Source organism: Streptomyces sp. CNZ287 (genome assembly GCF_007827615.1).
Window position 1 is genome coordinate 229,413 of the sequence record NZ_VISV01000005.1, and the last position, 100,900, is coordinate 330,312.

The window sequence follows — 100,900 nt, forward strand, 5'->3', positions numbered from 1 at the left end:
AGCACCCCGAACTCCATGCCCTCGCGGGCCACGGTCGCGTCCATCTCGACGGCCCGCTTGAGGATGACCTGCGCGGCGTCGACGGGCTGCTGGGCCATGATCACGACGGTCCCCGTGCCGCCGCCGGGGGACGTCGCGGTCTTCTTGATGATCCCCGCCTTGTCCGCGGCGATGGCGCCCGGGGTGTCCCCCAGCAGCCGGCTGTGGTCGACGGCGATGGGGGTGACGACGGCGACGGAGGCGTCGATAACGTTCGTGCTGTCCCAGGTGCCGCCGAGGCCGACCTCGACGACCGCCGCGTCCACCGGGGCCTCGGCGAACGCGGCGAAGGCCATCGCGGTGAGCATCTCGAAGAACGACAGCGGGTGCTCCTGCCGGGCGTCGACCAGCTCCGCGTACGGCTTCAGCTCGCGGTACGCCTCCACGAACCGCTCCGCGTCGATCGGCGCCCCGTCCAGGCCGATCCGCTCCGTGATCGACTGCAGGTGCGGGCTGGTGAAGCGGCCCGTGCGCAGGTCGCAGGCGACCAGCAGGGCCTCGATCATGCGGGCCGTGGAGGACTTGCCGTTCGTGCCCGTCAGATGGATCGAGGGATAGGCCCGCTGCGGCTCGCCGAGGATGTCGAGCAGCGCCTGGATGCGCTCCAGTGACGGGTCGATGCGCGTCTCCGGCCAGCGCGCCAGCAGCTCCGCCTCGGCCTCGCGCAGCGCGCGCGCCACCTCGGGGTCCGCGGGCACCGCGGGCACGCCGTCACCGGCGGGCGGGCCGCCCTGCGCGCGCAGCGTGCGGCTGCCGGCCTCGATGACGGCGAGGTCGGGATCGCGGTCGGTCTCCGTGCCGACGATCTCCTCGAAGGCATCGTCTTCCGGGCCGCCCGGGGTGTCCGGGCTGCCGGGGGTCTCGTCCGGGTCGGGACCAGCGGGTTCTTCGCGGGCGCTCACGGTGTCAGTCTAGGGTCCGGATACGACAGTCCCCCGACCGGCGGGTGCACGAGAAGCAGCTTCGGATCGCACGTTCGACACAGGAGGCCACCGCGTGTCCCCCAACGACCCCCCGAACGGTGCGGGGCGCCGCCCGCGCGCGCTGTTCGCGATGAGCCCCGACGTCCTGCCGCGGCTCTTCGACGCGGCGACGCGGGACCGGCTCGCCGAGGTCGCGGACCTCGAACCCAATCTGGTCGCCGCGGACTTCACCGGCCCGCGCGCCGCCGCGGCGCTGGCCGGCGCGGAGGTGCTGGTCACCTGCTGGGGCTGCCCGCCGCTGGACGAGGCGGCGCTCGCCGCCGCGCCGGAGCTGCGGGCCGTCGTGCACGCCGCGGGGTCCGTCAAGCACCACGTCACCGAGGCGGTGTGGCGGCGCGGGATCGCGGTCTCCTCGGCGGCCTGGGCGAACGCGCTGCCGGTGGCGGAGTACACCGTCGCGGCGGTGCTCTTCGCCAACAAGCGGGTGCTGGAGGTACGGGAGGAGTACCGGCGGCGGCGCGGCCCGTACGACTGGTACGCGGACCACCCGGGCGCCGGCAACTACCGGCGCACCGTCGGCATCGTCGGCGCCTCGATGATCGGGCGGCGGGTGCTGGAACTGCTGCGCCCGTACGACCTGTCGGCGCTCGTCTACGACCCGTACGCGGACGACGGCGAACTGCGCGCCCTCGGCGCCACCCCCGCGGGGCTCGACGAGCTGTGCGCCACCGCGGACGTGGTCTCCGTGCACGCGCCGGCGCTGCCGAGCACCCGGCATCTGATCAGCCGCGCCCGGCTGGCGTCGATGCGGGACGGTGCGACGCTCGTCAACACCGCCCGCGGCTCGCTGGTGGACCAGGAGGCGCTGACGGAGGAGCTGGTCTCGGGGCGGCTGCACGCCGTGGTGGACGTGACCGAGCCGGAGTTCCTGCCGGCCGGCTCGCCGCTGTACGAATTGCCGAACGTGCTGCTGACACCGCATGTCGCGGGGTCGCTGGCGGGCGAGCTGCCGCGGCTGGGCCGGGCGGCGGCCGGCGAACTGGCCCGCTACGCCGCCGGGTTGCCCTTCGCGCACCCGGTGCGGCCGGAGTCCCTGGGCCACAGCGCGTAGCCGCGGGTACGGGCCCGGGGCAGGCGCCCCGGGCCCGTACGCGCACGCGCTACGCCTGCGGCAGGCGCTCCAGCTGGGCGCCGATGCGGACGATGTCCTCCTCGGCCTTCGCCAGCCTGGTACGGATCTTGGCGACGACCGGCTCCGGCGCCTTGGCGAGGAAGCCCTCGTTCCCGAGCTTGGCCTCCGCCTGCGCCTTCTCCTTCTCGGCCGCGGCCAGATCCTTCGTCAGCCGCTTGCGCTCGGCCGCCACGTCGATCGTCCCGGACAGGTCCAGCGCGACCGTCGCCCCGGCCACGGGCAGCGACGCGGTGGCGGCGAAGGAGCCGCCCTCCGGCTGGAGGCGCAGCAGTTGCCGCATGGCGGCCTCGTGCTCCTCCAGTCCCGCGCCGGACAGCTCCACCCGGGCGGGCACCCGCTGGCCCGGCTGCAGGCCCTGGTCGGCGCGGAAGCGGCGGACCTCGGTGACGACCTCCTGGAGCTTCACGATCTCCGCCTCGGCCGCCGCGTCCCGGAAGCCGGAGTCCGCGGGCCAGTCGGCGATCACGAGGGACTCGCGGCCCGTCAGCGTCGTCCACAGCGTCTCGGTGACGAACGGGACCACCGGGTGCAGCAGCCGCAGCGTGACGTCCAGGACCTCGCCGAGGACGCGGCGCGAGGCGTCGGCCGCGGGGCCGCCGGCCGCGAACGTGGTCTTGGACAGCTCCACGTACCAGTCGAAGACCTCGTCCCAGGCGAAGTGGAACAGCACGTCGGAGAGCTTCGCGAACTGGTAGTCGTCGTAGAGTGCGTCGACCTCGGCGACGACGGCGCCGAGCCGGGAGAGGATCCAGCGGTCCGTGGTGGACAGCTCCGCCTCGGCGGGCAGCGGGCCCTCGACCGTGGCGCCGTTCATCAGCGCGAAGCGCGTGGCGTTCCACACCTTGTTCGCGAAGTTGCGCGAGCCCTGCACCCAGTCCTCGCCGATCGGCACGTCGGTGCCCGGGTTGGCACCGCGGGCGAGGGTGAACCGGACGGCGTCGGAGCCGTACTTGTCCATCCACTCCAGGGGATCGACCGCGTTCCCGAAGGACTTCGACATCTTCTTGCCGAACTGGTCGCGCACCATGCCGTGCAGCGCGATCGTACGGAACGGGATCTCGCCGTCCATCGCGTACAGCCCGAACATCATCATCCGGGCGACCCAGAAGAAGAGGATGTCGTAGCCCGTGACCATGACGGAGTTCGGATAGAACTTCGCCAGGCTCTCGGTCTCCTCCGGCCAGCCGAGCGTGGAGAAGGGCCACAGGCCGGACGAGAACCAGGTGTCCAGCACGTCGCTGTCCTGGGTCCAGCCCTCGCCGCTCGGCGGCTCCTCGTCCGGGCCGACGCACACCAGCTCGCCGTCCGGGCCGTGCCAGACGGGGATCCGGTGGCCCCACCAGAGCTGGCGGGAGATGCACCAGTCGTTGAGGTGGTCGACCCAGCCGAAGTAGCGGGACTCCATCTCCTTGGGGTGGATGGCGACCCGGCCGTCGCGCACCGCGTCGCCCGCGGCCTTCGCCAGCGGGCCGACCTTCACCCACCACTGCAGGGACAGCCGCGGCTCGATCGTGGTCTTGCAGCGGGAGCAGTGGCCCACCGAGTGCGTGTAAGGCCGCTTCTCGGCCACGATCCGGCCGTCGGCCCGCAGCGCGGCGACGATCGCCGAGCGGGCCTCCAGCCGGTCCAGGCCCTGGAACGGGCCGTGGGCGGTGATGACCGCGTGCTCGTCCATGATCGTGAGCATCGGCAGGTCGTGCCGGCGGCCGATCTCGAAGTCGTTCGGGTCGTGCGCCGGGGTCACCTTCACGGCGCCGGTGCCGAACTCGGGGTCGACGTGCTCGTCGGCGAGGACGGGGATGCGGCGGCCGGTGAGCGGCAGCACGATCTCCGTGCCGACGAGGTGGCGGTAGCGCTCGTCGTCCGGGTGGACCGCGACGGCGGTGTCGCCGAGCATCGTCTCGGCGCGGGTGGTGGCCACGACGATGGACTGCTCGCCCTCCCCGTAGCGGATGGAGACCAGCTCGCCGTCGTCGTCCTGGTACTCCACCTCGATGTCGGAGATCGCGGTGAGGCAGCGGGGGCACCAGTTGATGATGCGCTCGGCGCGGTAGATCAGCTCGTCGTCGAAGAGCCGCTTGAAGATGGTCTGGACGGCGCGGGAGAGGCCCTCGTCCATGGTGAAGCGGTCGCGGCTCCAGTCCACGCCGTCGCCGAGGCGGCGCATCTGGCCGGCGATCTGCCCGCCGGACTCCGCCTTCCACTTCCACACTCGCTCGACGAACGCCTCGCGGCCCAGATCGTGCCGCGACAGGCCCTCCTTCGCCAGCTCGCGCTCCACCACGTTCTGCGTGGCGATGCCGGCGTGGTCCATGCCTGGCTGCCACAGCGTCTCGTACCCCTGCATCCGCTTGCGGCGGGTGAGGGCGTCGATCAGCGTGTGCTCGAAGGCGTGGCCGAGATGCAGGCTCCCCGTGACGTTCGGCGGGGGGATGACGATCGCGTACGAAGGCTTGTCGCTCTTGGCGTCCGCCGCGAAGTAACCGCGCTCTACCCAGCCCTCGTACAGCGAGGTCTCGACCTCGCCGGGCGTGTACTGCGTGGGGAGTTCTGCTGCGCTGCTCTGCGGGTTCTTTGCGTCGGTCACGACGGTCAGTGTAGAGCCGCGTCACGCCCCGCTGCGAACCACTTGTGGACGGGCTGCGTCCTTGTGGACGACCGCGCCTCCGCCGATCGAGACCCGAGGCAGCGCAACGCGGCGCGATCCGACAGTATGGGCGGAGCAGCATTAACTCACGGAGGGGACCGTAATGAGTCACAACCAGCCGCCGCCACCCGGACCGTACGGGGGTGGAGGGCAGCAGCCAGGCCCGTACGGGCAGCCCGGTCCCTACGGCCAGCCCCAGCAACCGCAGCAGCCCGCGCAGTCGCCGTACGCCCAGCCCGGCCAGGGCGGTCAGCCGGGCCAGCCCGGTTACGGCTACCCGCAGCAGGGCGGCGACCAGGGCTACGGGCAGCAGCAGCAACAGCCTGGCGGGTACGGGCAGCCCGGGGGTTACGGCCAGCAGCAGTACGGCCAGCAGCAGGCGGGTCCGTACGGTCAGCAGCAGCCCGGGTACGGCCAGGCCCCGCCGTCCCCGCCGCCCGGCGGCGGCAAGAACAAGACGCTCTTCGTCGTCGTCGGCGCGGTGGTCGCGGTCGCGCTGATAGCCGTGGCCGCGTTCTTCCTCATCGGTGGCGACGACGATGACGGCAAGAAGGACGAGTCGAAGAACTCGCAGAACGACGGCGACAAGACGGACGACGGGTCCGACAGCGGGGACGACCCGCCCGCCGACGACGGCAAGAAGTACAAGCTGACGACGCCCGAGACGGTCGCCTCCGAGTACCAGAAGGACGACTCCGCCCCCGGCGGCGGGCTCAACTCCAGCGACATCGACCAGTTGGAGACCATCGGCGTCTCCAACCCGAAGGACGTCGGCGCCGGCTACACGGCGGGCACCGAGGCAACGGCCAAGATCCTCCAGTTCCAGGGCGTCTACGGCGACATCTCCAACCCGGACATGGTCCTCGACGCGTTCTTCACGTACATGGCCAAGGAGGCCGCCGCCGACCCGTCCGCGGGCGGGGGCGACACGGCCGAGCTGGTCGGCAGCCCGGAGGAGGTCAACCCCGACGGGCTGGAGGAGGGCGCTTCGATGAAGTGCCAGTACGTGAAGTTCTCCAGCGACGACTCCGGCGCACCGGTCGACAGCTTCAACTTCCCGACCTGTGCCTGGGCCGACAGCAGCACCATCGGCTACATCGCGATGACCGACCCGACGCTGATCATCACCGGCGGCGAGACGAGCATCGACGAGGCCGCGACCACCACCGCGGAGGTCCGCAACGACGTCCGCGTGCCGCTCGGCTGAGCCGCGGGACACACACGCGAAGGGGCCGCCCGGTGGGCGGCCCCTTTCCGTGTCGGGTGCTGCATCCGGCGCGTACGGGACCCGTACCGGCCGGAGACGGCGTGCGGCTCAGGCACTCTCCTGGTGGCGCTGCTCCGGCTCGGCGGCGCGGGAGCGGGGCACCAGCGTCGGGTTGACGTTGGAGTGGACCGCCTCCTCCGTGATGACCACGCGGGCGACGTCCTTGCGCGACGGCACCTCGTACATCACGGACTGCAGCACCTCCTCCATGATGGCGCGGAGCCCGCGGGCGCCGGTGCCGCGGAGGATGGCCTGGTCGGCGATGGCCTCCAGCGCCGGACGGTCGAAGTCCAGCTCGACGCCGTCGAGTTCGAAGAGGCGCTGGTACTGCTTGACGAGCGCGTTCCGCGGCTCGACGAGGATCTTCAGCAGGGCGGCCCGGTCCAGGTTGTGCACGCTGGTGATGACCGGCAGCCGCCCGATGAACTCGGGGATCATGCCGTACTTCACCAGATCCTCGGGCATGACCTCCTGGAACGGGTCCTCGTTCGCCAGCTCGCGCTTGGAGCGGATGGTGGCCCCGAAGCCGATGCCCTTGGCGCCCGCCCGGGACTCGATGAGCTTCTCCAGACCGGCGAAGGCGCCGCCGACGATGAACAGCACGTTCGTCGTGTCGATCTGGATGAACTCCTGGTGCGGGTGCTTCCTGCCGCCCTGCGGCGGCACGGAGGCCGTCGTGCCCTCCAGGATCTTCAGCAGCGCCTGCTGCACGCCTTCGCCGGAGACGTCACGGGTGATCGACGGGTTCTCACTCTTCCGTGCGACCTTGTCGATCTCGTCGATGTAGATGATGCCGGTCTCGGCCTTCTTGACGTCGTAGTCGGCGGCCTGGATGAGCTTCAGCAGGATGTTCTCGACGTCCTCGCCGACATACCCCGCCTCGGTGAGGGCGGTGGCGTCGGCGATGGCGAAGGGGACGTTGAGCATCCGGGCCAGGGTCTGCGCCAGCAGCGTCTTGCCGGAACCGGTGGGGCCGAGCAGCAGGATGTTGGACTTCGACAGCTCGATGCCGTCCTCGCGGTTCTGCGCCGCGGCGCCGTTCTCGCCGGCCTGGACCCGCTTGTAGTGGTTGTAGACCGCTACGGAGAGCGCCTTTTTGGCGGCCTCCTGGCCGACGACGTAGCCCTCCAGGAACTCGTAGATCTCGCGGGGCTTGGGCAGTTCCTCCCAGCGCACCTCGGAGCTCTCCGCCAGCTCCTCTTCGATGATCTCGTTACAGAGGTCGATGCACTCGTCGCAGATGTAGACACCGGGTCCTGCGATGAGCTTCTTGACCTGCTTCTGGCTCTTTCCGCAGAACGAGCATTTGAGCAGATCGCCGCCGTCACCGATGCGTGCCACGAGGTGCTTCCCCTTCGCCTGGGATCCGCTCTTGGGGGGCGGAACCTGGTTGCGTATCGACGGTACCTTGCCCGGAGCCCCGAGCGGTCCCCTTGGGCCCAACTCACTGGTTCGCTTCCCAGGGGACCGCTCCACGGGCGGCCCTGTCCAGAGGCAGAGGACAAGGGCCCGGACGTCAGGTCCGGCGCCGCGGATACGGAGCCGGGAGCCGGCCGCGAGCCTCAGCCGCCGATGCCGGCGGACAGCTTGCGGGTGGAGACGATCTGGTCGATCAGCCCGTACTCGAGGGACTCCTCGGCGGTGAGGATCTTGTCCCGCTCGATGTCGTCACGGACCTTCTCGATCGGCGTCGTCGAGTGCTTGGCCAGCATCTCTTCGAGCTGGTTACGCATCCGGAAGATCTCCTTCGCGGCGATCTCCAGGTCGGAGACCTGGCCGCGGCCGGTCTCGGTGTACGGCTGGTGGATGAGGATGCGCGCGTTCGGCAGGGCCATGCGCTTGCCCTCGGTGCCGGCGGCCAGCAGCACGGCGGCGGCCGAGGCGGCCTGGCCCATGCAGACGGTCTGGATGTCCGGCTTGACGAACTGCATGGTGTCGTAAATGGCGGTGAGCGCCGTGAAGGAGCCGCCGGGGCTGTTGATGTAGACCGAGATGTCCCGGTCGGGGTCCATCGACTCAAGGCACAGGAGCTGGGCCATCACGTCGTTCGCCGAGGCGTCGTCGATCTGCACGCCGAGGAAGATGACGCGCTCCTCGAAGAGCTTCGCGTACGGGTCGTACTCGCGGATGCCCTGCGAGGTGCGCTCGACGAAGCGCGGGATGACGTAGCGGGACTCGGCGCCCATTGAACGACGGGCGTCGGCGGCCTCGTCGGCCACGCGGTCGTAGAGACCGCGTCCGGGGAAGTTCTGCATCGTGGTGTTCCGTCCTGGTGGCAGTGCGGCTGTGAAGGGCTGCGCGGGCTGTTGCGGGTCGCCGGCCGGGCGCCGGACCTCAGGCGCCGGTACCGCCGCCGCCGGGGATGCCCGAGGCCGACGGCATGACTTCGTCGATCAGGCCGTACTCCTTGGCCTCCTCCGCGGAGAACCAGCGGTCGCGGTCGGAGTCGTGGGTGACCTGCTCGACGGTCTGGCCGGTGTGCAGCGAGGTGAGCTCCGCCATCTTCTTCTTGGTGCGGATGAGCTGCTCGGCGTGGATCTTGATGTCCGTCGCGGAGCCGGCCAGGCCGGCGGACGGCTGGTGGATCAGGATCTCGGCGTTCGGCAGCGCGAAGCGCTTGCCGGGGGTGCCGGCGCTGAGCAGAAACTGGCCCATGGAGGCGGCGAGGCCGAGGGCGATGGTGACGATGTCGTTCTTGATGAACTGCATCGTGTCGTAGATCGCCATGCCTGCGGTCACGGAGCCGCCCGGGCTGTTGATGTAGAGGTTGATGTCCTTGTCCGGGTCGGCGGCGAGGAGGAGGAGCTGCGCCGTGATCTTGTTGGCGATGTCGTCGTCGACCGGCTGGCCGAGGAAGATGATGCGCTCGTTGAGCAGCCGGTTGTAGACCTGGTCGCCAAGGCCGCCGAAGGACGGCTCGCCCGGGCCGGAAAGCATCGGGTTCGTCACGTGTCCACCTGCTCATTCTGTGACGGCCGCCTGAGGCCGTCTGACTGTACGTTCCTGAGTTGCCTGACTTGCTTATGGACCCTAACGCGCAGGTAGGCGGCGGCCATCCCGGTTCCGGAACTGTTCGCTGTGAGCGCAGGCCCCTGCGGAGTGCCCTGCGGGCGGCGCGGCGGGCCGGCGGGTGGCGGGGCAAGCCGGACCCGCCACACTACCCGGCGCCGGGCGCCCTGCGGGCCGGCGCGGCGGAGAGGAGCGGGATTCCGGCGGGCGGCCGGGGCTCTGCGCTGCCACAGCGCGGCGGAGCGCGCGGGCGGGCGCACTGCGGACGGCGCTGCGCGGCGGCCGACCAGGGCCCGGTGACTCCGCCCGGCTACCGGGTACGGGAGCGTACGCCCCGCTCCTCGCGGCGCCGCGCCCGCGTAGCCGGGGGCAAGCGCCCTGCCGCCCGCGTAGCCGGGGGCAGGCGCCCGGCGGGTAGCCGTGTGCCGGAGGCGGTGGGGTGCGCGTGCGGTTCTGCCGGGTAGAGCCGCATCCCCGGTGCCGGGCCGCCCTGGCCGGCGGCCGGTGTGCGCCGGGGGTGACGAGGGCCGGGGCCGTGCGCCGCCACCACGCGCGGAGCGCGTGGGTGTACCGCTGCGGAGTGCGGGTGGTGCCGGGGTGGCGCCGTCCGCGGAGGGGGCGTGCTGCGGGCCCCGGCGCCGGTGCGCGGGGCCCGCGTGGTGTGGGGGGGCGGGTCAGGCTTCTGCCTTCTCCGGCTTCTCCTCGCTCGCCTCGGCGTCCGCCGCGTCCGCCGTCGTCCCGGTCTCCTCCGACGCGGCCTCGACCGTCTCCGCGGTCTCGTCCTCGTCCGAGAGGTCCACCGGCTCGCCGTTCGTGTCCTTGATCGTCGCGGCTTCCACCACGACCGCCAGGGCCTTGCCGCGGGCGACCTCGCCGACCAGGACCGGGACCTGGCCGCCCTCGACGACGGCCTGGGCGAACTGGTCCGGGCTCATGCCCGAGGACTGGGCGCGGCGCATCAGGTGCTCGGTCAGCTCTTCCTGGCCGACGTTCACCTGCTCCTTGCCCACCAGCTCGTCGAGGACGAACTGGGTGCGGATGCCGCGCTCCGCCTGCTCCTTCAGCTCGGTCTCGAACTCCTCGGCGGTCTTCTCCTGGAGCTTCAGGTAGCCCTCCAGGTTCATGCCCATCTGCGCGAGCTGGTGGTTCTCCAGGTTGTGCCGGCGGGTGGAGATCTCCTCCTCCAGCAGCTTCTCCGGCACCGGGATCTCCACCAGGCCGAGCAGTTCGTCCAGCACCTTCTCCTGGGCCTGCTGCGCCTGGTCGTAGCGCTTCATCTGCTCCAGCCGCTTGCGGCTGTCCGCCCGCATCTCCTCCAGCGTGTCGAACTCGCTGGCCATCTGGGCGAATTCGTCGTCCAGCTCCGGCAGCTCGCGCTCGGCGACCTGCGTGACCTCGACCTTGACCTGGGCCTCCTGGCCCGCCGCGGAGCCGCCCTTCAGCTCGGAGGCGAAGGTCGCGGAGCCGCCGGCCTCCAGGCCCGTGACGGCCTCGTCGATGCCGTCGAGCAGCTCACCGGAGCCGATGGTGTACGTCACGCCGCTGGCGACGCCGTCGTCCAGCACCTTGCCGTCGACGCTCGCCTCCAGGTCGATGGTGACGACGTCGCCCTCCGCCGCGGCCCGCTCCACCGGCGTGGTGGAGGCGAAGCGCTCGCGGAGCTGCTCGACCGACTTGTCGACGTCCTCGTCGGGCACCTCGATGGCGTCGACCTCGACACTGATGCCGGAGTAGTCGGGGATCTCGAACTCGGGGCGGATGTCGACCTCGGCGGTGAAGGTCAGCGTCTCGTTGTCCTTCAGCTCGGTGATGTCGACCTCGGGCCGGCCCAGCGGCTTGAGGTCGCCCTCGTTGACGGCGTCCTCGTAGAGCTTCGGCAGCGCGTCGTTGACAGCCTCCTCCAGGACGGCGCCGCGACCGAACCGCTGGTCGATGATGCGGGCCGGGATCTTGCCCTTGCGGAAGCCCGGCACCGTGACCTGCTGGTTGATCTTCTTGTACGCCGCGTCGAGGCTGGGCTTGAGCTCCTCGAAGGGCACCTCGACAGTGAGCCGAACCCGGGTCGGGTTCAGGGTCTCCACGGCGCTCTTCACGGTCGGTCTCCTTGGGATGGCGTCTGGGAAGTGCTGTACTTCTTCTGGACTTCTTGCGGCTGCGTCCGGCTTCCGGCAGAAGCGTGGAGCGGCCCGGTCCAGGCACGCAGGAACGCAGCTTGCATAGTACCGGTGCCGGGTCCGCTCCCCATAAAGGGACCTTCGTCACGAAGGTCCCCGCGCGGTCGGGGTGGCCGGATTCGAACCGACGACCTTCCGCTCCCAAAGCGGACGCGCTACCAAGCTGCGCCACACCCCGCATGTGCGAGCAGTAGGGTACATGCCCGCACAGCCGCGGCGGGGCGGATTACGTCCCTGGTGACGCCGCACGCGACCCGCGCCCGGCCGGGGTTCTGACCCGTACGCGACAGGCGACGCCGCGCGCGGGTACGCGCCCTGCCGCCCGAAGGCAACCCGGAAGGCATAGCGGCGTGCGGGACCGGGGGCGCAGCGGCTACGATGCTGGGCGTGCCACCCGCCGCGGGTGGCGCCTGCGGGTGTAGCTCAATGGTAGAGCTCCAGCCTTCCAAGCTGGCTACGCGGGTTCGATTCCCGTCACCCGCTCCGCGAGAGGTCCGGGGCCCTGTCCGCGCCGCGTCCCGGGGACGTGCGCGGGCCGGGCCCCGGCCGTTGTCGTGTGCGCGGCGGCCGGGTCGCCCCGGGCGGCACCGTCAGGTGCCGATGTCGCTGATGCTCTGGCTTATTTCGTCGAGGGCGTCCTGAATGTCCGGTGCGGCGCTGGTGGACGCCAGGAAGAAGCCGAAGAGCACCGCAACGATCGCCGGGCCCACCTTGATCGAGCCGCCGCGGATCAGCACGACCAGGATGATCCCCATCAGCAGCACCAATGACAGTGAGATAGCCACGCCCTGATCACCCCTAGGTTCTCGTTCACCCGCCCAGGGCACCCGCCGCCCGCACACCCCGGTGGATCCATCGTGCCACCAAGAGGTGCACGGGGGTGCGCGGGATGCCCAACTGGCTGATATCTCGCGCCCCTTACACCGATCTGCGCCCACGGCGCACGCGGAGCGCCGTACGCGGGACGCCGCACGACCTCCGCGCCGGTGGCGCGCCCATGCGGTCCATCCCCGGCGGCGACCATGCGGAAACCGGAGCGGCGAATCCGAATTCCGCGTTCCAGGCGCACGGATATGCGTAATAAGCGGTACGCGGACGGGCGTTCCACCCGCTGGGAATTCTCCATTCGAACGGTCCGCGGGCATCCGGGACCGGCCGAAAACCGATCACAGGACACGTCGAAGTTTCGTCCCTCTATGTCCGGTTCATTCAGGACAAAACTGGCATACAGTGATGCTCGCTGACCCCGTCGCCTGTCTCCATGTCTATGAAATTCCCGACGCTGACTTCGAATTTACGGGCCCGACTCCCGGACGCTAGGGTGCCGACGATGTTCCGATCCCCCCTCGACCCCAACCCGCCGGTGCGGTTCCGGGTTCCGCCGCCGGACTCGTACCTGGAGGCTTCGTGACCCACCTGCCGCAGACCGCGGCTCGTCCGGCCGGCGACTCCGGCAAGCCGAAGACCCGCGATCCCTTCTTCGACAACGCAAAGTACCTGGCCATCGTGCTGGTGGCGCTCGGCCACGCGTGGGAGCCGCTGCGCGACGACAGCCGCGCCGCGTCCGCGCTCTACATGCTCGTCTACTCGTTCCACATGCCGGCGTTCATCGTCATCTCCGGCTATATGTCACGCTCGTTCGACCTCGGCCGTCCGGGGCGCGTGCAGCGCCTGGTCACCGGCGTCCTCGTGCCGTACGTGATCTTCGAGACCGCGTACACGTTCTTCAACCGCTGGGCGGGCGACGTCCCCGGCTACCGCATCAGCATCCTCGATCCGTGGTACCTGACGTGGTTCCTCATCGCCCTGTTCGTCTGGCGGATGACGACGCCGCTGTGGAAGGCGGTGCGCTGGCCGGTGCCGCTGGCGCTGGTCATCGCCACCGCGGCGTCCATGAGCGACACCGTCGGCAACGACCTCGACCTGCAGCGCGTGCTGCAGTTCATGCCCTTCTTCGTGCTCGGTCTGATGCTCAAGCCCGAGCACTTCGACCTCGTGCGCAGGCGCGAGGTGCGGCTGCTGTCCGTGCCCGTGGGCCTGATGGCCGCGGTCGTCGCCTACTGGGCGGTGCCGCGGATGAACGCCGGCTGGTTCTACCACCGCGACTCCGCACAGGAGTTGGGCGCGCCCATCTGGGCCGGTCCGGTGATGACGTTCGCGATGTTCGGCTGTGCGCTGGTGCTCACAGTGTGCTTCCTGGCCTGGGTGCCGCGGCGCACGAGGTGGTTCACCGTGCTGGGCGCCGGCACGCTGTACGGCTACCTGCTGCACGGGTTCCTCGCCAAGGGATCGCGCTTCTGGGGCTGGTACGACAACGACTTCGCGCACACCCCGCTGGGCGCCATCGCGGTGACGGCGATCGCGGCCGCGATCGTCACGGTGCTCTGTACCCCGCCGGTGCGGCGGATGTTCCGGTGGGCGATGGAGCCGGGTATGGACTGGCTGTTCAGGTCCGACGACGGCGGCGGCCGCGGCGGTTCGCCGGCCGCCAAGCCGGCGGCGGCGGAGCAGACCCCCGAGCGGGAGCGGGCGAGCGCCTCCCGCTGAGTCCCGTACGGCACGCGGCCCGGGCCGCCCTCCTCGCGGAAGGGCGCCCCGGGCCGCTCGCGTCCCCGCGCCCCCGCCCGTACGGGCCGCGCCCCCGCCCGTACGGCGGCGGCCCCTCAGCCCGCCGGCTCCGCCCGCCGCAGCGCCGCGCGGGCCGGCAGCACGGTGCCCAGCAGCCCCAGCCCCACCGCGCCCGCCGTGAACGCGGCGACCGTCAGCGGCGGCAGGTACGGATCCCCGCCGGTGATCCCGCGGACCATCGGCACCAGCGTCGCCGCCGCGATCGCCCCGCCCAGCACCAGGCCCGCCACCCCGACGAGCAGCCCCTCCCAGCGGATCATGCCCAGTACCTGGCGCCGGGTGGAGCCGATCAGCCGCAGCATGCCCAGCTCGCGGCGGCGGTCCAGCACCGTCATGACGAGGGTGTTGAGCGCGGCGACGGCGGCGAAGCCGCCGAGGACGCCGGCCATGGTGAAGTTCGCCCAGCGGTTGAGGCTGCGGTCGACGTCCTGCTGCTGCGCGTAGCCGGCCGCGTCGGTCACCGCGGTGCCGGCGCCGCCCAGGGCGCCGAGGCCGGCGGCGCTGCCGCCGCTGACCAGCAGGTCCGTGTCGTACCCGGCGGTGACGTGCCCGGCCAGCGCCGCGCGGTCGAGCGTCACCTGGGCGAGCCCGAGGCCCCGCCCGTACGTGGCCACCACCTCGGCCTTCTCCGGCGTGCCGTCCGGCAGCCGCAGTTCGACGCGCTCGCCGACGCCCGCGCCCGCGGAGCGGGCCAGGTTCTCGTCGAGCGCCACCGTGCCGGGCTCCGGCAGCCTGTCCAGGGAGCCTTGGCGGACGTCGAGGTCCTGGACGCGGGTGAGCCCGTCGCCGGAGACACCCTGGGCGGTCGCGCCCTGGAGCCACCGGTCGCCCCCGCCGCCGACCGGCACCAGCACCTCCGAGCGCAGCACGCCCACCGCCGCCTCCACCCCGGGCTGCCGCGCCGCGCGCTCGGCGGCGTCGGCGGGCAGGCCGCCGGGGTGGGTGACGACGTGGTCGGCGGTGACGCCGGCGCGCTGCTGGGCCGCGGTGGCGTGGTCCTCGCTGGTGTGCATGAAGACCAGCACCGAGGCGAACGCCGTCGCCAGCACGATCGGCGTGATCGCGGAGGCCAGCCTGCGGGCGTTCGTACGGGAGTTGGCGGCGGCCAGCTCCGCGCTGGCGTCGCCCGCGCGCAGCGGCAGGCCGAACAGCCCGGCGGCCAGCCGCGCGATCAGCGGCCCCAGGAGGGCGACGGCGAGCATGAAGAGCATCACGACGCCGAGCGCCGCTTCGGCCGCGTCGTCCCCGGCGGAGCGGGCGGCGACGCCGCTGAGGAGGATGCCGCCGGTGACGGCGCCGAGCCCGAGGACCGTACGGACGATCCCGGGGCGCAACCGCTCCACGGACGCCTCGGTGAGCGCCTGGCCGGGCTTGGTCCGCGCGGGCCTGCGGGCGGCCGCCCAGCCGGCGACCAGCGCGCTGAGCAGCGCGGTGCCGACGGCGACGGCGAGCGGGATCGGGGAGACGTGCAGGTCGACGGCGGCCGGCACGGCGTCGCGGTCCTTGAGCTGGCCGAACCACCAGGAGGCGAGCCCGATGCCGGGCAGCAGCCCGGCGAGCCCGGCGGCCGGCGCGACGAGCAGCGCCTCGGCGGCCACGGAGCGGCGGATCTGCCGCGGGGTGGCGCCGATGGCCCGGAGCAGGGCGAACTCGCGCTTGCGCTGCGCCACGGAGAGGGCGACGGTGCCCGCGGCGGTGAAGACGGCGACGGTGGCGGCGATGCCGCCGAACGAGCCGCCGAGCCCGGTCAGCAGCTCCTCGGCCGCCGCGACCCCGGTGTCCTCGACGCCCCCGCGCCCGTCCCCGGTGTGCACCTCGGCCCGGTCGCCCACGGCGCCGCGCACGGCGTCGGCGAGCTGCCCGGCGCCGGCCCCGTCCGCCGCCAGCACGGCGACGGCGTCGAACCGCCCCGGGTGCCCGGCGGCCCGGGCGGCGGCGGCGTCGGCGAGGTACGCGGCACCGGAGGTCCGCGCCGCCGCGGCCGCCGCGATGCCGGAGACGCGGAACTCCTGCTGTCCCGACGGGAGGACGAGCGCGATCGTGTCCCCCACGTCCGCGCCCGCCGCACGGGCCGTCGCCCGGTCCAGGACCACCTCGTCCGCGCCCGGGGCCGAGCCCTCCGCGAGCGAGGTGCCGGTGAAGGCGTGGGAGCCCCAGCCCTGCGCGGTGAGCGCGGCGCCGCCCGGCGCGCCCTCCCCGGCCGCCAGGCGGGCCGGGAACGTGACGTCCGGGACCGCCGCGGCGACGCCCCGCGCGGACGCGACGCGCTCCGCCAGCCCCGCCCCCACCCGGGCCCGGTCCGGCACCTGCTCCGAGGCGTCGTACGCGCCGTCGCCGCTGCCCACCGTCATGTGCGCCCGCTGGTCCGCGGCGACCACCACGGGCACGTGCGCGTACCGCTCCGGCGGCGCCGAGGCCCGTACGCCCGTCTCCAGCAGGATCCCGCACGCCGACACGATCAGCGCCGCCATCATCAGCGCGACGAACGTCCCGGCGAAGCCCGCGGGCCGGAACCGGAGCGCGGCCCGCGCAAGACCGTTCGTACGCGCCCGCGCCCCTGCCGGACCGTCGCTCACGCCGCCCGCTCCGCCCCGCGCGCCGTGTCCCGCGGGTCCAGCGCCGTCATCCGGGCCGCGACCTGCTCCGCCGTCGGCCGCTGGAGGCTGCCCGCCAGGGCACCGTCGGCGAGGAAGAGCGCCACGTCCGCGTACGACGCCGCCACCGGGTCGTGCGTGACCATGACCACCGTCGCGCCCAGGGAGTCCACCGCGTGCCGCAGCAGCGCCAGGACCTCCGCCGCCGTGCGGGTGTCCAGCGCCCCCGTCGGCTCGTCCGCGAAGATCACGTCCGGCCTGGTGACCAGCGCCCGGGCGATCGCCACCCGCTGCTGCTGGCCGCCGGACAGCTCCGCGGGCCGCCGCCTGCCGTGCGCCGCGAGGCCGACCTGCGCCAGCACCTCCGCCGCCCGCGCGTGGTCGGCGCGGAACCCGGCGAGCCGCATGGGCAGCAGGACGTTCTGCGAGACGGTCAGCGACGGCAGCAGGTTGAACGCCTGGAAGACGAACCCCAGGCGGCTGCGGCGCAGTTCGGTGAGCTTGTTCTCGCCGAGCCGCGTCAGCTCCGTACCGCCGAGGAGCACCGAGCCCGCGGTGGGCCGGTCGAGGCCCGCGGCGCACTGCAGGAGCGTGGACTTGCCGGACCCCGAGGGGCCCATGACGGCGGTGTACGTGCCCCGGGGGAGGGCGAGGTCGATGCCGCGCAGCGCGTGGACGACGCCGGCGCCGCGGCCGTAGCGCCGCTGTACGCCGCGCAGTTCGACGGCGTGGCCCGGGGCGGGTGCCCCGTGGTCCTGCCGCTCTCCCCTGGTCCGCAGCCGCATGTCGTCCGCCCTTCTTCCGTGCCGTTCGCCGTGGTGTCGCCGGGGCTGCCGCCCTGGTCATCGTGGTGTCGACGCTACGGAGCGGGGGTACGCGGGGCCATGGCGGCTGCTGGCGGACCCGGGGTGGGGTTAACCCGAGGTGGCGGCGGTGGCCGGGGGCGGAGGAGCGGGGGAAGTGGCTTCTTCGGCTTCGGGCTCTCGATCGACCCGGGCGACCTGCCCTCGGTCGCGGCCCCCGTGGCCCTCGCGGTACTGCTGACGATCGTGATGAACATCAGCGCGGGGCTCGCCGCGGCGAAGCTGTACGGGTTCGGGGCGGCGCCCGCCTCGAACATCGCGCTGACGCTGCTGGCCCGGGGCGAGTTCGCGCTCATCCTGGCCACGATGGCGGCCACGGCCGGGCTCGACCGGCGGCTGTCGCCGTTCATCGCCGGGTACGTGCTGGTGCTCGCCGTGCTCGCGCCGCTGGCGGCGGGGCGGTCCCACTGGCTGGCCCGCTTCCTGCCCGGGGGCACACCGCCCGCGGGCGGGGCGGCACTGGAACCCGGGCCGGAGACGGCCGGGGCCAAGTGACCCCGGGGACCGGGGCGTACGCGCGCGACGGCGACGGGTGAGCGCCCCGGTCCCGGCCGGTCCGCCTCACTCGCGGCAGATCAGCAGCAGCGCCCGGTCGTCCTTGACGTCCTTGGCCACCTTCTCGATCAGGTGCCAGGCCGCGCCCCGGAACGTGCTCGACGCGTAGTGGTCCGCCTCGCCTATCAGCCGGTCCATGCCCTCGGTCAGATCCCGGTCCGGCGCCTCGACCAGCCCGTCCGAGAAGAGCATCAGCACGTCCCCGCGGCGCAGCGTGCCCTTCAGCGGGTCGAACTGCGCCTCCTCCACCACGCCGAGCAGCGGCCCCTCCGCGCCCTTCTCCTCCCAGCGGCCCGTGCCGGCGCTGAGCTGCACGCCGGGCACGTGCCCCGCGGAGAACAGCTCGTAGTCCCCCGACTCCAGGTCCAGCACCAGGTGCACGGAGGTGGCGAAGCCCTCCTGCCACTCCTGGCGCAGCAGATAGCCGTTGGCGGCGGGCAGGAAGTCGTGCGGCGGCAGCGAGCCGAGCAGCCCGCCGAAGGCGCCGGAGAGCAGCAGCGCCCGCGAGCCTGCCGCCATGCCCTTGCCGGAGACGTCGGTGAGCACGGCCTCCAGGATCTGGCCGCCGTGGGTGCGGGAGGCGACGACGAAGTCGCCGGAGAAGGACTGGCCGCCGGCCGGACGCAGCGACATCTCCGCGTGCCAGCCGCGCGGCAGCCGGGGCAGCTTGCTCTGCACCCGGATCCGCTCACGCAGGTCGAAGAGCATCGTGCCGCCGCGCCGCCACGGCACGCCCACGCGGCTGCGGAACTGCGCGACGGTCAGGCCCGTCAGCCCCACCGAGGCGATCACGAGCACGGTGCCGGGAGTGACCCGGGCGGGGCCTTCCGCGTACGGCCCGAGGAGCATCGCCTCGACGATGAGCGCGGTCGCGGAGGCGGCGTACAGCGCGAGGAGGCTGGCGGGCCGCAGCACCAGGCCGCCGATGAAGATCGGCAGGACCAACGCGGCGGGCGAGACCCAGGCCGGCGAGAGGAGCGTCCCGGCGGCGAGCGCGGGGATGGTCAGCAGCAGGACGACGAGGGCGATCCAGTCGGAGCCCTCACCGCGGAAGTAGTCGACACCGGCCCTGCGCACGCCGACCCGGACCCGGTGCAGCGTCTTGTGCCACCGGGCCGCTTGCGAGGTGGAACCCGCACCTCCGGCCATGCCCCGGGACCCTATCCACCCGCCGCGCCGGGCGTCGATTCACGGCGTGCCGACCGCACTCTTCGGGCGGCACTGCCGGAATCGTATGCGAATTCACGGAGTTTTGAACGAAGGAGGGCCTGCGCGAACGCAGTTGGGACGAGGGTCACGTGGGCTGGCACCCGGGGCACCAGAAGAGGTTGCGCGCGGCGAGCGTGGCGGTGCGTACGTCGGTGCCGCAGAGGTGGCACGGGCGGCCCGCGCGGCGGTAGACGTAGACCTCGCCGCCGTGCTCGTCGACGCGCGGCGGGCGGCCCATCGCCTCGGGCAGATGCTCCGGCCGCACGGTGTCGATGCGCCCGGTGCGCACGCCCTCGCGCATCAGCGCCGCGAGGTCCGCCCAGACCGCCTCCCAGGCGGCGCGGCCGAGGTCGCGGCCCGCGCGGTAGGGGTCGATGCCGTGCCGGAAGAGGACTTCGGTGCGGTAGATGTTGCCGACGCCGGAGATCACCCGCTGGTCCATGAGGAGCGCGGCGATCGGCGCGCGGCTGCGCGAGATCCGCGCCCACGCCGCCTCGCCGTCGTCGCCCGCGCGCAGCGGGTCGTCGCCGAGCCGGGCGTGCACGGCGTCCTTCTCCTCCTCGGTGACCAGCTCGCACGCCGAGGGGCCGCGCAGGTCCGCGTAGCCGGCGCCGGTGGCCAGCCGCAGCCGGACGGCGCCGACGGGCGGCGGCGCGGGGCCGTCGCCGAAGCCGACCTTGCCGTAGATCCCGAGGTGGACGTGGAGGTGGCCGACGGGTCCGAAGCCGAGGAAGAGGTGCTTGCCGTGGGCGTCGGTGCCGGTGAGCCGGCAGCCGTCGATGAGCGCGGCGCCGTCGGCGAACTTGCCCTGCGGGCTGGCCGCGCGGACCGCCCGGCCGCCGAAGCGCACGCCGTACTCGACGGACAGCCGGTGGATGGTGTGGCCCTCGGGCATACGCCCCCTCTCGGTCCTGTCCTCTCCCGCCCGTGACGCTCGTGGCCGCCGCTACGGCTGCGGGTGGTGCGCCGGCACGTCGGGGAGCTTGCCGCTCTGCTCGTACGCGCTGAGCATGTCGATGCGCCGCTGGTGGCGCTCCTCACCGGAGTACGGGGTGGCGAGGAACACCTCGACGAAGCTCGTGGCCTCGTCGCGGGTGTGCATCCGGGCGCCGACGCTGACGACGTTGGCGTCGTTGTGCTCGCGCGCCAGCCGCGCCGTCTCCTCGCTCCACGCCAGCGCCGAGCGCACCCCCGCCACCTTGTTGGCGGCGATCTGCTCGCCGTTGCCCGAGCCGCCGATGACGACCCCGAGGCTGCCGGGGTCGGCGGCGGTGCGCTCGGCGGCGCGCAGACAGAACGGCGGGTAGTCGTCTGCGGCGTCGTAGATCAGCGGGCCGCAGTCGACGGGCTCGTGCCCGTGCTCCCGGAGCCAGGCGAGGAGGTGTTCCTTGAGTTCATAGCCGGCATGGTCGCTGCCGAGGTACACGCGCATGGCCCGGAGTCTACGGGCCGCGGGTCAGCCCCGGTGCGCACGCCCGGCGATGTGCCAGGCGGCGGGCAGCGCGCCCATCGCGAGGGCGGCCTTCAGGGCGTCGCCCAGGAGGTACGGGGTGAGGCCGAGGGAGACCGCCTCGCCCGGGGAGACGTTCAGCGAGAGCGCCAGGTACGGCACGCCCACGGCGTAGATGACGACACTGCCGAGGACCATCGTCCCGGCCGTGCGCCACACGTCGCGGTCGCCGCCGCGGCGGGCCAGCGCGCCGACGGCCGCGGCGGCGAGGAGCATCCCGAGAACGTAGCCGAACGAGGGCATGCCCCACCCCGAGGAGCCCTCCGCGAACCACGGCATCCCCGCCACACCCGCGACCGCGTAGAGCAGGAGCGAGAGGAACGCCCGCCCGGTGCCCAGCGAGGCGCCGACGAGCAGCGCGGCGAAGGTCTGCCCGGTGACCGGCACCGGCGAGCCCGGCACGGGCACCGAGAACTGCGCGGCGGCGCCGGTGAGCGCCGCGCCGCCGGCGACGAGCGCGATGTCGCGCAGCCGGGCGCGGGCCGCGGTCGAGGCGGGCAGGACGTCGGCGAGTACGGCGCCGGGGCGCGCGCGGTGCGGGGAGGAGACGGCGGCAGTGCTCATCGGGTTCTCCGGTCTCGGTTCGCGGGTCCGTCACGGGGTACGGGGACGCTGCGTACGCTAGCCGACGGCCCCGGGCCGATCACCGTGGAAAGGTGCCAATCCCCGCCGCACATACCTGTCACTCCCCCGCACCTCCGCGGCTACCGGCCCGGGGACTGCGATTCCGGCATCCGAGCAGGTCACGTGAGATACGCCACACGGTGACCGGGTTTCACGCCGGGCCAACTGCCCGGCCGTACGCCCGACTCCCGCTGTGGAACCCCTCCAACGCCGCCTCGCCGGCCGCGGCGCACGCCCGGCGCGATGCCGCAGACTGAATCGTCCCACGCACTACCCCCCAGGACACCAGCATGAGCACATCCCCCCACCCCGACGGCACCGCGGGCGCCCCCGTGGGCGCCGCCGCAGACCCCGCCGGCATCCCCGCACCGGCCACCGCCGACGCCGCCGCACCGGCCGCGGGCCCCGTTCCGTCCGCCCTCGGCACCGGCCTCAAGCAGCGCCACCTGACGATGATCGCCCTCGGCGGCGTCATCGGCGCGGGCCTCTTCGTCGGCTCCGGCGCCGGCATCGCCGCCGCCGGCCCCGGCATCGTCCTCGCGTACGCCGTCTCCGGGCTGCTCGTCATGCTCGTGATGCGGATGCTCGGCGAGATGTCCGCCGCCCACCCCGCCTCCGGCTCCTTCTCCGTGCACGCCGAGCGGGCGCTGGGCCCGTGGGCCGGGCTCACCTCCGGCTGGATGTACTGGACGCTGCTGGGCGTCGCCATCGCCGCCGAGGCGATCGGCGCCTCGCAGATCGTCACGGGCTGGCTGCCGGGCACCGAGTCGTGGATGTGGGTCCTGCTGTTCATGGCCGTCTTCTGCGTCACGAACCTGGCGGCCGTCGGCAACTTCGGCGAGGCCGAGTTCTGGTTCGCCGGGCTGAAGGTCGCCGCGATCACCGCCTTCCTCGCCCTCGGCCTCCTCGCCGTGCTCGGCCTGCTCCCCGGCACCGACTCGCCCGGCACCGCGAACCTCACCGGTGGCGGCGACGGCTTCCTGCCCAACGGCTCCGAGGGGCTGCTCGTCGGCCTGCTCGCCTCCGTCTTCGCGTACGGCGGGCTGGAGAACGTGACCATCGCGGCCGCCGAGTCGGAGCACCCGCGGCGCGGCGTCGCCCGCGCGGTGCGTACCGCGATGTACCGGATCGCGATCTTCTACGTCGGCTCCATGCTGGTCGTCGTCGCGCTGCTCCCGTGGGACGACCCGGCGGTGAAGTCGGGTCCGTACGCCGCCGCGCTCGACCACCTCGGCATCCCGGCCGCGGGCCAGGTGATGAACGTCGTCGTGCTGGTGGCGCTGCTCTCCGCGATGAACGCCAACATCTACGGCGCCTCGCGCATGGCGTACTCCCTGGTCGCCCGCGGCCAGGGCCCGCGCTTCCTCGGCCGGCTGACCCACCGGGTGCCGCGCCGCGCGACCGTCGCCACCTGCTCCTTCGGCTTCGCCGCCGTGCTGCTCAGCTACCGCTGGCCCGACACGCTCTTCCAGTGGCTGCTGAACATGGTCGGCGCCGCGATCCTCGTGGTCTGGGCGTTCACCGCCGTCGCCCAGTTGCGCACCCGCCGCCGGCTGGAGCGCGAGGCGCCGGAGCTGCTGACGGTACGGATGTGGGCGTACCCGTACCTGACCTGGGCGGCGCTCGCCGCCATGGCCGGGATCCTGGTGCTGATGCTGCGCGAGCCGGACTCCCGCACCCAGCTCCTGACCACGGCGGGTCTGACCGCGGCGCTCTCCCTCGTGGGCCTGGTACGTCAGCACCGCCGGCGGGGTACCCGCATGACATGATTTCGCCATCGGACCTGCGAGACGAAGGAGTCACCCCGTGCCCGGTGAGAACCTGACCCGCGAGGAGGCCCGGGAGCGCGCACGGCTGCTGGAGGTCGAGGCGTACGAGGTCGAGCTCGACCTGCGCACGGCGGTGGCCCCCGCGCCCGGGCCCTTCCGGTCGGTGACCACGGTGCGGTTCCGCTGCGCCCAGCCGGGCGCGGCGACCTTCCTCGACCTCATCGCGCCGGACGTGACGGCGGTGAGCCTCAACGGGCGGGACCTCGACCCGGGCGCGGTCTTCGACGGGTCGCGGATCACGCTGGAGGACCTGGCGGCGGAGAACGAGGTCGTGGTCGACGCGCGCTGCGCGTTCAGCCGCACCGGCGAGGGCATGCACCGCTTCGTCGACCCGGAGGACGGCGAGGTCTACCTCTACACGCAGTACGAGCCGGCCGACGCCCGCCGGGTCTTCGCCACCTTCGAACAGCCCGACCTCAAGGCCCCGTTCACCTTCACCGTCACGGCCCCAAGGCACTGGACGGTGCTCTCCGGCGGCGCGCTCGCGGGCCCCGCGGAGCTCCACCAGGACGAATCGGCGACCTGGCGGTTCGAGCCGACCAAGCCGATCTCCACGTACATCACGGCCGTCCTCGCCGGACCGTACGCCCACCTGGAGGACCGCTACACGCGCACGTTCGACGACGGCCGGGAGCTGGTCGTGCCGCTCGGCGCGCTCTGCCGCAGGTCCCTCGCCCGGCACTTCGACGCCGACGACGTCTTCACCGTCACCAAGCAGGGCCTGGACTTCTTCCACGACCACTTCGACTACCCCTACCCCTGGGGCAAGTACGACCAGGCGTTCGTGCCGGAGTACAACATCGGCGCCATGGAGAACCCCGGTCTCGTCACCTTCCGCGAGGAGTTCGTCTTCCGCGGCAAGGTCACCGACGCGGCGTACGAGCGCCGGGCGAACGTCGTGCTGCACGAGATGGCGCACATGTGGTTCGGCGACCTGGTGACCATGGAGTGGTGGGACGACCTCTGGCTCAAGGAGTCGTTCGCCGACTACATGGGCGCGCTGGCGCTCGCCGAGGCCACCCGGTTCACCGGGAGCTGGATCACCTTCGCCAACCGCCGCAAGGCGTGGGCGTACCGGGCCGACCAACTGCCGACGACCCACCCGATCACGGCCGACATCCACGACCTGGAGGCGGCCAAGCTCAACTTCGACGGCATCACGTACGCCAAGGGCGCCGCGGTGCTCAAGCAGCTCGTCGCGTACGTCGGCCGGGACGCCTTCATGGAGGGCGCCCGCCGCTACTTCAAGCGGCACGCCTTCCGCAACACCCGCCTCGCCGACCTGCTGGCCGCGCTGGAGGAGACGTCGGGCCGGGACATGTCGGCGTGGGCCGGGCCGTGGCTGCAGACCGCGGGCGTCGACACCCTCACGCCGCAGGTGACGTACGACGCGAACGAGCGGATCACCGAGCTGGCGATCCTGCGCGAGAGCCCCGGGACCGGCCCGGGCGCCGCCGCCCCGGCCCCGCGGCCGCACCGGGTGGCCGTCGGTCTCTACGGGCAGCCGGACGCCTCCGGCGAGCTGGTGCGCTACGCGCGCGCCGAGGTCGACGTCACCGACGGGCACGCGGTCGTCGCGGAGCTGGCCGGACAGCCGCGCCCCGAGCTGATCCTCGTCAACGACGACGACCTCACCTTCTGCAAGGCCCGCTTCGACGAGGACTCGCTCGACACCGTGCGCGAGCGCCTCGACGACGTCTCCGACCCCCTCGCCCGCGCCCTGCTCTGGGCCACCGCCTGGGACCTCACCCGCGACGGCCTCATGCCCGCCCGCGACTACCTCGACCTCGTGCTGCGCTTCGCCGGACGCGAGACCGACATCGGCGTGCTCCAGGGGCTGCACCAGCAGGCGCACTACACCGTCGACCACTACGCCGCGCCCGGGCACCGCGCCGCGGCGGAAGAGGCCCTCGCCGAGGGCGCGCTGGGCGAGCTGCGGCTCGCGCCGCCCGGCAGCGACCACCAGTTGGCGTGGGCCCGCTTCTTCGCCTCCGTCGCCGGTACGGAGCAGGACCTGCAACTGCTCCACGGCCTCCTCGACGGCCAGGCGAAGATCGACGGGCTGGACGTCGACCAGGAGCTGCGCTGGGAGGTGCTGCTGCCGCTCGTCGCCCACGGCGCCGCCGACGCGGCGGCCGTCGACGCCGAACTGGCCCGCGACGACACCGCGTCCGGCAAGCGCCACCAGGTACGCTGCCTGGCCGCCCGGCCCGACGCGCGGGTGAAGGAGGCGGCGTGGACCGCCGTCGTGGACTCCGACGAGCTGTCCAACGCGATGGTCGAGGCGACCATCTCCGGCTTCACGCGGCCGGGGCAGCGGGACCTCCTCGCGCCGTACGCGCCGCGGTACTTCGAGGCGATCGAGCGGATCTGGCGGGAGCGGACGATCGAGAGCGCCATGGCGGTCGTACGGGGCCTCTACCCGGCGCTGCAGGCGCACCGGGGGACGCTGGACGCGACGGACACCTGGCTGCGGGAGACCGACGGCACGGCGCCGCCGGCGCTGCGGCGGCTGGTGTGGGAGGCGCGCGACGACCTGGCGCGCGCGTTGCGTGCGCAGGAGCGCGACGGGCAGGAGTGAGCCGTCGGGGGCGCGGCCCGTACGGGCCGGGGGCACCTCTGCTCGACAGTCGAACGTGTGGTCATTGGCCCCGGCTTGTCCGTATTCTTCGACGGCCCTGTAACAGCGGTTAGGGGAGGGTGGGCCGCCGGGAATCCAGCGGCCATGAACGCGAACTCAGCCTCCCCCGCACCGCTCAGCCCGCGCCCGCTCCGCGAGGCCGCCGGCGCCCGCGACCAGGTCATGACCGCCCGGCAACTGCGCGAGCACGGCATCGCCGCCGCCGACGCCGCGCAGCGCTGCCGCCCCGGCGGCCCGTGGCAGCAACTGCTGCCCGGCGTCTACCTGCTGCACGCGGGACCACCGACGCCAGCGGAGCGGCTGCACGCGGCCCTGCTCTACGCCGGCCGGCCGCCGGGCCGCCCCGCCGTGCCCGCCCAGACCCGCGGCCGGACCGCCTCCGCCCCGGCGCAGGACGCCGAACCGGCGCCGTACGGTGACGCGATGATCACCGGCCTCGCGGCGCTCGCGCTGCACGGCTTCACCACCGCCCCGCCGCTGCTGGCCCTCGACCGGATCGACGTCCTCCTCCCCCGCACCCGCCGGCTCCGCTCCACCGGCTCCGTCCGCCTCGTCCGCGCTCACACGCTCCCGCGCCCCGACCGGATCACGGGCCTGCCCGTGGCCCCGGTCCCGCGCGCCCTCGCCGACACGGTCGCGGTCCTCACCGACGCCGCCGACGTGCACCGGCTGCTGACGGAGGCGGTGCACGGCGGGCACTGCGAGGCGACGGCGGTGGTACGCGAGCTGAGCCGGGCCCGGCTGCTGGGCCGGGCGCACGTGATCGACGCGGTCGACACCCTGATCGCGGAGGGCCGCGCGCTGGCCGAGGGCCGCCTGTACGCCATGGTCGACGCCCACGCCCTGCCCGACCCCCTCTGGAACGTCGACCTCCGCCTGCCCGGCGGCCCTCACCTCGGCGGCGTCGACGCCTACTGGCCCGACCACGCGGTCGCCGTGGAGATCGACGCCCGCACCCCGCGCCGCACCTCCCACGACGACGAGGCGCTGTGGTCCCCGTACGCGAGGAAGCGGGAGACCCTGGAGCGCCTGGGCATCACGGTCGTCCACGTCACCCCGCGGGCGCTGCGCGAGGCGCCGGAGCAGCAGGCGGAGGTGGTAAGGGCGGCGATGACCGCCTCGGCGGAACGGGACCACGCCACGCACGTGGTGGTCCTGCCGCGCTGACCGCCGCACCGCCGTCGTCTCTGGTGGGAAGGGATATCGGGGCGTCGTCGTGGTCACCGTCGACGACGCGGACAACGTACGGAACGGGAGTAGCCCCGATGTCTTTTCAGGCGTATGTGGACAACACCGAGCACGTCGGCTCCACCGGCTCACACCGCGTCGAGCCGGCCACCCTGCGGCTCGACGGCAGGTCCACCCGCCCCTGACCGCCGCGCCCCCGCCGGCCGCACGGCGTGCCGGGCGCCGGCGGCCGGGGGCGCGCGGGGGTCAGCGGGCCTGCAGCAGTTCGGTGTTGCGGTCCGTCTCCAGGCCCGACAGGGCGCGGCGGCGCGGGGAGTGGGGGGCGTTGAGGGCCAGCTCGCGGTAGAGGGACGCCAGGCCCGCCTGGCCGAGTTCGCCGCCGTCCGCGCGGTAAGGGGCCGCCGACTCGATCAGCGTCGTGAAGAGCGACAGCGTCCCGTCGCCGTTGTCCGCCAGCTCCACCACCCGGGCCAGTTGCGGGAAGTCCACGTGCGAGGCGGTGGTGATCTCCCACAGCCCGCCCCCGGCGTCGCCGTGCGGGGTGATCTCGTTGCGGTGGCTGTGCCCGTTCACCCACGCGACCACGTTGCGGTGGGCCAGCAGCAGCCCGAGCAGTTCCCCGCCCGTGTGCCGCTTGTCGTCCGGCCGGAACGGGTCGGGCGTCGTGTTGTTCATCGACTTGCTGGTGTGGTGGCTGAAGACGACGACGTACGAGTGCGCGTGCTCCGCCAGCTTCCGCTCCAGCCAGCGCAACTGCGCCGTGCCCAGCGAGCCGCGGTAGTCGCCGCCGTGGTCGGTGGTGTCCAGGCTGATGCCGACGACGCCCGGTCCCGCCTCGCCGAGGGCGAAGTCGTAGTACAGCTCGCCGGAGGCGCGGTGGGCCTCCGTGTAGCCGTGGCCCACGGGCCCCGCCCCGGTGAAGCGCTCCTGGAGGTGCGCGGCCACGTACTCCTGCGACGTGAAGGGCGCCCGCCGCTCGTCCGCCGTGACCGTACGCATCAGGTGCCGCTGCGTGCGCAGCATCTCGGCGAACGCCTCGCCCCGCGGGTCGGTGCCCGCGCGCAGGGCGTCGAAGAGCGGCCCGGCGATCGACTCCGGCAGCGTCATCAGCTTCCGGTCGCCGGTCGCGTACTCGGCGAAGTACGGCTGGCGGGCCGCGTAGCAGCCGCCGGGCAGCAGGTCGTGGTTGCCGACGGTGGAGTACCACGGCAGGTGCAGTCCGGGGCTTGTGACCTCCCGGATCGCCGCTTCGAGGAAGCCGTCGACGCGCGGGAAGCCGAGCGCCTTGTCGGCGTCGCGCAGCCGGCTCTCCGGGTGCCAGTAGCGGTCGACGCCGCTGTTCTGGACGCCCTCGTACGACCCGGGGTCACCGCTGTTGGGCACGATCCGGCCCCCGCTCATCGCGGTGAGGTACCACTCCAGTTCCAGGCCGTTGTTGTTGTCCGTGTTGTCGCCGGTGGTGACCGCGCAGCCGAGCGCGAGCCCGGTGGCGGGCCCGGCGGTCAGCGAGTTGACGCGCTCGATGAGCGCGATCGCGCCCGGCACGCTCAGCGCCTCCTGCGGGCGCCAGCCGTCGCCCTCGTGCTCGCGGAAGTACTCCGAGCGCAGCGGCGTCTGCACGTCCACGATGTGCAGGTCGGTGAGCTGCACGAAGGCGGCGAGCGGGGTCCGCTTCTCCGCGCGCCGCGCGCCCGCGGCGCCGAGTTCCGCGCGTACGACCCGGGGCCAGCCCGCGCCCTCCGTGAGGTGCCGGTAGCCGCCGGACCCGGCGGCGGTGGCCGTCGTACGGATCGTGGTGCCCGCGGACGACGGCGCCGGCGGCGCGCCGGGCGCCAGCCCCCGGGCACCGCCCCGCGAGGCCAGCGCCGGCGGCCCGGCGGACCGCGCGGTCGCCCGCGGCTGGCCGGGGCCGAGGGCGAGACCGAGCCCGGCGGCCGCACCCGCGGCCCCGGCGGCGCCCAGGAGGACGGCGCGCCGGCGGGGACCCGGAGGCATGGTGGACGTGCGTTCGCAGTGCATCAGCGCTCCTGGGGGGATGAGCGGGAGGCTTCGGCGCGGGTGGGTCACCCGTACACTCGGAGCCTTGGCACGCCGGGTGACCTGCCACTTAACGCAACCGGAACGACGGCGACCGGGTAGCCCACAAATACCTTCACCGGTGGAAAACACCGCGCAATGGACACGCGATCCTCGCCCGTTCGAGTGGCGACGGTCACCGTGGGTTCATGGCGGCGGGAAAGCGCCGCGCGCGCCCTCCTGGCGGCTATGCGCCAACGCCGCAATCCGCCACTCGCAACTCCCCCCGCGCACGCGTTCCTTGCTGATAAATATGCGGACAGTCGGCACCGGATGCCGGTTTCCACACAGGTGGGGGTTGAACCAGAGATGACGATCTCTCCCAGACGCACGCCCGGACGCATACCGGGGGGCGGACGGCCGCGCGCCGCCGCCCGAATAGCCCTCGCGGCCGGGCTGGCCGCCGTGCTCACCGCGACCGGCTCGGCGGCAACCCAGGCCGCGGAGGGCGCACCGGAGCCCGACCGGCCCAAGGCCGCGGCGGACAAACTCGGCGCGAAGGACGCCGAACTGCTCGCCGAGGCGAAGGCCGCGGGCGCCAAGAACGTCACGCTGCTGGTCGCCGTCGAGCCCGGGCAGGCCGCCGAGGTCGCCGACACCTTCCGCGCCGTACGCGGCGCCTCCGTCGGCCGTACGCACGACAGACTCGGCTACGTCCGCGCGACCGTGCCCACCGGCCGCGCCGACGCCGCCATCGCCGGCGCCGCGAAGCTCTCCGCGGTCCAGGGCATCGATCTGAACGAGGAGATCGAGCTGCCCGACCCGCGGCCCGAAGCCGACCGGGCCGAGGGCGACAAGGGCGGCAAGGGCAGCGGCGCGCAGGGCGCCTACCCGGCCCCCGGCCGCTCGACCCCGGCCGAGAACCCGTACCAGCCGGCCCACGAGACCGGCGCCGTCGACTTCGTCGAGAAGCACCCGAAGGCCGACGGCCGCGGCGTCACCATCGGCATCCTCGACTCCGGCGTCGACCTCGCCCACCCCGCGCTGCGCAAGACCACCACCGGCGAGCGCAAGATCACCGACTGGGTGACGGCCACCGACCCGATCGTCGACGGCGACCGCACCTGGCGCCCGATGGTCACCGACGTCTCGGGCCCCGCCTTCACGTTCAACGACCGCGAGTACACCGCCCCGCGCGGCGACTACTCCGTGAACCTCTTCAGCGAGAACGCCACGCTCGGCGGCGAGATGCGGGGCGACCTCAACCGCGACGGCGACACCACCGACTCCTGGGCGCTGCTGTACGACGCGGCGGCCGGGACCGTGCGCGTCGACCTCGGCGACGACGGCGACTTCACGAACGACAAGCCGATGGCGCCGTACGGCGAGGACCACGAGTTCCGGTACTTCGGCGCCGACGACCCGGGCACGGCGATCGCCGAGGCGATCCCGTTCGTCGTGGAGATCCGCAAGGACGTGCCGATGGACCCGTACGGCGGGGACTGGATCGGCAAGAAGGAGGACTTCGTCAACATCGGCGTCGTCGAGGGCGCGCACGGCACCCACGTCGCCGGCATCACCGCGGCGAACGGCCTCTTCGGCGGCAGGATGAACGGCGCCGCGCCCGGCGCCAAGCTCGTCTCCTCCCGGGCCTGCACCTGGAGCGGCGGCTGCACCGCGGTCGCGCTCACCGAGGGCATGATCGACCTGGTCGCCAACCGCGGCGTCGACGTCGTCAACATGTCCATCGGCGGCCTGCCGCCGCTCAACGACGGCAACAACGCCCGCGCCGCGCTCTACAACCGGCTCATCGACACCTACGGCGTGCAGCTCGTCATCTCCGCGGGCAACGACGGCCCCGGCGCCAACACCATCGGCGACCCCGGCCTGGCCGACAAGGTCATCAGCGTCGGCGCGGCCGTGTCCCGCGAGACCTGGGCCGCCAACTACGGCAGCCAGGTCAGGACGAGATACGCGATGATGCCGTTCTCCTCCCGCGGCCCGCGCGAGGACGGTGGCGCCACCCCGACGATCACCGCCCCCGGCGCGTCGGTGAACACCATCCCGACCTGGCAGCCCGGCTCGCCGGTCGCCGAGGCCGGGTACGCACTGCCGCCCGGCTACGGCATGCTCCAGGGCACCTCGATGTCCTCGCCGCAGACCGCGGGCGCCGCGGCGCTGCTGCTGTCCGCCGCCGAGCGGGAGGGCATCGACGTCACGCCGAACGCCTTGCGCACCGCGCTGACGTCCACCGCCGACCACATCCCCGGCGTGCAGACGTACGCGGAGGGCGCGGGCCTGGTCGACATCGTCGACGCCTGGGACTCCCTGGAGGACGGCGCCACGGCGTACGAGTACAAGGTCGAGGCGCCCGTCGACACCGTCCTCGACGGCTTCCTCGCCACGCCCGGCGTGGGCACCGGCGTCTACGACCGCGAGAGCGGCCCGGCGCGCGGCGGGTCCGAGACGTACGAGATCACCCTCACCCGCACCTCCGGCCCGGCCGGCGGCACGCCGCACGAGCTGGAGTGGCAGGGCAACGACGGCACGTTCAAGCTGCTCGGCGACGACGACGTCACGCTCCGCCGCGGCCAGCCCGTGACCGTGAAGGTGCAGGCCAAGCCGCGCTCGGCGGGGCTGCACAGCGCCGCCCTGCTGGTCGACGGCAAGCGCACCGAGGGCATCGACCACCGGGTGCTGACCACCGTGGTCACCTCGCAGGAGCTGGCGGCGCCGGCGTACGGCCACCAGGTGTCGAACGAGGTGCAGCGCAACTCCACGCGCTCGTACTTCGTGAAGGTCCCCGAGGGCGCGAAGACCCTGGAGGTGGCGATGAGCGGGCTCAGGGGCAAGAGCCAGACCCGCTGGATCGCGATCGACCCGTGGGGCATCCCGGCCGACGAGACGTCGACGCCCTTCTGCTACAACAACTACGACAACCCGGCCAACACCTGCCGCCCCGACCTGCGCTCCTACGACAACCCGATGCCGGGCGTCTGGGAGATCGAGGTCGAGTCGCGGCGCACCTCGCCGGAGCTGGACAACCCCTTCACGGTCGAGGCGGCCGTGCTCGGCGCGGCCTTCGACCCCGAGGTGCAGACGATCGACGAGGCGAAGGTCGGCACCCCGAGCCCGGTGGAGTGGACGGTGACCAACGGGTTCGCCCCGGTGGCCGGCAAGCTCGCCGGCGGGCCGCTCGGCTCCGGTCTGTCGACCCGGCCGGAGATCGCCGACGGTGACACGAACACCACGACGGTCGAGGTCGGCGAGGGCGTCACCCGGTTCGACGCGGTGATCGGCGCCACCTCGGACGCCAACGCGGACCTGGACCTGACGGTCTACCGCGACGGCGAGCCGGTCGCGCAGTCCGCGGACGCCGACTCGGAGGAGGGCGTCACCCTCACCGACCCGGAGCCCGGGACGTACACGGTGGAGGTCTACGCCTACGACGTGCCGGCGGGCACGACGGCGTACGACTACCGCGATGTGTACTTCTCCCCGGCGCTGGGCGAGGTGGGCGTCGCCGACGAGCCGGTGGAGCTGGACAGCGGCGCGAGCGCCGAGGTCGGTGCCGAGGTCACGGTCGCGGCGCCCGGGCCCGAGGGGCGCGAGTTCTTCGGCGAGGTGCAGTTGCGGAACGCCCGCGGCACGGTGGCGGGCGCGGGCAGCGTGCGGATCGGCACGGTGGTGCCGTAGCACGCCCGGCGTACGCCGTGGGCGCGGTGTGCGCCGCCCGTACGCTCTGACGACCACCCGCGGGGGCGGGACGCCGGGCCTGCCGGTGTCCCGCCCCTGTGGCATGCGTCTCAGTCCTCCGCGCGAGCGCACCTGCGGCGGGCGGCTGGGCAGGGGAAACGACTGGAGCCAGCCGCCCGGCGCCCGGCATCATGGTGGGCGGACCCGCACCCGTGAACGGAGAGCCATGAAGATCGGAATCGTCGGAGCCACCGGCCAGGTCGGCGGAGTGATGCGCGACATCCTCGCCGAGCGGACCTTCCCGGTCGACCAGCTTCGCCTGTTCGCGTCGGCCCGGTCCGCGGGGCGCACGCTGCCGTGGCGGGACGCTCCGGGGGGTACGGTCACGGTGGAGGACGCCGGCACCGCCGACTACTCCGGGCTCGACATCGTGCTGTTCTCCGCCGGCGGCGCCACCTCCAGGGCCATCGCCGAGAAGGTCGCGGCGCAGGGCCCCGTCGTGATCGACAACTCCTCCGCGTGGCGCCGCGACCCCGCGGTGCCGCTGGTGGTCTCCGAGGTCAACCCGCACGCGGTGGCCGACCGCCCCAAGGGCATCATCGCCAACCCGAACTGCACCACGATGGCCGCGATGCCGGTGCTCAAGCCGCTGCACCGCGAGGCGGGCCTGGTCTCCATGGTCGTCGCCACCTACCAGGCGGTCTCCGGCTCCGGCCTGGCCGGCGTGGACGAGCTGTACGAGCAGGTCCGCGCCGCCGGCGAGGACGCGCCGAAGCTGACGCGGGACGGCGCGGCGGTCGCGTTCCCCGAGCCGGCGAAGTACGTGGCCCCGATCGCGTACAACGTGCTGCCGATGGCCGGCTCCCTCGTCGACGACGGGCTCGACGAGACGGACGAGGAGCAGAAGCTGCGGCACGAGTCGCGCAAGATCCTGGAGATCCCGGAGCTGAAGGTCTCCGGCACCTGCGTCCGCGTCCCGGTCTTCACCGGCCACTCGCTCCAGGTCAACGCCCGCTTCGCGGAGCCGCTGAGCCCCGCGCGGGCCGCCGAGGTGCTGGCCGGGGCGGAGGGCGTCGCGCTCGCGGACGTGCCGACGCCGCTGGGCGCGGCCGGGCGGGACGTGTCGTACGTCGGGCGCATCCGCCGGGACGAGACCGCGGAGAACGGGCTGGCGCTCTTCCTCTCCGGCGACAACCTGCGCAAGGGCGCGGCGCTGAACGCGGTGCAGATCGCGGAGCTGGTGGCGGCCGAAGCGCGGTCCTGAGCCGGGGGCGCGCCTCCGTCCGGCCGGGTTTTCCACAGGCCGGCACGGGCCGTACGGGCGGGGGCGCCGCCGTCATCCACAGGCCGCTTCACGCGGGGGGCCGGCGTGCGAGGATTGCGGTCAGTCGTAGGGGTAAGGAGTAGCCCAGGTGCCTGGCACGAATCTGACCCGGGAAGAGGCGCAGGAGCGCGCGCGCCTGCTGAAGGTGGACGCGTACGAGATCGATCTCGACATCTCCGGCGCCAAGGAGGCCGCAGAGGGGGGCACCTTCCGGTCGGTGACGACGGTGCGGTTCTCGGCCGCCGAGGAGGGCGCGGAGACCTTCGCGGACCTCATCGCGCCCGAGGTGCACGAGGTGGTGCTGAACGGCACCGCGCTCGATGCCGCCGAGGTCTTCGCCGACTCCCGGATCGCCCTGCGGGGGCTGCGCGCGGGGGAGAACGAGCTGCGGGTCGTCGCCGACTGCGCATACACCAATACGGGTGAAGGTCTGCACCGCTTCGTCGACCCGGTCGACGGCGAGACGTACCTGTACACGCAGTTCGAGGTCCCGGACGCGCGCCGGGTGTTCGCCACCTTCGAGCAGCCGGACCTGAAGGCGACGTTCGCCTTCACGGTGACCGCGCCGGAGGGCTGGCAGGTCATCTCCAACTCACCGTCGCCGGAGCCGGCGGCCGGGGTGTGGCGCTTCACGCCCACGCCGCGGATGTCGACGTACATCACCGCGCTGATCGCCGGGCCCTACACGTCGGTGCACGGCACCTGGGAGGGCGACGGGCGGACGGTGCCGCTGGGCGTGTACTGCCGGCCCTCGCTCGCGGAGTTCCTGGACGCGGAGGCGATCTTCGACGTCACCCGGCAGGGCTTCGACTGGTTCCAGAAGCGGTTCGACTACCCGTACCCGTTCGAGAAGTACGACCAGCTCTTCGTCCCGGAGTTCAACGCGGGCGCGATGGAGAACGCGGGCGCGGTCACCTTCCGCGACCAGTACGTGTTCCGCTCCAAGGTCACCGACGCGGCGTACGAGATGCGGGCCGACACGATCCTGCACGAGCTGGCCCACATGTGGTTCGGCGACCTGGTGACCATGGAGTGGTGGAACGACCTCTGGCTGAACGAGTCGTTCGCCACCTACTCCTCCACCGCCTGCCTCGCCCAGGCGCCCGGCTCGCGCTGGCCGCACGCGTGGACATCGTTCGCGAACCAGATGAAGACGTGGGCGTACCGGCAGGACCAGCTGCCCTCCACCCACCCGATCATGGCCGAGATCACCGATCTCGACGACGTGCTGGTCAACTTCGACGGCATCACGTACGCCAAGGGCGCCTCGGTGCTCAAGCAGCTCGTGGCGTACGTCGGCGAGGACGAGTTCTTCCGCGGCGTGCAGGCGTACTTCAAGCGCCACGCCTTCGGCAACACCCGGCTGAGCGACCTGCTCGGCGCCCTGGAGGAGACCAGCGGGCGCGACCTGGCGGCCTGGTCCAAGGCGTGGCTGGAGACCGCCGGGATCAACGTGCTGCGGCCCGAGCTGGAGACCGGCGCCGACGGCGTGGTCACGTCGTTCGCCATCCGCCAGGAGGCCCCGGCGCTGCCCGCGGGCGCCAAGGGCGAGCCGGTGCTGCGCCCGCACCGCATCGCCGTCGGGCTGTACGACTTGAAGGACGGCCGGCTGGTCCGTACGGACCGGCTGGAGCTGGACATCGACGGCGAGCTGACTGACGTGCCGCAACTGGCGGGCCGCCCCCGCCCCGCGGTCGTCCTGCTCAACGATGACGACCTCACCTACGCCAAGGTCCGGCTCGACCCCGCCTCCCTGGACGTGGTCACCCGGCACCTCGGCGACTTCGAGACCACGCTGCCGCGCGCGCTGTGCTGGGCGTCCGCCTGGGACATGACCCGCGACGGCGAGCTGGCCACCCGCGACTACCTGGACCTCGTCCTCTCCGGCATCCGCAAGGAGAGCGACATCGGCGTGGTGCAGTCCCTGCACCGCCAGGTGAAGCTGGCCCTCGACCTCTACGCCGCCCCCGACTGGCGCGAGACGGGCCTGGCCCGCTGGTCGGCCGAGGCCGAGACCCGGCTCCACGCCGCCGAGCCGGGCGGCGATCACCAGCTCGCCTGGGCCCGCGCCCTCGCGGCCACCGCCCGCACCGACGGCCAACTCGACCTGCTCGCCGGCCTCCTCGACGGCTCCCGCACGATCGAGGGGCTCGACGTCGACACGGAGCTGCGCTGGGCCCTGCTGCACCGCCTGGCCGCCACCGGCCGGGCCGGCGAGGACGCCATCGCGGCGGAGCTGGAGCGCGACAAGACCGCGGCCGGCGAACGACACGCGGCCTCCGCCCGGGCGGCCCAGCCGACCGCGGCGGCCAAGTCACGGGCGTGGACGGAGGTCGTGGAGGAGGGCAACCTGGCCAACGCGGTGCAGGAGGCGGTGATCGCCGGCTTCGTCCAGACCGACCAGCGCGAGCTGCTGGCCCCGTTCACGGCGAAGTACTTCGACGCGGTGAAGGACGTCTTCGACTCCCGCAGCCACGAGATCGCCCAGCAGATCGTCGTCGGCCTCTACCCGGCCCTCCAGGTCTCCCAGGCCACCCTGGACGCCACGGACGCCTGGCTCACGGAGACCCAGCCGTCCCCGGCCCTGCGCCGCATGGTGACGGAATCCCGCGCCGGCGTGGAACGCGCCCTGAGAGCCCAGCAGGCCGACGCGGCTGCCGCGACGCCCTGATCCGGGCGGGCGGGTCCCCTTCCCGGGCGGAGCCGCAGATCGAGCGGAGGAGGGCTGGCCGGGGCCGGGCGTCCCGGCCACGACCCGTACACCGCCATGGCGGGCGAGGAGCCGGCCCGCAGGCAGGGGTACGGGAGCATTCACAGGACGCGGCCTGCACGGTGTGAGGTTGCCCGAAGCCGGACCTCCGTCGGTAGCCGGTCTGTCCCTACGGCGTCGCGGGCGTGGGCCAGCGCCTCGTCGGCGAGCCGCACGAGGGTTCCGGCGGGATCGGCGTGCGGGGCCAGGCGCAGGGACAGCCAGGTGCGGGGGTGGGTGCGTCGGCCGACCAGGCGGGTGCTGGCCCGGTCGACGCCGGGAAAAGAGCCTGCCTCCGCAGACAGGGCGTCTTCCAGGGCGCGGGCCCTGACCTGGGCCGTTTCCCCGCTCTCGGTGTCCACCAGTACCTGGCTCAGCTGGCGCCGACGCACCTGGGCCAGCAGCCACCAGAGAGTGAGCAGGAGGATGACGGCCAGGGCGGCGATGACGACGGGCCACCACCATCCCTCATCGCGCCACCGGGTTCGGTCGGCGTTGCTGAGCAGTACTTGTTGAGGGCGGTCCCAGGGCCAGGCGTCGGGGAAACGCCACCGGCGCAGGAGGTCCAGGCCGCCCAGCAGTGCAGTCCCGCCGAAGCCGAGAAGGACCAGACCGCAGGCCCCGAGCAGCAGCCGATTGACGATCAGGCGTGCCTGGCGCATGTCACCTCACTTCTTCGCTCGTTTTGCGCGGACGGAGACTGTCGGCCGGCGGGCCAGCCCCAGGTGGCGCAGTTCCTGGTCCAGGGTGGTGCGGAGTTCGTCGCGTACGTCGTCCAGGTCGCGGAAGTGGGAGACCGCGCGCGCCTTGGCACGTCGCCGGCCGACGGACAGCTTCGCCGACTGGACGCCGGGGACTTCCATGGCACGGTCACGCAGGATCAGGCCGGCCGCCGAGCGGTCGAGGCCGGCGCGGATGTCAGCGGACGGTCGCCGCATCGGCAGAAGATGGCGCAGTCCGGGAGTGAGCGCCATGACCAGGAGCCAGAGTCCGATCGCGGCGATGGCGGCACTGCTGGCCAGGACCCAGGTGTTGTCCAGGTGGACGGTGGACAGCTTGTGGGCGAGCCAGCGGCGCCAGTACATCCCGGGTCGGCCCGCGCGTACGGATACCACGTCGTAGAGCAGGAACCCGGAGGCGACCAGCACGACGAGTGCGACGATGCCCGCGGGAACCCTGCGGGCCGACCAGAACCGCCGGGCGCGGTCGTCGGGGAAGTGCTCCTCGCTCATCGCACCCGCTCCACGTCAGACGATTGCGGCCCGTGCAGATGCTCGACGCTGACGGCGACCTGGCGCACGGACATGCCCGCCAGGTGTTCGACGCGTTCGCGCACGTGCCGGCGGACTTCGGCACACTGGCTGCCGATCCGTGTGGGGTAGTCCAGGTCGACGTCGACCTGGACGTGCGCCTGACCGAGGCCGTTCCCGCCCTGGCGGTGTACCGATGCCTTGGCGCGCGCGTTCGCCCTCATGGGGCCGTCGGCCGGGCTGCTTGCGCGCAGCGCTTCACGCGCCGCCTGCATGGCGATCTTGGCCACCACCCGGTCCGCGACATGGGTTGCGCCCCGGGCTGCGGCCTCTACACGGGACGCTTCTGGTGTCGTCACCGGGCCTTCACCTACGCCGGTCGAAGCGGTCGCCGCTTCCGCCGCGGGTTCCGAAGAAGTCGCCCAGTTCCAGGTCGCCGTCGGCGAACCGCCCGAGGAAGAACCCGATCAGGCCGAGCACCACCACCACGATGAAGGCTCCGAAGCCGCCGAAGTACCCGGCGAAACCCGCCGCCATCCCGGCCACCATGCCGACCACGGCCATGCTCATCACGTGCTCCCCACTCGGAGCCGGGGCCGGCAGCGGACCGGACTACCTGATCGTTCTGCCATCGCCCTCTTCGTCCTCTTCGTCGGGCAGTTTGACGTCGTCGACCGCGATGTTGACCTCGACGACTTCCAGGCCCGTCATCCGCTCCACCGCGGCGATGACGCTCTGCCTGACCTCCGAGGCCAGGTCCGCGATGGCGAAGCCGTAATCGACCACGAGATCGAGATCGAGGGCGCACTGGACCTCGCCGACCTCGGCCTTCACGCCGCGGGTGACGGTCGACCTGCTTCTCGAATCGCCGGGAACCCGGTCGCGGACGGCGCCGAGCGTACGCGCCATACCGCCGCCCATGGCATGCACCCCCGGCACGTCCCTGGCGGCCAGCCCGGCGATCTTCTCCACCACGCCGTCGGCGATGGTGGTCCGGCCGCGATCACCCGGCGCGACGTGCCTGCCGGCGCTGCCCGCCCGTCCGCCCTCACCGCTCTGACGGCCCCCGGACCGCACCTCTTCCGCCTCGTCGGCCATCCCAAGCCACCTCTCCCTCGATCAGAAAAATACCTTTTACATACTTTGCACTGAAGACGACATTTCAGACACTTATCGCCGACTTTGTGCATCAATGAGGTGAAGATTCCGGTCGGCCGTGACGGTCACAGGCGGGACCGGCGGGGTCGCCACCGGTCCCCGGGGACGGTCAGCTCGGGAACATCGCCGTGGCGTTCACCCAGGTGCCGGTGACCGCGCCCGCGTGGTCGGAGGCGAGGAAGGCGGCCAGGTCGGCGATCTCCTTCAGGCGGGGGGAGGCCGGAAGCATGCGGAGGCCGTCGAGGGTGTCGAGGACGCCGCGGAGGGCTTCCGGGGTGGCCATCGCCGGGTTGACCGCGCCGAGCTTCTGCGGGGTGAGGGTCTCCGGGACGCCGGCCGCCCACAGGCCCGCGGCGCGGACGCCGCTCGGGCCCAGTTCCTGGGCGAGGGAGCGGATGAGGGTGTCGATCGCCGCGTCCGCGGGGCAGGTGCCGCCCATCATCGGGCTGGTGTGGGACGAGCCGCTGTTGAGCGCCAGGATGACGCCCGAGCCCTGCGCCGCCATCCGCTTGCCCGCCGCGCGGGCGGTGACGAAGTTGGTCGTGAGGCCGCGCGTGACGCAGGAGACGTAGTCCGAGACGGACAGGTCGACCAGCGGGGTGCCCTGGACGTCGTTGCGGGTGATCAGGTTGATGCTCACGTCGAGGGAGCCCGCCTCCTCCGCCACGCGGGCCGCGTGCTCCTCCACCGCGTGCTCGTCCAGCGCGTCCACGACCGCCGCGTGGGCGGTGCCGCCGGACTCGTTGATGTCCCTCGCCACCAGTTCGACGTTGGCCGCGTGCCGGCCGGTGAGGTGGACGCGGGCGCCCTCGCGGGCGAAGGTACGGGCGACCGCGGCACCGATGGCGCCGCCGGCGCCGTAGACGATCGCGTTCTTCTCCTGCAGCAGCATGGTCTCTCCTGGCTGTCGTCATCGGGTGATGTCGGCCATTGAGACGCACGCGGGCCGCGGCAGTCATCGCTCCCCGCCCGGCGTCCGCGGCACGGTCCCCCGTGTTCGCCCGAATGCCCCCGCCCAGCAGGACTCCGGCGCCGTCGGGGTGAGGGGTGTGTGGCGGGGGGAGGGGTTCCCGGATCCCGGTCCACGATGCCAGGGCACACGGGCCCGGGCCCGTAGCCGCCGGGGCGCCCGCGCTCTGCCGTACGCCGGGAAGACGCCGCTGTTCAGAGCGTCATCGGCAGCCCGAAGGCCGTCAGCAGATGCGGCTCGAAGGTGGTGATCTCGGCGATCCGCCCTCCTTCGACCCTCAGCACCTCCAGCGTCTGCGCCCGGTACACGGTCGTGCCCGGCCGGCGCACGTAACCGGCGACCGCCGGGCGGCCGTTGGCGCGGGTCGGCACGTGCCGCCAGTCGCCGAAGAAGCCGGGCAGGGCCGGGTCGAGCGACTGGGAGACGAAGTCCACGATCGTCTGCCGCCCGACGAACCAGAACGGGTTCGGCGGCATCGTCAGTGTCGCGTCCTCCGTCAGCAGGGCCGCCATCGCCGCCATGTCGAGCCGCTCGGCCGCCTCCCGGTACCGGTCGACGGCGGCCAGCTCCTCCGGCGTCGGCGGCGTGAGGGGCGCCCACTCCGCGCGCTTCCCCGCGGGCAGGTGCGCGCGCAGCGCGGGCCGGGCGCGCTGCAGGGCGCTGTTGACGGCGGCGGTGCTCAGGTCCAGCAGCCGGGCGGTCTCCGCGGCGGGCAGGCCGACGACGTCGCGCAGCACGAGGGCCGCCCGCTGGCGGGGCGGCAGGTGCTGGAGTGCGGCGAGGAAGACCAGGTCGACGGTCTCGCGGGCGACGGCCTGGGCCTCCGGACCCGCGTCGGCCGCGGGCACGTCGGCCAGCAGCTCGTCGGGGTAGGGCTGGAGCCAGGTGATACGCGCGGGCGGCTCGGCGTCGCCGTGGGCCATGCCGGGCAGCCGCTCGTAGCGGGCGGGGGTGCGGGAGTGGCGGCGGAGGTGGTCGAGGCAGGTGTTGGTGGCGATGCGGTAGAGCCAGGCGCGCACGGCGGCACGGCCCTCGTAGGTCTCGCGGCGGCGCCACGCCTTGAGGAACGTCTCCTGTACGAGGTCCTCCGACTCGTCGTACGAGCCGGTCATCCGGTAGCAGTGGACCTGCAGTTCGCGGCGGTACGCCTCCATCAGGGCGGCGAAGTCCGCGTCGTCGGGGGCGCCGGAGCCCGGCTCCTCATGCGTCACGGGTAGCGGCGTGACGTTTTCGTGCGCTTCCTCGGGCGTCTCGCTCTCCACCGTCACGCTCTCCGGCGTGACGTTTTCCGGCGTGACGTTTTCCGGCGTGACGTCCTCCGCGGTCCCCGCCGCGTCCCTGGCCGTGCGCGCGATGCGCCGCAGCCGCCCCACCGACGACGATAGCTCCGTCACGTCCGCGTAGAACGTCTCCGGCGGCTGCGGCGTGAGCCGCCCGGCGCGCTCGGCGACGTCGGATATCAGCTCCCGCACGGACCCGGCCGCCCCGGGGACGCGGCGCGCGCGGTAGGCGCGCTGGCGGCAGGCGGCGGAGCAGTAGACGGACGTGCGGCCCCGGCGGCCGGCGCGCGCGGGCACGGGGCCGCCGCAGGCCGGGCACGTGGCGTCCGGTGCGGACACGGTTCCTCCCCTGGTCTGCGTCACCCGGTCGGTGCGTGACGCAATTCTGCCAGGGTCCGCCGACACCGAACCTGACGTCGGATTCCCGCCAGCGTCCGCGGCCCGCGGCGCGCAGCCTGGACGGCATGACGACGACATCGGAAGCCCCCGCCGCCTACCGCCCCGCCCCCATCCCCCCGGCCGTCCTCGCACAGCTCCGCGAAGCCGACGACGCCGGGCGCCCCGCCCGGACGGTGGCCGACGGTGAAGGCGGTGCGCCGCTGCGTTGCTGTCTGCGGCGGAGCCGGGCCGGGGAGCGGATCGCGCTCGTGTCGTACGCGCCCCTGCGCCGCTGGGCCGCCGCGGCCGGGGTGGATCCCGGGGCGTACGACGAGCAGGGCCCGGTCTTCGTGCACGCCGGGGAGTGTGCCGGGCCCGTGCCCGGCAGCGGCTATCCGTTCGCCGAGACCGCCGCCCTGCGGGCGTTCCGGCGCTACGACACGGGCGGCCGGATCGCCGGCGGCGCCGCGCTGCGGCTGCCGGAGGACCCGGCCGAGGCGGAGGCGGCGACCGCGCGGGCGCTGGCGGCGGCCTTCGCGGCGCCCGAGGTCGCGTTCGTGCACGTGCGGGCGGTGGAGTACGGCTGCTTCCTGTACGAGGTACGGCGCCCCTGAGCCGTCCGCGCGCGAGCGGCTCGCCGCGGGGCTAGCGTGAGAAGTGCGCACGAATCCGCGCAATACCCCCCAGCCTCAGAGGAGGCGACAGATCATGACCGTACGACCCGAAGGCGCACCCACCTGGGCGGACGCGACCTTCCCCGACCTCGAGGCCGCGAAGAGCTTCTACGCCGACGTCTTCGGCTGGACCTTCGAGGACGGGGGCGAGGCCTCCGGGCACTACACCCAGGCCATGGCGGAGAGCGGCGTCGCCGCCGGTCTCGCGCCGCCCATGCCGGGAGCGGAGGAGGCTCCCGCGGGCTGGACGCTCTACTTCGCCACGCCCGACGCCGATGCCACCGCCACGCACGTCGGCGAGCACGGCGGGCGGGTCCTCATGGGCCCGATGGAGGTCGGCCCGTACGGCACGATGGCCATCGCGGAGGATCCGGACGGCATCCGGTTCGGCCTGTGGGAGTCCGGCAGCCACGAGGGCTTCGCCGCGATCGGCGAGCCCGGCACCTTCTGCTGGGCCGAGGTCGACACCAACAACCCCGCCCACGCCGACGAGTTCTTCCCCGAGGTCTTCGGCTACCGGGTGCGCAAGATGCAGGACGACACCATGGACTACGCCGTGTGGAGCGTCGGCGACGGCGATCCGCTCATCGGCCGGGCGGAGATGAGCGGCAACGTCTTCCCGGCCGGCACGCCCCCGCACGTGGGCGTCTGCTTCGCGGTGAACGACTGCGACCGGGCCGTGGAGACGACGCGGCGGCGCGGCGGCAGCGTGACGTTCGGGCCGCAGGACTCGCCGTTCGGGCGGATGGCGACCCTTGAGGACCCGCAGGGTGCGTCGTTCACCGTGATCGACGTCGACCGCACGGTCGGTGACATGCCGGAATTCGCCTGACGCGGGGGGCAGCGGCCGGGGCCGGGTGCCGAGGCGCCGGGCCCCGGCCCACCGGGCGCGGCAGACATCGCGGGCCCGCGCGGGCACGCCAAAAGCGCCTGCTCCGGGGCACGGAGCAGGCGCCGGCGCGCGGCGGATATACCCGCCCGCGTCAGCTCTTCTTCTTCTCCGCCGCGACCACCAGTCCGGCGATCACCGCGAAGGCCACCAGCGGGGTGAGCACGAAGAGACCGAGGGTCTCCGCAACGCTCAGCCCGGGGCCCGGGTCGTCACCGTCGTCGCGGTTGAGCGCGGAGGCGGCGGGGGACGACATCAGCATGATCAGCGCCGTCCCGGCGGCGAGCGCGCCGGCGCGCAGAGTCTTCTTCCTGTCCACGCTCAAACCGTAGCGAACACCGCCGCCACCCGCGCGCCCGGGGTCGTCTAACGCGCTACGCGCTCCCCGCCGTGCTCAGATGCGCCGTCACCGGGAGCAGCCGCGGCTCGGCCCGCGCCTCCTCCACCCGTACCCGCAGCTCGTCCGCCGTCACCGGGGCGGCGAGCGGCAGGATCCGGTACGCGCCGATCGTCGTGCCCGCCGCGATCCGGCGCCACTGGCCCGTCGCCGGATCCCGCGCCTCCACCGCGAAGCGCTCGACGCGCTGGCCGTGCCGGATGTCCTCCGCGAGACGGACCCGGTCGAAGGTCTGCGGCCCGCGCCGGTCCAGCAGGTTCTCGCCGTACACCGCGCGCACCCGGTCGCCGAAGGCGCGCAGTTCGCGTACGTCCTCGGGGGCGATCCGGCCGTCGCGCGCGGGCGGCACGTTGAGCAGCAGCGGGGCGTTGCGGCCGACGCTCTGCTCGTACAGCGCGAAGAGTTCGTCCGCGGTCTTCGGCCGCTCCCCGGGGTGGTGGAACCAGCCGGGGCGGTTGGAGACGTCGGCCTCCGCCGGATACCACTGCAGGTACCGCACGCCGTCCGCCAGCAGCCGGGCGCGCGAGCCGATGTCGGCGTCGGTGGAGTCGTTGGGCAGCGCGCCGTGCGTGGACCGGGGGTCGACGGTGTGCGGGGTGACGCTCCACTCGGTCTCGCGGGCGACGCCGCGCTCGTTGCCGACCCAGCGGATGCCCTGCGGGCCCTGGAAGACGACGGTGTCGGGGGAGAGCGCGTGGATCAGCTCGTACCACTGCCGGTAGTCGTACTCCTGCGTGATGCCCGCGTCCCGCCACGGGTTGGCGCCGTCGAGCCACAGCTCGTCGATGGGGCCGTACTCGGTGAAGAGTTCGTAGACCTGGTTCAGGTAGTAGGCGTCGTAGTCGTTCGCGCGCACCGTGAACGTCGGCAGCCGCCCGGCCGCCACGTCGTCGGCGCGGTCGTCGCCCTCGGCGAGGGTGGGGATGGTGTGCGTGCGCACGGGGCTGCCGTTGCCGTAGCGGCCGTGGCCCGAGGGCGGGCCGCCGTCCGCGAGCGCGGTGCGCTCGACGCTCGTCAGCGGCTCGCCGGCCTCCTGCTTCTCCCGCAGGTCCGCGAGCCAGCCTGCGTGCCAGGCGTGCGGCAGTTCGGCGCCGTCAGACGGCGAGAGGTAGACGCCGACGCCGAGCCCGGCCCTGCGGGCTTCCTTGACGTACGTGCCGAGGAGGTCGCGGCTGTGCGGGCTGGCGGCCACGGAGTGGTCGGAGTAGCGCGTCGGGTAGAGGTTGAAGCCGTCGTGGTGCTTGGCGGTGAGCATGGCCATCTCGGCGCCCATCGCCCTGTACGTGCGCATCCACTGGGCGACGTCGACGCGCCCCGGGTCGAAGAGCGCCGGGTCCTCCGCGCCGGAGCCCCACTCGCGGCCGGTGAGGGTGTTCATGCCGAAGTGGGTGAAGGCGGTCACCTCGCGCCCCTGCCAGGCGAGCTGGCCGCGCGTGGGCACGATGTGGGCGGCCTTGGCGAGGATGCGCTCGGGGGTGTCGCAGTCCTCGACGGTCATCCGGGAGGCGGGCTCGATCGGCCGGGTGCACTCGTCGGCGGCGGCCGCGGGCTCGCCGGCCGCCGGCAGCAGGGCGGTCGCCGTGAGGGCGACGGCCGCGGCTCCGGTGCCGACGGAGCGGGCGGCTCTACGCACGGGGTGCCTCCTCGCTCGTACGGCCCGGTCCCCCGCCTCCGGACTCCGCGCCGCCGGACACTGCGCCGGACGCGTCACCGCCGGGCCGCGCGCCGGCCCGGCCGCCGAGTTCGCGCACCACCTCCGCCAGCAGCCGGTGCGTCCGCGGCGCGTCGGCCAGTTCCTCCAGGAGGACCGTGCGGCCGTCCGGATCGGCGACCGGCAGCCGCCAGCCCGGGTACGCCGCCCCCGCGCCCGGCACGTGCTGCGGGCGCCGGTCGCCGACCGCGTCGGGCAGCCAGACGGCGACGAGCCGGGCGGGGGTGCGGGCGAGGAAGCGGTACAGGCCGGTGATGACGGACGCCTCGTCGGCCCGGCCGCCGGGCAGCAGCCGCAGCCGGTCGAGCAGGTCGAGCCAGGCGCCGACCTCCACCGCGTCGGCGGCGCGGGCGGCGGGCAGCGGCCCTTCGACGAGGCCGAGTTCGTGGCGGAGCGTCAGGTGCGCGCCGCTGAGCCGGGCGGCGGTGGGCGGCAGGCCGTGCCCGGTGACGGAGGCGAGCGCGTCGGCCCGCCAGCGCTCCGGCGGCCGCGGGCACGGCACGCCGCCGGGAGTCTCCGGCGCCGGTTCACGCTGGGTCCACAGCGCCGAGGTGCCCAGCACGCCGCGCGCCGCCAGCGCGTCCCGTACCGCGGGCTCCGCCGGGTCCTCCTGGTCGTCTCCGATCACGGGCGTACCCGCCCGGTGCGCCTCCAGCGCCAGCACGCCGAGCATCGCCTCCGCGTCGTACGAGACGTACGTGCCCTCCGCCGGCGGCCGGCCGGCCGGCACCCACCACTGCCGGAACAGCCCGCCCACGTGTCCGACGCGCAGCGCCCCGGCCCGCCGCAGCGCGGCGCGCAGCACCGAGCGGTACGGGCCGTAGCCCGCCGCGGCCAGCCGGTCGGGCCGCCACACCGGCACGCCCCGGTCGGTGCCGCGGGCGTCGCCGTCGCGCGGTGCGGTGCCCGCGGTGCAGCCGGCGGCGAGGACGGACTGCTCCGCCCACGCGTCGGCGCCCGAGGGGTGCACGCCGGCCACCAGGTCGTGGATGACGCCGACGGCCATGCCCGCGTCCCGGGCGATCCGCTGGGCCCGCCAGAGCTGGTTGTCGGTGAGCCAGGCGAGCCGGCAGTGGAAGTCGATGCGGTCGAGCAGGTCGTGCCGGGCGCGGGTGGTGGCGTTGGAGCGCGGGTCGGAGAGGCCGCCGGGCCAGGAGCGCCAGTCGGGGCCGTGGATCTCGGCCAGCGCGCACCAGGCGGCGTAGTCGTCGAGGGGCTGGCCCTGTTCGGCGAGGAAGTGGTGGTACGCGACGCGGCGGCCGGGCGTCAGCTCGACGCGCAGCAGCAGCTCCAGCGCGGCGCGCTTGAGCCGCCACACCTCGTCGCGGTCGACGAGCCCGCCCTTGGCGCGCACCTGGTCGCGCAACGCGGCGGCGCGGCCGGCCAGTTCGGCGGCCTGGGCGCGGTCGTCGGGGGCGAGGTAGCGGTACTCGGGTATGTCCTCGATCCGCAGGTGCACGGGGTCGGTGAAGCGACGGGAGGACGGCAGGTACGGGGACGGGTCCGCCGGCCGGCCCGCGGTGCCGGGGACCGCGGCGTGCAACGGGCCCAGCTGCACGAAGTCCAGGCCGTGGGTGCGCGCCGACCAGGCGGCCAGCTCCGCCAGGTCGCCGAGGTCGCCCATGCCCCAGGAGCGGGTCGACAGCAGCGCGGGCAGCGGGAGCGCGAGCCCGGCGCCGCGCCTGGCCGGCTGCGGCACGCGCGCGGGGGCGGCGATGACGCTGGCCTTGCCGGTGCGCCCGTCGGGGGCGGTGGCGGTGAGGGTGTGCACGCCGGGCGGGAGCGGGGCGCGCGGGTCGAGTTCCGCGCCGTCCTCGCCGGCCAGGGCGGTCGCGGTGCCGGGCGGCAGCGGCCCGGGGTCCAGGACGGTGCCCGCGCGCGGCACGAGGGTCGCGGGCAGGAGGCGGTCCCGTTCGGCCGCTTCGTACGCCGCGAGCGACGCGGCGACGGCGGCGGGCCCGGCGGCGTCCACGCCGAGCGCGGCGAGGACGGCGACGAGGGTGCCCTCGGGGACTTGGACGGCACGGCCGGGCGTACGTGCGTACGAGACCGCGACTCCGTGCAGCGCAGCTAACCGCGCCAGAGACATGCCACCCCCAGGTGGTATGCGACGTCATCGGCTCCGGCGCCACCCGCCTACCAGGTCGCGGGCCCCGGAGGGTCGCCGCCGGGGTGAACCGGAAGGCTGATCGTACTGCGGCAGCCGCGCGCCGTCAGCAGGCCGTCACGTGAAGTGAACGGGCGGCAGCGGCTCGCTGATGAGGTTGTCCTCGGCGGCGAGCGGCGGCTCGCTGGTCAGGGGAGTGCCCGCGGCCAGCGGGGGCTCGCTGGTCAGCGGCAGCTCGGCGCAGGAGCAGGAGCCCGCCAGGCCGTAGTCGGGGTCGGCGCCCTCGACGGGTTTGAGGTGGTGGTCGTGGCTGACTTCGAACGGAGCGGGAGCGGTCACCGCGGATCCTCCTCGGTCGGCGGCTGGTCACGTCCGCCGCTACCCGATCAAGGGCCCGGCAGTCGTGGCGACACGCGTTCGTGCCATACGTCACAGTACCCGGAACGGGCGAATTCACTGTAGGGGGGCCTGTAGAACGCAAGAGCTGGGGCGCGTGCACCCTCCCGGCCCGCTTTTTCCGCCGGGGCGGGCGGGACGGAAGACGGCCGCGCGCGGGACCGCGCCCCCGGCCGCGCACCGGGCCGTGCGACAGGCGGAGCGCCTGCCCCGCCGCGGCGGACCCGCACACCGGCTCCCGCGCAGGCCGGGGGTGCCGCGGCGGTGCGGCGCGGGTACCCTCGCTCGCCCGTCCGGCGGATCGGGGCCGACCGGCGCGTTGACAGCGGCGGCATCGCGGTGGTGGGCTCTCGCCTGCGCCCCGCGAGGGCACGGGCGGTGCGGGACTGGTGTACGGCACACGTACGCGCATCCTTAACCGCCGTGAAACGCACGGGCGATGAGCAGTCGACAGCGTCGGCGTACGGTCGCGAAGACGGCCGGCAGCCGGATGCGGACCGGAAACGGACGGAGGGCGGGCGGAGTTGGGCGGAGCTGTCAGACGGCGAGTGGCCACGGCGACGGCGCTGTCCGCCGCCGTGATCGGCGGGCTGCTCGGCGGCCGCGCGCCGGAGGCCGCCGCCCAGCCGCAGCAGCCGGACGCCGGCGGCACGGAGTCGGCCGAGACGCCCGCCGCGGAGGAGGCGCTGCGCGACGCGGTGTGGCCGCGCCCGCAGCAGCTGCGCGCCCGCGCCGGCGAGGTGCACGCGGGCGGGCAGGCGGTGCTCGTCACCCCCGAGGACGCGGACTCCCGGGCGCTCGCGGAGCTGCACGAGGTGCTGCGGGCGGTCGGCGTACGGGAGTTCACGCAGGTACGCCCCGGCGCCGCACTGCCCGCGACCGGGCTCGTGGTCTACGCCGACCAGTCGCCGGCCGGCGCCGCGGGCGTCGCGGGCCCCGCGCCGCGCCGCTCCCCCGCCGACGCCGCGCTGCGCGCCCTCGGCGCGGGCGAGCAGGCAGACCTTCCGGCCGGCGGCTACCGGCTGGCCGCCGGGCAGCACGAGGGCCGCGACATCGTCGCGCTGGCCGGGACCGACGCCGAGGGCCTCTTCCACGGCGTGCAGACGCTGCGTGAACTGGCGCGCGCGGCGCGTACGGAGAACACGCTGCCCGCCGTGTCCGTACGCGACTGGCCGGGCACCGCCGTGCGCGGCATCGCGGAGAACCACTACGGCCGCCCCTGGAGCCACGAACAGCGCCTGGCGCAGCTCGACTTCATGGGCCGCACGAAGCTCAACCGCTACCTCTACTCCCCCGGCGACGACCAGTACCGCCAGGCCGGCTGGCGCGAGGCGTACCCGGCAGAGCAGCGCGCCCGGTTCCGCGAGCTGGCCGAGCGGGCCCGCGCCAACCACGTGACGCTCGCCTGGGCGGTGGCGCCCGGCCAGGACTTCTGCTTCTCCTCGGCGCGTGACCGCAAGGACCTGCTCGCCAAGGCGGACGCGATGTGGGCGCTGGGCGTACGGGCCTTCCAGCTCCAGTTCCACGACGTCAGCTACAGCGAGTGGGCCTGCGGCGAGGACGCCGACGAGTACGGCTCAGGACCCGAGGCCGCCGCCCGCGCGCAGGCCGAGACCGCCAACGCGCTGGCCGCGCACCTCTCCCGGCGGCACCCGTACGCGGCGCCGCTGTCGCTGCTGCCGACCGAGTACTACCAGGACGGCACCACCGACTACCGCTCGGCGCTCGCCGGCGAGCTGGACGAGCGGGTCGAGGTCGCCTGGTCCGGCGTCGGCGCGGTGCCCAGGGAGATCAGCGGCGGCCAACTGCGCGACAACCAGGCCGCGTTCGGCGGCCACCCGCTGGTCACGCAGGACAACTACCCCGTCAACGACTACGCCCGCGACCGCATCTTCCTCGGCCCGTACGACGGCCGCGACCCGGCGGTCGCCGCCGGCTCCGCGGGCGTGCTGGCCGGTGCGATGGAGCAGCCCGCCGCCTCCCGGGTGCCGCTCTTCACGGTCGCGGACTACGCCTGGAACCCGCGCGCGTACGACCCGGACGCCTCCTGGCGGGCCGCCGTGCGCGACCTCGCCGCGGACGCCCCGGACCCGGAGAAGGCGGGTGCCGCGCTCGCCGCGCTGGCCGGGAACTCGGCGTCTTCGGAGCTGGGCGCCAGGGAGTCGGCGTATCTGCGGCCGCTGATCGCGGACTTCTGGCGCGAGCGGGAGAGCGCGGCGGGCGGCAGGCGGGACGGGGAGAAGGCGGCGGCGCGGCTGCGGGAGGCGTTCACCGTGATGCGCCGCGCGCCGGAGGACCTCGCACCGCTGGCGGACGGCACGTTCGGCGACGAGGTGCGGCCGTGGCTGACGCAGTTGGCGCGGTACGGCGCGGCCGGCGAGCGGGCGGTGGACATGGTCACCGCCCAGGCCGCGGGCCGCAACGAGGAGGCGTGGCAGGCGCGGCTGGAGCTCCAGCGCCTGGCCGGCGACGCAGTCCCCCACAGCGCGCCAGGGCGCGCGTGGGCGGTACCCCCAGGCGGCGGGGTGGTGGGCGCGGGGGTGCTCGACGCCTTCCTCAGCCGGGCGCTGACGGACTCGGACTCCTGGCTGGGCGCGGGCGGCGGCGCCGGGGCGGCCGTCTCGGGCGGCGCGGAGCCGCTGGAGGGCTCGTCGGTGGCGGCGGCGGCCGACGGCAAGCCGGCCACGGCGTACGAGGCCGCCCGGCCGCCGTCGCCCGGCACGCACGAGGCGCTGGTGGTGGAGTTCGACCGGCGGCCGCTGCGCGCGGTGACGGTGCTGACCCAGCCCGGCACGGGCACCCGCGCCGAGGTGCAGATCCGGGTACGCGACGGCGGCGGGACCGCCTGGCGCCCGGTGGGCGAACTCGACGGCGGCGGCTGGACGGAGCTGCCCGCCGAGCGCGCCGATGCCGACGCCGTACGGTTCGTGTGGGCCGCCGACACCACGGCGCCCGTGGTGCACGAGGTGGTGCCGTGGTCCGCGGCGGAGCCCGGCGCCCGGCTGTCGCTCTCCCGCGACGAGGCGGACGTGACGATCGGCGGCGATCCGGTGGTCGTGGACGCGGAGTTGTCCGCGCGGCGCCCCGGCGACGCGGGCGGCACGGTGACGGCGAAGGCGCCGGAAGGGCTGAAGGCGCGGGCCCCCGGCGAGGTGCGGATAGCCCGCGGCACGACGGCCAGGGCCCCGGTCGAGATCCGGGCGACGGAGGACGTGCCGCCGGGCACGTACGAGATCCCGGTGAAGCTGGAGGACGGCGGCGCCGCCCAGGTCCGTACCGTCACCGTGCACGCCTACCCCGCGGTGGGCGGCCCCGACCTGGCCCGGGACGGCCGCGCGTCGTCGTCGGCGGACGAGACGCCGGACTTCCCGGCGGCGGCGGTGGCGGACGGCGACCCGGAGACGCGGTGGTCGTCGCCGGCCGAGGACGGCGCCTGGGTGCAGATGCGGCTCGCGAAGCCGGTGCGGGTCGGCGAGGTGGCGCTGCACTGGGAGAGCGCGTACGCGAAGCGCTACCGCGTGCAGGTCTCCGCCGACGGCCGCCGCTGGCGCACGGCGGCGGCGGTGAACGACGGCGGTGGCGGCCGCGAGTCGGTCCGGATGGACGAGCGCGAGGTGCGCTACGTCCGCGTCCAGGGCGTGGAGCGCGCGACGGAGTTCGGCTACTCGCTCTACGCCCTGGAGGTACGGGCCGTCCGCGACTGACCGCGGGGCGGGGCCGCCCGGCGCTCAGCCGTAGTGCGCGCGGGTGCGGGACCCGGCTCCCTCCGGAGCGTCCGTGCGGTCCAGGCCCAGGAGCGCCGCGCCCAGCACCGGCGGGGCCGTGACCACCCGGGGGACCGCCTTCGGGGCGCGGGCCGTGAGCCCGGCGCGTATCCGGTCGTCCAACTGCGCGTGGCCCGCGGCCAGGACGCTGCCGCCGAGCACCACCGGCACCTCCTCGTCCAGCAGGCCGAGCCGTTCCAGCGCCACCGCCGCCAGCGCCACCACCTCGTCCGCCTGCCGGTCGACGATGGACCGCGCCACCGGGTCGCCCGCCGCCGCCACCGCGAAGAGCAGCGGCGCCAGCCGCTGGGTGCGCGCCACCGGGACCCGGCCCAGGTGGACGCCCTCGATCAGCTCGTACATCGTGCCGAGGCCGAAGTGCTCCGGCACCGCCGTCGCCAGGGCGGTCGGCTCGCCGCGGCCGTCCTCGGCCCGCGCCGCGTACCAGACCGCCTCCGCCGCGAGCCCCGCGCCGCCGCCCCAGTCGCCCGACAGCTTGCCGAGGGCGAGGAACCGGTGGGTGCGGCCGTCGGGCAGCAGCCCGGCGCAGTTGATGCCGGCGCCGCAGACGACGGCGACGCCGCGCGGCTGCGCGCCCGGCGGCAGGCCGGCCCGCAGCACGGCGAACGTGTCGTTGTGGACGGCGACCGTACGGCCCCAGCCGCGCGCCTCCAGTTCCGCGCGGACGGTGCGTTCCTCCACGGGCAGGTCGACGTTGGCCAGGCACGCGGACACATGCGCGGCGACGGCACCGCCGGAGCCGTCGCCCCCCGCCTGCCGTACCGCCCCGGCCACCGCCTCCGCCAGCACGTCGACCGCGGCCGCCGCCCCGGCCACCGGCGGCCGGAAGCCGCCGCTGCGCCCCTGGCCCAGCACCGTGCCGTCCGCCGCGACCAGCGCCGCGTCCGTCTTGCTGTTCCCGGCGTCGATCGCCAGCACGGCGACCGGGCTCACGCCCACGGCAGATACTCCCGGTTGTGCGCGATCAGCGCGTCCGTCAGCTTCTCGGCCCGGTCGTACTGGCCGACCAGCGGGTGCGCGAGGAGCGCGCGGAAGACGCGCTCGCGCCCGCCCGCCAGCGCCGCCTCCAGCGCGAGGCGCTCGTACGCGGTGGTGTGCGCGACGAGGCCGGCGAAGAGCGGGTCCAGCTCCGGGACCGGCAGCGGCCTGGCCCCCTCGGCGGTGACCTCGGCCTGCACCTCGACGACCGCGTCGTCGGGGAGGAACGGCAGGGTGCCGCGGTTGAGGGTGTTGACGACCTGCACCGCGCCCGCCGCCCCGCCCAGCAGCGACGCGGCGAGTGCGACGGCGGCCTCGGAGTAGTACGCGCCGCCGCGCTTCGACAGCAGCTCCGGCTTGGTGTCGAGCGCCGGGTCGGCGTACATCCGCAGCAGCTCGGCCTCCATCCCGGCGACCTGCGCGCCCCGCGAGGGACCCTCGCGCTGTTCGCGTACGACCTGGTCGTGGGCGTAGTAGTAGCGCAGGTAGTACGAGGGCACGACGCCGAGCCGGCTCAGCAGGTCCGGCGGCAGCCGCAGCTCCCCGGCGATCCGGGCGCCGTGCTCGCCGATCAGCTTCGGCGTCACGTCGACGCCGCCGGGGCCGCCGAGGCGTACGGCCAGCTCCCAGGTGAGGTGGTTGAGGCCGACGTGCTCCAGGTGGACGTCCGCGGGCGGGGCATTCAGGAGTCGCGCGAACGTCCGCTGGAGGTGGATGGCGACGTTGCACAGGCCCACGGCGCGGTGCCCGGCCTGCAGCAGCGCGCGGGTGACGATGCCGACGGGGTTGGTGAAGTCGATGATCCAGGCGTCGGGGGCGGCCTTGCGGACCCGTTCGGCGATGTCGAGCACCACGGGCACGGTGCGCAGCGCCTTGGCGAGCCCGCCCGCGCCGGTCGTCTCCTGCCCGACGCAGCCGCAGTCCAGCGGCCACGTCTCGTCCTGCTGCCGCGCCGCCTGCCCGCCGACGCGCAGTTGGACGAGCACGGCGTCCGCGCCCTGGACGCCCTCCTCCAGCCGGGCGGTGGTGACGACCCGCCCGTCGTGGCCCTGCCGGGCGAACATCCGCCGCGCCAGGGCACCGATCAGGTCCAGCCGCTCGGCGGCGGGGTCGATGAGGACCAGCTCGTCGACGGGCAGCGTCTCGCGCAGCCGCGCGAAGCCGTCGACCAGCTCGGGCGTGTAGGTCGAGCCGCCGCCTACCACTGCGAGTTTCAACCTTTGACTCCTGTCAGGGTGACGCCCTCGATGAAGGCTTTCTGGGCGAAGAAGAACACCACGATCACCGGGGCCATGACCAGGACCGTGGCCGCCATGGTGAGGTTCCAGTCGGTCTGGTGGGCGCCCTTGAAGGACTCGAGGCCGTAGCTCAGCGTCCACCAGCCCGGGTTCTCCGAGGCGTAGATCTGCGGCCCGAAGTAGTCGTTCCAGCAGTAGAAGAAGTGGAAGAGGGCGACGGCGGCGATGGCGGGCTTGGCCATCGGCACCACGATGCGCAGCAGGATGCGCAGTTCGCCGCAGCCGTCGATGCGCGCGGCCTCGGTGTACTCGCGCGGGATGGTCAGCAGGAACTGGCGCAGCAGGAAGACGCTGAAGGGGTTGGCGAAGGCGAAGGGGATGATCAGCGGCCACAGCGTCCCGGTCATGTCCATCTGCCGGGACCAGAAGAGGTACATGGGCACGATGACGACCTGCGGGGGCAGCATCATCGCCGCGATGACCATCATCATCGCCAGGTTCCGGCCGCGGAAGCGGAACGTGGCCAGCGCGTACGCCACCGGGAGGCTGGAGCCGACCGCGAGCACGGTGCCCAGGCCCGCGTAGAGGAGTGTGTTGCGCCACCAGGTGAGGAAGCCCGGGGTCTCCCACACGGTGCCGAAGTTGCCCCACTCCCAGGTGCGCGGCCACAGCGCCCGGGTGAGCGCCTGGTCGTCGCTCATCACGGCGGTGAGGAAGACGAAGACGAAGGGCAGCACGAAGAAGAGCGCGGCGGCGATCGCCAGGGCGTGCACCGCGACCCGGTTCAGCAGCTCCCTGCGGCGCGCCCGCGCGTTCGTCGCGGGACCGCGCCGCGGGCGCCGGCCCCGGGCCGCGGGGCGCGCCGCCGCCGGCCGCTTCTGCCCGACCGGATGTACCGCGGCCATCAGTCGTCCTCCTTCAGGAAGCCGCTGCCGCGGCGCATGAGCACGTACGTGAAGGCCATCGCGAGGACGAAGAGCACGAGGGCGACGACGCACGCGGCGCCCGTGTCGAACCGCTGGAAGCCCAGGTGGTAGACGCTCTGCGGGACGGTGAGGGTCGACTTCTCCGGGTAGCCGGGCTCGAAGTGCTGTCCGGAGCCGCCGATGACGCCGCTGGCGACCTTCGCGGCCACGATGGGCTCGGTGTAGTACTGCATCGTGGCGATCACGCCGGTGACGACGGCGAAGAGCACGACGGGCCGGATGTTCGGCAGGGTGACGTACCGGAAGCGGGACCAGGCGCCGGCGCCGTCCAGCTCGGCGGCCTCGTACTGCTCCTTGGGCACGTCCAGCAGGGACGCCATGAAGATGACCATGAGGTCGCCGACGCACCACAGCGCGAGGACCGTGAGCGCCGGTTTGGACCACTGCGCGTCGTTGAACCAGCCCGGCTCGCCCAGGCCGAGGCGGCCGAGGACGGTGTTGACCGGCCCGGTGCCGGGGTTCATCAGGAAGACGAACGACATGGTGGCGGCGACCGGCGGCGCCAGGTACGGCAGGTAGAAAAGGGTGCGGAAGACGCCCGCGCCCGTCTTGATCCTGGTGATGAGCAGGCCGATGCCGAGACCGAAGACCGTGCGCAGGGTGACCATCACGGCCACCAGCCACAGGGTGTTGGCCAGGGCGGGCCAGAAGAAGGGGTAGTCGAACAGGACGTAGCGCCAGTTCTTCAGCCCCACCCAGACGGGGTCGGTGAACCCGTCGTACTTCATGAAGGAGAAGTAGACGGTCGCGCCGAGGGGGTAGGCGAAGAAGACGCCGAAGCCGACGAGCCAGGGCGAGAGGAACCCGAGGGTGCGCAGCGCCGCGCGGCGGCGCCGCGCACCCAGGGTGTGGACGGCGGCCATCAGCCGGCCTGCGCGTTGTCCTTGTCGATCTGCTCGTCGGCCTGCTCCAGCAGGGACCGCAGATCGTCCTCCTCGCCCTTCTCGTACTTCAGCCCGTAGTCCTGGAGCGTGAGCAGGAAGGCGCCGCCGTTCTTCGAGGGCGGGGCGTGGCTGGACCCGGGGTGCTGGGCGATGTCGACGAACGTGCGGTAGACCGGGTCGTCGTTGAGCTTCGGGGACTTCAGCCCCGCGAGCGTGGAGGGCACGTTGTGGATGGCGTTGGCGAAGTCCACGACGGCGTCGGTGTCCGTGGTCAGGTACTTCACCAGCTCCCAGGCGGCGTTCTTCTTCTCGCTGGTGGTGGCGATGCCGGTGATGGTGCCGGAGAGGTAGCCCTTGCCGTACGAGTCCGCCTGGTCGTCGGGGACGGGGAAGGGGGCCGCGCCTATCTCGAAGCCGACGCCGGCGTCGGCGGCCATCTTGCCGCGCCACTCGCCGTCCATCTGCATGGCGACCTGGCCGGTGTGGAACGGGTGCTTGGGGCCCCACTCGTCACCGAAGGTGTTGCGGTACTTGCGCAGCTTCCCGAAGCCGCCGAGGGCGTCGACCATGCCCTTCTGCCACTCGAACAGCTCGGCCATCCTCGGGTCGGCGGCGGCGTTGGACTTGCCCTCGTCGTCGAAGTAGGTGAGGCCGAACTGCCCGCCGTAGTGCTCGACGGTGGTCTCGTAGCCCTGGAAGTTGGGCATGAAGCCGAGCTGCTCGTAGCCGTCGCCGTCGGGCTTGGTGAGCTTCTTGGCGACCTCCTCCAGCTCGGAGAGGGTCTTCGGCGGGGCGTCGATGCCGGCTTCCGCGAAGGCGTCCTTGTTGTAGTAGAGGCCGTAGGCGTCGCCGAGGAGGGGCAGCGCGCAGCGCTTCCCCTCGTACTGGGTGTACTCCAGCATCGGCGCCGGGAAGGTCTCCTCCGGGCTGATGCCGGACTTCTTCAGGAACGGGTCGAGGTCGGCGAGGACGTGGGAGGAGCAGAAGCGGCCGACGTTGTCGGTGGTGAACGAGGAGACCACGTCGGGGCCGTTGGAGCCGCCGGCGCGCAGGCCCTGGTTGAGCTTGTCGTCGTTGACGCCCTTCACGGACTTCACCGTGATGTTCGGGAACTTCTCCTCGAAGGCGTCGATGTTGGCCTCGATCGCCTCGACCTCGGACGGCGCGCTCCAGCCGTGCCAGAAGGTGAGCGTGACGTCGGCGTCGGGGTCGTCGTTCGCGGCGCCCGAGTCGTTGCCGCCGGTGCAGGCGGCGGCGAAGAGGGAGAGCGCCGCCGCGGCGGCGACCGCGGCGACGGCGCGGCCACGTGGGCGGGTTGTGGGCATGGTCGTCGTACCTCCTGGCGGATGCAGGGGAATCGGGTGGGTGCTGCGGGCCGGGCAGGGGGGTGGGGCGGGTGGGACCGGCGTACGGAGAGAGGGGCCGGGCGGGTGTCAGCGGGCGGTGGTGTCGAAGACCTCGTCGCGGGTGGTGGCGAGCGCGCTCTCCAGCGCGCCGGTGAGGACCGGGTGCCGCTCGACCTCGCCGGTCACCAGGCGCGGCCGGGGCGCGGCCAGGTCGGCCAGCTCGGACTGGACGAGGGCCCGCAGCCGGTCGCCGCCGGCGGTCAGCACGGCGCCGGAGAGCACGATGAGCTGCGGGTCGAGGACGGCGACGACGGAGGCGAGGCCGACGGCCAGGCGCTCGGCGTAGCGGTCGAGCAGTTCGGCGTGGCCGGGTTCCTCCGGTTCGGCGGCGGCGCGGGCGACGAGGTCCGCGGCGACCTCGGCGTAGTGCCCGCGGCCGGGGGTGAGGCCCAGTTCGCGGGCGAGCGGGGCGAGCGCCTGGGCGCCGGCCAGCTCCTGGAAGCCGCCGCTGTTGGCGCGGGTGACCTGGCGGACGAGGGTGGCGCCGGGCACCGGCAGGAAGCCGACCTCGCCGGCGCCGCCGGTGCCGCCGCGGTGCAGCCGGCCGCCGATGACGACGGCGGCGCCGAGGCCCTCCTCGTTCCAGAGCAGGACGAAGTCGTCGTGGCCGCGGGCGGCACCGCGGCGCTGCTCGGCGACGGCGGCGAGGTTCACGTCGTTGTCGCAGGCGAGCGGCATGGGCAGGGCGGCGGCCAGCTCCTCCAGCAGCGTCGGGGAGTGCCAGCCGGGCAGGTGGGAGGCGTAGCGCAGGCGGCCGGTGCCGGGGTCGAAGGCGCCGGGGGTGCCGATGACGGCGCGGTGCAGTTCCGCGCGGGTGAGCCCGGCGTCCTTGGCGGCGCCGTCGACGGCGCGGACGACGCGGCGCACGGTCCCCTCCGCGGCGCCGCCGCCGGTGCGCTTGGCGGTGGCCAGCTCGTACGAGCCGACCGTGCGCCCGGTGACGTCGGCGACGGCCGCGCGGATCCGGGCGGCGGTGACGTCGAGCCCGACGACGTGGGCGACGGCGGGGTTGAGGGCGTAGAGCTGGGCGTTGGGTCCCGGGCTGCCCTCGCTGGTGCCGGTGGCGAGGACCAGCCCGGCCGCCTCCAGACGGGCCAGCAACTGCGAGGCGGTCGGCTTGGAGAGGCCGGTGAGCTTGCCGAGCCGGGTGCGCGAGAGCGTGCCGTGCTCCAGCAGCAGCTCCAGCGCGGCGCGGTCGTTCATCGCGCGCAGCGTCCCCGGGCCACCGGCCATGGGCGTCACCTCTCCCCGGTCCGGACGGGTGCCGTACCGCTCGCCGCTCCGAATGGTTAGGAAACTTTCCTATCGGAGTGCGGTGAAAGTAATGCCGCGGAAGAAGCGCGTCAAGAGTACGGGCGAAAAGCGCGCCGGGCCGCCCGCGGCGGCCCGGGGGCCGGGACTACTCCCCGCCGCCACCGCCGCCCGACGGCGCCTGCTGCACCACCGCCACCTGCTCCGCCCGGGGCGGCACGATCGCGCCCGGCGGTACGTCCGACATGACGACCCCGGCCGCGAGCAGCGCCTCCCGGATCCGCCAGCGCAGCTCGCGCTCGACCCCGACGGACTTCCCCGGCATCGTCCTGACCTGCACCTGGATGACGGCCGTGCCCTGCGCGACGGCGGTGAGGCCCAGCACGTCGACCTCGCCCCACAACTGCTCGCTCCACGGCTCGGTGACGCCGAACTCCTCGCCGGCGGCGGCGATCACGTCGCGCACCCGGTCCAGGTCCTCGGCGGCGGCCACCGGCACGTCGACGACGGCCGTCGCCCAGCCCTGGCTGAGGTTGCCGATCCGCTTGACCTCGCCGTTGCGCATGTACCAGATCGCCCCGTTGTCGCCGCGCAGCTTGGTCACGCGCAGCCCGACCTCGACCACCTCGCCGGTGACCTCGCCGACGTCGATGGTGTCCCCGACCCCGTACTGGTCCTCGATGAGCATGAAGACGCCGGAGAGGAAGTCCATCACCAGGTTGCGGGCGCCGAAGCCGAGCGCGACGCCCGCGACGCCGGCGCTGGCCAGCAGCGGCGCCAGGTCGATCTTGAGGGCGGAGAGCACGGTCAGGGCGGCTGTGCCGAGAATCACGAAGGAGGCGCTGCTGCGCAGGATGGAACCGAGCGCTTCGGACCGCTGTCTGCGTCTCTCGTGGTTGACGAGGAGCCCGCCGAGGGCGGTGCCGTCCACGGCGTCCGCGGTGCGCGTCATCCGCGTTATCAGCTTGGTGATCATGCGCTGGACCACGCGCCGCAGCACGTACGCGATCACGACGACGAGCAGGATCCGCAGGCCCACGCCCAGCCAGGAGGCCCAGTTCTCCTGGATCCACCCGGCCGTCTCCTCCGCGCTCTTGCGCGAGTCCTCAAGCGGCGTCGGGGAGGGGCTCTCGGCAGCCGGGCGAGCGGTGGCGAACACGGCGTGGAACCTTCCGTTCAGGGGCGGACGCCCTCACCCTACCCGCCGCTCCGGCCTGCTCCTTTAGCGTCGCTTTACCGTCGCGGGACCGTCCGGCGGCCGCCGTGGGGCCCCTCGGCGGCGACCGTGTTGCGGTCCGGTTACCGCCCGGTGGGAGCAGGCGTAGGGCGGGCCGGATGGGGGGATCAACATCACGGGGACGGCCGCGGAACCTTGCCGGGCGGTTGGCCCGTTTACCTGATCGTGGTGGCGCGGAGGCGGGGGTGCAGGACACACTGTTGACCAGATCGTCCCGGCGCGAGCCACGCGCCGCCGGCGTACAAGGAGGCACCGTGCCGCACGTCCTCGTCCTCAATGCTTCCTACGAGCCGCTCGGCGTCGTGCCACTGCGCCGCGCGCTCGTGCTGGTGCTGAACGGCAAAGCGGTCAGCCTGGAGGAATCGGGTGCCTTCCTGCACAGCGCCACGCGGGTGATAGCGGCGCCAAGCGTCGTGCGCCTGCAGAGGTTCGTACGGGTCCCCGTGAGGGGGCCCGTTCCGCTCACACGCCGGGCGCTCTTCGCCCGCGACGGCGGGCGCTGCGCATACTGCGGCGGGGTGGCCACCAGCGTCGACCATGTGATCCCGCGCAGCCGCGGCGGCCAGCACCGCTGGGACAACGTCGTGGCGGCCTGCCGCCGCTGCAACCACGTGAAGGCCGACCGGGCGATCCACGAGCTGGGCTGGCGGTTGCGCCACCAGCCCGCGCCGCCGTCCGGACTGGCCTGGCGGATCATCGGGACAGGGCACAGGGACCCGCGCTGGCTGCCCTACCTGCAGCCATACGGCGCGGACGAGGCCCTGGCCCGGATCGACGGCATCTCTGCCTAGAACCGGGCCTTTGTTATGACCGCGGCGACCCCCGCCGCGGCCCCGGCACCCCGGCACTCCCCCCGGGGCGCACAAGCCGGTCGGAACAGGAACCGAACGGATGCGCTGCGCGTGAAGAAGGGCAGGATGGGCCCCGACGCCCGCTCGCGCAGCGCGCTACGGTACCGATCCGAACAAGATCCCGGGGATCGCGGTGTGACGGCCTGAGCGGGCCGCCATACTTGCCGACGTGCCCGGGGTGGACTGGACCCGCCCACGCAACCGGGCGAACAGCCAGCGACCCAGGGGGAGGTCACGTGACGTACCCGCCGCCGGCCGGCAGCGCCGCGCCGCCGGAGCATCGGACCGCGCCAGCGTTTCCCGCGCAGGCCGGCCCCGACGGCCCACTCGTACCGCAGCCGGGCTCCCCCGCGGGCGGCTCCGCCGCACCGCCGCCGCCCGCCGTGCCGCCGGGGCGGCGCTCCGCGTTCGCCGAGGGCGTCGACCGGCTGCGCGCCGCCGCCACCACCGAGCCGGGCCGGCTGCGGATCATCGGGGCCGTACTGGCGGCGCTGGTCGTGCTCTTCGGGGCGCTCACCGCCTGGCAGGTGTCCGACCGTGCCGCCGCGGCCGACGACGTCATCAACCGCAGTCAGCCGCTGAGCGCCGACGCCGCCGACATCTACCGCTCGCTGGCCGGCGCCAACACCACGGCGGCCACCGGCTTCCTGGAGGGCGGGCAGGAGCCGCCCAAGGTGCGCGAGCGGTACGACGCGGACATCCAGCAGGCTTCCCGGCTGCTGGTGAAGGCCGCGGCCAACTCCCAGGGCGCCGCGGAGTCACAGAAGCAGATCGAGAAGCTGAACCAGGCGCTGCCGGTCTACACCTCGCTGGTCGAGACCGCCCGCGCCAACAACCGCCAGGGCCTGCCCCTCGGCGGCGCGTACCTGCGCTACGCGGACGAGCAGATGCGCGAGACGCTGCTGCCCGCCGCCGAGCAGCTCTACCTGTCCGAGACCGGCCAGTTGGAGCAGGACTACTCCGACGCCAAGGCGTGGCCGTGGGCCGCGCTGGCCGGCGGACTGCTCGCGCTCGGGGTCCTGTTCTGGGCCCAGCGCCGCCACTACCTCCGTACGAACCGGGTGTTCAACCACGGCCTGCTGGCGGCTTCCGCGGCCACCGTGATCGTGCTGCTCTGGCTGACCGTCGGGCACACCTTCGCCCGCTCCGGTCTCGGCGACTCCGACCGGCACGGCGCCCAGTCGCTGCACGCGCTCAACGAGGCGCGGATCAACACCCTGCGGGCCCGCGCCGACGAGAACCTGACGTACGTCAACCGGGGCTCCGTCACCACCGAGGACGGCCTCGACAAGTACGAGGACAGCTACCTCAAGGGCATGAGCGAGCTGGCCGGCAAGAGCCCCGACGCCGAGGAGGCGCCGGGGCAGAGTCTGCTCGGCCGCGCCCTGGAGCTGGCCGACGACGACCAGGGCCGCGAGCCGGTCGCCGAGGCCGTGGACAACGTACGCGAGTGGCGCAAGCTGCACGGCGAGGCGCAGGCCAAGAACGTCGCGGGCGAGTACGAGGAGGCGAAGGACCTGGTCATCGGCGGCGACGGGGAGAAGTCGACCAGCGAGTTCTTCGACCAGGTCGACGACAGCCTCAAGGAGGCCCTGGATCACGAGCGTCGGGAGTTCAGGTCGGCGGCCGAGGACGGCCGCGGGGCGCTCTCGGGCCTGTGGATCGGCGCCGGGGTGCTCGCCGTGCTCGGCGCGGCCGGCGCGGTGTTCGGCATCGGGCGCAGGCTCTCGGAGTACCGATGACGGCGAAGGGGGAGGCAGCGATGCGGACGGCGAAGGCACCGAGGACGAGGCGGAACCTGCGCGGCTGGGGCGGCGTGGCCGGAACGGCGGCGGCCGTTGCGCTGACGGCCGCGCTGCTGCCCGGACTCACCGGCGGCGACCGGCAGGACGGCCCGGCGGACGACCGCGCCGGCGGCGCGGTCGCGGCGCAGCCGGCGAAGTCGAGCCAGGAGGAGTGCCAGACACCGGAGGCGAGTCTGCGCCCGTCCGGGACCGCCTCCGGTGACGGCGTCGAGCGGATCGTCGACCGCGGCTATCTGATCGCGGGTATCGACCAGAACAGCTACCAGTGGGGCTACCGCAATCCGCTCACCGGCAAGCTGGAGGGCTTCGACATCGACCTGGCGCGGGCCATCGCCGAGGAGATCCTCGGCGACGAGACGAAGGTTGTCTTCCGCTCCATTCCCACCAGCCAGCGCATCCCGGCGCTGCAGGACAAGGACGTGGACGTGGTGGTGCGCACGATGACCATCAACTGCGAACGCATCCAGGACGTGGCGTTCTCCACCGAGTACTTCACCGGGGACCAGGCGGTGCTGGCGCCCGCCGACTCGGAGATCACCGGCTTCGACGAGAGCCTGGACGGCGAGCGCGTCTGCACCGCCGAGGGCTCCACGGGCGAAGACGCCCTGGAGAAGGGGGACTACGGCGCGAAGGTCAAGACCGTGCCGAACCAGCTCGACTGCCTGGTGCGGGTGCAGCTCGGCAAGGCCGACGCGGTCGTCACCGACAACGCGCTGGCGGCGGGACAGGCCGCGCAGGACCCGTCGATGAAGCTGTTCGGCACTCTGGACCAGCCCGAGCCCTACGGCGTGGCGATGAACCTCGACGACGACGATCTGGTGCGCCGGGTCAACAAGCTGCTCGACGACTACCGCAAGGACGGGCGCTGGCAGGACGCCTACGACAAGTGGCTGGCCGACGCCATGCCGGGGATCGAGGGACCGCCGGCGCCCAAGTACAAGAACTGAGCCGGCGCGCGCAGGAGCAGGAACAGCACGACAACAACGGGCAGAGTACGGCAGCACGGAGGGAAACAGATGCCGCTCCCGCCACGGGGTTCGATGGACCGCGAGGAGGTCGATCGTGCGCTCGCGCGGCTGGGAGCCGAGCACGAGGCGATCGAGACCTCGCTGCTCGCGCTCCAGGACCACGCGGGACGCCGGCTGCTGGAGGGCGCCGAGCTGTCCGGTACGACCAAGGAGCGCTGGGCCGCCGCCGAGCAGGCGATCTCGCTGCTCTGGGCGCACTTCGACGCGTACACGAGTGCGCTGGGCTCGGCCCGGGAGATCCGGGCCCGCCGCCGCTCGCCGGGCGCCGCGGAGCTGGCCGAGCTGACGGCGCTGCTGCGGGACCACGGCGTCACCATCGCGCCGGGTGCCGCGGCCCTGCCGCGCACCGTCGCCGGCGGCTATCCGGCGTCGCTGACGGGGCCGGCCCGGCTGTCGGAGTCGCTGAAGCTGGACGAGCTGGTGGAGCGGATGAACCGGTGGTATGCGGAGGTGATCGACGTCGTCGCGGCGGCGGACTCCGTGTGGTCGGCGCTGCCCGCGCGCATCGACCTGCTCGCCGCCGAGCTGCAGCGCACCCGGTCGCTGGCCCACTCCGTCGGGGTACGTTCCGGGGAGCACCCGGCGGGCGACGACCTGGAGCGGATCACCGCGGAACTGGCGTCGCTCCGCGACGAGGTGGTGCGCGACCCGCTGGCGTTCTGGTCCCGGCCCGCGGGGCGCAGCCCCGGCGCGGCGCCCGGCGGCGGCACGCCGGACACCACGCGCTACGACGCGGCGGCGCGCGGCCTCGAAGACGTGCGCCGGGAGATCGACGCCGTGCTGCACGTCCGGCAGGACGCGGAGGAGCGGCTGATCAAGGTGCGCGACGTGCTGTCGCGCGCGGACCGCACGCTGGGCGAGGCGCGGCGGGCGCGCGGCGAGGTGCTGGCGAAGATAGCGGCGTCCGAGGTGCCGGCGGTCAGCGGCCCGCCGACCGCGTTGAACGAGCAGTTGGCCACCGCGGTCGAGTTCCGCAGGCGCGCCCAGTGGCACCGGCTCTCGCCGCTGCTGGAGAGCCTGGAGCAGCGGGCCGAGGAGGAGTTGCTCCGGGCGCGGGAGTCGCTGACGGCGGTGACCGCGCCGCTGGCCGTGCGCGCGGAGCTGCGCGGCCGGCTGGACGCGTACAAGGCGAAGGTGGCCCGGCACGGCTTCGCCGAGGACCGCATCCTGGTGGAGCGGTACGACGCGGCGCGCCGGCTGCTGTGGTCGGCGCCCTGCGATCTGATCGCGGCGGAGCAGGCGGTGCTGCGCTACCAGCGGGCCACGGCGGAGGTGCTGGCGGCGGGACCGGTCGATCGGCCCGGGGGCACGGCGTGAGGCTGGACGGAACGGAGTTGGGGGAGTCATGAGCAACGCGCAGGCATGTCAGCGGCCGGGCTGCGGAGGCACGTACGAGGACGTCGGCGGCGGCGAGCTGTACTGCGACACCTGCGGGCTCGCCCCCGTCGTCTCGCCGGACGGCGTGGTCGGCTCGGCGCCCACCGGGGTGACCGGGCACCGCCGGGGCAGCAGGGGCAGTTCCTCGTCGAGCGGTTCCAGCGCGTCGAGCCGGTCGAGCAGCACGTCGCGGAGTAGTTCGCGGGCGTCGCGCCGGTCGGTGTCCGGGCGGCTGTCGCGCGCGCTGACCGGGGAGTCGACGGGCCGTTCCGTCTCGGTGAAGAGTTCGCGTACGTCCGCGGTGGCCTCCCGCGGCAAGCTGGGCGCGGGCCTGGTCTCGGTGCCGGAGGTGCCGCGGCCCGACCCGCGCACGGCGGTGCTGGCGAACCCCGAGGTGCCCGAGCGCAAGCGGTACTGCAGCCGCAGCGAGTGCGGGGCGCCGGTGGGCCGTTCGCGCGGCGGGCGGCCGGGGCGTACGGAGGGCTTCTGCACCAAGTGCGGGCAGCCGTACTCCTTCGTGCCCAAGCTCCAGGAGGGCGACATCGTCCACGGGCAGTACCAGGTCGCGGGCTGCCTCGCGCACGGCGGCCTGGGCTGGATCTACCTGGCGATCGACCGCGCGGTCGCCGACCGCTGGGTGGTCCTCAAGGGCCTGCTGAACACCGGTGACGAGGACGCCATCGCGGCGGCCGTCTCCGAGCGCAGGTTCCTCGCGGAGATCGAGCACGCGGGCATCGTGCGCATCTACAACTTCGTCGAGCACCTCGACCAGCGCACCGGCAGCCTCGACGGCTACATCGTCATGGAGTACGTCGGCGGCAAGTCGATGAAGGAGATCGCCAACGAGCGGCGCACGCCGGACGGCAAGCGCGACCCGCTGCCGGTCGAGGTGGCGTGCGCGTACGGCATCGAGGCGCTGGAGGCGCTCGGCCACCTGCACAGCCGCAACCTGCTGTACTGCGACTTCAAGGTCGACAACGCCATCCAGCAGGGCGACCAGCTCAAGCTCATCGACATGGGCGCGGTGCGCCGCATGGACGACGACGAATCCGCGATCTTCGGCACGGTGGGCTACCAGGCGCCCGAGGTGGCCGAGGTCGGCCCGTCCATCGCCTCCGACCTGTACACGGTGGCGCGCACGCTGGCCGTGCTGACCTTCGACTTCCAGGGCTACACCAATGTCTTCGTCGACACCCTGCCCGACCCGGACTCGATCGACGTCTTCAACCGGTACGAGTCCTTCTACCGGCTGCTGGTCCGCGCCACCGACCCCGACCCGGCCCGCCGGTTCGCCTCGGCCGCGGAGATGTCCGAGCAACTGACGGGCGTGCTGCGGGAGGTCGTGGCGCTGCAGACGGGCAAGCCGCAGCCGGCGCTCTCCACGCTCTTCGGTGCCGAGCTGCGGGTGGTGGACACCGAGCTGTTCCCGCCGGCGACCGGCGAGACCTCGCAGCTCGGCGCCCGGCCCGTCAGCAAGCGCGAGCGCACGGCGCGGGCCGCGGGCAACGGCGTCCCGGCGCTGCCGCCCGCGCAGGGCGTACCGCCGCAGTTGCCGGGCGGCGGGCCGGGGATGGGCACGCAGGTGGCGCTGCCCGCGCAGATCGCGGACACGCTGCCGCTGGACTCCCCCGCGGCGGCGCTGGCGCTGCCGGTGCCGCGGGTGAGCCCCAGCGACCCCAACGCAGGCTTCCTCGCGGGCCTGATGGCGTCCGCGCCGGCGGAGCTGACCGCGGCGCTGGCCAACGCGCCGACGGACTCCATCGAGCTGCAGTTGCGCCGGGTACGCGCCCATCTGGAGCTGGGCGACCTGGCCGCGACCGGCTCCGCGCTGGCCGAGCTGGGCGAGCAGCACCCCGACGACTGGCGGATCGTCTGGTACCGCGGGCTCCAGGCTCTGGCTACCCGCGACTTCGAGACGGCGGCGCTCTCCTTCGACGCGATCTACGACGCCTTCCCCGGCGAGCCCGCGCCGAAGCTGGCGCTGGGCATCTGCGCCGAGGTGCTGGGCCAGTTGGACAACGCCACCGAGTACTACCGGCTGGTGTGGACGACCGACCCGGCCTACGTCAGCGCCGCGTTCGGGCTCGCCCGGGTGCGGCTCGCCGCCGCCGACAGGTCCGGCGCGGTACGGGCGCTGGAGTCCGTACCGGAGGCGTCGATCCACTACACCGCGGCGCGGGTCGCGGCGATCAGGGCCCGGCTGCGCCAGCGCGCCCCGCAGGAGCCGCTGCTGACCGATCTGCAGGCGGCAGGTACGCAGGTCGAGCGGCTGCAGGACGTGGGCCTGGACGCGGGCCGCAGAGCCCGGCTCGCCACCGAGGTGCTGGGCAGCGCGCTGGACTGGGTGCTCACCGGCCGCACCGGGGCCGGTCAGCACCCGGCCGCACCGGCGGGTCCGCCGCAGCAGCCGCTGCTGGGGTGCACGCTGGACGAGGACGGGCTGCGGCTCGGTCTGGAAAACTCCTTCCGGGTGCTGGCCCGTCTCGCACAGCACGGCCATGAGCGGATCGACATGGTCGAACGGGCCAACCGCTACCGGCCGAAGACCTGGGTATGAGAGGAAAGCCCATGGCGAACACACCTCCCGTATCCCAACTGAACTCGTGCCCCTCGTGCGAGGAGCCGCTGGAGGAGGGTGACCTGTTCTGCGGGGCGTGCGGCGCGGATCTCGCCGCGCCCGCCCCCGCGCCCGCGGCGGCCGCACCGGCGGCCGGCCCCAACGGCGCCGCACCCGCCGCGGCTCCCGCGGGGGCGCCGCCCGCCGGCCAGGTCGCCGCGCCGGACAGCCGGCCTTCCGACGGGCAGCGCACCGGCAGTTACCGCATCGCGGGCCCCGGGACCGCCCCGCAGGGCGGCGGGGACTCCGGCGAGTTCCTGCTCGACACGCCCACGGAGGACCCGGAGCACTACCCCATCGCCGAGCCGGTGGCGCCGCAGGGCGCCGACCCGCGCGCGGCGCTCGGCACCGCCGCCCCGGACGCCCCGGCCGCCGCCGAGACGCCGGCCGCGGGTCAGGTGCCGCCCGGGCGGCGCTGCATCGCGTGCCGTACGGGCACGATCGACGCCGACGGCTACTGCGAGCGCTGCGGCCACGCGCAGCCGCGCGAGCGGGACCACATGGAGCACGAGGTGGAGGGCGTCGCCGCGGTCAGCGACCGGGGCCTGCGCCACCACCGCAACGAGGACTTCTTCGCCATCGCCGGGACCGCCCTGCCCAACGGCGCGCCGGCCACGGTCGCCGTCGTCTGCGACGGCGTGTCCTCGGCCGGCCGGCCGGACGAGGCGTCCGCCGCCGCCAGCGTCGCCGCGGGTGCGTCGCTGCAGGCCACGCTGGGCCGCGGGCTGCACCCGCAGCAGGCGATGCACGAGGCGCTGCTGGCCGCCGCGGGCTCCGTCAACGAGCTGGCCGCGCAGCACTCGCCGCTGAGCCACCAGAACGCGCCGGCCTGCACGATCGTCAGCGCGGTGATCGCCGGCGGCATCCTGACCGTCGGCTGGGTCGGCGACTCGCGCGCGTACTGGGTGCCGGACGACCGGGCCGCGCCGTCGGCCCGGCTGACGGAGGACGACTCGTGGGCCGCGCAGATGGTCGCCGCCGGGCTCATGTCCGAGGCGGACGCGTACGCGGACGAGCGCGCGCACGCGATCACCGGCTGGCTGGGCGCGGACGCGCACGAACTCGACCCGCACACGGCCTCGTTCAAGCCGGACGGGCCCGGCGTGGTGATCGTGTGCACCGACGGGCTCTGGAACTACGCGGAGGCCGCGGCAGAACTGGCCGCCGCCGTACCGCAGGACGCCGCGACCCGGCCGCTGCACGCGGCCCAGGTGCTCGTCGGCCACGCGCTGGACGGGGGCGGCCACGACAACGTAACAGTGGCGGTGCTCCCGTTCCCGGGACCGGCGGGCGGGGCAGGCCCTTCGTGACGGAGGGGGAACGCGAGGGGGTGTGATCCGCCACGGGGGGCGGCGCGCGCGTAACGTTGTCAGCCTCTCTTGCCCGGTGAATTGTCTACATAGATCTAAATACCATCAGTGGGAGGGGACGAGATGGCCAACTTCTCGAAGTCGAACGCGCCGGAGTTCTCGGTCGAGGTCTACCAGAACGAGTACCTGCCCGAGGACGGCCGCGAGGTCAACGCGATCGTCACCGTCGCCTCGACGGGCGGCGGCACGACGGGCGGGATGCCGCTGCCCGCCGCCGATCCGGGGCGGATGCAGTTCGGTTCCGCGGGCCCCGACGCGGGCGTGGTGATCATGGTCGACTGCTCGGGTTCGATGGACTATCCCCCCACCAAGATGCGCAATGCCAGGGACGCCACGGCCGCCGCGATCGAGACGGTACGCGACGGCGTCGCCTTCGCCGTCGTCGCCGGCACCCACGTGGCCCGCGAGGTCTACCCCGGCGGCGGCCGGCTCGCGGTCGCCGACCCCGCGACCCGTACCGAGGCCAAGGAGGCGCTGCGCAAGCTGAGCGCCGGCGGCGGCACGGCGATCGGCACCTGGCTGCGGCTCGCGGACAAGCTGCTGGGCTCCTCCGAGGTGGCGATCCGGCACGGCATCCTGCTCACCGACGGCCGCAACGAGCACGAGTCGCCGGAGGATTTGCGCGCCGCGCTCGACGCCTGCGCCGGCCGGTTCACCTGCGATGCCCGCGGCGTCGGCACGGACTGGGAGGTCAAGGAGGTCACCGGCATCGCCTCCGCGCTGCTCGGCACCGCCGACATCGTCGCCGACCCGGCCGGCCTGGCCGCGGACTTCACGCAGATGATGGAGACCGCGATGGGCAAGGAGGTCGCGGACGTGGCGCTGCGGCTGTGGACGCCGCAGGGCTCGGTCATCAAGTTCGTCAAGCAGGTCGCCCCCACGGTCGAGGAGCTCACCGAGCGGCGTACGGAGGCCGGCCCGCGCGCCGGCGACTACCCCACGGGCTCGTGGGGCGACGAGTCCCGCGACTACCACGTCTGCGTCGAGGTTCCCCCCGCCTCCGTGGGCCAGGAGATGCTCGCCGCCCGCGTCTCGCTCATCCTGCCGCGCCCCGACGGCAGCGCGCAGACCCTCTCCCAGGGGCTGATCCGGGCGGTGTGGACGGACGACATGGCGGCCTCGACCCGTATCAACGCGCAGGTCGCGCACTACACGGGACAGGCGGAACTCGCCCAGGTGATCCAGGCGGGCCTGGAGGACCGCAAGGCCGGCGACATGGACGGCGCCACGGCCAAACTGGGGCGCGCGGTCCAGCTCGCGAGCGCCTCCGGCAACGCGGACACCGCAAAGCTACTGTCGAAGGTGGTGGACGTGGTGGACGCGGCGAGCGGTACTGTGCGTCTGAAGGCCAAGGTCGCGGAGGCCGACGAGATGACACTGGAGACACGGTCGACGAAGACCGTCCGCGTCAAGAAGTGACGAGAGTGAGACAGGGGGATCCACCGAGATGGCGACCTGCCCGAACGGTCACCCGTCAGGAGCCGAGGACTGGTGCGAGGTGTGCGGCATCCGCATGCCGGGCGCCGTCCCGCCACCGGCCGCCCAGGTCCCGCCGCCGGGCCCGGGGGGCTACGGCTACCCCGGTCCCCCCGCCGGCGAGCCCACCCAGGCCGCGGAGCCCTGCCCGTCGTGCGGTACGCCCCGGGAGGGGCAGGCGCAGTTCTGCGAGGAGTGCCGGTACAACTTCGTCACCCAGAGCGCCCAGCCGTACGTGCCGCCGACGATGGCCCAGGGCTTCTCGCAGGGCTTCCATCCGCAGCACCCGCAGGGGCTGACGTACCAGCCCTCGGGACCCTCGCAGGTCCACCGCGGTCCCGAGCCGCTGGGCCCGGACACCGGCGCGGCGCAGGCGCCACCGCCTCCGCCGCCCCCGCCGCCGCCCGGACCCGGGCTCGGCGTGCCGCCGCAGGCGCCGCCGCAGCCGGACCCGCGGATGGGCGGCGACTTCGTGATCACGCCGCCCAGTTCCGCCCAGCCGCCGCCGCAGCACGGGCAGCACGGGCAGCACGGGCAGCACGGGCAGCAGTTCCCCGGCCAGGGGCCGCCGCAGCCGGGGGGCTGGGTGGCGGTCGTCGCGCCGGACCGGGAGTACTTCGCGGCGATGATGTCGCGCAGCGGTCCCGAGGCGCAGGGGCTGAACCTGCCGGCGTACTCGCCCGAGCAGAAGGTGCCGCTGGTCGGGCCGCAGATCGCGATCGGCCGCAAACGGCAGTCGACCGGTGAGGTGCCGGACATCGACCTCGCCAGACCTCCGGAGGATCCGGGTGTCTCGCACAAGCACGCGATGCTCGTGGAGCAGCCGGAGGGCGGCTGGGCGGTGGTCGACCAGAACAGCACCAACGGCACGACCGTCAACGGCGCGGCCGACCCGATCCAGCCCTTCGTCCCGGTGCCGCTGAAAGAGGGCGACCGGGTGCACGTCGGCGCGTGGACGACGATCCGCATCGAGCGGGGCTAGCCGCCCGTTCCGCCCGCAGGACCCGGAAGGCCCGGTGCCGCATCGTTCCGAGCCGGACGGCAGAGGCGATGTCGTACGGACCCCATCCCGTACGCCACCGCCGGACCCCGCACCACCGCGGGAGCCAGCACCACCCGCACCACCGCCGCCTCAAAGGCGAGGCGCCCTCAGCGGCTGACCGGCCGGTCCCCGGCCGCGCCGTGCGGCACCAGATCGAGCTGCACCCGGTGCGTACCCACCCGGGTCGCGGATCCCCCGGCACCCGCACTCCACCACGCCGAGCCGCAGCGACAGCCGCCCCTCCCCCGTACGGTGCAGCTCCACCGCGAACTCCAGGCTCACCCGCTCCACGCGGAACCGCCAGTCGCTCCGCTCCCCTTCGCGCTCCGCCTGCACCAGCTCCCGCCGCACCTCGGCGATCGCCTCCGCCAGCCCCACCAACTCGTCGCTCCGCGCCTCGTGCGCCATCAGCGAGCCCCCTTCACCTCATGACTATCTGTCAGTGAGCCGTTCCAGAGTGTAGAGGGGCAGCCGCCGGGAGCGTTATCGTCAGCCGTCATGGGGGATCGGGCAGCCGCGGGGGGAAACGGCTGGCGGCTGCGGCTGCGCACCGGCGGCAAAGTGCTGGGCGCGGGCATCCTCATCGCCCCCGACCGGGCCCTGACCTCGGCGCACGCCCTCGACGGCACCGACGGCGAACTGACCGTCGACTACGCCGACTACCGCGGCGCCGTCCCGCCCAGCCGCGCACGACTGCGCCCGCGACCCGGTGGCGGTGCTCCGCGAGCTGACCGAGCTGCTGCACGCGGACATCGCCCGCCTGGAGGCCCCACGATGACGGATCCCGGCGTACGGACCGACTGCCCGCACCGGCTGTTCTCCGGCGCCGGCTGCACGGGCGAGCTGCTGCCCGCCGGCGCTGCGCAACAAGCCCGACCGGCCGGAGCCGTCCGCCCTGTTCGTGCCGGTGCGGCGGCTGCTCGACGCCGGCCTCGGCCAACTGCCGCCGCTGCGCCGCTGGCTGGAGCGGCCGGCGCCGCGGCGGAGCGCGCGGCAGGTGTCCGAGCCGCTGGACACCCGGCCGCCGGCGGCGGGCGACGTGGCGGCGGCGCTGCCGGTGCCCAGGCCGCACGCGGAGGACGGCCAGCGCGGCCTGTTCGGGCTCTCGACGACCCATCCGGGCAGGAAGCTGCACCAGCCGCCGGACGAGCCGTCCGCCGAGATCTGCTTCCACAACGTACGGATGCATCTGCAGTCCGTGCCGGCGCCCGGGCTCGCGGAGGCGGCGGCGGAGCTGGCCGAGGCGCGTGGGATCCTGGCGGGCAGCCCGCACAGGACCTGGCAACTGGACTGGTACGAGGGGCTGCTCGACCTGGTGCGGGCGCAGGCCGCCGCGGACGGCGGCGGGGCCCGGGTCCTTCCGGAGGGTGAACAGGGCCCGGGCGACGCGGTGTCACCCGAAGTGGCGGCGCTGAACCGGGCGTACCGCCACTACGAGGCGGTCTACCGGCGGCTGCCCGGCGAGTACGCGCCGAAGCTGGCGCTCGGCTACTGCGCCGAGCGGCTGGCCGCCGCGGCGGCCGACCCGGCCGGGACGGCCGGCGGGCGCACGCCGGAGGAGCTGCGCCGGACAGCCACCGACCACTACCGCACCGTCTGGTACCGCACCGTCTGGTACCGCAACCGCATGCAGGGCAACGGGGCGTTCGGCCTGGCCCGGCTCGCGCTCGCCCGCGGCAGCAGGCAGGAGGCGGTCGACGTGCTGGACAACATGCCGATGGACTCCCCCGACCACGGCGCCGCGTGGATCGCGACCCTGCGGGTCTCGGCGGCGCGACTGGGTGCCGGCGGCCCGTCGCTGCCGCCGCTGGCGGAGATCGGCCGGGCCCGCGCGCGGCTCGCCGGCGCCGCCGACACCGGCAGCGCGGCGCCGCTCCATCTCGCGCAGGAGCACGGGCTGCTGCTGGAGGCGGAGTTCCTGGAGTGGGCGCTGGACCTCGTCACGGGGCCGGACGCGGCGGGCGGCGACGACGGCTTCCCGTACGGCCGGCTCTTCGGGGAGCCGTACCGCCCGCGCGCCGGCGAGCGCCTGCTGCCCCGCGTGCTGCCGTCCCGCCCGGCCGCCGCCCGCGACACCCCCGAGCGGACCATCCGGCTGCTCCTCGCCGCCTGTTACCGGAAGCTGTCCCGGCACTGCCCGGACGACGACCGCGCGAAGCTCATCGAGCTGCACAACGCGGTCCGCCCGCCCACCGTCGTCTGACCCGCCCTCTGGAGGCGCACCCCGATGGACACGCTGCGGTTCGGCGTCACGCTCGCGGACGCGGCGGAGGCGCAGCACCGGCTGCGCGCCGACGTGGCCGCGCACACCGTCGACAGCACCGTGGAGATCACCGCGGAGGCCGCGGGCGGGCCGCTGCCGGGAGCCGCCGGCACCGGCGTCATCGTGGCCGTGGACTTCGCGCCCGAGCGGCTGGCGGAGACCCGTAGGGCGATCGCCGCGGCGATCACGGCGCTGCCGGACGGCATGGCGTTCGCGGTGCTGCACGGCGGCGGCGCGCCGCGGATCAGCTACCCGTACGACGCCGGCGAAGTCTGGGCGTACGCGGACGGCATCAGCCGGAACATCGCGCGCTTCGAGGCGGAGCGGCTGCTGCCCGAAGGCGGCGCGGCGTCCGCGGGCGGCACCGGCGGGTACGCGGCGTGGCTCGACGCCGCCCGCGCGCACGTCGCCCGCGAGCCGCGCCGGATCGCCCACCTGCTCGTGGTCACCGACGGCCGCGGCCACGACGACGGCCGTCTCGACGCCGCGATCGACTCCTGCGCCGAGGTGCTGACGTGCGACGTCATCGTTCCGCAAGGCGCTGGGCGAGGCGGACAACCAGGTGCACCGGTCGTACGTGGACGGCCTGATGGACACCGTGGGTCCCGGCGAGCGCTACAAGCAGCAGAGCGGCGCCGCCCGCCAGGCGCTGTCGCGGCTGTCCGACCGGCAGATCGAGGGCGACGACGGCCGCCGGGTCGTCGAGGTGCTCAACGTCCTGCACGACGCGTACCAGGACGCCGTCAACGAGGCCGCCGCGTACTACCGGGGTGCGGAGAACCGGCCGATGCGGGAGGAGAAGCTGCACGAGGCCGAGACGGTGCTGCGGCGCGAGGTCACGGGCATCCTGCCGCGGCTGGAGGAACTCCAGCACGATCAGCTCGCGAGCATCAAGGACGAGACGGACGTGGCCGCGGCCGAGAAGGCGGGCTGGATCGTCGCCCTGACCGCGCTGTCGCTGCTGGTGCTCGTGCTGCTGCTGGCCTGGCGGCTGCTGTGGCGGAGCTGCGGGCGGCTGTTCAGCGGCTGGCTGGCCGTGGCGCTGGTGCTCGTCGGCGTCCTCGCCGTGCTGCCGCTGGCGGCGTACGACACCCAGCACAAGCTGGACGCGGTGCACACCGCGCTGGTGCGCGTCGACGGCACCGACGAGCAGAACGCCATCGACGACGAGGCCGAGAACGTGCGCGAGAGCATCGCGTCCACCTCGGCGGCCACCCGCGCGCTGCCGTGGCTGGCGGCGGGCTGCGGCCTGGCGGTCGTGTGCGCCGCGGGCGGGCTGCTCTGGCGGCTCTACGACGACTACGGGAGGGACTAGCCGTGCTCCGGACGTCCCGGCTGCGCCGGGTTCTCGTGGCGGGGGCCGCGACGACCGTGCTCGCGGGCTGCGTCGGCGGCCAGCCGCTGGCCGACGAGGCGGTGGACCGCCCGGTCACGGTGCTCGGTCCGTGGACGGGCACGCAGGAGGAGACCTTCGAGAAGCTGCTGAAGAGCCAGGGCTTCGACTACGTCTACCAGGGCACCGCCGCCCAGCGCGAGGTGCTGCTCTCCCAGGCGCAGGCCGGCACCCCGCCGGACATCGTGATCATGCCACCGGCGAGCTGGCGGTGTACGCCGCCGAGGACCGGCTCCAGCCGCTCGACGAGTGGAAGCTGTACGACGAGGACCAATACCACGCCCCGTGGATCCCGCGGGCCACGGGGAAGTCCGGCGAGCGCGTGTACTGGGTGCCGGTCCGCGTGGCCCTGAAGAGCATCGTCTGGTACCGGGCGGCCAACGGCAGGCCGGAGTCCGTCGGGGCCGGGGAGTGGTGCGTGGGCATGGGCGACGACGGCGCCGCCGGCTGGCCCGGCAGCGACTGGTTCGAGGACCTGCTGCTCCAGACCGCCGGGGCGAAGACGTACGCCCGCTGGGCGCGCGGCGAACTGGAGTGGACGGATGAGGCCGTCGTACGGGCCTGGACGGCGTGGGGCACGCTCATGAAGTCGGAGGGCACGGGGCCTGCGCGCTGGGCGCTGCTCAACGACTACCGGGGTGCCGACGACGCGAACGGGCTGCTCTTCGGCGGGCGGGTGGAGACCGACGAGTGGTGCGTGGCCGAGCACCAGGGCTCGTTCGCCCGCGACCTGTACGGGGACGCCGCCGGCCGGGCGGACTACACGCCCTCGACCCCGTATCTGCCGGGCACGACCGTGCCGCGCGGGCGGGAGGTGAGCGGGGACTTCGCGGCCCTCTTCGACGACCGGAAGAAGACGCGGAGGTGTTCCGGTTCCTCGCCTCCGCGGAGGGGCAGCGGGCCTGGGCCAGGACCTCGGACGCGCCGGTCTACAGCGCCAACGCGGAGCGGGGCATGCCGGAATCGGAGAAACCGGTGACGCAGCGGATCGTCCGCGACCTCGAGGACACCGCCCTGCCGCGCTGTCTGGACGCCTCCGACGTGATGCCGCCCGCGGTGCGCGACGCGTTCTACAACGCGGTGCTGCAATACCTGGCCGCGGACGGGCTCGACCCGCTGCCGTGGCTGCGGAACGTCCAGAAGGTGCAGGAGTTCGAGAAGCGGCGGCCGTGGATGACGGGCATCTGCGGCTGACCCGTCGTCCCGTACGCGCCCCGCCTCCCGTCCCCGTACCGGCTGCGAACTGCACAAACGGCACCACGCCTCTCCCCAGGCCGACCCCCCGGCACTAGGGTCTGCCCCATGACCGCCGCCATCGACGTCACCGGCCTGCGCAAGCGCTACGGCGACGTGCGCGCGGTCGACGGCGTGAGCTTCGAGGTCCGCGAGGGCGAGTTCTTCGGGCTGCTGGGGCCGAACGGCGCCGGCAAGACCACCACCCTGGAGATGGTCGAGGGCCTGCGCCGCCCCGACGAGGGCCGGGCGGTGCTGCTCGGCGAGCCGTCCTGGCCGCGCAACCAGGCGCTGCTGCGGCGCATCGGCGTGCAGCTCCAGGCGTCCGCGTTCTTCGAGAAGCTGACCGCCCGCGAGCAGATACGCACCTTCGCCTCCCTCTACGGCATATCCGACGATCGGGCCGACGCGATGCTCGCGGAGGTCGGCCTCACCGAGAAGGCCGGCACCCGCGAGGACAAGCTCTCCGGCGGCCAGGCGCAGCGGCTGTCGATCGCCTGCGCGCTGGTGCACGACCCCGAGCTGGTCTTCCTCGACGAGCCGACCACCGGACTCGACCCGCAGGCCCGGCGCAACCTGTGGGACCTGCTGCGCGGCATCAACGCCGCGGGCCGCACGGTCGTGCTGACCACGCACTACATGGACGAGGCCGAGGTGCTCTGCGACCGCGTCGCAGTGATGGACGCGGGCCGCATCCTGCGCATCGGGAAGCCCGCCGAGCTGGCCGCGGAGCTGGAAGTGGACTCGCTGGAGGACGTCTTCCTGCAGTTGACCGGGCGGGAGTACCGCGAGTGAAGCCGTTCGTCAGCCTGTCGAGGGCCATGGCGCTGGGACTGCTGCGCGACCGGGCCTCCGTGTTCTTCATCCTCGTCTTCCCGCTGATGTTCCTCGCGCTCTTCGGCGTGCTCTTCAAGGACGCCGGGGTCTCGCGAGCCACGGTGGTGCAGGTCGGGGCCGTCGAGGTCTTCGACGAGATGTCGGCGAAGGCGCGGGCCGGCCTCGACGACGTGCTGGAGATCGAGAAGACCGGAGACCGGGCCGAGGCGCTGCAGAAGGTACGCGACGGGGACGCCGACGCCGCCGTGTGGGAGGAGCCCGGCGGCGAGGTGCAGATGCGGGTCTCGGCCGCCGACCCGGTGCAGGCGGGCAGTGTCGGCGGTGTCCTCAGGTCCGTCGTGGACCAGGCCAGCATCGCGGCGACCGGGCAGCCGCCCGCGTACACGCTGACCGGCGGGCAGGTCGAGGACGAGTCGCTCCAGGCGATCCAGTACTTCACTCCCGGGCTACTGGGCTGGGCGGTGGCGATGGGCGGGGTGTTCAGCGCCGCGCTCGGGCTGGTGAGCTGGCGCAAGAAGCGCATCCTGCGGCGGCTGTGGCTGGCGCCGGTGCGCGCGGGACCGGTGATCTCCGCCCGTCTCGGCGTCAACATGCTGCTGGCGTTCGCCCAGACCGCCATCTTCTTGCTGGTGGCCACGGTGCCGTATTACGGGCTGAAGCTGACCGGCGACTGGTGGCTGGTGATCCCGCTGGTGGCCTGCGGCAGCGTGGCGTTCCTGTCGATCGGCTTCGCGATCGGCGCGTGGGCGAAGACCGAGGACGCCGCCAACGGGCTGGCGCAGATCGTCGTGCTCCCCATGGCCTTCTTGTCCGGTTCGTTCTTCCCGCTCGACGAGGCCCCGCCCTGGGTACAGAAGATCTCCGAGGCGCTGCCGCTGAAGCACCTGGTGCAGGCCATGCAGGACGTGCTCACACGCGGTGGGAGCTGGTCGGACGCGCTGCCGACGATGGGGGTGCTGCTGCTGACGGCGGCGGTGTTCACGGCGCTGGCGCACCGGCTGTTCCGCTGGGATGCCTCGTAACGCATTCCCGGAAGGGCTCACCGACATCGACCCGGGACCGGTCCCCAAGACGCTGTGGATACTCGGAAGCGCGAAGCGGCGTGGGCGACCGGCCGGCACCTTTTCCGCGCGGTCCGGCCCCGGCGCTCGTGGTGGCCACCAATGTCAGGGACGGCGCGCAGTACTATCTCAACTTCATCACCGAGGATCACATTACGGGCTCGTACGCCGCGTAGTGCCTGTCGTCGCTGAAACGGCAGCCGATGGGCTGATCGTGCGGCTGTGTTTCAAAAACCGCCGCCCAGGGAGCTATCGATAGAGACAGGAGTGGGCCAGGGGCGGGGGCGGCGCGCCATCCGCGACGCCGATACGTGGCCGACCCGGGCGATGCTCCGTCCCGGGCTACGGTTCCAGCCGCGCGACCCCTCCCGTCTCAAGGGCCACCCACAGGGCGCCGTCGGAACCTACGGTGATGCCGTGCGGCTCGGACGACGGTGACGGCAGAGCGTACTCGGCGATCTCGCCGCCGTCGGTGATGCGGCCGATGCGGTTGGCTCCCCATTCGGTGAACCAGCAGTCCCCGGTGGCCGCCGCGACGATGGCATGAGGTTTGGCCGTGCGGTCGGGGAGCGGGAACTCCTCGATCTCGCCGTCCACCGGAATCCTGCCGATCTGGCCCGCTGCGATCTCGACGAACCACAAGGCGGCGCCGTCGCTGGCGATGCCCACGGGTGCGGCGCCGGGGGTGGGGAGCGGGTGAGTGGCGAAGTCCCCGTCGACGGTGATGCGGCCGATGGCGTTCGCCTGGTTGAGGGTGAACCACAGGGCCCCGTCAGGGCCCGCGGAGATCGCCGAGGGGTAGGCGCCCGTTCGGGGAAGGGCGAACTCGGTGATCTCTCCCTCGCAGGTGATGCGGCCGATACGGTCGGTGTTCATCTCGGTGAACCACATCGCCCCGTCCGGGCCGGCGGCGATGCCGAAGGGTCCGCTGTCGGGCGTCGGTACGGGGAAGGATTCCGTCTCGCCGTCGACCGTGATGCGGCCGATCCGGTGGTCCCGGGACCGGGTGAACCACAGTGCTTCGTCGGGCCCGGGAGTGATGACCGCAGGGCGGCACTCGGACGAGTCCAGGGCGTATTCGTCGAGTTCGCCGTCGAGGGTGAGGCGCGCGATGCGGCCACTGTGCGCGAAGGTCAGCCACAGCGCACCGTCGGGTCCGGTCGCGATGCCGTAGGGACCGGCATCCCGGTCCGCCACGGGGATCTCCCTGACGGCCGGGGCAGCAGAAGGGTGCACGGCAATTTCCTCGCAGACGTCGCGGGCTGAGGAGCGGCACGCCCTCACCGTGTCCGCCGAAGTCCACACCGGAGAGGGCCCCGTCCGCGACGGGGAGTTCGATCTGCGTTCCGGTCACCACCGCACCCTGGCTGCGGGAGGACAGCCGGTGCAACTGCTTTTCCCGGAGAGTCGGGGCGGGTGAGGACGCAGCCGGCCGGGCCCGGGTCCTACGACTTCGGTCCTCGGCCGGGCGGGATGAGACGATGGGAGCGATGACAGAGATTCCAGTGGGGCCGCCGCCGCCCGGGACGTTCTACGAGCAGGTGGGCGGCGAAGAGACGTTCCGCCGCCTCGTGCACCGGTTCTACGAGGGCGTGGCGGAGGATCCGCTGCTGCGCCCGATGTACCCCGAGGAGGATCTCGGGCCCGCGGAGGAGCGGCTGACGCTCTTCCTCATCCAGTACTGGGGCGGCCCGCGCACGTACAGCGAGGCGCGCGGCCATCCGCGGCTGCGCATGCGGCACGCGCCGTTCGCCGTCGACCGCGCCGCGCACGACGCCTGGCTGCGCCACATGCGCGCGGCGGTGGACGAGCTGGAGCTGCCCCCGGCGCAGGAGAAGCAGCTCTGGGACTACCTCGTGTACGCCGCGGCGTCGATGGTCAACACCCCCGGCTGACCGGCGGGTTCCGCTCCGTACCCGCGGATCGGGCCGGTCACGATCCGGTCAAATTCCCCCATCACTCGCTACCGCGTGCGAACGCGCTCTGACAGCATCCACACAATTCGACGGTGGTGTCTGGGGGATGCGTGACGGGGTTCGTTCTGCTGCGGGCACGCGCCCACCGGCTGCTCCTCGCCGCGGCCCTCCTCGCCGTGCTGCTCACCACCGCCGTGCTGGCCACGCTCGCCGCCTTCTCCGGCACGGTCGGCGACGCCGCGCTGCGCCGCACGCTGGCCGGTGACGCGGCGGCCGACGCGGCGCTGACCCTGGAGGTCCCGTATCTGACCGGTGCGGACCGGGAGGCGGCGGGCAAGGCGGTCGAGGACAATGCGCCCGCGGCCTTCGCGGGCCTGCCGGTACGGGTCCAGAGCCTGGACCGCTCCGGACCCTACGAGCTGCCGCGCCGGCTCCAGCCGCCGGCGGCGCGGGCAGGGGAGGACCCGGACCTGACGCATCTGGGGGCGCTGGAGCGATCGGAGGTCGCGCTGACGGCGGGCCGCTGGCCGGGGGCGGCGGCCACGCCACCGGCCGCGGCGGGCGCTTCGGACGCGCGGGACGGCGGCGCCGTGGAGGTCGCCGTGCCGCAGATCGCCGCCGACCGGCTCGGCCTCGCCCCCGGCGACACCCTCGCCCTCGCCGGACGGAGCGACGACGACCCGCCGCTGCCCGTGGAGATCACCGGCGTCTACCGCCCCCGCGACCGCGAGGCCCCGTACTGGCTCGCCGACGAACTCCGCGGCAAGGGCGTCCAGCAGGGCGGCTACACCACCTACGGCCCCCTCCTCACCGACCCCGGGTCCTTCGCCTCCGGCCGGGTGGCGCAGGCCGCCGGGGCGTGGGTGCTGCGCGGCGACTTCGGCGAGATGACCGCGGGCCGCGCGGACGCCCTGCGCGCGTCGGTGAAGAAGGCTTCCGGCGCGCTCGCGGACGAGCCGGTCTTCGACGGCCGCGCCGTGGCCACCACCCGGCTCCCGCAGCTCCTCGACGGCACCGAACGGGCCCTGCTCGTCAGCCGGTCGACGCTGCTGATCGTCGCCCTCCAGCTCGTGCTGCTGGCCGGGTACGCGCTGATGCTCGTCGCCCGGCTGCTGGGCGCGGAGCGCCGCGGCGAGACGGACCTGCTGCGCGCCCGCGGCGGCTCCCGGCAGCGCATCGGCGTGCTCACCGCCGCCGAGTCGCTGCTCCTCGCGCTGCCCGCCGCGATCGCCGCGCCGCTGCTGGCCGGGCCGCTGATCCGGCTGCTCTCCGCGCGGGGCCCTCTGGAGCGGGCCGGGCTCACCCCGGACTCCGCGGCGGGCCGCGGCACCTGGCTGGTCGCCGCGGCCTGTGCGCTGGGCTGCGCAGCGGCGGTCGTCGCGCCGACGCTGCTGCGCGGCGGCGGCGCCGACGGGGTGCTGTCCGCGGGCCGTACGGTACGGGCCAAGCCGCTGCCCGCACCGCTGCGCGCGGGCGCGGACGGGGCGCTGCTGGTGGTGGCGGGCGTGGCCTACTGGCAGTTGGACCGGCAGACCTCCGGCAGCGGCGCGCTGAGCGGCGACCGCTCCGGCACCCTGGGCATCGACCCGGTGCTGGTCGCCGCGCCCGCGCTGGCGCTGCTGGCCGGGACGGTGCTGACGCTGCGCCTCCTGCCGCCCGTCGCCCGGCTCGCGGAGCGCCGCGCGGCGGCGGGGCGCGGGCTGCCCTCGGCGCTCGCGGGCTGGCAGTTGAGCCGCCGCCCGCTGCGCGGCGCGGGTCCCGTGCTGCTGCTGGTGCTGGCGGTGGCGATCGGCATGCTGGCGCTGGCCCAGGGCGCCTCCTGGGACCGCTCGCAGCGCGACCAGGCGGACTTCCACGCAGGCACCGACGTACGGGTCCTGACCAGCCGGCTGCCCGAGCTGGGCCAGGGCGGCATGATGGAGCGCGTCCCGGGGGTGACCGCCGCGGCCCCGGCGGCCCGGTGGGGCATGAGCCTGTCGGGTGGCGGCTCCGCGGAGGTCCTGGCCCTGGACACGGCCCGGGCGGCGGAGGGCCTGCGGCTCCGCCCCGACCTGGCGGACGGCGCGGAGGGCGCGGAACTGCTGCGCAAGCTGGCCCCGGGGGGCCCGGTGGGGAAGCAGGAGTCGGCTCCACCGGGACCGGAGGAGAAGCGGGAGACGGCCGCGGGCGCGGAAGACGCGGGCTCCGGCGCGTACGCCACGGGCGGCACGAGCGCCGCAGACAGCACGGGCGCCACAGGCCGCACGCGGCACCCCGCCGCGGGCGCGGAGCGCCCTGCGGGCGGCCCGCCCCCGGACGCGCGGCGCGCGGCAACCGCGCCCGCAGACACCGCGGCCCACCCCGCCGCACGCGCGGAGCGCGCCGTCGGCGACCCGGACCCGCCCGACCGACCGGCTTCGCCGGACCGGGCGGTCCCGGCCGCGGCCCGCGCCGGAGGCGCGGGCGCCGTTGCCCCCGCTGCCTCCCAAGCCCCCGCGGAGCGGACCCGCGCCGGCGGGCTGGAGCTGCCCGGGCTGCCCGGGGAGGTACGGGTGGTGGCGCGGCTCGACGCGGACGCGACCGCCCGCGGGCGGGCCGCGGTGACCGTGCTCGTCGAGGACCGGTACGGGGCCGCGTACGAGCTGCCCGCCGGCGACCTCCCCGCCGACGGCCGTACGCACACCCTCACCGCCGACGTCGCCGCCGCCGCGGCCGCCCCCGACGGCCGCCCCGCGGGGCCGCTGCGGCTCACGGGGCTCCGGCTCGTACACCCGCAGCCGAGGGACGGCGGGGAGCGCCGGCTGGACGTCGCGCGCATCGAGGTCGCCAAGCCCTTCGGCGAGGAGGACCCGGCCGCCGGCGCCCGGGAGGTGCCCCTCCCCGACGGTTTCAGGTGGCACGCCCGCGCGGTCTCCGAACCCGAGGCGCTGCACGACGAGACCCCCGCGGCGGTCGCCGACCGCCCCCGTGCCACCGGCGACTCCGCGCTCTCCCTGAGCTACGGCACCGGCGACCAGTTCTACGACACCTGGACGGGACCGCCCCTGGTCACCCTCACCGTCACCGCCGCGCGCGGCGCCACCTGGCCGCTCACCGCGCTGGCCACCGACGAGATGCTGAAGTCCACCGGCGCGAAGGTCGGCGACACGATCAGCGTCCCCGTCCCCGGTGGCAGCCTCTCCGCGAAGATCACCGGCTCGGTGCAGGAGCTGCCGACCACGGGACCGGGCTCGCCCGCGGCCGCGGCGGAGCCCTCGCGCGCCCGGTTCGGCGGCGCCCTGCTGATCGACCTGCCCACCGCCAACGGCGCGCTGACCCAGCGCGGCCTGGCCACGCTGCTGCCCTCGGAGTGGTGGCTGACGACGCGGCCGGGCGAGACGGACACCGCCGTCGCCGCCCTGCGCGACCGCGCCGACACCGATCCGGGCAACGTCCTCGTACGCGACGAACTCGCCGGCGAACTCGGCGGCGACCCGCTCGGCGCGGGCCCGCAGGCCGCTCTCGCCGCCACCGCCGCCGCCGCGGCGGTGCTGGCGGCGCTCGGCTTCGCCGTCAGCGCGGCGGCGTCCGTACGGGAACGCACCCGCGAGTTCGCGGTGCTGCGCGCGCTCGGCGCCCCGCAGCGGCAGTTGGCGCGCACGTTCGCCGCCGAGCAGGGCGTGCTCATCACGCTCGCGCTGGCCGCCGGGATGCTGCTCGGCTGGGCGCTGGCCCGCTCCGTCATCCCCCTCATCACCCTCACAGGACGGGCGGCGCAGCCCGTGCCGCCGGTGGTGGTGGAGCTGCCCGCGGGGTCCGTGGCGGGGCTGCTCGCGGCGGTCGCGGCCGTTCCCGTCCTCGTCACCGTGCTCGTCGCGCTGCGCCGCGGCGACCCGGCGACGGCACTGCGCCTGGGAGGCGAGTGACATGCCGCCCGTCCGCGCCGCTGCCTCGCCCGCCCCGTCGGCACCGGGAGGCCGGTGACATGCCCGTACAGGACCGGTCGGAGGCGCCCGAATCCCCGGGGGTGCCGGAGGCCGCCGGCGCCCCGGACGCCCCCGCGGACCCGTCGCGCGGCTCCCGCCCGCCCGGCGCCGCCCCCTGGGTGCGGACCCGGCTGCGGGCCGCGCCCGGCGGCGCGGTCGCGCTGGCGCTGCTCGTGCTCGTCACCGCGTTCCTCGCCGCCGCGTTCCCGCGCGGCGTCGACACGTACGAGGACCGCGAGGCCCGAAGGCTGATCGAGGGCGCCACGGCCGCCGAGCGGAACGTGGCGCTGACCGCGCAGCCGGACCCCGAGGTGAGGTTCGAGGACCGGGCGGAGTCGATGGGCGGGCGGGTCGTCGAGCGGTTCGTGCGGCCGGTGCTGGGGGAGTTCCGCGAACCGCTGCGGGCGGAGCGCGGACAGGTCTCGTACGGGGTACGGACCAAGCCCGTGCTCGTCACCGACGACCCGTGGCTGCCGAAGACCGACGGGCAGCGGCCCGAGGTGCAGCTCGACGCGCGCGCCGGGGTCGGGGAGCGCGCCCGGGTGGTCGAGGGCCGGCTGCCGGAGCCGACGGCGTACGAGGCCGAGGGCGGCGGTGACGTCGCCCTCGAAGCCGCCGTCACCGCCGCCACCGCGGACAGGCTGCACCTGCGCGTCGGCTCCCGCGTCCACATCCCGCGGTCCGAGGGCACGGTCGCCGTCGAGGTCACCGGCATCCTGGAGCCGAAGGCACCGGGCAGCGACTACTGGTCCGTCGACCCGCTCCTGCGCACCCCCGAGCTGCGCCAGCGGCCGGAGTCGCTCGAACCGCAGCGCTACTGGGCCGCCGCCTTCCTCCTCCACCCCGACAGCGGCCCCGCGCTCTTCGCCGGCACGCAGTCGTTCGGCCCGTCCTTCGAGGACGCGGGCGCCTCCCCGTACTGGAACGTGCCCGTGGCCGGCGGCGGGCTCCGCGGCCGGAACGTGGCCGCCGTGCTCGACGCCCTGTCCGCCCTCCAGGAGGGCCCCGGCTTCGAGCGGCTCGCCCAGCGCACCGGCGGCACGCTCGACGTCTCCACCGGCGCCACCGGGCTGCTCGCCGGCTACACGGGGGTGCGCGAGGCCGTCACGCCCGTCGTGGCCGTCGCCGCCTTCGGCGTCGGCGCGGTCGCGGCGGTGGTGCTGGGCATGAGCGGCGGCCTCGCCGCCTCCCGGCGCCGCGCCGAGCTGGCGCTGCTCCGCTCCCGCGGCGGTTCGCTGCGGTCCATCGCCACCCGCCTCCTCGCCGAGAACGCCGCCGCCGTGCTGCCCGCCGCCGCGGCCGGCTACGGCCTCGCCGTCCTGCTGCTGCCCGGCGCCCGGCACGCGCCCGCGCTGCTCGCGGCGGGCGCGACGGCGGTGCTGGCGCTGTGCGCGCTGCCGCTGCTCGCGGTGGCCGCCGTCCGCCGGCCCCGGCCCCCGGTCCGTACCGACCTGGTCAGGGCGCGGCCCTCGCGGCAGCGGCTGGTGGCGGAGGTGACGGCGGTGGTGCTCGCGGTGGGCGCCATCGTGGTGCTGCGCCGCAGGGGCGACGCGGACGGCGGCGCCGACGCGCTGGTCAGCGCGGCGCCGGTGCTCGTCGGGTCGGTCGCGGCGACGGTCTTCGTACGCCTCTATCCGCTGCCGCTGCGGCTGGCCGCCCGGCCGGCGGCGTGGGCGCGCGGTGCGCTCGGCTTCCTGTCGCTGGCCCGCGCCGGGCGCGCCCCCGCGGCGTCGGCGCTGCCGCTGCTGGCGCTCCTCGTGGCGCTGACGACGGCCTCGTTCGGCGGCTCGGTGCTCGCGGGCGTCGCCGACGCGCGCGCGACGGCGTCGCTCCACAGCGTCGGCGGCGACGCCCGCCTCACCTCGGCCGCGCCGCTGCCCGACGGTCTCGCCGCACAGGCGGAGAAGGTGGGCGGCGTACGGCACCTGGCGGCCGTCAGCACCGAGAGCGGACTGCAGGTCATCGGGCTGAGCGGCGATCTCACGCTGCTGACCGTCGACGCGGCCGCGTACGCGCGCCTCAGCGCCGACCTGGGCCTCGGCCCCTTCGACGCCGGCCGGCTGCGGGACGGGAACGGCGGCAGGGCGCTGCCCGCGCTCGTCTCCCCCGGCGTCGCCGACCTCATCGGCGACGGCACGCTGGGGCTCCAGTCGTCCCGGGGCCGGATCACGGCGGAGGTCGCCGCGGTACGGACCACGACGCCGGCGCTGACGGGCGGCCAGTTCGCCGTGGTGGACGCCGAGAGCGTGGCGCGGCACCTGCCCGGCACGGAGTCGGTCACCGAGGCCCGCCCCGACACGCTGCTGCTCTCCGCCGCCGGCGGCCTGGACGGCGCGGCGCTGCGGGAGCTGGTCCGCGACTCCGCGCCCGCCGCCGGCCTGCTGCTGCGCGACGACGTGACGGACGACCTGGCCGCCTCGGAGCTCCAGCGCGGCGCGGAGCGGCTGTACGCCGCCGCCGTGGCCGCCGCCACCGGCTACGCGCTGCTCGCCGTCCTGCTGTCGCTCCTGCGCGCCGCCCCCGAGCGCGTCGCGCTGCTGGCGCGGCTGCGCACGATGGGCTTCAGCCGGCGGCACGGGCGGCGGCTGCTGGTGCTGGAGGCGCTGCCGCAGTTGGTGGCGGCCGGTCTGGTCGGGGCGCTGGCGGGGCTGGTCACCGTACGGCTGCTGGGGCCCGGCATCGACCTGAGCGCGCTCGCGCTCGGCGAGGAGAGCCCCGACCTGCTCGGCCCCGGCGGCGCGGAGCTGCGGGCGGACCCGCTGGCGCTGGCGCTGCCGTCCGTGGCGGTGCCGGCGCTGGCGCTGGCGGCGGTGCTGGTGCAGGCGTGGTGGGGCGGCAGACGGCGGGCCGTACAGGAACTGCGGGCCGGGGAGAGGGAGTGAGATGGCCCAGACGCAAGAGAGCACGGGCGGTATGAGGAGCGGGACGACGCTGGAGGACCTGGAGCGGCGGGCGGCGGAGCAGCGCGCCAGGCCGGCGTACGGGCACGACGCGCTGATCTCCTGCGACCAGCTCGTCCGCATCTTCCGCACCGACGGCGTGGAGGTGCAGGCGCTCCAGGGCCTCGACCTGCTGGTCGCCGAGGGCGAGTTGCTGGCCCTGGTCGGCGCCTCCGGCAGCGGCAAGTCGACCCTGCTCGGCATCCTCGCGGGCCTCGACGTCCCCACCGCCGGCACCGCCACCGTCGCGGGCTTCGACCTGCTGGCGATGGACGCGCGGGCGCGGCTGCGCTACCGCCGGGAGGTCGTGGGCTTCGTCTGGCAGCAGACCGCGCGCAACCTGCTGCCGTACCTGACGGCCGTGCAGAACGTCGTGCTCCCGATGCAGCTCAGCGAGGGCGGCGGGGGCCGCCACGCGCGCCGCCGCCGGGTGGCGTTCGCCGAGGACCTCCTCGGCCTCCTGGGCCTCGCCCACTGCCGCGACCGCCGCCCGCAGCAGATGTCGGGCGGCGAACAGCAGCGTGCGGCGATCGCGGTCGCGCTGGCCAACTCCCCGGCGGTGATCCTGGCGGACGAGCCGACGGGCGAGCTGGACTCGGCGACGGCGGAGCAGATCTTCGCCGCCTTCCGCACGGCGAACGAGGAACTGGGCACGACGATCGTCATCGTCACCCACGACCAGGCGGTGGCCACGCAGGTCCGCCGCACGGTGGCGATCCGTGACGGCCGGATGGCGTCGGAGGTCGTCCGCCGCACGGAGGTCGACGCGAGCGGTGCGGAGCGGGTGGTGGCCCGCGAGTACGCCGCGGTGGACCGCACAGGCCGCCTCCAGCTCCCCCAGCAGTACACGGAGGCGCTGGACATCCGCGACCGGGTGGTCCTGGACCTGGAGGAGGACCACATCAGGGTGAGCCCGGACCGGGAGGACGGGGAGTAACCCGGGGCGCAGAAGCGGGGAGGGCAGCGTGCTGGGCACGTAGGCGGGGAAGACCGCACCCGCGAAGACCGCACCCGCCTGGCGCCTGCGGCGCCGGCGGGCGGCGGCCCGCGGAAGCCGGGTCCTGCGGACCGGACGCGCGGCGGCCGAAGGCTCGCGGCGTACCGACGAGCCCGGCCCCCGCCCGGGTCCAACGCGCCGACGGGCGCGGGACGTCCGCGGGTTGCGTACCCCGCGAGAGCGCTGCCGGTCACCTCTGCCCCTCCCGGACGCGCCGGCCGCAGGCGGGGGCCGGGTCAGACCGGGGTGACGCCCAGGCGGCCCAGGCCGCCCGTGCGGCGGAGGGCCACCGAGCCGTACGGGGTGCGCAGGCGGAGCCAGTTGCCGGCGGCGAGCAACGCCGGCTCGGCCGGGTCCTCCGGGTGCGGCAGGAGGCCGAAGACGCGGGCGGCGTGCGCGGCGCGCAGCGGCAGCGGGGTCCCGCCCAGCGGGCGGCTCCAGATCTCGCCGCCTATGCGGTCCACCTCCGAGCGCGTCCGCTTCTCCTCGGGCAGCGCCTCCACCCGGGACTTGAACTCCGCGACGCCCGCCACCACCGCGACGCGCAACTCCTCCGGCCGCGGCAGCCCCGCCACCGGCTCCCAGCCGCTCCGCGGCGGCAGCAGCCCGGCCCACCCGGGCCCGCTCACCGGCTGCGGCAGGTCCACGGCCGACTCCCGCCCCGGGGCCGGGGATCCGGCACCAGGGGCCGCGGCCGCGCTCTCCGCAGACTCCGCCCCGGCGGCGCTCCCCGCCCCGGCGTTCGCCGCGTCGATCGCCTCCGCCAGCTCCCCCGCCGACACCGTCTCGTCCAGCTCCGCCGCCGCCGTGGTCAGCAGCGCCGTACGGACCACGATCACCTCCAGCGCCGGCGCGTGCCCGAAGACGGCCAGCGCCGCTCCCCCGGTCCCGCCCCCGGCGCCGGCGGCCACCCGCAGCCGTACCGCCGCGCCCCTGTCGTACCGCAACAGCCGCCCCAGGAACACCGCCAGGCTCTCCGCCTGCCGTCCCTCGGCGAACACCAGCCGCCGCGTCATGCCGCCGCTGCCTCCCCCGGCCTTCCGGGCTTCCCCGATCCCGCGGGCGGGGGCGGCCCCAGGTACTTCTCCAGGAACGCCCGCTCCTCCGCCGTGATCCGCCGCGGCCGGCCGGCCGCGAAGTCGAACGGGACGATCACCGTCGACGCCTGCGCGTACACCGCGCCACCGTCCTCGGGCGCGTCCTTCACCTCGTACGCCAGCGTCGCCGCCGCCGCGCGGATCTCCGTCACCCACACCTCGATCGTCACCGGCTCGTACCGGTGCACGAGCTGGCGCCGGTAGTCGATCTCGTGCCGGGCCACGACCGACCCGCCCGCGAAGGACGTACCGCCCCCGCCGGCGCCCTCGCCGGGCGCCAGCCGGAACATGAAGTCGATCCTGGCCTCCTCCAGATAGCGGAGGAACTCGACGTTGTTGACGTGGCCGTACGCGTCCATGTCCGCCCACCGCAGCGGGCAGCGGTAGACGTGCCGGGCCACGTCAGCCACGGGTGAGCTTCTTGTACGTCGCCCGGTGCGGGCGCGCCGCGTCCGGGCCGAGCCGCTCGATCTTGTTCTTCTCGTACGACTCGAAGTTGCCCTCGAACCAGAACCACTTGCTGTCGCCCTCGTACGCCAGGATGTGCGTCGCGATGCGGTCCAGGAACCAGCGGTCGTGGGTGATGACCACGGCGCAGCCCGGGAACTCCAGCAGCGCGTTCTCCAGCGAGGAGAGGGTTTCGACGTCGAGGTCGTTGGTCGGCTCGTCGAGCAGCAGCAGATTGCCGCCCTGCTTGAGGGTGAGCGCGAGGTTGAGCCGGTTGCGCTCGCCGCCGGAGAGGACGCCGGCCGGCTTCTGCTGGTCCGGGCCCTTGAAGCCGAAGGCAGACACGTACGCCCGCGAGGGCATCTCGACCTGGCCGACGTTGATGTAGTCGAGGCCGTCGGAGACGACCTCCCACAGCGTCTTCTTGGCGTCGATGTTGCCGCGGGTCTGGTCGACGTAGCTGACGTTCACGGTGTCGCCGACGCGGATGCTGCCGGAGTCCGGCTTCTCCTGGCCGAGGATCATCTTGAACAGGGTCGTCTTGCCCGCGCCGTTGGGGCCGATGACGCCGACGATGCCGTTGCGCGGGAGCGTGAAGGACAGGTCGTCGATGAGCAGCTTGTCGCCGAAGCCCTTGCTGAGCTTCTCGACCTCGACCACGACGTTGCCCAGCCGCGGACCCGGCGGGATCTGGATCTCCTCGAAGTCGAGCTTGCGCATCTTCTCGGCCTCGGCCGCCATCTCCTCGTACCGGGCGAGGCGCGCCTTGGACTTCGCCTGCCGGCCCTTGGCGTTGGAGCGGACCCACTCCAGCTCTTCCTTCAGCCGCTTCTGCCGCTTGGCGTCCTTCTGGCCCTCGACCTTCAGGCGCGCGGCCTTGGTCTCCAGGTACGTGGAGTAGTTGCCCTCGTAGGGGAAGGCGCGGCCGCGGTCGAGCTCCAGGATCCAGCCGGCGACGTTGTCGAGGAAGTACCGGTCGTGGGTGATGGCGACGACGGTGCCCGCGTACTGCGCGAGGTGCTGCTCCAGCCAGGCCACGGACTCGGCGTCGAGGTGGTTGGTGGGCTCGTCGAGGAGGAGGAGGTCGGGGGCCTCCAGCAGCAGCTTGCAGAGCGCGACGCGGCGGCGCTCGCCGCCGGAGAGGTTGGTGACGGGCCAGTCGCCGGGCGGGCAGCCGAGGGCGTCCATGGCCTGTTCGAGCTGGGCGTCGAGGTCCCAGGCGTTCTCGTGGTCCAGCTCCTCCTGGAGCTTGCCCATCTCCTCCATCAGCTCGTCGGTGTAGTCGGTCGCCATCTGCTCGGCGATCTCGTTGAACCGGTCGAGCTTGCCCTTGGTGTCGGCGACACCTTCCTGGACGTTTTCGAGGACGGTCTTCTCCTCGTTGAGCGGGGGCTCCTGGAGGAGGATGCCGACGCTGTAGCCGGGCGAGAGGAAGGCGTCGCCGTTCGACGGCTGCTCCAGGCCCGCCATGATCTTGAGCACGGTGGACTTCCCGGCGCCGTTGGGGCCCACGACACCGATCTTGGCGCCGGGCAGGAAGTTCAAGGTGACGTTGTCAAGGATGACCTTGTCGCCGTGCGCCTTGCGTGCCTTGCGCATGGTGTAGATGAACTCAGCCAAGAGAAACCGTCCGGCAGATCCGAGGTGGGCAGATGCACCCATCTTGCCGCACGGGCGCCCCCGCACGAAAACGCCCCCGGTCCCGGCCGTCGCCGGCGGCGGCCGGGACGGGCGCGGGGCGGGCACGGGGCGCCGCCGGGGCCGCCGGGCGGGCATGCGAAAGGGCCGGATCCCGGAGGATCCGGCCCCTGTGCCGTGCGGGGCGTCAGCCGTCAGCCGGCGTCCGCCGGCCGGCACCGTTCGGCGCTGCTAGGCGCTTCCCGGCGCCGGCCGGAGGGCCGTCGTCAGGCGGCGTCGGCGCCGCTGCCGCGCCTGCGGAGCAGGAAGACGGTCGCACCGCCGACCACGACCAGGCCGATCGCCACGCCCGCGATCACCGGGGTGGCACTGCTGCCACCGGTGTTCGCCAGGTCGCCGCCCTCGTCGTCACCGGCGTCGTCGCCGCCGGCGGAACCGCCCGCGGAGGCCGGGCTCGGCTCGCTGGGTGCCGGAGTGTCGTTGCCCGCGGTCTCGCAGTCGAGCACGCCGGTGAACTTCTCGCTGAAGCCGTCGTCACCGTTGATGGTGATCTCGTACGCCTGGTCCTCGGCGACCTCGACCAGCACGGTCTTGGACTCGCCCGGCGCCACGGTGTGGGACTCGCCCGCCAGCTCGAAGGAGAAGGGCTGGTCGCCCTTGTTCTCGGCGGTCACGTCCACGCCGCCCTTGGCGCAGTTCTTGTCGGCGGACAGGGCCGGGATCGGACCCTCGCTCGCCCAGTTCGCGGTGGCCTGCGCGGTGACGGTGGTGTCGCTGGAGCCGGCCAGGATCTGGGTCTGGCTCTTCGCGTGCTCACCGACGCCGGCGAAGGCGCGGCCGACGGGCACCTGGGTGGTGGCCTGGGCGGTCAGCGTCGCCGACCCGTCCGGGGTACCGGCGGGCACGTCGAGGAAGACCTCGGCACCGTCGGAGGCGCTGGTCAGCGCCTTGCCGTCGGCGTCGACGACCTTGACGCCCGCGGACTCGGCCTCGGGCGACAGCGAGAGGCTGGCCTCGGCGGCGTCGGTGTTCACCGTGACCGGACCGAGCTTCTCACCGGACTTGCCGGAGACCGCGGTCGGACCGAGGTTCAGCGAGGGCGCGGGCTCCTCGATGGCCTCGGCACCGGCCTCCAGGTAGTCGGCGAGCTTCTCCGCCTCCGGGTCCTTGGCCTCGACGTTCACCTTGTCGGAGAAGCGCCAGATGGCGATCTGGGTGCCGGCCGCGGCGGTGTTCTCCGTCAGCTCACCCGCACCGGCCGCCGCCGCGAGCGCGGAGAGGTCGTCCACCTGCGGGTAGGAGTTCTGCAGAATCCAGTTGATCTTCCCCGCGTCGGGGTTGTTCTGCAGCGAGGAGGCGCTCCAGGGCACCTCCTGGTACTTGGCCTCCGGCTGGGTCGGGTTGCCGAAGTCGATGCAGTAGGTCTGGATGGTGCCGCCCTCGTCGACGGCCATCTCGAAGAGACCGGCACCGATCTCCTTGCCGCCGTCGACGATCGCGGTGTCCTTGATCGTGAGCCCGCCCAGGGTGGCGGTGGCCCCGTTGGCGGGCGGCGCGTCCTGCGCCGCCGCGGGAGCGGCGCCGGCTATCGCACCGGCAGTGGCCAGGCCCGCGGCGAGCACAGCCGCGGTGAGCCGAGCAGACCGCCGATGCGACGGCCTCCGAACAGAAGTCATGGTCGAAAATCCCCTCCGGGCGGGTTGGTCAAGGCTCGGATTGCCCCCGCCGTAAGAACGCCTTCGCTCCGGGCTCGTCGAGCCGCTCGGAATCCTATGGACTCCCCTCGTCCCGCGAACCTCAAATACCCCAAGGGAACAGGTTTTTAGAACGCAATCGTTACATGGGGCAACGACTATTTCGGGCAGATCCCAGCGGACCGGCAGAAGTTCTCGCGCCTCAGTCGAACTGATCGTCTCGGAACCGTCACCGTCCGGCCCCCGCGAGGCCGGCCGACGGCCACGCAACTCCGGTGCCGGGCCCGGGAGTCGGCTCCGCCCCTGCATCGGGGACCGCCGTTGCCGGGCCCGGTACGGGCCCCTGGCCCGGAGGTTCGCGTCAGCCCAAGTCCGGTGTGAGCACCGGCTGTCGGGGCTCCCGGTCCGCCGCGTCCGGTGTCCCGGGCTCCAGCGCCGGGGTCAGGGCGTCCCGTACCGCGACGTCCAGGTCCGTCCTCGCCGGATCCGCGAAGGACGGCCTGAGCCGCGAGACCCGGCGGAACGCCGCCGTGCCCCAGCCGAGGTCGTGGCCCACCGCCGTCGCGTCGATCGTCGGGTCCGTGCAGCGCACGCCTTCCTTCTCGTACTCCCTGACCCGCAATCGGCCCCGCACCAGCAGCGGCTCACCGATGGCCACGGAAGCCGCCACATTGTCCGCCAACTGGCGCCACGCCCAGACCGTAAAGAAATTTGTATATGAATCGCTCCAGCTACCGGTCGCCTGGTCGAACCGCCGCACCGTCGCCGCCAGGCGGAAACGCACCGCGGGCACTCCTGACTGCGTCGTGCGGTAATCCGCGCTCGTGGCCGCATTCCCCACGACGGTCACCATCGTTTCGTTCATCTCCCACGCACCTCCCCCGTCCGGGCACTTCACCTGCCCGCTGACCCACATGCTGCCCGCTCCGCCCCGCCCCCGCGACCCCTGTGGATAACTCCGGACCCGGCCGCGTAGCAGCAGGTCAGGGCCGTGTGCCGCCGCCTGACGCGACGGTGTACTGCTCCCGCACCTCGCGGTAGCGCAGCAGCTCCGCCGCCATCGGCTCCAGCACCCGTGCCCGCCCGCTCGCGGCCGCCGACTCGCGCAGGCGGCGCTCCGCCTCCTCGCCGTACCGCCGCGCCGCGCCGCGCGCCGCGAACCGGCAGGCCAGCGCCAGCCCCGGGCCGGCGGCCGCGGTGACCGCCACGAGGGCCAGGGGCAGCGGCCACGGCACTCCGGCCACGCCGGACAGCGCCGCGACCAGCCACAGCACCGCCAGCGCCTGCGCGCCGAGCAGCCCGCGCTGCACCGCACCCACCACCGACCACCATCGCGGCCGCGGCACGGCCCCGGGCCCATCGGGCATCGGCGGCTCCGCGCCCGCCTCCGGGTCCGCCGCCTGCCGCGCCAGCCCGTCCGCGAGCCCCTCCGCGCCCCGCACACCCGCCTCGCGCACCGCCTTCGCCCACGGCGCCGGCAGCCCGGCGCCCGCCTCGTCCGCCACGGTCCGTACGGCCTGCTCGACCACCGCCCGCGCGGGGACCAGCCCCTGCTGCCCGTCCCGGGGTTCCGGCATCAGCGCGCCGACGTCCGCCGGCCGCCCGTCCGATCCGGGCGGGCTCTGGCGATCCCCCGCGTCGCCCGAGCGAGCCCGTCCCCTGGCCCCGCCCGGCGCCGTACCCGCCCGCCGGCGCCGCCACAGCTCCGCCGACCGCGCCCCGCACGCCTGTTCCGCCTCGCGGAGCCACAACTGCTCCGCCGCCTGCCCCGTCGCCGCCGCCCCGACCGCCTCCGCGAGCCGGTCCTCGAACTCCGCCCTGACCTGCTCGTCGAGACCGCCCCCGCCGCCTCCGCCGACGTACACCTCGCGCAGCCGCGCCGTCGCCTCGTCCACGTCCGCGGTCAGGCGGCGTTCCGCCGCCCGGCGCTCCGCGATGAACGACACCAGCTCCGCGCGCAGGTCGGCCACGCCCTCGCCGGTGAGCGCGGACAGCGACAGCACGCACGCGCCCGGCTCGCCGTGCTCGCCGAGCGCGAGGCCGTCCTCGTCGAGGAGGCGGCGCAGGTCGTCGAGCACCTGCCCGACGGCGTTCGCGGGCAGCCGGTCGACCTGGTTGAGGACGACGAACATCACCTCGGCGTAGCCGGCCAGCGGTTGCAGGTAGCGCTCGTGGAGCGCGGCGTCCGCGTACTTCTCCGGGTCGACCACCCAGATCACCGCGTCCACGCGGCGCAGCAGGTCTTCCACGCGGCGGCGGTGCTCGTCCACCGCCGAGTCGTGGTCGGGGAGGTCGACCAGGACGAGCCCGCGCAGCCCCAGGTCGTCGCGGAGCGGGCGGGCGGCGCGCGCCGGGAGCCCGAGGCGTTCGAGGAGCAGGGTCGGCGCGTGGTCGCCGGCGCCGCGCCAGGCGCACGCGGCGGGCACGGAGGTGGTGGGCCTGCGCACGCCGACTTCGGAGAGGGGGGCGCCGGCGAGCGCGTTGAAGAGGCTGGACTTGCCGCTGCCGGTGGCGCCCGCGATGGCGACGACGGCGTGGTCGAGGGAGAGCCGCTGCCGGTCGGCGGCCTCGTCGAGGACGCGCCCGGCCTCGGCGAGCGTGCGCCCGTCGAGTCGTGTACGGGAGAGGCCGACGAGTTCGCGCAGAGCGTCGAGGCGCCCGCGCAGGGGGCCTTCAGCACGTGGTACGAATCCTCCGGTCGCACCCGCGTCCGCCCCGTATCCCGCACGCGCCCCGCCGCGCCCCAGGACCGCGGCACGCGGCACGGCACCGTCACCGTCGTACGCACCGCCGCGCCCCGGGCCGTCCGCGGAGTCCCCGTCCTCCCGGCCCACCCCGAAGCCGTCGTCGCCCGGCCCCGTACCGGAGTCGGCGCCGGAACCCGGATCCGCATCGGCACCCGTACCGAAACCGGCGCCGGTGCCCGGCCGCCCACCGTCCTCCGCACCGGCACCCGCACCGCCGCCGCCCCCCGCCGCCGGCCCCGCCGCCGCACCGCCCGCCGGCTCCGGCACCCCCTCCGCCCTTACGTCCGACCCGCCGTCCGCACCCATCTCCGCGACACCGCCCTCTCGCCCACCGCCATCCGCCGGACCCCCGTGCTCCGCACCGAACCCGGCGCCGGAACCGCCCCCCGTATCCACGTCGGCCGCGGCCCGGTCCCCGGACCCCGCCGCACCCCCCGATTCAGCCACCCCGTCAGCCCGTACACCCCCGTCGCCCCGAACACGCCCGTCGCCCCGAACAGCCCCGACAGCCCCCACCGCCCCGACGACAGCCCTCACCGCTCCGTCCCCCGCGGCAGTCGCCACCGCCCCGCCGCGGGAACCGGCCGCGTCGCCCGCCTGCCCCTCGCCCCCCGGCGCGGACACCGGGACCGGCACCGGCACCGAGTCGCCCACCGCGCCGCCCTCCGCCCGTACCGCCTCCCGGCGCTCCCGCCGCACGCCCCAGCGCGCCGCGCGCCGCGCGATCAACCCGTCGTCCCACATGCCCCCGGCCGCGGCCGGGGGCACCGCGCCGACCCCACCCCGCGCATCCCCCGAGCCCCGCACATCCCCCGCCCCACCCGCGTCCCCACCCGCATCCCCACCGGAGTCATCCGCACCCGCGACCCCATACAACTCAGCCACCTCACCCGCCCCATCGACCCCACCGGCCCCCGCGACCGGCTCCGCAGCCTCCCCAATTGGAACCGGAACCTCCGCCGACTGGCCGCGCCCCGGCGTCTCCTCCGCATGCATCTCGCCCACCTCGCCGGACACCTCGCCCACCTCACCCGTCACCCCGCGCACCTCACCCGTCACGTCGCGCACTCTCCCGTCACTTCTCCCGCTGCAGCACCGACATGGCCGCGATCAACTGCGCCTGCTGCCCCGACTGCGCCTCCAGGGCGTCGATCACCGCCAGCCGGCGATCCCGCTCGCCGTCCAGCACCCGCTCGAAGTACATGCCGAGCAGCCCGCCGCCCCGGCTCCGCAGCCGCAGCCCGTCCTTCGCTCCCAGCAGCGCCGCCAGTTCGTCCGCCGCCCCCTGCCCGTTCGCACCGCCGAGCAGCGCCACCGCCAGCAGCGCCGCGACCTCCTCCGGGTCCGCGTCGCCGGGCCGCTCCGCCGCCCGCAGCGCCTCGTCGGCCAGCTCCTCCAGGCACCGCTGCCAGCGCCGCACGAGCACGCCCACCCGCTCCTGCGCGCCCTCGCCCGCCTCGCCGAACGGCACCGCCGCCGCGCCCGGCTCGCGGCGCAGCTCGGCGGTGAACCGCTCGTCGGCGGCGGCCACCGCGCAGTACAGGACGGCGGCGACGCTGCCGGTCAGGGCGTCGAGGAGGGCGCCGGAAGCACCGGTGAGGGCGCGGTTGCGGTAGTGCGCCAGGGCGTCGCCGGCGAACGCGGCCCCGCCGACGAGGTCGGCGTGCGCCTGCTCCGCGGCCTCCTCGTACGACCGCTCCACGCGGTGCGCCATCCGCGACGACGCCGCGTGCTGCGCGGCGCACGCACCGGCCAGCGACGTGACCCGCGAACGCAGCGACGCCAGCACGCCGTTCGCGGTCCGTACGGCCGCCTCCGCCCGGGCCGCGGGATCCTGGGCACGGTGCGCGAGCCACTCGCGCAGCTCCCGCACCGCCGTGGCGGGCAGCAGCCCGCTGCCGCCGCCGGCGGACTCGGGGAGTTCGGGGACGGTGAAGCGCGGCACGTCGCCGAGTCCGGCCTTGCGCAGCAGCGTCGCGTACTGCAGGGAGATCTCGCCGGCGACCTGGTGCGGCACCCGGTCGAGCACCGTGACCAGGCTGACGTCGTACTCCTTCGCCGTACGCAGCAGGTGCCAGGGCACCGCGTCCGCGTACCGCGAGGCGGTCGTCACCAGCACCCACACGTCCGCGGCGCACACCAGCTCGGCGGCCAGCTCACGCGCGTGCCCGGCGAGGGAGTCGATGTCGGGGGCGTCGAGGAGGGCGAGCCCGCTGGGGACGTTCTCGTCGACCTCGATCCGCAGCAGCGTCCCGTCGGGCCCGCCGCCGCCCTCGCCGAAGGTCGCCGCCCCGCGGGCAAGACCGCGCCGCGTCAGACCGTCCGGCGTCAGAACGTCGCGCGCCGGGCCGTGCCGCGGGGGGTACGGGTCACGCACGTCGTACGCACCGGAGGCACCCCTGTTCGCCCCGTACGCCTCACGCGGACTCCCCCCGTACGCCGCACGGGAACCACCACCCCCGAACGACTGACGCGCCCCGCCGCCGTCCCCCGCATCCCCACCGTCACCGTACGGCTCGTCGACCTCCTGGGCCTCGTATGCCCCGTACGACTCATAGGCTTCGACGCGCCCGTGCGCCCCGTCCTGCCGCGGCATCCACACCCGCGTCAGATGCGGCAGCACCCGCTGCCCGGCGAACCACGACTGGTCGTCGGGGTGGCAGACCAGGACCGGCATCCGCGTCGTGGGCCGCAACACGCCGGACTCGCTGACGCATCTGCCGACAAGCGAATTGACGAGCGTCGACTTTCCTGCCCCCGTCGATCCCCCGACCACCGCGAGCAGCGGCGCGTCCGGCCGGTGCAGCCTGGGCACCAGGTAGTCGTCGAGCTGGGCCAGCAGTTCCGCTCTGCTGCGCCGCGCTCCGTCCGCCCCCGGAAGGGGGAGCGGAAAGCGCGCGGCGGCGACGCACTCGCGGAGCGTGGAGAGTGCGTTCAGCAGGTCAGGCCGTACGTCCGAGGTCGCCACATGCGAAGAATGCCCGCTTCCTTCCGAATTTGAAAGCGTTTAGCCCCGCAGCGCGCCTTCTTCAACCCGGAAGCTCCCGCCACGCGGGCATAACGACTGCACAACACCACCGGCACCACCCGGAAAAAAGCGGTGCGCGAATCGCACTCGCCTGCGATTATCGGGACGCTTCACTGAACCTCCACAAGGTGGTGCCGGAGTGAAGCTACCGGGTGTGGCTCAACGGAGCCCTATCCTTGACCCCTGGCAAGGTCACGGATCCGCCGAGCCCGGCCACCGTTCCACGCCACACCGGCCCCCGTAGCTCAGCGGATAGAGCAGGCGCCTTCTAAGCGCTTGGTCGCAGGTTCGAGTCCTGCCGGGGGCGCAGGGCTGCCCTCCTCCCCCAGGGAGGGCCTTCCCCCACTTCAGAGACTTGCCCCCCACCCGCCGACCGACACCCGTCCGCCATGAGATGATCATGGTGTCCGTCCGGCTGGAGCAGGCTGAAACCGGGCTTCTACGGGTGGCCGTCCCCCGTGTGTCCCCCGGGATCCGTTCCTCGGCGCTGCCCACGGCAGCCACGGAGCAGACAATCAAGCGGCCGGAGGCCCTTACGGGCCCCCGGACCGTCTCATGCAGCCGCCGGCAGATACCGGAGCCCTTCGATCCGTTTCAGGTGGTCGTCCGGACTGGGCGGCGGGGCGGCGTACATCCGATACGAGACCGCGCGGTCCGGCTGCGGGTCGTTGATCGCCGTGACCGACTCCAGGATGAAGCCGTGCTCGACGAGGAGGTCTTCCCGCAGAGGGCGTCGAGAGCACCGGTCTCCTCGGTGGGGCTCATGGACTGCTGGACGGAACCTCGGCCACGCCGCTGACAATCAGGCGGGTGCGGTGCCGGCATCCGGACAATCCGCGGCGGCTCTCCGGCGCCGTTTCAGGGCCCTCGATCCGGCCGGATGACCGGGAAGGAGCCGGGGGAAGGGTTCTCGAACCGGTCAGTGGATCCCCGAAGTTGAGCGGTCGGCGAGATCGCCTGGTTCTCCAGGACTCGCACGTCGAGAATCCAGAATAACTGTCCCGCATGGACATATTTGCGTTTTAACTGTTGGTCGAAGGCAATTTCACTCATCTGCCTGCGGCACTAAATGCATTCTTCTACTACCCTGAGTCCCTCTCCGTTCTGACGAACCGTCATGCTGCGCCCCCGGTGAGGCTGTGGCGCCGGAGAGATTCGTGTTCACGTTTCTTGCGTGAAACACCCTCCGCTGTTACACAAAGGAGTGAGCGTCAAGATGTCCTTGAATGAGTCCAGAGCCCCGAGATGGCGCACAGTCATTTCGTGGCTGGCGGCGGTGGTGGCGATGGTAGTCACTGCGGTCGCCATCACGACGACGCAGACCTATGCAGTCGCGACACAGGTCCCGCTCGGCACCACGGAGAGCTTCGCTGTTCTCGCCGGTGAGTCGGTGACCAATACCGGCCCGACTGTGGTCACCGGTGATCTCGGCGTCAGCCCCGGGACAGCGATCAGCGGTTTTCCGCCGGGTCTGGTGAACGGGTCGATCCACTCCGCGGACGCGGTCGCTCTTCAAGCAAAGAGTGATCTGGTCACGGCCTACAACGACGCCGCCGGCCAGGCTCCGGATGCGAGTATCGCGGGCGACCTCGGCGGTCAAACCCTCGCTCCGGGTGTCTACAACGCCTCCTCCTCGATCGGGCTGACCGGCACACTGACCCTGGACGCCGGCGGCGACCCCGACGCCGTATGGGTCTTCCAGGTCGGATCCACCCTGACTACTGCATCGGCCAGCAGCGTCGAGCTCATCAACGGCGCATCGCCATGCAACGTCTTCTGGCAGATCGGGAGCTCGGCGACACTGGGGACCGACACCACCTTCGTGGGCAACATCCTGGCCCTCACCTCGATTACCGCGAACACCGGCGCGACCATCGAGGGTCGTGCGCTCGCGCGTAACGGCACGACGTCTCTGGACACCAACGTGATCACTCGTCCCGAGTGCAACGGCGGAACCAACGGTGCGACCACCAACGGTGCGACCACCAACGGCGCGACCACCACCACCGGGGGCACTACCGGCGGGGGTGGGCTGCTCGGCGGTCTTACCGGGGTGACCACCGGCGGGCTGCTGGGAGGTGCCATCGCCGGCAACTCCACTACCGCCGGCACCACAGGGGCCAACACCGCAGGTGGCACCACCAATGTCACCACGACGGGCGGCACCACAGGCGCCACCAACACAGGCGGCACCACAGGGGCCACCACGACCGGCGGCTCCACCGGAGCCACCACCACCGGCGGCAGCACAGGGGCGACCACGACCGGCGGCACCACCGGAGCCACGACGGGAGCCACCACCGGCGGGGGGCACGGCGACAAGTGCAAGCACCATGACAAGTGCAAGCACCACGACAAGTGCAAGCACCACGACAAGTGCAAGCACCACGACAAGTGCAAGCACCACGACAAGTGCAAGCACCACGACAAGTGCAAGCACCACGACAA

Annotated in this window: 72 protein-coding genes, 3 tRNA genes and 2 pseudogenes (1 of these 77 running past the window's edge); 33 read left to right on the forward strand and 44 right to left on the reverse strand. The window is 74.0% G+C overall.

All coding sequences use genetic code 11. From position 1 onward, the window contains the following. A protein-coding gene (folC, locus tag FB457_RS12975) for a bifunctional tetrahydrofolate synthase/dihydrofolate synthase (RefSeq protein ID WP_145781923.1) crosses the window boundary here: on the reverse strand, positions 1-941 show its 5' portion. 643 nt of this gene lie to the left of the window's left edge; only the first 941 of its 1,584 coding nucleotides appear in the window; its start codon is at positions 939-941; the stop codon falls past the left edge of the window. 151 nt (positions 942-1,092) lie between these two features. Between folC and FB457_RS12980 the strand changes: the two genes are divergently transcribed. Beyond that, positions 1,093-2,073, forward strand: coding sequence for a hydroxyacid dehydrogenase (locus FB457_RS12980; RefSeq protein ID WP_047019911.1), 981 nt, complete (start codon positions 1,093-1,095; stop codon positions 2,071-2,073). A gap of 49 nt (positions 2,074-2,122) precedes the next feature. Here the strand turns inward: FB457_RS12980 and FB457_RS12985 are convergent, their stop codons facing one another. Next, entirely contained in the window at positions 2,123-4,741 is a 2,619-nt protein-coding gene (locus FB457_RS12985; RefSeq protein WP_145781924.1) for a valine--tRNA ligase, read from the reverse strand. Between the two features lie 163 nt (positions 4,742-4,904). Here FB457_RS12985 and FB457_RS12990 point away from each other — a divergent pair, with 163 nt between their 5' ends. Further along, complete coding sequence (locus FB457_RS12990) at positions 4,905-6,008, forward strand: hypothetical protein (RefSeq protein ID WP_047015790.1); 1,104 nt, start codon at positions 4,905-4,907, stop codon at positions 6,006-6,008. Between the two features lie 108 nt (positions 6,009-6,116). Here FB457_RS12990 and clpX read toward each other — a convergent pair whose 3' ends face one another. The 5 genes from clpX to FB457_RS13015 all read right to left on the reverse strand — a co-directional run bounded on the left by clpX (position 6,117) and on the right by FB457_RS13015 (position 11,429). After that, positions 6,117-7,409 (reverse strand): ATP-dependent Clp protease ATP-binding subunit ClpX, encoded by a 1,293-nt coding sequence (clpX, locus tag FB457_RS12995; RefSeq protein ID WP_047015791.1) that lies wholly within the window; start codon positions 7,407-7,409, stop codon positions 6,117-6,119. Positions 7,410-7,630: 221 nt separating this feature from the next. After that, a complete protein-coding gene (locus FB457_RS13000; RefSeq protein WP_047015792.1) occupies positions 7,631-8,323 on the reverse strand; it encodes an ATP-dependent Clp protease proteolytic subunit in 693 nt (230 codons plus the stop codon). Positions 8,324-8,402: 79 nt separating this feature from the next. Next, positions 8,403-9,005, reverse strand: coding sequence for an ATP-dependent Clp protease proteolytic subunit (locus FB457_RS13005; protein WP_107086199.1), 603 nt, complete (start codon positions 9,003-9,005; stop codon positions 8,403-8,405). A 746-nt stretch (positions 9,006-9,751) separates the two neighbouring features. After that, positions 9,752-11,170 (reverse strand): trigger factor, encoded by a 1,419-nt coding sequence (tig, locus tag FB457_RS13010; RefSeq protein ID WP_047015794.1) that lies wholly within the window; start codon positions 11,168-11,170, stop codon positions 9,752-9,754. Positions 11,171-11,355: 185 nt separating this feature from the next. Continuing rightward, positions 11,356-11,429, reverse strand: a tRNA-Pro gene (locus FB457_RS13015). Positions 11,430-11,663: 234 nt separating this feature from the next. Between FB457_RS13015 and FB457_RS13020 the strand changes: the two genes are divergently transcribed. Beyond that, positions 11,664-11,734 (forward strand) — tRNA-Gly (locus FB457_RS13020). A 107-nt stretch (positions 11,735-11,841) separates the two neighbouring features. On the opposite strand, the gene FB457_RS13025 is transcribed toward FB457_RS13020, so the two are convergent. Further along, the gene (locus FB457_RS13025) at positions 11,842-12,036 is read right to left on the reverse strand and encodes a hypothetical protein (protein ID WP_018834270.1); all 195 of its coding nucleotides are present in this window, start codon (positions 12,034-12,036) and stop codon (positions 11,842-11,844) included. A 622-nt stretch (positions 12,037-12,658) separates the two neighbouring features. Here FB457_RS13025 and FB457_RS13030 point away from each other — a divergent pair. Continuing rightward, complete coding sequence (locus tag FB457_RS13030; protein ID WP_047015795.1) at positions 12,659-13,798, forward strand: acyltransferase family protein; 1,140 nt, start codon at positions 12,659-12,661, stop codon at positions 13,796-13,798. A 116-nt stretch (positions 13,799-13,914) separates the two neighbouring features. Here the strand turns inward: FB457_RS13030 and FB457_RS13035 are convergent, their stop codons facing one another. Both FB457_RS13035 and FB457_RS13040 read right to left on the reverse strand, forming a co-directional pair. Beyond that, the gene (locus FB457_RS13035) at positions 13,915-16,455 is read right to left on the reverse strand and encodes an FtsX-like permease family protein (protein WP_145781926.1); all 2,541 of its coding nucleotides are present in this window, start codon (positions 16,453-16,455) and stop codon (positions 13,915-13,917) included. Beyond that, a complete protein-coding gene (locus FB457_RS13040; RefSeq protein WP_047015797.1) occupies positions 16,452-17,258 on the reverse strand; it encodes an ABC transporter ATP-binding protein in 807 nt (268 codons plus the stop codon). Before FB457_RS13040 ends, FB457_RS13035 begins: the two co-directional genes overlap by 4 nt. A 168-nt stretch (positions 17,259-17,426) precedes the next feature. Between FB457_RS13040 and FB457_RS13045 the strand changes: the two are divergent. Then, a pseudogene (locus tag FB457_RS13045) lies at positions 17,427-17,831 on the forward strand (cation:proton antiporter domain-containing protein); the annotation flags it as partial. Between the two features lie 66 nt (positions 17,832-17,897). Here the strand turns inward: FB457_RS13045 and FB457_RS13050 are convergent. The 4 genes from FB457_RS13050 to FB457_RS13065 form a co-directional block, all read right to left on the reverse strand. Continuing rightward, on the reverse strand, positions 17,898-19,040 hold the full coding sequence (locus tag FB457_RS13050; RefSeq protein ID WP_145781928.1) for a SpoIIE family protein phosphatase: 1,143 nt from the start codon (positions 19,038-19,040) through the stop codon (positions 17,898-17,900). A 145-nt stretch (positions 19,041-19,185) separates the two neighbouring features. After that, entirely contained in the window at positions 19,186-19,995 is an 810-nt protein-coding gene (locus tag FB457_RS13055; protein ID WP_047015800.1) for an Fpg/Nei family DNA glycosylase, read from the reverse strand. 51 nt (positions 19,996-20,046) lie between these two features. Further along, entirely contained in the window at positions 20,047-20,532 is a 486-nt protein-coding gene (locus FB457_RS13060; protein ID WP_047015801.1) for a ribose-5-phosphate isomerase, read from the reverse strand. Between the two features lie 24 nt (positions 20,533-20,556). Continuing rightward, positions 20,557-21,174, reverse strand: coding sequence for a biotin transporter BioY (locus FB457_RS13065; RefSeq protein ID WP_047015802.1), 618 nt, complete (start codon positions 21,172-21,174; stop codon positions 20,557-20,559). Positions 21,175-21,524: 350 nt separating this feature from the next. Between FB457_RS13065 and FB457_RS13070 the strand changes: the two genes are divergently transcribed. The 3 genes from FB457_RS13070 to FB457_RS13080 all read left to right on the forward strand — a co-directional run bounded on the left by FB457_RS13070 (position 21,525) and on the right by FB457_RS13080 (position 26,871). Continuing rightward, complete coding sequence (locus FB457_RS13070; protein WP_047015803.1) at positions 21,525-23,003, forward strand: amino acid permease; 1,479 nt, start codon at positions 21,525-21,527, stop codon at positions 23,001-23,003. Positions 23,004-23,040: 37 nt separating this feature from the next. Next, positions 23,041-25,644, forward strand: a complete 2,604-nt coding sequence (pepN, locus tag FB457_RS13075) for an aminopeptidase N (protein ID WP_047015804.1) — start codon at positions 23,041-23,043, stop codon at positions 25,642-25,644. A gap of 144 nt (positions 25,645-25,788) precedes the next feature. Further along, on the forward strand, positions 25,789-26,871 hold the full coding sequence (locus FB457_RS13080) for a hypothetical protein (RefSeq protein WP_047015805.1): 1,083 nt from the start codon (positions 25,789-25,791) through the stop codon (positions 26,869-26,871). 267 nt (positions 26,872-27,138) lie between these two features. Here the strand turns inward: FB457_RS13080 and FB457_RS13085 are convergent, their stop codons facing one another. After that, a complete protein-coding gene (locus tag FB457_RS13085) occupies positions 27,139-28,911 on the reverse strand; it encodes a TIGR03767 family metallophosphoesterase (RefSeq protein WP_145781930.1) in 1,773 nt (590 codons plus the stop codon). A gap of 366 nt (positions 28,912-29,277) precedes the next feature. Here FB457_RS13085 and FB457_RS13090 point away from each other — a divergent pair, with 366 nt between their 5' ends. From FB457_RS13090 to pepN (FB457_RS13100), 3 genes are all read left to right on the forward strand, one after another. Then, positions 29,278-32,604: a S8 family serine peptidase gene (locus FB457_RS13090; RefSeq protein WP_145781932.1), complete on the forward strand. Its 3,327-nt coding sequence runs from the start codon at positions 29,278-29,280 to the stop codon at positions 32,602-32,604. A 226-nt stretch (positions 32,605-32,830) separates the two neighbouring features. Then, the gene (locus FB457_RS13095) at positions 32,831-33,868 is read left to right on the forward strand and encodes an aspartate-semialdehyde dehydrogenase (RefSeq protein ID WP_145781933.1); all 1,038 of its coding nucleotides are present in this window, start codon (positions 32,831-32,833) and stop codon (positions 33,866-33,868) included. 148 nt (positions 33,869-34,016) lie between these two features. Next, positions 34,017-36,599, forward strand: a complete 2,583-nt coding sequence (gene pepN / locus FB457_RS13100) for an aminopeptidase N (RefSeq protein ID WP_047015809.1) — start codon at positions 34,017-34,019, stop codon at positions 36,597-36,599. A 140-nt stretch (positions 36,600-36,739) separates the two neighbouring features. Here pepN (FB457_RS13100) and amaP read toward each other — a convergent pair whose 3' ends face one another. The 7 genes from amaP to FB457_RS13135 form a co-directional block, all read right to left on the reverse strand. Continuing rightward, entirely contained in the window at positions 36,740-37,339 is a 600-nt protein-coding gene (gene amaP, locus FB457_RS13105; RefSeq protein ID WP_047015810.1) for an alkaline shock response membrane anchor protein AmaP, read from the reverse strand. A gap of 6 nt (positions 37,340-37,345) precedes the next feature. Next, a complete protein-coding gene (locus FB457_RS13110) occupies positions 37,346-37,909 on the reverse strand; it encodes a DUF6286 domain-containing protein (RefSeq protein WP_047015811.1) in 564 nt (187 codons plus the stop codon). Next, on the reverse strand, positions 37,906-38,286 hold the full coding sequence (locus FB457_RS13115; protein WP_047015812.1) for an Asp23/Gls24 family envelope stress response protein: 381 nt from the start codon (positions 38,284-38,286) through the stop codon (positions 37,906-37,908). The genes FB457_RS13110 and FB457_RS13115 overlap by 4 nt, the downstream gene beginning before the upstream one ends. 7 nt (positions 38,287-38,293) lie before the next feature. Next, positions 38,294-38,497, reverse strand: a complete 204-nt coding sequence (locus FB457_RS13120) for a hypothetical protein (RefSeq protein WP_047015813.1) — start codon at positions 38,495-38,497, stop codon at positions 38,294-38,296. Positions 38,498-38,539: 42 nt separating this feature from the next. After that, positions 38,540-39,025: an Asp23/Gls24 family envelope stress response protein gene (locus FB457_RS13125; RefSeq protein WP_047015814.1), complete on the reverse strand. Its 486-nt coding sequence runs from the start codon at positions 39,023-39,025 to the stop codon at positions 38,540-38,542. A 169-nt stretch (positions 39,026-39,194) separates the two neighbouring features. Then, positions 39,195-39,977 carry an SDR family NAD(P)-dependent oxidoreductase gene (locus tag FB457_RS13130; RefSeq protein WP_047015815.1) on the reverse strand — a complete coding sequence of 261 codons (783 nt, stop codon included), beginning with the start codon at positions 39,975-39,977 and terminating at the stop codon, positions 39,195-39,197. A gap of 272 nt (positions 39,978-40,249) precedes the next feature. Next, complete coding sequence (locus tag FB457_RS13135; protein ID WP_145781935.1) at positions 40,250-41,674, reverse strand: RNA polymerase subunit sigma-70; 1,425 nt, start codon at positions 41,672-41,674, stop codon at positions 40,250-40,252. Between the two features lie 125 nt (positions 41,675-41,799). Between FB457_RS13135 and FB457_RS13140 the strand changes: the two genes are divergently transcribed. Next, complete coding sequence (locus FB457_RS13140) at positions 41,800-42,327, forward strand: DUF1203 domain-containing protein (protein WP_145781937.1); 528 nt, start codon at positions 41,800-41,802, stop codon at positions 42,325-42,327. 94 nt (positions 42,328-42,421) lie between these two features. Beyond that, positions 42,422-43,219 (forward strand): VOC family protein, encoded by a 798-nt coding sequence (locus FB457_RS13145; RefSeq protein ID WP_145781939.1) that lies wholly within the window; start codon positions 42,422-42,424, stop codon positions 43,217-43,219. Between the two features lie 151 nt (positions 43,220-43,370). On the opposite strand, the gene FB457_RS13150 is transcribed toward FB457_RS13145, so the two are convergent. The 4 genes from FB457_RS13150 to FB457_RS13165 all read right to left on the reverse strand — a co-directional run bounded on the left by FB457_RS13150 (position 43,371) and on the right by FB457_RS13165 (position 47,830). Continuing rightward, entirely contained in the window at positions 43,371-43,595 is a 225-nt protein-coding gene (locus FB457_RS13150; protein ID WP_018834246.1) for a hypothetical protein, read from the reverse strand. A 55-nt stretch (positions 43,596-43,650) separates the two neighbouring features. After that, the gene (locus FB457_RS13155; RefSeq protein ID WP_145781940.1) at positions 43,651-45,306 is read right to left on the reverse strand and encodes an alpha-L-fucosidase; all 1,656 of its coding nucleotides are present in this window, start codon (positions 45,304-45,306) and stop codon (positions 43,651-43,653) included. Next, positions 45,299-47,473 carry a 4-alpha-glucanotransferase gene (locus tag FB457_RS13160; protein WP_145781942.1) on the reverse strand — a complete coding sequence of 725 codons (2,175 nt, stop codon included), beginning with the start codon at positions 47,471-47,473 and terminating at the stop codon, positions 45,299-45,301. The genes FB457_RS13155 and FB457_RS13160 overlap by 8 nt, the downstream gene beginning before the upstream one ends. A gap of 135 nt (positions 47,474-47,608) precedes the next feature. Further along, positions 47,609-47,830 carry a hypothetical protein gene (locus FB457_RS13165; protein WP_047015821.1) on the reverse strand — a complete coding sequence of 74 codons (222 nt, stop codon included), beginning with the start codon at positions 47,828-47,830 and terminating at the stop codon, positions 47,609-47,611. 605 nt (positions 47,831-48,435) lie between these two features. Here FB457_RS13165 and FB457_RS13170 point away from each other — a divergent pair. After that, positions 48,436-51,591 carry a glycoside hydrolase family 84 protein gene (locus FB457_RS13170; protein WP_047015822.1) on the forward strand — a complete coding sequence of 1,052 codons (3,156 nt, stop codon included), beginning with the start codon at positions 48,436-48,438 and terminating at the stop codon, positions 51,589-51,591. Between the two features lie 24 nt (positions 51,592-51,615). On the opposite strand, the gene FB457_RS13175 is transcribed toward FB457_RS13170, so the two are convergent. From FB457_RS13175 to FB457_RS13205, 7 genes are all read right to left on the reverse strand, one after another. After that, entirely contained in the window at positions 51,616-52,611 is a 996-nt protein-coding gene (locus FB457_RS13175; RefSeq protein ID WP_047015823.1) for an N-acetylglucosamine kinase, read from the reverse strand. Next, the gene (locus tag FB457_RS13180; protein ID WP_145781944.1) at positions 52,602-53,867 is read right to left on the reverse strand and encodes a 6-phospho-beta-glucosidase; all 1,266 of its coding nucleotides are present in this window, start codon (positions 53,865-53,867) and stop codon (positions 52,602-52,604) included. The genes FB457_RS13175 and FB457_RS13180 overlap by 10 nt, the downstream gene beginning before the upstream one ends. Then, positions 53,864-54,793, reverse strand: coding sequence for a carbohydrate ABC transporter permease (locus FB457_RS13185; protein WP_047015825.1), 930 nt, complete (start codon positions 54,791-54,793; stop codon positions 53,864-53,866). Before FB457_RS13185 ends, FB457_RS13180 begins: the two co-directional genes overlap by 4 nt. Continuing rightward, positions 54,793-55,737, reverse strand: a complete 945-nt coding sequence (locus tag FB457_RS13190; protein WP_186461974.1) for a carbohydrate ABC transporter permease — start codon at positions 55,735-55,737, stop codon at positions 54,793-54,795. The genes FB457_RS13185 and FB457_RS13190 overlap by 1 nt, the downstream gene beginning before the upstream one ends. Then, positions 55,737-57,083 (reverse strand): ABC transporter substrate-binding protein, encoded by a 1,347-nt coding sequence (locus FB457_RS13195; RefSeq protein WP_145781946.1) that lies wholly within the window; start codon positions 57,081-57,083, stop codon positions 55,737-55,739. Before FB457_RS13195 ends, FB457_RS13190 begins: the two co-directional genes overlap by 1 nt. 108 nt (positions 57,084-57,191) lie before the next feature. Then, complete coding sequence (locus FB457_RS13200) at positions 57,192-58,397, reverse strand: ROK family transcriptional regulator (RefSeq protein WP_145781948.1); 1,206 nt, start codon at positions 58,395-58,397, stop codon at positions 57,192-57,194. Positions 58,398-58,563: 166 nt separating this feature from the next. After that, positions 58,564-59,574 (reverse strand): mechanosensitive ion channel family protein, encoded by a 1,011-nt coding sequence (locus tag FB457_RS13205; RefSeq protein ID WP_047015829.1) that lies wholly within the window; start codon positions 59,572-59,574, stop codon positions 58,564-58,566. 332 nt (positions 59,575-59,906) lie between these two features. On the opposite strand from FB457_RS13205, the gene FB457_RS13210 reads away from it, so the two are divergent. The 4 genes from FB457_RS13210 (at position 59,907) to FB457_RS13225 (ending at position 64,653) form a co-directional block, all read left to right on the forward strand. Further along, positions 59,907-60,443, forward strand: a complete 537-nt coding sequence (locus FB457_RS13210; RefSeq protein ID WP_047015830.1) for an HNH endonuclease — start codon at positions 59,907-59,909, stop codon at positions 60,441-60,443. A gap of 296 nt (positions 60,444-60,739) precedes the next feature. After that, positions 60,740-62,245, forward strand: coding sequence for a hypothetical protein (locus FB457_RS13215; RefSeq protein WP_047015831.1), 1,506 nt, complete (start codon positions 60,740-60,742; stop codon positions 62,243-62,245). A gap of 20 nt (positions 62,246-62,265) precedes the next feature. After that, positions 62,266-63,255: a glutamate ABC transporter substrate-binding protein gene (locus tag FB457_RS13220; protein ID WP_486589017.1), complete on the forward strand. Its 990-nt coding sequence runs from the start codon at positions 62,266-62,268 to the stop codon at positions 63,253-63,255. A 93-nt stretch (positions 63,256-63,348) separates the two neighbouring features. Further along, the gene (locus tag FB457_RS13225; RefSeq protein ID WP_047015833.1) at positions 63,349-64,653 is read left to right on the forward strand and encodes a hypothetical protein; all 1,305 of its coding nucleotides are present in this window, start codon (positions 63,349-63,351) and stop codon (positions 64,651-64,653) included. Positions 64,654-64,701: 48 nt separating this feature from the next. Here the strand turns inward: FB457_RS13225 and FB457_RS36115 are convergent, their stop codons facing one another. Beyond that, entirely contained in the window at positions 64,702-65,031 is a 330-nt protein-coding gene (locus tag FB457_RS36115) for a hypothetical protein (protein WP_047015834.1), read from the reverse strand. Here FB457_RS36115 and FB457_RS13230 point away from each other — a divergent pair. The 4 genes from FB457_RS13230 (at position 65,015) to FB457_RS13245 (ending at position 71,158) form a co-directional block, all read left to right on the forward strand. Then, positions 65,015-67,270, forward strand: a complete 2,256-nt coding sequence (locus FB457_RS13230; protein ID WP_486589018.1) for a serine/threonine-protein kinase — start codon at positions 65,015-65,017, stop codon at positions 67,268-67,270. The two genes, FB457_RS36115 and FB457_RS13230, sit on opposite strands and share 17 nt — an antisense overlap. Positions 67,271-67,281: 11 nt before the next feature. Next, the gene (locus FB457_RS13235) at positions 67,282-68,640 is read left to right on the forward strand and encodes a protein phosphatase 2C domain-containing protein (protein WP_047015836.1); all 1,359 of its coding nucleotides are present in this window, start codon (positions 67,282-67,284) and stop codon (positions 68,638-68,640) included. A gap of 123 nt (positions 68,641-68,763) precedes the next feature. After that, on the forward strand, positions 68,764-70,119 hold the full coding sequence (locus FB457_RS13240) for a vWA domain-containing protein (RefSeq protein WP_047015837.1): 1,356 nt from the start codon (positions 68,764-68,766) through the stop codon (positions 70,117-70,119). Between the two features lie 28 nt (positions 70,120-70,147). Further along, positions 70,148-71,158, forward strand: a complete 1,011-nt coding sequence (locus tag FB457_RS13245; protein WP_186461976.1) for an FHA domain-containing protein — start codon at positions 70,148-70,150, stop codon at positions 71,156-71,158. Positions 71,159-71,308: 150 nt separating this feature from the next. Here FB457_RS13245 and FB457_RS13250 read toward each other — a convergent pair whose 3' ends face one another. Further along, complete coding sequence (locus FB457_RS13250) at positions 71,309-71,626, reverse strand: trypco2 family protein (protein ID WP_486589019.1); 318 nt, start codon at positions 71,624-71,626, stop codon at positions 71,309-71,311. Positions 71,627-72,119: 493 nt separating this feature from the next. On the opposite strand from FB457_RS13250, the gene FB457_RS13260 reads away from it, so the two are divergent. Beyond that, complete coding sequence (locus FB457_RS13260) at positions 72,120-73,421, forward strand: tetratricopeptide repeat protein (RefSeq protein ID WP_486589020.1); 1,302 nt, start codon at positions 72,120-72,122, stop codon at positions 73,419-73,421. Between the two features lie 308 nt (positions 73,422-73,729). On the opposite strand, the gene FB457_RS35215 is transcribed toward FB457_RS13260, so the two are convergent. Further along, entirely contained in the window at positions 73,730-74,008 is a 279-nt protein-coding gene (locus tag FB457_RS35215; protein ID WP_186461977.1) for a hypothetical protein, read from the reverse strand. A 62-nt stretch (positions 74,009-74,070) separates the two neighbouring features. Here FB457_RS35215 and FB457_RS13270 point away from each other — a divergent pair, with 62 nt between their 5' ends. The 4 genes and pseudogenes from FB457_RS13270 (at position 74,071) to FB457_RS13285 (ending at position 77,966) form a co-directional block, all read left to right on the forward strand. After that, entirely contained in the window at positions 74,071-74,796 is a 726-nt protein-coding gene (locus FB457_RS13270; RefSeq protein ID WP_253911208.1) for a hypothetical protein, read from the forward strand. Between the two features lie 2 nt (positions 74,797-74,798). Then, positions 74,799-76,068 (forward strand): annotated as a pseudogene (locus FB457_RS13275) (ABC transporter substrate-binding protein). Positions 76,069-76,176: 108 nt separating this feature from the next. Continuing rightward, entirely contained in the window at positions 76,177-76,902 is a 726-nt protein-coding gene (locus FB457_RS13280; protein WP_047015841.1) for an ABC transporter ATP-binding protein, read from the forward strand. Further along, a complete protein-coding gene (locus tag FB457_RS13285) occupies positions 76,899-77,966 on the forward strand; it encodes an ABC transporter permease (RefSeq protein WP_145781950.1) in 1,068 nt (355 codons plus the stop codon). Before FB457_RS13280 ends, FB457_RS13285 begins: the two co-directional genes overlap by 4 nt. 381 nt (positions 77,967-78,347) lie before the next feature. Here FB457_RS13285 and FB457_RS13290 read toward each other — a convergent pair whose 3' ends face one another. After that, entirely contained in the window at positions 78,348-79,241 is an 894-nt protein-coding gene (locus FB457_RS13290; protein ID WP_145781951.1) for a virginiamycin B lyase family protein, read from the reverse strand. Between the two features lie 254 nt (positions 79,242-79,495). On the opposite strand from FB457_RS13290, the gene FB457_RS13300 reads away from it, so the two are divergent. From FB457_RS13300 to FB457_RS13315, 4 genes are all read left to right on the forward strand, one after another. Further along, positions 79,496-79,900, forward strand: a complete 405-nt coding sequence (locus tag FB457_RS13300) for a globin (protein ID WP_047015844.1) — start codon at positions 79,496-79,498, stop codon at positions 79,898-79,900. 131 nt (positions 79,901-80,031) lie between these two features. Beyond that, the gene (locus FB457_RS13305) at positions 80,032-83,805 is read left to right on the forward strand and encodes an FtsX-like permease family protein (protein ID WP_486589021.1); all 3,774 of its coding nucleotides are present in this window, start codon (positions 80,032-80,034) and stop codon (positions 83,803-83,805) included. Between the two features lie 59 nt (positions 83,806-83,864). Further along, positions 83,865-86,747 (forward strand): hypothetical protein, encoded by a 2,883-nt coding sequence (locus FB457_RS13310; RefSeq protein ID WP_145781953.1) that lies wholly within the window; start codon positions 83,865-83,867, stop codon positions 86,745-86,747. Positions 86,748-86,778: 31 nt separating this feature from the next. Beyond that, positions 86,779-87,741 carry an ABC transporter ATP-binding protein gene (locus tag FB457_RS13315; protein ID WP_047019915.1) on the forward strand — a complete coding sequence of 321 codons (963 nt, stop codon included), beginning with the start codon at positions 86,779-86,781 and terminating at the stop codon, positions 87,739-87,741. A gap of 296 nt (positions 87,742-88,037) precedes the next feature. Here FB457_RS13315 and FB457_RS13320 read toward each other — a convergent pair whose 3' ends face one another. From FB457_RS13320 to FB457_RS13350, 7 genes are all read right to left on the reverse strand, one after another. Beyond that, a complete protein-coding gene (locus FB457_RS13320) occupies positions 88,038-88,817 on the reverse strand; it encodes a DUF8185 domain-containing protein (protein WP_145781955.1) in 780 nt (259 codons plus the stop codon). Further along, the gene (locus FB457_RS13325) at positions 88,814-89,299 is read right to left on the reverse strand and encodes an acyl-CoA thioesterase (RefSeq protein WP_047019916.1); all 486 of its coding nucleotides are present in this window, start codon (positions 89,297-89,299) and stop codon (positions 88,814-88,816) included. Before FB457_RS13325 ends, FB457_RS13320 begins: the two co-directional genes overlap by 4 nt. A gap of 1 nt (position 89,300) precedes the next feature. After that, the gene (gene ettA, locus FB457_RS13330) at positions 89,301-90,965 is read right to left on the reverse strand and encodes an energy-dependent translational throttle protein EttA (protein ID WP_047015847.1); all 1,665 of its coding nucleotides are present in this window, start codon (positions 90,963-90,965) and stop codon (positions 89,301-89,303) included. Between the two features lie 284 nt (positions 90,966-91,249). Further along, entirely contained in the window at positions 91,250-92,659 is a 1,410-nt protein-coding gene (locus FB457_RS13335) for a thioester domain-containing protein (RefSeq protein WP_164492526.1), read from the reverse strand. 379 nt (positions 92,660-93,038) lie between these two features. After that, the gene (gene ssb, locus FB457_RS13340; protein WP_047019917.1) at positions 93,039-93,542 is read right to left on the reverse strand and encodes a single-stranded DNA-binding protein; all 504 of its coding nucleotides are present in this window, start codon (positions 93,540-93,542) and stop codon (positions 93,039-93,041) included. A gap of 118 nt (positions 93,543-93,660) precedes the next feature. Further along, on the reverse strand, positions 93,661-95,730 hold the full coding sequence (locus tag FB457_RS13345) for a GTPase (RefSeq protein WP_107086101.1): 2,070 nt from the start codon (positions 95,728-95,730) through the stop codon (positions 93,661-93,663). 769 nt (positions 95,731-96,499) lie between these two features. Then, positions 96,500-98,392: a GTPase domain-containing protein gene (locus FB457_RS13350; protein WP_047015849.1), complete on the reverse strand. Its 1,893-nt coding sequence runs from the start codon at positions 98,390-98,392 to the stop codon at positions 96,500-96,502. 294 nt (positions 98,393-98,686) lie between these two features. On the opposite strand from FB457_RS13350, the gene FB457_RS13355 reads away from it, so the two are divergent. Further along, a tRNA-Arg gene (locus tag FB457_RS13355) sits at positions 98,687-98,759 on the forward strand. Between the two features lie 909 nt (positions 98,760-99,668). After that, positions 99,669-100,900 (forward strand): ice-binding family protein (locus tag FB457_RS13365; RefSeq protein ID WP_145781957.1); only part of this gene is annotated, 1,232 nt, incomplete at its 3' end.

Coding starts and splice junctions, on each gene's coding strand:
- FB457_RS13245 (WP_186461976.1), top strand. CDS start 70,148: ATGGCGACCTGCCCGAACGGTCACCCGTCAGGAGCCGAGGACTGGTGC.
- FB457_RS13060 (WP_047015801.1), bottom strand. CDS start 20,532: ATGCGCGTGTACCTCGGCAGCGACCATGCCGGCTATGAACTCAAGGAA.
- FB457_RS13005 (WP_107086199.1), bottom strand. CDS start 9,005: ATGCTTTCCGGCCCGGGCGAGCCGTCCTTCGGCGGCCTTGGCGACCAG.
- FB457_RS13095 (WP_145781933.1), top strand. CDS start 32,831: ATGAAGATCGGAATCGTCGGAGCCACCGGCCAGGTCGGCGGAGTGATG.
- FB457_RS13345 (WP_107086101.1), bottom strand. CDS start 95,730: ATGGGTGCGGACGGCGGGTCGGACGTAAGGGCGGAGGGGGTGCCGGAG.
- FB457_RS13220 (WP_486589017.1), top strand. CDS start 62,266: ATGCGGACGGCGAAGGCACCGAGGACGAGGCGGAACCTGCGCGGCTGG.
- FB457_RS13125 (WP_047015814.1), bottom strand. CDS start 39,025: ATGGCCGACGAGGCGGAAGAGGTGCGGTCCGGGGGCCGTCAGAGCGGT.
- FB457_RS13200 (WP_145781948.1), bottom strand. CDS start 58,397: ATGGCCGGTGGCCCGGGGACGCTGCGCGCGATGAACGACCGCGCCGCG.
- FB457_RS13320 (WP_145781955.1), bottom strand. CDS start 88,817: ATGACGCGGCGGCTGGTGTTCGCCGAGGGACGGCAGGCGGAGAGCCTG.
- FB457_RS13140 (WP_145781937.1), top strand. CDS start 41,800: ATGACGACGACATCGGAAGCCCCCGCCGCCTACCGCCCCGCCCCCATC.
- FB457_RS13090 (WP_145781932.1), top strand. CDS start 29,278: ATGACGATCTCTCCCAGACGCACGCCCGGACGCATACCGGGGGGCGGA.
- FB457_RS13270 (WP_253911208.1), top strand. CDS start 74,071: ATGGACACCGTGGGTCCCGGCGAGCGCTACAAGCAGCAGAGCGGCGCC.
- FB457_RS13160 (WP_145781942.1), bottom strand. CDS start 47,473: ATGTCTCTGGCGCGGTTAGCTGCGCTGCACGGAGTCGCGGTCTCGTAC.
- FB457_RS13080 (WP_047015805.1), top strand. CDS start 25,789: ATGAACGCGAACTCAGCCTCCCCCGCACCGCTCAGCCCGCGCCCGCTC.
- FB457_RS13185 (WP_047015825.1), bottom strand. CDS start 54,793: ATGGCCGCGGTACATCCGGTCGGGCAGAAGCGGCCGGCGGCGGCGCGC.
- FB457_RS13040 (WP_047015797.1), bottom strand. CDS start 17,258: ATGCGGCTGCGGACCAGGGGAGAGCGGCAGGACCACGGGGCACCCGCC.
- FB457_RS13235 (WP_047015836.1), top strand. CDS start 67,282: ATGGCGAACACACCTCCCGTATCCCAACTGAACTCGTGCCCCTCGTGC.
- amaP (WP_047015810.1), bottom strand. CDS start 37,339: ATGCGCCAGGCACGCCTGATCGTCAATCGGCTGCTGCTCGGGGCCTGC.
- FB457_RS13240 (WP_047015837.1), top strand. CDS start 68,764: ATGGCCAACTTCTCGAAGTCGAACGCGCCGGAGTTCTCGGTCGAGGTC.
- FB457_RS13195 (WP_145781946.1), bottom strand. CDS start 57,083: ATGCCCACAACCCGCCCACGTGGCCGCGCCGTCGCCGCGGTCGCCGCC.
- FB457_RS13065 (WP_047015802.1), bottom strand. CDS start 21,174: ATGAGCACTGCCGCCGTCTCCTCCCCGCACCGCGCGCGCCCCGGCGCC.
- FB457_RS13085 (WP_145781930.1), bottom strand. CDS start 28,911: ATGCACTGCGAACGCACGTCCACCATGCCTCCGGGTCCCCGCCGGCGC.
- FB457_RS12990 (WP_047015790.1), top strand. CDS start 4,905: ATGAGTCACAACCAGCCGCCGCCACCCGGACCGTACGGGGGTGGAGGG.
- FB457_RS13315 (WP_047019915.1), top strand. CDS start 86,779: ATGAGGAGCGGGACGACGCTGGAGGACCTGGAGCGGCGGGCGGCGGAG.
- ssb (WP_047019917.1), bottom strand. CDS start 93,542: ATGAACGAAACGATGGTGACCGTCGTGGGGAATGCGGCCACGAGCGCG.
- FB457_RS13300 (WP_047015844.1), top strand. CDS start 79,496: ATGACAGAGATTCCAGTGGGGCCGCCGCCGCCCGGGACGTTCTACGAG.
- FB457_RS13055 (WP_047015800.1), bottom strand. CDS start 19,995: ATGCCCGAGGGCCACACCATCCACCGGCTGTCCGTCGAGTACGGCGTG.
- FB457_RS13335 (WP_164492526.1), bottom strand. CDS start 92,659: ATGACTTCTGTTCGGAGGCCGTCGCATCGGCGGTCTGCTCGGCTCACC.
- FB457_RS13190 (WP_186461974.1), bottom strand. CDS start 55,737: ATGGCCGCCGTCCACACCCTGGGTGCGCGGCGCCGCCGCGCGGCGCTG.
- FB457_RS13110 (WP_047015811.1), bottom strand. CDS start 37,909: ATGAGCGAGGAGCACTTCCCCGACGACCGCGCCCGGCGGTTCTGGTCG.
- FB457_RS13145 (WP_145781939.1), top strand. CDS start 42,422: ATGACCGTACGACCCGAAGGCGCACCCACCTGGGCGGACGCGACCTTC.
- FB457_RS13280 (WP_047015841.1), top strand. CDS start 76,177: ATGACCGCCGCCATCGACGTCACCGGCCTGCGCAAGCGCTACGGCGAC.
- FB457_RS13130 (WP_047015815.1), bottom strand. CDS start 39,977: ATGCTGCTGCAGGAGAAGAACGCGATCGTCTACGGCGCCGGCGGCGCC.
- FB457_RS13000 (WP_047015792.1), bottom strand. CDS start 8,323: ATGCAGAACTTCCCCGGACGCGGTCTCTACGACCGCGTGGCCGACGAG.
- FB457_RS13225 (WP_047015833.1), top strand. CDS start 63,349: ATGGACCGCGAGGAGGTCGATCGTGCGCTCGCGCGGCTGGGAGCCGAG.
- FB457_RS13120 (WP_047015813.1), bottom strand. CDS start 38,497: ATGAGCATGGCCGTGGTCGGCATGGTGGCCGGGATGGCGGCGGGTTTC.
- FB457_RS35215 (WP_186461977.1), bottom strand. CDS start 74,008: ATGACGTCGCACGTCAGCACCTCGGCGCAGGAGTCGATCGCGGCGTCG.
- FB457_RS13310 (WP_145781953.1), top strand. CDS start 83,865: ATGCCCGTACAGGACCGGTCGGAGGCGCCCGAATCCCCGGGGGTGCCG.
- FB457_RS13050 (WP_145781928.1), bottom strand. CDS start 19,040: ATGGCCGGAGGTGCGGGTTCCACCTCGCAAGCGGCCCGGTGGCACAAG.
- FB457_RS13250 (WP_486589019.1), bottom strand. CDS start 71,626: ATGGCGCACGAGGCGCGGAGCGACGAGTTGGTGGGGCTGGCGGAGGCG.
- FB457_RS12980 (WP_047019911.1), top strand. CDS start 1,093: ATGAGCCCCGACGTCCTGCCGCGGCTCTTCGACGCGGCGACGCGGGAC.
- FB457_RS13070 (WP_047015803.1), top strand. CDS start 21,525: ATGAGCACATCCCCCCACCCCGACGGCACCGCGGGCGCCCCCGTGGGC.